We start from the raw sequence: 115,343 nt of genomic DNA on the forward strand, positions 1-115,343 counted from the left end.
AATCGGCCTTTCGCGCTACTTCGCGACGGTTGGCGTGAGTGGCGCGCAGCGTGGGCGCGACGCTGGCAGCGGCACAGTTTCAAGGTCGCCACGCTGGTCGTGGTGCTGGCGCTGGGCTTTATCGGCTACGAAACCTGGTACCAGATGCTGCGTGAGGTGCCGGCCGAGCAATACGCTTCCGATGAAGACCACTACAAATACGCCGCCATCGGCCTGGGCATCGAAGCGCGGATCCCCTATTACCTGTTCGCCGTATTGCCGCAGATGTGCCCGGAGAAACTGCCGAAACCCGGCGGCTACGAAGTCTTCGGTTTCCTCTACGAGAACGGTAAGGACCTGCCGATCGGTATGGCCAAGCGGCAGATCGGCTACCCGACCGTGGAGCCCAACTGCGCCCTGTGCCACACCGGTTCCTACCGGGCCAATGGCAGCGACGTCGCCATCCCGGTGGCCACCGCGCCCGCCAATACCCTGCAACTGCAGGCCTTCCAGTGGTTCGCCTACAACTGCGCCAGCGATCCGAATTTCACCCCTGACGCGGTGATGACGGCGATCAACAGCAAGTTCCAGCTCGGGTTTTTCGAGCGTTTGTATAACCGCTACGTGATCATTCCGATGGCCACCAGCGCACTGGTCAAGCAGAAGCAGGCCTATGCCTGGCAACGACTGCGCGCACCGCAGGGGCCGGGGCGCACCGACACCTTCAACCCGACGAAAATGGTGGTGTTCGGCTTTCCGGATGACTCGACCATCGGCACCGTCGACTTGCCGCAAGTCTGGAATCAGAAACCCCGAGAATCGCTGTACCTGCACTGGGACGGCAACAACAACGATATCCACGAGCGCAACTACGCGGCGGCCATGGCCGTGGGCGCGACGCCCGAATCGGTGCTGCCGGCCAGTTTCAACCGGGTGACCAATTGGTTGCTCGGCCACAAGGCACCGGCCTGGCCGTTCGCGCTGGATCAGACCAAGGCTGCCAAAGGCAGGCCGGTCTGGGAAAAAAACTGCGCCGGTTGCCATGACTTCGGCCGCACCGACACCGGTCAGGTCACCACCAGCATTGATGAACTGGGCACCGATCCCCATCGGCTGAACTCGTTCACCACCGGATTGGTGACGGCTTTCCATGGCTTCAAGAAATCGCCGTTCGACTTTGGCGCCTACCGCAAGACCCAGAGCTACAGCAACACGCCCACCGACGGCATCTGGTTGCGCGCGCCGTACTTGCACAATGGTTCGGTGCCGACCTTGTGGGACTTGCTGCAACCACCGGAACTGCGGCCGCAGGTGTTCTTCACCGGCTCCGACATTTACGACAAGGACAAGGTCGGCTTCATCACCAGCGGCGAACAAGTGAAAGCCTCGGCGGACTTCAAGTACGACACGCGTCTGGAGGGCAACCACAACGGTGGCCACCTGTACGGCACGCAGCTGTCGGAACTCGATAAGCGGGCGCTCATCGAGTTCATGAAAACCCTGTGATTCCACTACGGATGGAGGAAGGCGACATGTCATTGGTCAGTCATTGGGAACACGAGTACGTCAAGGTCAAGCTACGCCTGCATGGCTTGGTCACCCGCCTGGAAATGGCCTGGAAGAAGCTCGTCAGCGAGCTTGAACCGGAGGAGTACCAGGCCATCGTCGCGCTGCTGCAGCGGGGGCATGATCAGGCGCATTACGTGCTCAAGCATGGCGACATGCCTGACGATCAGCCGAGTGTGCCGTGGGAGTTGGCCCATGGCTTGTCGATCCTGCATATCGGTAACGCCACTCCCTTGCCGCAATCGGTAGACGAACTGCAAACCCGGGTGCTCAAGGATGGCAGCCTGCTGGGTTGTCGCAAATGGGAGCTGCTGGATCTGCTGTGGAGCGAGGCGCTGCTCAAGTGGATCGAGAACCTGCGGCATCACGCCCCCTTCGCCACTCACCCGGCGCTGATGCGCATGGACAGTGACGTGACCCTGGCCATCGCCGGCGACTGGGGCACCGGGCCGTTCGACAGCCATGCGCCGGCAGTGGCGGTGGCCAACCAGATGCAACTGGCCCAGGCCGATTTCACCATTCACCTGGGGGACGTCTATTACGCGGGCACCCGCTCCCAGGAAGACGTCGACATGGCCGGTTGGCCCATGGGCAAGCACGGCTCATTCACCCTCAACTCCAACCACGAGATGTACAGCGGCGCCCATGGCTATTTCAAAGAGCTGGCCAAGCGCTTTCCGGCGCAGCAGGGCACCAGCTATTTTGCGTTGTACAACGATGACTGGCTGGTGATCGGGCTCGATACGGCTTATGCCTCCGATCCGATGAATCTGTACATGGACGGTGCGCTGAACAAGCAGCAGATCGACTGGATGAAAGGCCTGCCGCGACGCAAGAAAATCATGGTGCTCAGTCATCACCAGGGCTTCGACATATCCGGGCACAACAAGACGGCGTTGTATCAGCCGGTGTGTGATGCCTTGGGGCGTGAGCCGGATTACTGGTATTGGGGGCATTTGCACAACGGCATTTGCTACGCCGCTCAGGGTGGCTTGCATGCGCGTTGCGCCGGGCACGGGGCGATTCCCTACGGCAATGCCAGTGAGTTGAACGGGCATTCGCGGGTGCTGTGGTCGGAAACGCAAAATGCGCGGGATGAGGCATACCCGGATCGGGTATTGAATGGTTATGTGAAGGTGCGGCTGGTGGGGGAGAACATCGAAGAGACGTTTATTGGCGAGGATGGGTCGGAGCGGTGGTCTTCAGCCCAATGATCGTTCCCACGCGCAGCAAAGGAATGCAGCCCGGGACGCTCCGCGTCCCAAGAGCCGAACGCAGAGCGTCCGTTGAGGCATTCCTTTGCTGCGCATGGGAACGATCAATCAGAGTGACAGGTCAGCCTTGGACAGGAACGCCTTTGAGGTAAGGCGCAGGCTCGGCCCCGAGGTTGTTCAGCATCCGCTCGCTGTACCAGTCCACGAAGTTCACCACACCGAACTCATAGGTCTTGGAGTAAGGCCCTGGCTGGTACGCGGTGGAGTTGATCCCGCGCTGGTTCTCTTCGGCCAGGCGACGGTCCTGGTCGTTGGTGGCGTCCCAGACCTGGCGCATGCGCTCCACGTCGTAGTCCACGCCTTCGACCGCGTCCTTGTGCACGATCCACTTGGTGGTGACCATGGTTTCCTGGGCGCTGATCGGCCACACGGTGAACACGATGATGTGGTCGCCCATGCAGTGGTTCCACGAGTGCGGCAGGTGCAGGATGCGCATCGAGCCCAGATCCGGGTTCTTGATCCGGCCCATCAGTTTGGCGCAGCCCTGTTTGCCGTCCATGGTCATCGACACGGTGCCCTTGAGCAGCGGCATGCGCACGATACGGTTACGCAGGCCGAAACTGGCGTGGGCGTAAGGGATCTTCTCGGCTTCCCAGGCAGCGGCGGAGGCGGCTACGTGGTCCTTGAAGGCCTGGTCGGCACGAGGGTCGGTGACGTCGTCCCATTCGAGCAGGGTTTTCAGCAATTCCGGGTGTGAACCGCCGCAGTGGTAGCACTCGCGGTTGTTTTCCAGCACCAGTTTCCAGTTGGCCTTTTCCATCAAGGTGGTTTGCACCGCCACCTTGGTGTTCTCCATGTCGTACGGTTCCATGTAATGGCTGAGCGTCGACAGGAAGTCATCGATGGCCGGCGGGTTTTCCGCCAGGCTGATGAAGATGTAGCCGCCGGCGGTTTTCACATTCACCGGTTTGAGGCCGTATTGCTTCATGTCGAAGTCGGCGCCCATTTCGGTGCCGGCGAACAGCAGGCGACCGTCCAGCTCGTACGTCCACTGGTGGTAGTGGCAGACCAGTTTGGCGACCTTGCCTTTTTCACTGGTGCACAGCCGCGAACCGCGGTGGCGGCAGACGTTGTGGAACGCATGCACCACACCGTCGGCGCCGCGAATCACGATGATCGGGTTCTTGCCGACTTGCAGGGTCAGGTAGTTGCCCTTGGTCGGGATCTCGCAGGTCATGCCAGCGATCAACCACTCTTTCTGGAAGATTTCCTGCATGTCGATATCAAACAGCCGCTCATCGGAGTAAAACGGCTGCGGCAGCGAAAAAGTGCGCTCGCGCTCTTGCAGCATCTGCGCGGTGGCCTTGCGTGCGGGTTCCAGTGGATCGCCCAGGCTCAGGGTAGTGGTGACGTCCATCATGTGTTTCCTCAAGGCCATCTGCGTGGCCGCGAAAGTGGCTGATCAGGTTTGCTACGCAAGGTGTAAAGGTTGTGTCTTGGTATGGGGCGAGTGTGGGGCCGGCGCGCACCAGAACCTTATCCATGGGCGACATGGCCCAATCTGTTCCCGACGCGCAACCCCCGGTAATTGGGGGCTGGTCGCGATAAGTATGTGAATGTCGCAGATAGGTAAATGGCGGGGCTGCGCTATACGCAGAATCGCCAACATAAAGGCCGGTAGTCGGCCGTGGAGATCAGCATGTCCAATAACTTCCTGAACCCGGTAACCACCCAGACCTGGGCCAATGGTCGACACATTGTCCGTTGCGTCAAAGTCATCCAGGAAACCTGGGATGTGCGCACCTTCTGCTTTATGGCCGACCAGCCGATCATGTTCTTCTTCAAGCCCGGGCAGTTCGTGACCCTGGAGCTGGAGATCGACGGCGTGCCGATCATGCGCTCCTACACCATTTCCAGTTCGCCGTCGGTGCCATACAGCTTTTCGGTGACCATCAAGCGCGTGCCGGGCGGCAAGGTCTCGAACTGGTTGCATGACACCCTGCATGAAGGCTACGAACTGGCGGTGCACGGCCCGGTCGGGCTGTTCAACGCCATCGACTTTCCGAACCCGAAAGTGCTGTACCTCAGCGGCGGCGTGGGCATCACCCCGGTGATGTCCATGGCGCGCTGGTTCTTCGATACCAACGGCAATGTCGATATGGCGTTCATCCATAGCGCCCGCTCGCCCAAAGACATCATTTATCACCGCGAGCTGGAGCACATGGCGGCGCGGATCGAAAACTTCAGCCTGCACCTGATCTGCGAGAAGCATGGTTTCGGTGAGCCGTGGGCCGGCTACCGCGGTTATCTCAACCACAAGATGCTCGAACTGATGGTCCCGGACTTCCTTGAGCGGGAAGTGTTCTGCTGCGGCCCGACGCCCTACATGAACGCGGTCAAGCGCTTGCTCGAGAACGCTGGCTTCAATATGAAGCACTACCACGAAGAGTCCTTCGGCGCCACACCGCCAGAGGCTATCGCCGATGCAGAGGAGCACGCTGAACAAGCGGCCGACGCTCCCGCAATCGACGCCGCCGACCTGCACCAAGTGGAGTTCACCGCCTCCGGCAAGAGCATCCGCGTGGCCCCGGGCGAAACCGTCCACGCTGCTGCCGCCAAACTGGGCCTGATGATTCCCAAGGCCTGCGGCATGGGCATCTGCGGCACCTGCAAGGTGATGAAGCTTGCCGGCGAAGTGGAAATGGAACACAACGGCGGGATTACCGAGGAAGACGAAGCCGAAGGGTTCATCCTGTCGTGCTGCAGCGTGCCGAAGGGTGACGTGCGGATCGAGTATTGATCGCTCGATGATCGCTCAATCACCTCTGCAGGAGCAGCCTTCGGCAGCTCCTGCGGGGCATGGGTAGATCAATCAATGAACAGATCCGGTATCAGCGGCGCGTCGCTGTCCGGCTCAAACCGATAGTGATCAAACTCGGTTACACCCTGTTCGCGCAGAATTTCCTCATCGATCAGCAACCGACCGGTAATGCTTCGGCCACTGCTGTCGAGAATGACGTGGGCGGCCTCCGCCATGATCGCCGGTGTGCGGGCATGCTTGAACGACTCGCGCGACCCCAGCTGAAATTCGATGGCAGCCGTGGCGATCATGGTCTGCGGCCATAGGGAGTTGACGCTGATGCCGTAGGCGGCGAATTCCTCGCTCATGCCCAGGGTCAGCATGCTCATGCCGTACTTGGTCACCGTGTAGGGGCTGTATTGGGCGAACCACTTGGGGGCCAGGTTCAGCGGTGGCGACAGGTTGAGGATGTGGCCGCCGGTTTTTTTCAGATAGGGCAGGGCGACCTGGCTGCACAGCAGCACGGCACGGGTGTTGATCTGGTGCATCAGGTCGAAGCGCTTGAGTTCGATGTGCTGCACCCCTGTCAGCTTGATCGCCCCGGCATTGTTGACCAGTGCGTCGATGCCGCCGAAATGCTCGCTGGCGTCAGCCATGGCCTGGCGCACGATGGCTTCATCGCGCACATCCACCTCCAGGGCCAGCGCCTTGCCACCCGCGGCTTCGACTTCCGCCGCCACGCTGAAGATCGTGCCGGGCAGTTTGGGGTGAGGGGCGGCGCTTTTCGCGGCAATCACGATATTGGCCCCATCCCGCGCAGCCCGCAGCGCAATCTCACGACCGATCCCGCGACTGGCGCCGGTGATGAACAGGGTTTTGCCTTGTAATGACATGCGTACGCTCCTGATTGTTATCTGAGCGGATCGAAACGCTCGTCAATCAATGTAGACGAAGTCTTTCAGGGCGTGATCGTTCCCACGCTCTGCGTGGGAACGCCTCTCGGGACGCTCCGCGTTCCTGCTTCACCGCTAGTGCCCGGTGCCATAGTGACGCGGAGCGTCACGGGCTGCATTCCCACGCAGAGCGTGGGAACGATCAGATGGGGGGCTCAGCACCAACGCTGGATATCGATCAGTCCCTCCATCCCTGCGTAGTTTCTCGCGCTGGAATAGCGCCAATGCTCTGGCAAATCCACGTAGCCCCGTTTCACCGGGTTGTAATGGATGTAATCGAGCTTTTGGCGCATCACCGTTTCGCTGTACACCATTTCCGCGTGCGAGCCTTCTTGCCACAGCTGATAAACCCGATCCTTCTTATGAGCCCGTTTGCTGAAGCGCAGTCGTTGCAAGGCGCGTTCGGCACCTTTGCTTTGCAGGTCATCGATGATTTGACGGGCGGTGAAGGATTTGAACTGGCTGAGGCATTTGCCCAGGTCTGGAGCTTCGGCGACGAAGTGCAAATGATTTTCCAGAATCACATAGCCATACAGCTGCAGGTTCTGATGAGTTTGTTGGTGGCGCCAGCAGTTGAGCAGGTGATCGACAATGTAGGGGCGGATGAACAGCGGCAGCCATTCCATGATTGTGCAGGTCAGGAAATGGGGTTTGTCGGGTTCGGTGATGGTGTAGCGGCTTCGACCCATGGATGCATTCCTTTGCGGGGGAATGACTAGGGTGAGCGGGGTTGCGTAAGGGGGGCTAGAGGATAGCGCCGCAGAGTGAGTAAGAAATTGCGATGCGTCATGGTGATCGTTCCCACGCTCTGCGTGGGAATGCAGCTCGGGACGCTCTGCGTCACTGCGGTGCTGGGCATTGCGTCGGCGTTGAGGCGGGAACGCGGAGCGTCCCATGAGGCATTCCCACGCAGAGCGTGGGAACGATCGGTGGGGGCGTCAGGCTGCCATCACTTCCCGAATATCCGCCGCCAGTTCCCGCACGCGTTCTTCTTCGGTGTCCCACGAACACATGAATCGCGCGCCGCCGTTGCCGATGAAGGTGTAGAAGCGCCAGCCCTTGGCCGTCAGCGCGGCGATGGCCGGCTCCGACAGTTGCAGGAACACGCCATTGGCCTGCACCGGGAACATCAGTTCCACGCCAGGAATGTCGCTCACCAGTTCGGCCAGCAACTGCGCGCAGTGGTTGGCGTGGCGGGCATATTTGAGCCAGGCGTCGTTTTCCAGAATCCCGACCCAGGGGGCGGAGAGGAAGCGCATTTTCGAGGCCAGTTGACCGGCCTGTTTGCAGCGATAGTCGAAGTCTTCGGCCAGTTTGTGGTTGAAGAACAGGATCGCTTCGCCCACCGCCATGCCGTTTTTCGTGCCGCCGAAGCACAGCACGTCGACGCCGGCCTTCCAGGTCAGGTCGGCTGGCGAGCAGCCCAGGTACGCGCAGGCGTTGGAGAAACGGGCGCCGTCCATGTGCAGGTTCAAGCCCAGTTCCTTGCAGGTGACGCTGATGGCGCGGATTTCTTCCGGTGTGTACACGCTGCCGACTTCGGTGGCCTGGGTCAGGGTGACGACACGTGGTTTCGGGTAGTGGATGTCCTGGCGCTTGAGGGCGATTTCGCGGATCGATTCAGGGGTCAGCTTGCCGTTTTCGGTGCGGGCGATGAGCAACTTGGAACCGTTGGAGAAAAACTCCGGCGCGCCGCATTCGTCGGTTTCGACGTGGGCAGTTTCCGAGCAGATCACGCTGTGGTAACTCTGGCACAGCGACGACAGGGCCAGGGAGTTGGCTGCGGTACCGTTGAAGGCGAAGAATACTTCGCAGTCGGTTTCGAACAGTTTGCGAAATTGATCGGACGCGCGTGCGGTCCATTCATCGTCGCCGTAAGCGCGCTGGTGGCCGTGGTTGGCCTGTTCCATGGCGGCCCAGGCTTCAGGGCAGATACCGGAATAGTTGTCGCTGGCGAATTGTTGGCTCTTGTCGGTCATGGCCTGCTTCCGTGATCGAGGCGCTTGTGGCGCTTCGTTGGTCAATGATGGTGCGCACTTTACCGAAGATCGTCCGGGGAGCACACGGGATGTCACTGTCAGAAAATTACAAGGACGCCGGGCAATTATGCACATGACGCAGAGGGACGGTGCACTGGATCTGCTCAAGTGGCTGGCGCTGCTGAGCATGGTGCTCGATCACCTTCGATATGTCGGTTATTCCGTCGATTTCCTTTATGTTCCGGGCAGGCTGGCGTTTCCGTGGTTCTGTCTGGCGATGGCGGCGAACCTGTCGCGTACCCGCGCAGTGACGACCGACGGCCAGTGGCGCTACCTCGGTTGGTTGTTGCTATTCAGTGCCCTGAGCGAAATTCCGTATCGGATGTACATCCCTGATCACAACACCCTAAACGTGTTGCCTACGTTGGTGCTGGGGTTGTTGGTGGCTCGTGGCTGGCAGCACGGGACGCCGCAATCGCGACTGTTAGCGATGGGTGCCTTGGTGTTGGCGGCATTATTCCCGCAACGACTGATGTTCGGTTTCTTCGGCGTGCTGTTGCCGCTGGCGATGTTGCTGGTGATCCACCGGCCCTGGTATTTCAGCCTGTTGCCGGGGCTGGTGTGCCTGGCAGCCAATCAGTGGCAGGTGCTGTATTGCGCCGCCCGGTTCGGCAGCGGCGCGGCGATCTTCGGCATTGCCGCTTGTCTGATTGCGCCGTTAGCAGGCCTGCTGCTATTGCGACACGCCCAAGGTATCCAGCCACCGCCGATGCGCCGCTGGGCCTACGCGCTCTATCCCGCGCATTTCCTCGCACTTCTGGCTCTGCGCCACCTGATCACATGAGCTCCTGCAGGGGCGCTCTCGCGAGTTATGTCGTAAACGCACCTTTGCGTGGCGTCCATAGGCATTTGGCCTGTCTGCGCCGGTCATACCATCGCTATCAAAGGGCACTGCCGAAACGCCAGTGCCTCACCGAGACGAAAGGCGCACCGCCGCCGCTGGGAGAGACGCGATGTTCAGCAAGCAAGACCAGATCCAGGGTTACGACGATGCACTGCTGGCGGCGATGAATGCCGAGGAGCAACGCCAGGAAGATCACATCGAGCTGATCGCGTCGGAAAACTACACCAGCAAACGCGTGATGGAAGCGCAAGGCAGCGGCCTGACCAACAAATACGCCGAAGGCTATCCGGGCAAGCGCTACTACGGTGGCTGCGAGCACGTCGACAAGGTCGAAGCCCTGGCCATCGAACGCGCCAAGCAATTGTTCGGTGCCGATTACGCCAACGTGCAGCCGCATTCCGGTTCTTCGGCCAACAGCGCCGTTTACCTGGCCCTGCTGCAAGCCGGCGACACCATTCTGGGCATGAGCCTGGCCCACGGCGGCCACTTGACCCACGGCGCCAAAGTGTCGTCCTCGGGCAAGCTGTACAACGCGGTGCAGTACGGCATCGACACCAAAACCGGCTTGATTGACTACGATGAAGTCGAACGCCTGGCTGTTGAATGCAAACCGAAAATGATCGTCGCCGGTTTCTCGGCTTACTCCAAGACCCTCGACTTCCCGCGTTTCCGCCAGATCGCCGACAAGGTCGGTGCCCTGCTGTTCGTCGACATGGCCCACGTTGCCGGTCTGGTCGCTGCCGGTCTGTACCCGAACCCGCTGCCGTACGCCGACGTGGTCACCACCACTACCCACAAGACCCTGCGCGGTCCACGTGGCGGCCTGATCCTGGCCAAGGCCAACGAAGAAATCGAGAAGAGGCTCAACGCCGCGGTGTTCCCGGGCGCCCAGGGCGGCCCGCTGATGCACATCATCGCCGGCAAAGCCGTGTGCTTCAAGGAAGCACTGGAGCCTGGCTTCAAGGCTTATCAGCAACAAGTGATCGACAACGCCCAGGCCATGGCCGGCGTATTTATCAAACGCGGCTACGATGTAGTGTCCGGCGGTACCGATAACCACCTGTTCCTGGTCAGCCTGATCCGTCAGGGTCTCACCGGCAAAGAGGCGGACGCAGCACTCGGTCGCGCCCACATCACCGTGAACAAGAACGCTGTCCCGAACGATCCACAGTCGCCGTTCGTGACCTCCGGCCTGCGTATCGGCACCCCGGCGGTGACCACTCGCGGCTTCAAGGTTACCCAGTGTGTTGAGCTGGCTGGCTGGATCTGCGACATCCTCGACAACCTCGGCGACGCCGATGTCGAGGCCAATGTCGCCAAGCATGTGGCAGCCCTGTGCGCGGACTTCCCGGTTTATCGCTGAGCGCGGTTTTGGAGTAAATGACTATGCAACGCTATTCGGGCTTCGGCCTCTTCAAACACTCCCTCAGCCACCATGAAAACTGGCAGCGCATGTGGCGCACGCCGACCCCGAAAAAGGTCTACGACGTGGTCATCGTTGGCGGTGGCGGGCACGGTCTGGCGACCGCCTACTACCTGGCCAAGGAACACGGCATCACCAACGTGGCCGTGGTCGAGAAAGGCTGGCTGGGCGGCGGTAACACCGCGCGCAACACCACCATCGTGCGCTCCAACTACCTGTGGGACGAATCGGCCCACCTGTACGAACACGCGATGAAATTGTGGGAAGGCCTGTCCCAGGACCTGAACTACAACGTGATGTTCTCCCAGCGTGGCGTCTACAACCTGTGCCACACCCTGCAGGACATTCGTGATTCCGAGCGTCGGGTCAGCGCCAACCGCCTCAACGGCGTCGATGGTGAACTGCTCGATGCCAAGCAAGTGGCGGACGAGATTCCGTATCTCGACTGCTCCAAGAACACCCGCTACCCGGTGATGGGCGCCACCGTCCAGCGTCGCGGCGGCGTGGCCCGTCACGATGCCGTGGCGTGGGGCTTTGCCCGCGCCGCCGACGCCTTGGGCGTGGACCTGATCCAACAGACCGAAGTGATCGGCTTCCGCAAGGAAAACGGTGTGTGCATCGGTGTTGAAACCAACAAGGGCTTCATCGGCGCCAAGCGCGTCGGTGTGGTGACTGCCGGTAACTCCGGGCACATGGCCAAACTCGCCGGTTTCCGTCTGCCGATCGAATCGCACCCGCTGCAAGCGCTGGTGTCCGAGCCGATCAAGCCGATTATCGACAGCGTGATCATGTCCAACGCCGTGCACGGTTACATCAGCCAGTCCGACAAGGGCGACCTGGTGATCGGCGCCGGTATCGACGGCTACAACGGCTACGGCCAGCGTGGCTCGTACCCGGTGATCGAGCACACCATCCAGGCCATCGTCGAGATGTTCCCGGTGCTGTCGCGCGTACGCATGAATCGTCAGTGGGGCGGCATCGTCGACACCACGCCGGATGCCTGCCCGATCATCTCGAAGACTCCGGTACCAAACATGTTCTTCAACTGCGGTTGGGGCACCGGTGGCTTCAAGGCCACACCTGGCTCGGGCAACGTGTTTGCCGCCAGCCTGGCCAAGGGTGAAATGCACCCATTGGCTGCACCATTTTCCATCGACCGCTTCCACAGCGGTGCGTTGATCGACGAACACGGCGCTGCAGCAGTCGCCCACTAACAGGAGAAATCCCTATGTTGCATATCTTCTGTCCTCACTGTGGCGAACTGCGCTCCGAAGAGGAATTCCATGCATCCGGCCAGGCGCACATCCCGCGTCCACTGGATCCGAACAGCTGCACCGACGAGGAGTGGGGCGATTACATGTTCTTCCGCGATAACCCTCGCGGTCTGCACCACGAACTGTGGGATCACGTCGCCGGTTGCCGTCAGTACTTCAACGTCACCCGTGACACCGTGACCTACGAGATTCTCGAAACCTACAAGATCGGCGCCAAGCCGCAGTTCACCGACAAGACCGACAGCCCGAAAGCGGCCGCCACGGCTCTGGGAGAGAAGGTATGAGCCAGATCAATCGCCTGTCCAACGGCGGACGCATCGACCGTAACAAAGTGTTGAGCTTCACCTTCAACGGCCAGGTCTACAAAGGCTTTGAAGGCGATTCCCTGGCCGCTGCATTGCTGGCCAACGGTGTCGACATCATCGGCCGCAGCTTCAAGTACTCGCGCCCGCGCGGCATCTTCGCCGCCGGTGCCGAGGAGCCGAATGCCGTGCTGCAGATCGGTGCGACCGAAGCCACGCAGATCCCGAACGTACGCGCCACGCAACAAGCGCTGTATCAAGGCCTGGTCGCCACCAGCACCAACGGCTGGCCGAGCGTGAACAACGACATGATGGGGATTCTCGGCAAGGTCGGCGGCAAGCTGATGCCGCCGGGCTTCTACTACAAAACTTTCATGTATCCGCAATCGTTCTGGATGACTTACGAGAAGTACATTCGTAAGGCTGCAGGTCTTGGCCGTTCGCCAACCGAGAACGATCCGGACACCTACGACTACATGAACCAGCACTGCGACGTGCTGATCGTCGGCGCTGGCCCTGCGGGTCTGGCGGCTGCACTGGCGGCTGCCCGCAGCGGTGCCCGTGTGATCCTGGCCGATGAGCAGGAAGAGTTCGGCGGCAGTCTGCTCGACTCCCGCGAAAGCCTAGACGGCAAGCCTGCCACCGAGTGGGTTGCCAGCGTCATCGCCGAGCTGAAAAACACCCCGGACGTGCTGCTGTTGCCGCGCGCCACGGTCAACGGTTACCACGACCATAACTTCCTGACCATCCACGAGCGCCTCACCGATCACCTCGGCGACCGCGCCCCGATCGGCCAGGTGCGTCAGCGCATCCACCGTGTCCGCGCCAAGCGTGTGGTGCTGGCGACAGGCAGCCACGAGCGTCCACTGGTTTACGGCAACAACGACGTGCCGGGCAACATGCTCGCCGGCGCTGTGTCGACTTACGTACGTCGCTACGGCGTGGCACCGGGCAAGAAACTGGTGCTGTCGACCAACAACGACCACGCCTACCGCGTTGCCCTGGACTGGCTCGACGCCAGCCTGCAAGTGGTGGCCATCGCCGATGCCCGCAGCAACCCTCGCGGTGCGCTGGTGGAAGAAGCGCGCGCCAAAGGCATCCGCATCCTGACCGGCAGCGCCGTGATCGAGGCTCGTGGCAGCAAGCGCGTGACCGCTGCCCGTGTTGCCGCGATTGACGTAAAAGCCCACACCGTGACCAGCCCTGGCGAATGGCTCGATTGCGACCTGATTGCCAGTTCCGGCGGTTACAGCCCGGTGGTTCACCTGGCGTCGCACTTGGGCGGCAAGCCGATCTGGCGTGAAGACATCCTCGGTTTCGTACCGGGCGAAGCACCGCAGAAACGCGTGTGCGTCGGTGGCATCAACGGCGTTTATGGCCTCGGCGATTCGTTGGCCGATGGTTTTGAAGGCGGTGCTCGCGCGGCCAGCGAAGCCGGTTTCAGCGTGGTCGAAGGCGCACTGCCCAAAGCCCTGAGCCGTCTGGAAGAGCCGACGCTGGCGTTGTTCCAGGTGCCTCACGAAAAAGCCACTGCCCGTGCGCCGAAGCAATTCGTCGACCTGCAGAACGACGTCACCGCGGCCGCCATCGAACTGGCGACCCGCGAAGGCTTCGAGTCGGTCGAGCACGTCAAACGCTACACCGCACTGGGCTTCGGCACCGATCAGGGCAAGCTCGGCAACGTCAACGGCCTGGCCATTGCCGCCCGTTCGCTGAACGTGACCATCCCGCAGATGGGCACCACCATGTTCCGTCCGAACTACACGCCGGTCACCTTCGGCGCCGTGGCCGGTCGTCACTGTGGGCACATCTTCGAGCCGGTGCGCTACACCGCGCTGCACGCCTGGCATGTGAAAAACGGTGCCGAGTTCGAAGACGTCGGTCAGTGGAAACGTCCTTGGTACTTCCCGAAAAACGGTGAAGACCTGCATGCCGCCGTCAAACGCGAATGTAAAGCCGTGCGCGACAGCGTCGGCCTGCTGGACGCTTCGACCCTGGGCAAGATCGACATCCAGGGCCCGGATTCCCGCGAGTTCCTCAACCGCATCTACACCAACGCCTGGACCAAGCTCGACGTGGGCAAGGCCCGTTATGGCCTGATGTGTAAAGAAGACGGCATGGTGTTCGACGACGGCGTGACGGCATGCCTGGCCGACAACCATTTCGTGATGACCACCACCACCGGCGGCGCTGCGCGCGTGCTGCAATGGCTGGAAATCTACCATCAGACCGAATGGCCAGACCTGAAGGTGTACTTCACGTCCGTGACGGATCACTGGGCAACCATGACCCTGTCGGGGCCGAACAGCCGCAAGCTGCTCAGCGAAGTCACCGACGCCGACCTGAGCAGCGAAGCCTTCCCGTTCATGACCTGGAAAGAAGCGCTGGTCGGCGGTGTGCCGGCGCGGATTTTCCGGATTTCGTTTACCGGTGAGCTGTCGTACGAAGTCAACGTGCAGGCCGACTACGCCATGGGCGTGCTCGAGAAGATCGTCGAGGCCGGCAAGCAGTACAACCTGACTCCGTACGGCACTGAAACCATGCACGTACTGCGGGCCGAGAAGGGCTTCATCATCGTCGGTCAGGACACTGACAGCTCGATGACCCCGGACGACCTGAACATGGGCTGGTGTGTCGGTCGCACCAAACCGTTCTCGTGGATCGGCTGGCGTGGCATGAACCGCGAAGACTGTGTGCGTGATCAGCGCAAGCAGCTGGTTGGCCTGAAGCCGATCGATCCGACCAAATGGCTGCCCGAAGGTGCGCAACTGGTGTTCAACACCAAGCAAACCATCCCGATGACCATGGTGGGTCACGTGACTTCCAGTTACCTGCACAACTCCCTTGGCTATTCGTTTGCCATGGGCGTGGTGAAAGGCGGCTTGAAGCGCATGGGTGAGCGGGTGTTCGCACCGCTGGCCGACGGCAGCGTGATCGAGGCGGAAATCGTTTCTTCGGTGTTCTTCGATCCGAAAGGCGATCGCCAGAACGTGTAAGTCGATCGTTCCCACGCTCTGCGTGGGAATGCATCCCGGGACGCAGAGCGTCCCAAGAGCGGACGCAGAGCGTCCATGGCGGCATTCCCACGCAGAGCGTGGGAACGATCAATTCAAGACAGGTGCTTTATGACCGCAGCCAACGTTTACCAACAACGCCCAACCACCGGGGCCAAGGCCGAGTCGTCGCTGCATCACGCAGACCTCGCCAGCCTGGTGGGCAAGGGTCGCAAGAACGCCGGCGTGACCGTGCGCGAGAAAAAATTCCTTGGTCACCTGACCATCCGTGGCGATGGCCACGATGCAGCTTTCGCAGCCGGTGTGCACAAGGCGCTTGGCATCGAATTGCCGGGTGCACTGACTGTTATCGTCAAAGGCGAAACCAGCCTGCAATGGATGGGGCCGGATGAATGGCTGCTGATCGTGCCGACCGGTGAAGAATTCGCCGCCGAGAAAAAACTCCGTGAAGCGCTGGGCGACCTGCACATCCAGATCGTCAACGTCAGCGGTGGCCAGCAGCTCCTCGAACTCAGCGGCCCGAACGTGCGTCAGGTGCTGATGAAATCCACCAGCTACGACGTGCACCCCAACAACTTCCCGGTGGGCAAGGCTGTCGGCACGGTGTTCGCCAAGTCGCAACTGGTGATCCGTCATACCGCCGAAGACACCTGGGAACTGCTGATTCGCCGCAGTTTCTCGGATTACTGGTGGTTGTGGTTGCAGGATGCGTCGGCCGAGTACGGGCTTAGCGTTCAGGCTTGAGATTGATCGTAATGATCGTTCCCACGCTCTGCGTGGGAATGCATCCCGGGACGCTCCGCGTCCCAAGAGCGGACGCAGAGCGTCCATGGCGGCATTCCCACGCAGAGCGTGGGAACGATCAGAGGAGAAACACCACTATGAGCCGCGCCCCAGACACATGGATTCTGACCGCCGACTGCCCCAGCGTCCTCGGCACCGTGGATGTGGTGACCCGCTTTCTGTTCGAGCAGGGCTGCTACGTCACCGAGCACCATTCCTTCGATGACCGGCTCTCGGGCCGTTTCTTCATTCGCGTGGAATTTCGTCAGCCCGACGGTTTCGACGAACAAGCCTTCCGCGCAGGTCTGGCCGAGCGTGGTGAAGCCTTCGGGATGATCTTCGAGCTGACCCCGCCGAACTACCGGCCCAAAGTAGTGATCATGGTCTCCAAGGCCGATCACTGCCTCAACGACTTGCTCTACCGCCAGCGCATCGGCCAGTTGTCGATGGACGTGGTTGCCGTGGTCTCCAACCACCCGGACCTCAAACCGTTGGCCGACTGGCATCAGATTCCGTACTACCATTTCCCGCTGGACCCGAACGACAAGCCGTCACAGGAGCGTCAGGTCTGGCAGGTGATCGAAGAGGCCGGCGCCGAACTGGTGATCCTTGCCCGTTACATGCAGGTTCTGTCACCGGAGTTGTGCCGCAAACTCGACGGCAAGGCGATCAACATTCACCACTCCCTGCTGCCGGGTTTCAAAGGCGCCAAGCCGTATCACCAGGCCTACAACAAGGGCGTGAAACTGGTCGGCGCCACGGCGCACTACATCAATAACGATCTGGATGAAGGTCCGATCATCGCCCAGGGCGTGGAAGCGGTGGATCACAGCCACTATCCCGAAGACCTGATCGCCAAAGGGCGGGATATCGAAGGGCTGACGTTGGCCAGGGCGGTGGGGTATCACATTGAGCGAAGGGTATTCCTCAACGCCAATAGAACCGTCGTTCTTTAGATTTTGGGGCCGCTGCGCAGCCCATCGCGAGCAAGCTCGCTCCTACAGTTGATTGCGTACCCCTGTAGGAGCGAGCTTGCTCGCGAAGAGGCCCTCCCAAACAACACAAATACACACAGGCAATAAACCCGAGCAATCAACGCGCTGCCGCTCCATGGCAACGCGACTGCTACATAAAAACAACAGCGAGGTGAAAGCATGTCTGGCAATCGTGGTGTGGTATATCTCGGCGCTGGCAAGGTCGAAGTACAGAAAATCGACTATCCCAAAATGCAGGACCCGCGCGGCAGGAAGATCGAGCACGGTGTCATCCTGCGCGTAGTTTCCACCAACATCTGTGGTTCCGATCAGCACATGGTGCGCGGTCGTACCACCGCTCAGACCGGTCTGGTGCTGGGCCACGAGATCACCGGTGAAGTGATCGAGAAGGGCAGCGGTGTCGAGAACCTGCAGATCGGCGACTTGGTGTCGGTACCTTTCAACGTTGCCTGTGGCCGTTGCCGTTCGTGCAAAGAGCAACATACTGGCGTGTGCCTGAGCGTTAACCCGGCGCGTCCGGGCGGTGCCTATGGTTATGTCGACATGGGTGACTGGACCGGTGGCCAAGCCGAATACGCGTTTGTGCCCTATGCCGACTTCAACCTGCTGAAACTGCCGGATCGCGACCGGGCCATGGAAAAAATCCGTGACCTGACCTGTCTCTCCGACATCCTGCCCACCGGTTACCACGGCGCAGTGACTGCCGGCGTTGGCCCTGGCAGCACCGTGTACATCGCCGGCGCCGGCCCGGTTGGCCTGGCGGCTGCCGCTTCCGCTCGCCTGCTGGGCGCTGCGGTGGTGATCGTCGGTGACGTCAACCCGATCCGCCTGGCCCATGCCAAGGCACAGGGCTTCGAAATCGCCGACCTGTCTCAGGACACCCCACTGCACGAACAAATCGCTGCACTGTTGGGCGAACCGGAAGTGGACTGCGCCGTCGATGCCGTAGGCTTCGAAGCTCGCGGTCACGGCCATGCCGGCGTGAAGCACGAGGCTCCGGCCACCGTACTCAACTCGCTGATGGGCGTGGTTCGCGTCGCTGGCAAAATTGGTATTCCTGGCCTGTACGTCACCGAAGATCCGGGTGCAGTGGACGCTGCCGCGAAAATGGGCAGCCTGAGCATCCGCTTCGGCCTGGGCTGGGCCAAATCCCACAGCTTCCACACCGGCCAGACGCCAGTGATGAAGTACAACCGCCAGCTGATGCAGGCGATCATGTGGGACCGCATCAAGATTGCCGACATCGTGGGTGTGGAAGTCATCAGCCTGGATGACGCGCCACGGGGTTATGGCGAGTTCGATGCGGGCGTGCCGAAGAAGTTTGTGATTGATCCGCATAAGTTGTTTAGTGCGGCGTAAATAAAAACGGGCGACCCAAGGGTCGCCCGTTTTCATATGGATCAAAGTGTACTCAGTAAAAGTCACTTGGTATTAGCTTGCCTTGAGCTTCAAATAAGGAACAGCGGTCTCGCCGTTCTCTACTAGTGTTTTGCCGCCGTAGCTGCAGATGGAGCCATCATTGCTTTCGGCTTTCAGTTCGTATTTTGGGGCCAGATAATCATCGTTGGTAGCCATTGTGACGCCGGTCCATGTTTTGCCATTGGCGGTCGCGGAGTATTTGTAACCTTCATTGAAAGGGGCAGGAATATTCTTATCGCTGCTTGTATAAGGCGATGATTTGATGTCGCTTACTTTAGGGCAATCGTTGATGTCTGCCGCATAAACATTCCCTATCAGCGCCATCATTGCAAACATACCCACCGCAATTTTGCTTTGCATCATTGTGTACTCCATTACGTAATTGGAGTGCCAATGCTGATGGGGTTTTCTTCTTGTGCCTACTGTCAGATTTGATAGTTTTTTATGTTGGTTTTGAATCGCTGCAGTGTCTGTTTATGCGAATGCGAAATAAGCAGCCAAGACGAGGAACATGCCAGCGTATGCCCGGTCAAATCGGCAGTTTTACCGCTCGTTACCAAGCGGTTTTCATGGCACAAGAGGATGTCTGGATGAAAGTTTCACGCGGTTTTGCACTGGCATCGCTCATGGCTGTCGCTTCGTTGGCGACGCTGACCGCCAGCCCGGCCTTTGCACAGTTCAGTCTCGTTGATGCGGCCAAAGCGGTTTCGGCGATGCAGGGCGAGGAAGACGAGGAAGGTGTCGAGGCCGATGATGTTGATGGCATCGTAGCGGCAGCGCCTAAGGCCGCCGGTTTGCTCAATACCCTGGGCTCGCAGCTCGACGTCACCCCGGAACAGGCCATCGGCGGTGCGGGGGCGATGCTGGGGCTGGCGAGGAATCAGCTCAGCGGCCAGGACTTCTCCGAACTGAGCAAAAACGTGCCGGGTCTCGCTCAGATCGCCGGCAATAGCGCCATCGGTGGCCTGAACGGGTTGGGTGGGCTGCTCGGCGCGGGTTCGGACAAGAATGCGTTGCTCGATGGTTTGTTGGGCAACGTCAAGGACACTAAGGACCTGAACAATGCGTTCAGCGCCCTGGGCATGGACACCGGGATGGTCGGCCTGTTTGCCCCGGTGATCCTGCAATACCTCGGTCAGCAAGGTGTCACCGGTTCGCTGCTGCAAAATCTTGGCGGGATCTGGGGCACCGGCACCGGCACTGGCGCCGGTAGCTGAGTCAGCCCCCGGCGCGTAGTACCTTGATGCGCTGATCCTTTTCGATCCAGAGCTGGTTGACCCAGTTCTGGACCGTTTCGCGAAACGCCGGATCGTTTTCGTAATCGCCTTGCCACAGCACCGGGTCCAGTTCACGTGTGTGGATGTCGATGATCACCCTGGGCACGTTGCCGCTGATCAAATCCCAGAATCCCGGAATCTTCAGCTGCGGGTACACCACCGTCACATCGAGAATGGCGTCCAGCTGTTCGCCCATCGCCGCCAGCACGAACGCCACGCCGCCCGCCTTGGGCTTGAGCAGGTGGGTGAACGGCGACTGCTGCTGGGCGCTTTTCACGGCGGTATAGCGGGTGCCTTCCAGATAGTTGACCACCGTCACCGGCTGGCGCTTGTACAGCTCGCAGGCTTGTTTGGTGATCTCCAGGTCCTTGCCGGCCAGCTCCGGGTTCTTCGCCAGAAACGCCTTGGTGTAGCGCTTCATGAACGGATAGTCCAACGCCCACCAGGCCAGGCCCAGGAACGGCACCCAGATCAGTTCTTTCTTGAGGAAAAATTTGAAGAACGGTGTGCGTCGGTTAAGTGCCTGGATCAGCGCCGGGATATCGACCCAGGATTGATGGTTGCCGATCACCAGATACGAGGTGTCGCGGCGCAGCTCATCGCCGCCGCGAATGTCCCATTGGGTGGGGATGCACAGCCGAAAGATCAGCTTGTCGATTTCGGCCCAGGTTTCAGCAATCCACATCACCGCCTCCGAGGCGTAATCGCGAAAGCGCCCGGGCAGGAGCAGTTTGAGCAGCGCGGACACCATCAATGGCCCGAACAGGACCAGGGTGTTGAGCAACAGCAGCAGGGTAACGAGACAGCCGGTGAGCAGGCGGCGCATAGGTCACTCTTGAAAGCGTGTGGGCGCGCCATGATAAGCAGCTTCAGGTGGCAGGCCAAATCGCTGACGACGAATGTTTCACGTTGGCACCAGTAACCTCCTCGTGCCGATCGTTCCCACGCTCCGCGGGAATGCAGCCCGGGACGCTCCGCGTCCCCAAAGCGTGACGCAGAGCGTCACATGAGGCATTCCCACGCAGAGCGTGGGAACGATCATCCAGACAACGGTCTAAAATCCCGCTGCCCACTCTCCAAGGAAACTCCTTACGTGAAATCTCTCCTTGCACTGCTTACCNAGACAACGGTCTAAAATCCCGCTGCCCACTCTCCAAGGAAACTCCTTACGTGAAATCTCTCCTTGCACTGCTTACCCTCGTGGCCCTGCCGGTTCTGGCCGCCGAGCCGACCCTGTACGGGCGTTACGAATACATCGCGCTGCCGGAAATCGGCGGCGAAGTCCTCAAGGCCAAAATGGACACCGGCGCCCTGACCGCGTCGCTGTCGGCCAAGGATATCGAGACCTTCACCCGCGACGGCGACGAGTGGGTGCGCTTTCGCCTCGCCACCAAAGGTGCGAGCAACAAGGTCTATGAACACAAGGTCGCGCGGATCAGCAAGATCAAGAGCCGCGCCGATGAAGAGGATGAAGACAAGGAAGCGAGCGAAGTGACCAAGCGGCCGGTGGTCGACCTGGAATTGTGCCTGGGCAACGTCAAGCGCACCGTTGAGGTCAACCTCACCGACCGCAGCAGCTTCAATTACCCGCTGCTGATCGGCGCCAAAGCCCTGCGTGAATTCGGTGCGGCGGTGAATCCGGCGCGGCGTTTCACGGCCGACAAACCCGACTGCTGATTGACGGCGAATCAGCCTTGGGGCACCGTTCGCCCACTTAACTAGCGGGCTCGGACGCCATGCCTCATATCCTGATTGTCGAAGACGAAGCGGCGATTGCCGACACCCTGATTTTCGCCTTGCAGGGCGAGGGGTTCACCACCACCTGGTTGAGCCTTGGCGCGGCGGCGCTGGAGCATCAGCGCGTCACGCCGGCCGACCTGATCATTCTCGACATCGGCCTGCCGGACATCAGCGGCTTCGAAACCTGCAAGCAGTTGCGGCGTTTCAGCGAAGTGCCGGTGATTTTCCTCAGCGCCCGTGACGCCGAGATCGACCGCGTGGTGGGCCTGGAAATCGGTGCCGACGACTATGTGGTCAAACCGTTCAGCCCCCGGGAAGTGGCGGCGCGGGTTCGGGCGATTCTCAAGCGCATGGCGCCACGACCGGTGGCGGAGGTGGCCTCGGCGCTGTTTCGCATCGACGGCGAACGGGTGCAGATCAGCTATCGCAACCAGCCCCTGAGCCTGACTCGCCATGAGTTTCGTTTGCTGCAATGCCTGCTGGAACAACCCGAGCGAGTCTTCAGCCGCGAGCAATTGCTCGATGCGCTGGGCGTGGCCGCCGATGCCGGTTACGAGCGCAGCATCGACAGCCACATCAAGAGCGTGCGCGCCAAATTGCGCCTGGTGAAGGCCGACGCCGAGCCGATCCAGACCCACCGTGGCCTCGGCTACAGCTACAGCCCGGGGCACAGCTGATGTCACTGGGGATCCGGATTTTTCTGGTCTACGTGCTGTTCATCGGCCTGACCGGCTACTTTGTGCTCAACACCGTGATGGAAGAAATCCGCCCCGGTGTGCGCCAGTCCACCGAAGAAACCCTGGTGGACACCGCCAACCTGATGGCCGAGATCCTGCGCGACGACTTCAAGGCCGGCACCCTCAGCCAGAACCGCTGGCCCGAGTTGCTCAAGGCTTACGGCGAACGGCAACCGAAGGCGAAGATCTGGGGCCTGGCGAAGAATCAGGTCAACCACCGCATTTATGTCACCGATGCCAAAGGCATTGTGGTGCTGGATTCCAGCGGCACGGCGGTGGGTAAGGACTATTCGCGCTGGAACGACGTCTACCTGACCTTGCGTGGCGAATACGGCGCCCGTTCGACGCGCAGCAGCCCGGATGACTCGAACTCGTCGGTGATGCACGTCGGCGCACCGATTCGCGACAACGGCCAGATCATCGGCGTGGTGACGGTGGCCAAACCCAACAGTTCGTTGCAGCCGTATGTTGATCGCACCGAACGGCGATTGCTGGCGTATGGCGCCGGGCTGATCGGCCTCGGTCTGTTGTTCGGCGCGTTATTGTCCTGGTGGCTGAGCGCGGCGCTGCGACGGTTGACGGCTTATGCCCAAGCCGTCAGCGAAGGCCGGCGGGTCGAGGTGCCGCATTACCGTGGCGGCGAGCTGGAGCAACTGGCCACGGCGCTGGAGCAGATGCGCACCCAGCTTGAAGGCAAGGCTTACGTCGAGCGTTATGTACACACCCTGACCCATGAATTGAAAAGCCCGCTGGCGGCGATTCGTGGCGCGGCGGAGTTGCTGCAAGGCGAGATGCCGCCGGCCCAGCAGCAGCGCTTCGTCAGCAACATCGACAGCGAAAGTGCGCGCATGCAGCAGTTGATCGAACGCCTGTTGAACCTGGCGCAGGTTGAGCAACGTCAAGGGCTGGAGGAGCGGGTGGCGGTGCCATTGGCAGGCTTGGTGGAAGAACTGTTGAGCGCGCAGGCTGCACGAATCGAAGGCAAGCAGTTGCGTGTGGAACTGCACATCGCAGCGGATCTGAACCTGCTCGGCGAGCCGTTCCTGTTGCGCCAGGCGCTGGGCAATCTGCTGGAGAATGCGTTGGACTTCACCCCGGTTCAGGGCGTGCTGCGATTCAACGCCGAACGAGTCGGTGAGCAGGTTGAGTTCAGGCTGTTCAACCAGGCCGAGGCGATTCCCGACTATGCGTTGCCGCGCCTGGGGGAGCGCTTCTATTCACTGCCGCGTCCGGACAGTGGGCGCAAAAGCACCGGGTTGGGGCTGAACTTCGTAGAGGAAGTGGTCAAGTTGCATGGCGGTGCTATGAGTATCGGCAACGTCGACGGCGGTGTACTGGTGAGTTTGCGGTTGCCTGCAGACCGTTAAAGATCGCAGCCTTCGGCAGCTCCTACGCCGAGCGCAAACTCCACACATTCTCCATATTCGCCCCATAAATCTCCCACACACCGATTCCAGACTCTCCCCATCCAAACAGGGAGAGTCCCCATGAACCGTAGCCTGACCCTAAAACTCGGGGCGATTGCCCTTTTGATTCTGTTGCTGCTGATCCCGTTGTTGATGATCAACGGCGTGATCCAGGAGCGCCAGCAACTGCGCGACGGCGTGCTCGAAGACATCGCCCGCAGTTCCAGCTACAGCCAGCAATTGAGCGGCCCGCTGATGGTGGTGCCCTATCGAAAAACGGTGCGCACCTGGAAAACCAACAACAAGACCAACGAGCGTTATCAGGAGGTCGGCGAAGAGCGTGGCCGTTTGTATTTCCTGCCGGAACACTTTGAACTGGACGGCCAGGTCCAGACCGAACTGCGCGCCCGGGGCATCTACGAGGCGCGGCTGTTTCACGTCGATAACCGCATCAGCGGACAGTTCTCGGTTCCGGCACAACTGGGCATCAAGGAAGACTTCGCCGATTACCGCTTCGATCAACCGTTCCTGGCCGTCGGCATCAGCGACATTCGCGGCATCGAGAATGCGCTGAAACTCGAGCTCAATGGCCAGAAACTGGATTTTGTACCGGGTAGCCAGGTGGGTTGGTTGGGCGAGGGGGTGCACGTGACGCTGCCGGCGCTGGACACTAGACAGACCACGGAACTGGCATTCGCTTTCGACTTGCGTCTGCAAGGCACCGGTCAGTTGCAGGTGCTGCCGGTGGGCAAGACCAGCAAGGTGTCACTGACCGCCAATTGGCCTCACCCCAGCTTCATCGGCAATTACCTGCCGGCCCAGCGTGAAATCACCGATCAGGGCTTCACCGCCAATTGGCAGACCTCATTTTTCTCCACCAACCTGCAAGAGGCGTTGAACAGTTGTGTGTCGGGTGGCCATTGCGAGGCGTTCAGCGGTCGCAGCTTCGGCGTGAGTTTCATCGACCCGGTGGACCAGTACCTGAAAAGCGACCGGGCCATCAAATACGCGTTGCTGTTCATCGTCCTGACCTTCGCCGGTTTCTTCCTCTTCGAAGTGTTGAAAAGCCTGGCGGTACATCCGGTGCAATACGCCTTGGTGGGCGTGGCGCTGGCGTTCTTCTACCTGTTGCTGTTGTCGCTGTCCGAGCACATCGGCTTTGCCCTGGCGTATCTGCTGTCGGCGAGTGGCTGCGTGGCGTTGATCGGTTTCTATGTCTGCCATGTGCTGCGCAGCGTGCGCCACGGGTTAAGTTTTTCTGCGGGGTTGGCGGCGTTGTATGGCTTGCTCTACGGCTTGTTGAGTGCCGAGGATTACGCGCTGTTGATGGGTTCGCTACTGTTGTTCGGTCTGCTGGGGGTGTTCATGGTGCTGACCCGCAAGTTGGACTGGTACGGGATCGGGCAGAAAACCGCGAAGCCTTTGGATTTTGATATCGGTGCTGTGGAATGAGCCGGTGGTTGGGGTTGCGCGAAGATCAGCGTGTGGGTGAGGTGTTGGCGACGCGGATTGCCGGGTTGTTTCCGTTGGGTCCGGTGTGGCGCCAACGCGAGCAGGCTCGTTCCCACAATAGATCTCCAGTGGTTCGTTCGCGGGCAAGCCTCGCTCCTACGGATCACTTCAACCTGTAGGAGCGAGGCTTGCCCGCGAATAGGCCGGTACAGCCAGCGAAGATTTAAGCCTTGGGCATCGTCGCAATCATCGAAGGCCGCTGACTCACTTCGAAATACCACTCGGCCAGCTTCGGATTTTCCGTGCGCCATTCCAGATCCGGATGGCGCAAGTCCAGATAACCCAAGGCACAGGCCACACTGATCGCCGCCACATCGAAATGGCTGGTCAGCTCGGCAATCGCGTCGGCCTCCAGCAGCGCCAGGGCGCGACGAATCTTGTCGCGCTGACCGTCGAGCCACTCGTCCCAGTGTTTTTCCGGGGTGCGCAGGGCCACTTCATAGCGAATCATCACCGCGGCATCCATGATCCCGTCTGCCAGAGAGGCCAGGGTCAAGCGTCGCCAGCGCGCCGAGCCTTCACGGGGAATCAGCGGGTTGCCGACGTGCTGGTGATCGAGGTAGTCGAGGATCACCCGGCTGTCGTACAACACATTGCCGTCGGCCAGGCGCAGGGCCGGAATCTTGCCCAGTGGGTTGTCTTGGTTGAGGGCCGGATCCGGGCTGACCGGCGTGAGCTGGCTGGCTTGCAGCGCCACGCGGTTCGTTTGACCGGTCTCGTGCAGCAGCACCATGACTTTGCGAACGAAGGGCGACGCGGGGTTGTGGAACAAGGTCATGCTGGGGGCGGACATGGCAGGATCTCGATCGTGGGCAGTGTCGGCAGCATAGCGCGTGTAGGAGCGAGCTTGCTCGCGAAAGCGTCAGAACAGGCGCCGCAGATTTAAAAGGACGGCGCCTGCCGCCGCCGCTTCCACTGACTCAGCCGCTGTTGCAGATTCAACGGGCTATGAATCTGCTGCTGCCGCGCTCGGCTGAACAGAATCAGCATCAGTTCCGCTGTCGCCAACGCGTCGGCACTGGCGTTATGCCGCTCGAAGACTTCCAGTTTGAACCAGTCAATCCACTCATCCAGCCCGGCCTCGCGAAAGTGCGCCTGAGGACAAAGCAGCGGCGCGATGTCTGCCACGTCCAGAAACGGATGCTGCAGCTTGTAGCCCAGATGTTCCTTCAGCGCGCGCCCGAGCATGTGCTGGTCGAACGGCGCATGAAAGGCCAGCACCGGACTGTCGCCGACAAACTCCATGAACTCGAGCAAGGCCTGCGCGGGGTCGCTGCCGGCGGCAATGGCGCTGGGGCCCAGCCCATGAATCAACACGCTGGGGCCGAGTTTGAGTTCGGTGCATTGCAGCGTACGTTCGAACTGCTGGCTGAAATCGATCGCCCCGTCCTCGATGACCACCGCGCCGATGGACAGCAGCCGGTCCTTGTTCAGGTTCAGCCCGGTGGTTTCCAGGTCCAGTACCACCCAGCGTTGCTCGCGCAGGCTGCAGTCGCGAAGCTCGGCAACGGCAGGCAAGCGCTCCAGACGGTGTTGCAGTTCGCCGGGCAAAACGGGACTGGCCGGGCGCAGCCATGAAAACAGGCTCATAGCTGATACCGCAGGGTCAGGCTGCTTTGCAGGCGTTGAGCCTGGCGCAGGGATTCACGCAGGATCCGTCGGTCCAGATGATTGAGGCTGTCGGGATCGACCCGGTTGGAGTAGGGCAAGTTCTCCCGGGTCTGTAGCTGATGTTGCTGCATGCGGGTTTGCTGGATGAAGTGATACGCCTCTTCATAGGCCGCGCCGTCCAGCTGTTCGATGACCTCTTTTTCCACCAATTGGCGAAAGCGCTCCAGGGTATTGTTGGCGTCGATGCCGTGGGCCAGGGCCAGCACTCGAGCACCGTCGACGAAGGGGGTCAGGCCCTGGAGTTTCAAGTCGAGGGTGGCTTTCTCGCCATTCTTGCGCGCCAGCACAAATTCGCGGAAACGCCCTACAGGCGGGCGATTGCGCAGGGCGTTCTCGGCCATCATGCGCTGGAACAACCGGTTGTCGCCGACCTGATCGAGAATGCCACGGCGCAACTGCTCACAGCCTCGCTCGTCGCCCCAGACCACGCGCAGATCGAAATAGATACTCGACCCCAGCAGGTTTTCCGGTGTCGCCTCGCGGATAAACGCCGCAAAGCGTCGTGCCCACTCGATCCGGGACAAACACAGCTCGGGGTTGCCGGCCATGATGTTGCCTTTGCACAAGGTAAAGCCGCACAGCGCCAGGCTCTGATTGACCTGCTGGGCGATGGGCAGCAACTTGCCGCGAATCTCGGCGGCGTGAGCCGCATCGCGAGCTTCGAACAGAATGCCGTTGTCCTGATCGGTGTGCAGCGTTTGTTCGCGGCGGCCTTCGCTGCCGAAGCACAGCCAACTGAACGGCACGCCGGGGTCGCCTTTCTCCGCGAGGGCCAGTTCGATCACCCGGCACACGGTGTGGTCGTTGAGCAGGGTGATGATGTGGGTGATCTGCGTCGAGGATGCGCCGTGGGCCAGCATCCGCTCCACCAATTGGCCGATCTCGCCGCGAATCGCCACCAGGTTTTCCACCCGCTGGGCACTGCGAATGGTCCGCGCCAGGTGCACCAGATCGACCCTTTGCAAGGAAAACAGGTCGCGTTCCGAGACCACGCCGCACAGGCGCTGATCCTTGACCAGACAGACGTGGGCGATGTGTCGCTCGGTCATGGCGATTGCTGCGTCGAAGGCGCTATGGTCCGGCGTCAGGAAAAACGGCGCCCGGGTCATGTGCCGTTCGATGGATTCATTGAAATCATTGGTGCCGTTGGCCACCACATGCCGCAAGTCGCGCAGGGTGAAAATGCCCAGCGGCGCCTTTTGCTCATTGACCACCACAATGCTGCCGACTTGCTGATCGTGCATCAGCGTCACGGCTTCACGTAGCGGGGTGATCGGGCTGCAAGTCACCGGGTGACGCATGGCCAGTTCGCCCAATCGGGTATTGAGCGAGTACTGGGTGCCGAGGGTTTCCACGGCTTTTTGCTGGACTTGCTGGTTGACCTGATCCAGCAAACTGCTGACACCACGCAGGGCAAAGTCGCGAAACGGGTTGGACAGTGCGAACAGTTTGATGAACGCCAGCTTGTTCAGCTGCAGGCAAAAGGTATCTTCGGCCGCCAGATGTTCGGTACGGGTTGCCCGCTCTCCCAGTAGCGCGGCGAGGGGGAAACATTCGCCGGTGGTGATTTCGAAGGTGGTTTCGGTCCCACCTTTGGCCGTGTGCGGACGTTCGCCGACAACCCGACCTTGTTTGACGATATAGAAATGCTCGATCGGGCCATCGGCGGGTTTGATGATGCTTTCGCCGGGGGCATAAAAACGCAGCTGACATTGCTCGACCAGATAGGCCAAGTGGGCGTTTTCCATCTGATTGAATGGCGGGAAACGCTGAAGGAATTGCAAAGTGCCCTGGATATTTTGCAATACCGCGGTTTTCCCTGCCTGGGTGAAGGCGTCCGCTTTACTCATAACCATTACCGCAGTCTTTTTCTGATTGTTGTGTCGGATCGTTGTGTCAGATCGTTCCAGGACATGGTCGACCCCTACGGGCAGGGTGCCCATTGGACGTAAGTCTAGGTAGGCAGTGAAGCGGCCAAAATATGGGAAGTGTCTGACACAACTGTGGGAAAAACCTCCTACAGTGTCTATTGGAATACTTTCCGACGAAGTGCACATTGAAGCTTTACTGAGCGATGTCTGACCACTGTGCCAGGGGATCCAATCGAAAACGTTGAGAAAGCCATGTCCGACCACGATATTTTGAGTGATGCCGAGCGCGAAGCGCTCAGTGCCGTCATGCTGGAACCAGACTTGCCGCCGCAGCGGGTGCTGGTCGTCGATGACGATAAGGACTCCAGGGATTTGCTGTCGGAAATTCTGGGACTGGACGGCATTCACTGCATGACGGCGGCCAGTGGTGAAACCGCACTCAAGATGCTGGAGGAGAAGCCATCGATCGGGTTGGTGATTACCGACCTGCGGATGGGGCACGTCGATGGCCTGGACTTGATCCGTCAGGTGCGGGAGTCGGCGCGTGCGGCGTTGCCGATCATCATCGTTTCCGGCGACGCCGACGTGAAGGATGCGATCGAAGCCATGCACTTGCACGTGGTGGACTTTCTGCTCAAGCCTATCGATAGCGGCAAACTGCTTGAATTGGTCAAGCATGAGCTGGGGATGGATGTGTGAATCGCTAAAAGATGATCGTTCCCATGCTCTGCGTGGGAACGATCAACATCCTGCTTCAAATGAAAAAGCCCTGATCTCTCGATCAGGGCTTTTTCATGTTTCGGCGTCAGCGTTTATTCAAAGGCCATTGGCAGCCTTGAACTCGCGACGACGACGGTGCAGCACCGGCTCGGTGTAGCCGTTCGGCTGTTTGGTGCCTTCGACCACCAGTTCGACCGCCGCCTGGAAGGCGATGTTGCTGTCGAAGTTCGGTGCCAGCGGACGGTACAGCGGGTCGTTGGCGTTCTGACGATCAACCACCGGTGCCATGCGCTTGAGGCTTTCCATCACCTGATCTTCAGTGACGATGCCGTGGCGCAGCCAGTTGGCGATGTGCTGGCTGGAAATACGCAGCGTCGCACGGTCTTCCATCAGGCCGACATCATTGATATCCGGCACTTTCGAACAACCCACGCCCTGGTCGATCCAGCGCACCACGTAGCCAAGAATGCCCTGAGCGTTGTTGTCCAGTTCGTTCTTGATCTGCTCCGTGGTCCAGTCTGGGTTGACGGCCAACGGGATGGTCAGGATGTCGTCCACCGAAGCGCGAGCACGTTTGGCCAGTTCGGCCTGGCGGGCGAACACGTCGACCTTGTGGTAATGCAGCGCGTGCAGCGCAGCCGCCGTCGGCGATGGAACCCAGGCAGTGTTGGCGCCGGCCATCGGGTGAGCGATTTTCTGTTCGAGCATCGCTGCCATCAGGTCCGGCATGGCCCACATGCCTTTACCGATCTGGGCACGACCTTGCAGGCCAGTGCTCAGGCCGATGTCGACGTTCCAGTTCTCGTAGGCGCTGATCCATTTTTCAGCCTTCATGTCGGCCTTGCGCACCATCGGGCCGGCTTCCATGGAGGTGTGGATTTCGTCGCCCGTGCGGTCGAGGAAGCCAGTGTTGATGAACACCACGCGTTCGGCGGCAGCCTTGATGCAGGCCTTGAGGTTGACCGTGGTACGGCGCTCCTCGTCCATGATCCCGACCTTGAGCGTGTTACGCGGCAAGTCGAGGACGTCTTCGATGCGACCGAACAGCTCGTTGGTGAACGCCGCTTCTTCCGGGCCGTGCATCTTTGGCTTCACGATATAGACCGAGCCAGTGCGGCTGTTCTTGCGCGAGCTATTGCCGTTGAGGCTGTGGATCGCCGCGAGGCACGTCACCAGGCCATCGAGGATACCTTCCGGCACTTCGTTGCCGTCTTTATCGAGGATCGCGTCGATGGTCATCAGGTGACCGACGTTGCGCACGAACAACAGCGAGCGACCGTGCAAGCTCAGTTCGCTGCCATCGAGAGCGGTATAAGTGCGGTCGGCGTTCATGGTGCGGGTAAAGGTCTGACCGCCCTTGGAGACTTCTTCCGACAGATCGCCCTTCATCAGGCCGAGCCAGTTGCGGTAGATCACCACTTTGTCATCGGCATCGACCGCGGCAACCGAGTCTTCGCAGTCCATGATGGTGGTCAGCGCGGCTTCCATCAGGATGTCTTTGACACCGGCCGCGTCGGTCTGGCCGACCGGGGTGCTGGCATCGATCTGGATCTCGAAGTGCAGGCCGTTGTTCTTCAGCAGGATTGCGGTCGGTGCAGCTGCGTCGCCTTGGAAACCGATTAGTTGGGCATCGTGGCGCAGGCCGGTATTACTGCCGCCCTTGAGGGCGACGACCAGTTTGCCATCAATGATTTTGTAGCCAGTGGAGTCGACGTGGGAGCCGGCAGCCAAGGGCGCGGCTTCGTCGAGGAAGGCGCGGGCGAAGGCGATGACCTTGTCGCCGCGAACCTTGTTGTAGCCTTTGCCTTTTTCCGCGCCATCCGCTTCGCTGATGGCGTCGGTGCCGTAGAGCGCGTCATACAGCGAACCCCAGCGGGCGTTCGAGGCATTGAGCGCGAAGCGCGCGTTCATCACCGGCACCACCAATTGTGGACCGGCCATGCGAGCAATTTCGTCATCGACGTTTTGTGTCGTAGCCTGGAAATCGGCCGCTTCTGGCAGCAGATAACCGATGTCTTGCAGGAAGGCTTTGTAGGCCACCGCATCGTGCGCAACACCTGCACGAGCCTGGTGCCAGGCATCGATGCGTGCCTGGAAATCATCGCGTTTGGCGAGTAGGGCTTTGTTCTTCGGCGCCAGGTCATGGATGACCTTGTCGGCGCCGGCCCAGAACGTGTCGGCGGTGAGGCCGGTACCGGGAATGGCTTCGTTGTTCACGAAGTCGAACAGGACTTTGGCGACCTGCAGGCCACCGACTTGAACGTGTTCAGTCATTGCTTGCCTCACTCTGCTCAGCTATTTCGCTTTTCAGCTCTTCAATTTAACAATGAAGCCTCTGGCCATTTAAACCACAAACCCCTCTACCAGTACATGCCATTGCTGGCGGCTGGGTTCGGTCCGATCAACGGCGTTGCGGCCTTGCTGACGGGGCTTTGAGGGTTGCGAGTGTGCCTGCGGCAGACATCGATCCAACGTTATGTAGTGCGCGCTGCGGCATACTACATGATGAATTGCGGTTGTGAAAATTAGACTAATTACGTCGTTCTGCGACCCCATGACGCATTGCAGTCACGGCGGGGCACGGGATGTTCTCAAAAAACTATTGAATTGTTCCAGTTAAATCTAAAAACTTGTACACGATTTGTGTTCGGCGGGTTTGTCGGCGGCGACTCCATCGCGGGCAAGCCCTCTCCGACAGGGGTATGCGCAATCTTGTAGGAGCGGGCTTGCCCGCGAAGAGGCCAGTCGATACGGCATCGAATTCGGACCTGCCACGGCGCCCGCCCCACCCTTGCCTATACTTGCCTTTCCATAACAAAAGTCATGACAAGAGGGCTGCGCCATGGACCATCTCGTACTCACGGTATTCGCCCCGGACAAGCCCGGACAGGTCGAGCGTATTGCCCAATGCATTGCCGAACATGGCGGCAACTGGCTGGAGAGCCGCATGTCGCGGATGGCCGGGCAGTTCGCCGGGATTCTTCGGGTGGGTGTGCCGGCCGAGGCTTACGATGAACTGGTAGACGCCCTGCAGGGACTGTCGACCCAAGGCATTCGCGTGATGATTGCCGAAAGCAGCATCGAGCAATCCTGCACCTGGAAGCCGATCGCCATGGAGCTGGTGGGCAATGATCGTCCGGGCATTGTGCGAGACATTACGCGTCTGTTAAGCGAGCAAGGGGTGAGCCTGGAGCGGCTGGTGACCGAAGTGCGTCCGGCACCGATGAGCAGCGAGCCGCTGTTCCATGCCGAGGCGATTCTCGCGGTGCCCCTGACGTTGTCTTTGGAGGTGCTGCAATCGCGCCTGGAAACCCTGGCGGACGATCTGATGGTCGAATTGGTGCTGCGCAGCGAACCTTGAGAAGGTTATCCAAGTTATACGTGCACCTGCCTGTGGATAACCTGTAGAGACAGCCCGCCAGGCCACGTCGGCCGGGGCTTTTCAGGATCTGATCAAAAAACCAGCAGTTTCAGTGACTTGCGCACAAACGCCGGGGATCACGCTGTGGATAACCTTGGGAAGGATGGATGCAGGCCACGGGAGACGTGGCCTGTAGAGGTTTGTATGTTTTCTGATCAGCTGCGGCGGCGCAGACTTATCCACGCATCGACGCTGTAAACCGCCAAACCTGCCCAGATGAAGATAAACGCCACCAGCGTGCTGGACGACAAGTGTTCGCCAAACAACAGAACGGCTTGCAACAGCACCAGCGTCGGCGCCAGGTACTGGAGAAATCCGAGGGTGGTGTAGGGCAAATGCCGGGCGGCGGCGTTGAAACACACCAGCGGCACCAGCGTCACTGGACCTGCCGCCACCAGCCACCAGGCTTCGGAGCTGGTCCAGAATGCGGCTTGCGCGCTGGTCGCCGCCGGGTTGAATAGCAGCCAGGCGACAGCAATCGGCACCAGCATCCAGGTTTCCACCACCAGCCCCGGCAGCGCCTTGACTGGCGCCTGCTTGCGGATCAGGCCATAGAAGCCGAAGGTCAATGCCAGCACCAGGGACACCCACGGCAGACTGCCGACTTGCCACACTTGTTGCGCGACACCGACCGCTGCCAGGCCAACCGCGATCCACTGCATGCGCCTTAGTCGTTCGCCGAGGATCAGCATCCCCAACAGCACGTTTACCAGCGGATTGATGTAGTAACCGAGGCTGGCTTCGAGCATGCGTCCATTGTTCACCGACCAGACATAGGTCAGCCAGTTGGCCGCGATCAGCGTTCCACTCAGGGCCAGGATCGCTAGCCGTCGCGGGTTCTCACGCAGCTCGCGTAACCAGCCAGGATGCTTCCAGACGAGCAGCAGCAAGGCGCCGAACAGCGCGGACCAAAGCACTCGGTGGATGATGATTTCCACGGCGGGCACGCTGGCGATGGCTTTGAAGTAGAGTGGGAATAGTCCCCAGATGATGTAGGCACTCAGGCCCAGGATGTACCCGCGACGCAGGTTGGCGGCTTGCATGAGAATCCTTGCTTAGGCAGCTAACAAAGAGGGGATTGTATAGATGTGTCATGACTTTTGTAGGAGCGAGGCTTGCCCGCGAAGAACCTTTACGCCGTTTGCCGGGTAGACCGCATCGATCTTTTCGCGGGCAAGCCTCGCTCCTACGGGGGGCGCGGTGCTTAGAAGAGTTTTAATGGCTCTTCATTCAACGCCGCCAATTGCTCCCGCAACGCCAGCACTTGATCGCCCCAATAGCGCTCGGTGCCGAACCACGGAAAGCTGCGGGGGAAGGCCGGGTCGTCCCAGCGGCGGGCGAGCCAGGCGCTGTAATGCATCAGGCGCAAGGCGCGCAGCGGTTCGATCAAGGCCAGCTCCCGCGGGTCGAAGTCGTGGAACTCACTGTAGCCATCCATCAATTCCGACAGCTGCCCCAGACATTCCTGACGGTTTCCCGCCAGCATCATCCAGATATCCTGCACCGCCGGGCCCATGCGGCAGTCGTCGAGGTCGACGATGTGGAACATTTCGTCGCGGCACATCATGTTGCCGGGGTGGCAATCGCCGTGCATGCGGATGTTCTGGTGTGGAGTGGCCTGGTAGACCTCTTCCACGCGCTTGAGCAAGTCGCGGGCCACGGATTCGTAGGCTGGCAACAGACTGCGGGGAATGAAATTGCCCTCGAGCAAAGTCGTCAGCGAGTCGTGCCCAAAATTCTTCACCCCCAACGCTTCACGGTGTTCGAACGGTCGGGTAGCGCCAACGGCATGCAGACGCCCCAGCAATTGGCCCAGTCGATACAGCTGATCAAGATTGCCCGGCTCCGGTGCGCGGCCGCCACGGCGGGGGAACAGGGTGAAACGGAATCCGGCGTGTTCGTGCAGGCTTTCATCGTTGTGGATCAGCGGCGCGACCACCGGTATATCGCACTCGGCGAGCTCGAAGGTGAATTGGTGCTCTTCGAGAATCGCTTCGTTGGTCCAGCGCTGCGGACGGTAAAACTTGGCGATCAGCGGCTCGGAGTCTTCGATGCCGACCTGATAGACACGGTTCTCGTAGCTGTTGAGCGCCAGAATGCGCGCGTCACTGAGAAATCCGATGCTTTCGACGGCATCGAGCACGAGGTCTGGGGTGAGGGTTTCAAACGGGTGGGCCATGCTGACTCCTGCGCGCGGCAGGCTGCCGCGTCCGGCCAAACATGGTAGCGCAGACGGGGCTTCTTTAGGGGATCGTTCCCATGGGATCGTTCCCACGCTCTGCGTGGGAATGCAGCCCGGGACGCTCTGCGTCCCAAAATCGGACGCGGAGCGTCCGGTGAGGCATTCCCACGCAGAGCGTGGGAACGATCATGGGGGGGCGTTTATCAGGCGCCGACGATCCCGCCATCCTCACGGGTAATTGCCATCACCGAAGACCGCGGCTTGCCATTGGGCAGATGCTCAGGGAACGTCGACCCGCCGTTTTCCCCCGGATGCTGAATCCCGACAAACAAGGTCTTCTGATCCGGCGAGAAGCTGATCCCCGTCACCTCACAGCCCACCGGCCCGACCATGAAACGACGGATCTCGCCGGTCACCGGGTCGGCACAGAGCATCTGGTTATTGCCCATGCCCGCGAAGTCGCCCGCGTTGCTCGAGTCGCCATCGGTGAGAATCCACAAGCGCCCGTCCTTGTCGAAGCCCAAGCCATCCGGGCTATTGAACATGTTCTGCGGGGTGATGTTCGACGAACCAGCCTTCGGCGTGCCAGCGTGGACGCCCGGGTTGCCGGCGACCACAAACAGGTCCCAGGCAAAGCTATTCGAGCCGTGATCGTCGCGGTCGGTGCGCCAGCGCAGGATTTGCCCGTAGACGTTCTTCGCGCGCGGGTTCGGGCCGCCCACCGGTTGGCCTTCTTCGCCGCGCTTGGCGTTGTTGGTCAGGGTGCAATAAACCTGGCCGTCCTTGGGGCTGACGACGATCCATTCCGGGCGGTCCATGCGCGTGGCGTTCACCACACTGGCGGCGAGGCGTGCATGAATCAGCACTTGGGCCTGATCGGCAAAACCGCTGCTGGCGTCGATGCCGTTCTTGCCGTGGGTCAGTTCGATCCACTGGCCCTGGCCTTTGGGGTGATCGGCATTGCCGTCGCCCGCGTCGAAACGCGCCACGTACAAGGTGCCGTGGTCCAGCAGATCGCGGTTGGCCTTGGGGTTTTTGTGGTTGATCTTGTCGCGGCTGACGAATTTATAGATGAACTCGCCGCGCTCGTCGTCGCCCATGTACACCACGGCGCGACCGTCGTTGGTTTCGGACAGGGCAGCGTTTTCATGTTTGAAACGGCCCAGCGCGGTGCGTTTGACCGGGGTCGACTGCGGGTCGAACGGGTCGATTTCCACCACCCAGCCGTGACGGTTGAGTTCGTTGGGGTTCTTCGCCAGGTCGAAGCGCGGGTCGTGTTGATGCCAGTTGATGTCTTTGCTGGCCGCCACGGCGCCGTAGCGTTTCTGCGCGGCGTCGAATTTTTGCTCGGCATTGCTGCTGCCGAAGCAGTCGGTGAAGTTCTCTTCGCAGGTCAGATACGTGCCCCACGGCGTTTTGCCGTTGGCGCAGTTCTGGAAGGTGCCGAGGACGTTCCTGCCGTGTTTGTCGGCGCTGGTTTTCATCAGCTCGTGACCGGCGGCCGGACCGCTCAAGCTGATCGGCGCGTTGCCGTGAATGCGGCGGTTGTAGCGAGAGCCCTGGACGAACTGCCACTGGCCATTCTTGCGCTGCACTTCGATCACCGACACGCCTTCGCAGGCCAGGGCCTTGCGCACTTCTTCTGCCGATTGCGGCATACCGCCGTGGGGGTAGAGGTAGCGGTAATTGGTGTATTCGTTGTTGATCGCCATCAGCGCCCGGTCTTTGTCACCGGGGAATTCGAACAGGCTCATGCCGTCGTTGTTGTCGCCGAACTGGACTTCCTGCGCCTGGGCCGTGCCGTTGCCGCTCGGGTCGAACGCCGGGCCATTCTTTTGCAGTGGTTGGCCCCAACTGATCAGCACCGAGGATTTGTATCCGGGCGGCAGGGTGATGGTGTCGGTCGTGGCGGCGGCGATGCTGTCAAAGCCCAACAGTTTGCTGGAGCCGGCGCTGACACTGGCGGCCAGCACGCTGCGACTCAGCAGGTTGCCACCGAGAAACATCGCCGCACCGCAGAGGGCGCCGGCGCTGATGAAGCCACGACGGCTGAGGCCGACCATCTTTTCGAGGTCGGTGGGTTGGTTGTCTTCTAATAGGCTCACATCAGGCTCCCTGCGGGTTTTTGCAGCCACCTTAATGACGATTGATGAAGCTTTTGTTGCAGTCGCTCCTACAGCGGTGTGCCGAGCAACACGTTGGACGGCGCGAACTGCACCCGCACCGGTTTACCAGCGCCAAGCCCGAGGGTTTTCAGGTGCAGCGGCTCGGCCAGGGCGCAAAGTGTCTGGCCATTGGGCAGGCCGATGCGCACTTCGCTGGGACCGTCTTCGGCGTCGAGGATTTCTTCGATCGTGCCCTTCAGGCAATTGTTGCCAGGCGTAGGAGTTTGATCGATGCCCAGCAGTTCCAGCCAACCGGCCTTGATCAGTGCGACCACCTCGGTGCCGGTTTCCAGTTCCAGGCGCAGGGTGCTGTCGTGAGTGATCTGCGCATCGATACGCAAGCCTTCGGCCAGTTCAAGACGGATCCGGTCGTTGCGCCCCTGTGCATCGATCGCCACGACCTTGCCGTGCAGTTGATTGCGCGCGCTGGTTCTGAGCATCAGGCGCCCAAGCAGGTCCAGGTCGCTGGCCTCTTCGGCGGCTTCCAGCACCTGGGCCTGCAAGGCCTGCAACTTTTGATACAGACGCAATACGCGTTCGCCCTCGCTGGACAGTCTGGCGCCACCGCCGCCCTTGCCACCGACGCTGCGCTCCACCAACGGTTTCTGCGCGAGGTTGTTCAGCTCGTCGATGGCGTCCCACGCGGCCTTGTAACTCAGGCCCGCGCTTTTTGCGGCGCGAGTGATCGAGCCCTGTTCGGCGATGTGTTGCAACAACGCGATGCGCTGCGGACGACGGACAATGTGCTGGGACAACAACGTAGGCAAGGACATGGCAAGACGCTTTGGGCTATGGCGATGGGGAGGACGTTGGCGGCTTGGCGTACGGGAGTCAAGTCAGGCCCCGTCGCCAGGTTTGGGGGTACGGGCCAGGCAGTAGACGTCGACCCGCGTCGCGCCCGCTGCCATCAACAGCCGGGCCAGCGCCTGGGCGGTGGCGCCGGTGGTCAGCACATCATCCACCAGTGCGAAGTGGCGGCCCTTGACCGAAGCCTCGGGCGCGAGGGCAAAGGCGTGGCGCAGGTTCTTTTTACGTGCGTCGGCATTCAGCGCTTGTTGTGCACTGGTGTCCTGAATCCTCAGCAGCAGCGTTTCATCGCAAGGGATCCCGAGGCTGACGCTCAGCCATCGGGCGAGCATCGCCGCTTGGTTGAAACCCCGCTGGCGCAGACGTTTGGAAGCCAGCGGTACCGGTATCAGCGCATAGGGCCGGTCCAGATCCTCATCGAAGCGATGTTGCAGGAATTGGGCAAGAAGTTCGGCGAGCAGGCGGCCAAACGGCCACTTGGCGCTGTGCTTGAAGCGGGTGATCAAACTGTCGACTGGAAAACTGTACGTCCAGGGCGCGGCAACTCGCTCGAAGGCGGGCGGTTGCTTCAGGCATTGGCCGCACGTCAGGCCCGTGGCGGGCAAGGGCAGGGCGCAGGTCTGGCAGTGCTCGCCCAGCCAGGGCAGGTCGGTTTCGCAGGCCATACAGATTGGCCGGGTATCTTCGGTCGCTTCACTGCAGAGTAAGCAGTGTTGATTATTGTTTAACCAGATGTAAACCTGTCCTACGTAACGTGGTTGACAGCGCATCGCTCTTCCTTAAATATGCCGAACATCCGTGTCGCGTCTGTGGGTATTCCATTCCCCAGTCGCTTGCCAAGCATAAACAAGGAAACGCCCATGAGCGCCAGCACCACTGCCACCCTGCGTCATGACTGGTCTTTGGCCGAAGTCAAAGCACTCTTCGTTCAGCCATTCAACGACCTGTTGTTCCAGGCGCAGACGGTGCACCGCGCGCATTTCGACGCCAACCGCGTGCAGGTCTCGACGCTGCTGTCGATCAAAACCGGTGCTTGCCCGGAAGATTGCAAATATTGTCCGCAGTCCGGCCACTACAACACGGGCCTGGAAAAAGAAAAACTGATGGAAGTGCAGAAAGTCCTCGAAGAGGCTGCTCGCGCCAAGGCCATCGGTTCGACCCGTTTCTGCATGGGCGCGGCGTGGAAACATCCGTCGGCCAAAGACATGCCTTACGTGCTGAAGATGGTCGAAGGCGTGAAGGCCATGGGTCTGGAAACCTGCATGACCCTCGGTCGCCTGGATCAGGAGCAGACCGAAGCGCTGGCCAAGGCCGGCCTCGACTACTACAACCACAACCTCGACACTTCGCCGGAATTCTACGGCAGCATCATCACCACCCGTACTTACAGCGAGCGCCTGCAAACCCTGGCCTACGTGCGTGATTCGGGGATGAAGATCTGCTCCGGCGGCATTCTCGGCATGGGCGAGTCCCTCGACGACCGCGCCAACCTGCTGATCCAGTTGGCCAACCTGCCGGAGCATCCAGAGTCGGTGCCGATCAACATGCTGGTGAAAGTCGCCGGTACGCCGCTGGAAAATGCCGACGACGTCGACCCGTTCGACTTCATCCGCATGCTCGCGGTCGCACGCATCCTGATGCCGAAATCCCATGTGCGCCTGTCCGCCGGCCGCGAAGCCATGAACGAACAGATGCAGGCCCTGGCGTTCTTGGCCGGCGCCAACTCGATTTTCTACGGCGAAAAACTGCTGACCACTGCCAACCCGCAGGCCGACAAGGACATGCAACTGTTCTCGCGTCTGGGCATCCTGCCGGAAGCCCGCGAAGAGCACGCCGACGAAGTGCATCAGGCCGCCATCGAACAGGCACTGGTGGAGCAGAAGAGCAGCGAGCAGTTCTATAACGCTGCTGTTTAACCCACGCGAAACCCTGTAGGAGCCGGCTTGCTGGCGATAGCATCCCACGGTCGTTCAGACAGGCCGTGGTGATGCTATCGCCAGCAAGCCGGCGCCTACACTCTGATCTTCGAGGCCTGCATGTCTTTCGATCTCGCCGCACGCCTTGCTGCCCGTCGTGCCGAAAACCTTTACCGTCAACGCCCGCTGCTTGAAAGCCCTCAGGGTCCGCAAGTGGTGGTCGATGGTCAGCCATTGCTGGCGTTCTGTAGTAACGATTACCTGGGCCTGGCCAATCACCCGCAAGTGATTGAAGCCTGGCGCGCCGGCGCGTCGCGCTGGGGCGTGGGCGGTGGTGCTTCGCATCTGGTGATCGGCCACAGCAGCCCGCATCATGCACTGGAAGAAGCCCTCGCCGAGTTCACCGGTCGCCCGCGGGCATTGCTGTTCACCACCGGGTACATGGCCAACCTCGGCGCGGTCACCGCATTGGTCGGGCAGGGCGATACGGTGCTGGAAGACCGGCTCAATCATGCGTCGTTGCTGGATGCCGGGCTGCTGTCCGGTGCGCGTTTCAATCGTTATTTACATAACGACGCAGCCAGTCTGGCCAAGCGCCTTGAAAAGGCCACTGGCAATACGCTGGTGGTCACCGACGGCGTGTTCAGCATGGACGGCGACATCGCCGACCTGCCGGCGCTGGCGCGGGAAGCCAAGGCCAAAGGCGCCTGGCTGATGGTCGATGACGCTCACGGTTTTGGTCCGCTGGGCGCCAATGGTGGCGGGATCGTCGAGCATTTCGGTCTGAGCCGGGAAGACGTGCCAGTACTGGTCGGCACCCTCGGCAAGGCATTCGGTACCGCAGGGGCGTTCGTTGCCGGCAGCGAAGAGTTGATCGAAAGCCTGATCCAGTTCGCCCGCCCCTACATCTACACCACCAGCCAACCGCCGGCGCTGGCCTGCGCAACGCTCAAAAGCCTGGAGCTGTTGCGCAGCGAACACTGGCGCCGTGAGCATCTGCAGACACTGATTCGCCAGTTCCGCCACGGCGCCGAACAGATTGGCCTGGAGTTGATGGACAGCTTCACGCCGATCCAGCCGATCATGATTGGCGATGCCGGGCGCGCGGTCCGGGTGTCTCAGATGCTGCGCGAGCGCGGCCTGATGGTGACCGCGATCCGTCCACCGACCGTACCCGCCGGCAGCGCACGCTTGCGCGTCACCCTGACCGCCGCTCACAGCGAAGCGCAGGTGCAGCTATTGTTAGATGGACTGGCCGATTGTTTTCAACAACTGGGACCGGAGCCAAGCCATGCGTGATCGTTTGATTCTGCTGCCAGGCTGGGGTCTCGGGATTTCTCCGCTGGAACCCTTGGCGGCGGCCTTGCAGGGTCTGGATGAGCACCTGCGCGTCGAGATTGAACCACTGCCGGAACTGGAATCGAGCGACCTTGAAGAATGGCTCGATGAGCTGGATTCAACGCTGCCCCAGGATGCCTGGCTCGGTGGCTGGTCATTGGGCGGTATGCTCGCGTCCGAGTTGGCGGCGCGGCGTGGTGACCGCTGCTGCGGTCTGTTGACCCTGGCGAGTAATCCTTCTTTTGTCGCCCATGAGCAGTGGTCGAGCGCGATGCCCGGCGAAACCTTCGATGCGTTTCTGGCTGGCTGCAAGGCTGATCCGCGCATGACGTTGAAACGTTTTTCGCTGCTGTGCGCCCAAGGTGCCGCAGACCCTCGCGGGATATCGCGGCTCTTGCTCGCTGGCGCGCCGCATACGTCTTCGTCGGTGCTGATGAGCGGCCTGGAGTTGCTCGCACAACTGGATACCCGGCAAGCGTTGCAGGCGTTTCGCGGCCCGCAATTGCATCTGTTCGCCGGCCTTGACGGGCTGGTCCCGGCCGAAGCGGCGGGGGGCTTGCTGGCACTGCTGCCGGATGTCGAAATCGGTCTGATTGAACAGGCCAGCCACGCGTTTCTTCTGGAGGACCCCCACGGTGTGGCGGGGGCGATTCAGGCCTTTTTGCATGAGTCCGGCGATGACTGATTTATCCCTTCCCAAGCTACCCGGCGGCTTGCCCGACAAACGCCAGGTGGCGGCGTCCTTTTCCCGTGCGGCGGCGAGTTATGACAGCGTGGCCGAATTGCAGCGCGACGTGGGCAGCGAATTGTTACGTCGGTTACCGGAAGATTTTGTCCCCGCTCGTTGGCTGGATATGGGCTGCGGCACCGGGTATTTCAGTCGTGCCCTCGGTGAGCGTTTTCCTGTCGGTGACGGGTTGGCCCTTGATATTGCGGAAGGCATGCTCAATCACGCCCGTCCCTTGGGCGGGGCTACACATTTCATCGCCGGTGATGCCGAGCGCTTGCCGTTGCAGGATTCGACTTGCGACCTGATCTTCTCCAGCCTGGCGGTGCAATGGTGCGCGGATTTCGCCTCGGTGCTCAATGAAGCGTATCGGGTGCTGAAACCGGGCGGTATTTTCGCGTTTGCTAGTCTGTGTGTAGGCACGCTGTACGAATTGCGCGACAGCTGGCGTCAGGTGGACGGCATGGTGCACGTCAACCGCTTCCGCGAGTTTGGCGTTTACCAACAGCTTTGCGCGGGCAGTGGCTTGAAGATCGTCAGCCTGGAAACTCGTCCACATGTGTTGCACTACCCTGATGTCCGCAGCCTGACCCATGAGCTCAAGGCACTCGGGGCACACAATCTGAACCCCGGTCGGCCGGGTGGTTTGACCGGCAGGGCGCGGATCCTCGGCTTGATCGAGGCTTACGAGCAGTTTCGTCAGGCACAGGGACTGCCGGCGACTTATCAAGTGGTTTACGCCGTGCTGGAGAAACCCTTATGAGCGCAGCCTATTTCATCGCCGGCACTGACACCGATGTCGGCAAGACCACCGTTGCCGCGGGTCTGCTGCATGCCGCGCGATTGTCGGGTTTGAGCACGGCGGCGGGCAAGCCGGTGGCCTCCGGTTGCGACCTGACGCCCAAGGGATTGCGCAACGCCGATGCGCTGGCACTGCTGGCCGAGTGTTCGATACCGTTGACCTACGATCAGGTCAATCCGGTTGCCTTCGAGCCAGCGATCGCACCTCATCTGGCGGCGCGGGAGGCTGGTGTGGCGTTAACCGTGCAATCGTTGTTGACGCCGATGCGGCAGATTCTTGATCTGCAGGCGGACTTCACCTTGATCGAAGGCGCTGGCGGCTGGCGAGTGCCGTTGGCAGATCAGGACAATCTGTCGGACCTGGCGATGGCGCTGGGTCTGCCGGTGATCCTGGTGGTCGGTGTGCGACTGGGCTGCATCAACCATGCGCTGCTGACCGCTGAGGCGATTGCCCGGGATGGATTGCAGCTGGCAGGGTGGGTGGCCAATATCATCGATCCGAAGACCTCGCGCCTGGAAGAAAACCTCGCGACGCTGGCCGAACGCATTCCCGCGCCGTGCCTGGGGCGAGTGCCGAAACTCAAGTCGGTGACAGCCGACGCGGTGGCCGAGCATCTGCAGCTGGATCTGCTGGACTAGCTTTTGCTATGACAAGGCACTGTGCCATTAGTGTTTTTGTCGGGCCTTTTGGCGGCGTGTCTGGTTCAATGGCCGCTGTTGATCCTTTGTCGGACGAGTTCCCCTATGGAAATCTCAGGAAACACTGCTTTTTATGCCGGTCTGAGCACTATTCAGACAGGGCAGAACCGGGTCGATCAGGCTTCGGGGCAGATCGCCAACAACACGATTGAGCGTTCGGTCACCAGTCAGTCTTCCGAGGTTCAGGTCGATCGTCTGCGTTCGGTAGACCGCAGCCAGCAATCGGACCTGGCCAGCAATGTGGTCGAAATGTCCCAGGGCAAGTTTCAGGCGGAACTCGGTGTCAAAGTCGCCAAAGCCTCCGATGAAATGCTCGGTACGCTGATCGATACCTTCGCCTGATTCCGCACTGAATCCGCTACTCCAACGCCGCGCCTGTTCGCGGCGTTTTTCTGCGTAAGTCCTTCTGCCTCAACTAATCTCTCCTACATGATGTGTTGCTCAATCAACGACGTTGCGCAACTGTGTGCCCGAGATTTCCATAGATCGAAGACGAACGGCAAAAGATCGGCGCTTGACAAGATTTGGGCGTAAACGTATGTTTCAAACAACTGTTTGACCGTCACAACAAATCAACGCGGTCGTTCATTCCCGGTTACATCAGCAGAGGTTTATCGCTATGCCTGACTACAAGGCCCCCTTGCGTGATATTCGCTTCGTTCGTGACGAACTGCTCGGCTACGAAGCGCACTATCAGAGCCTTCCGGCTTGCCAGGATGCAACTCCAGACATGGTTGACGCCATTCTCGAAGAAGGCGCCAAGTTTTGTGAGCAGGTGCTGGCGCCGCTGAACCGAGTGGGTGACACCGAAGGCTGCACCTGGAGCGAGTCCGGCGTTAAAACCCCGAGCGGCTTCAAAGAAGCCTACAAGCAATTCGTCGAAGGTGGCTGGCCAAGCCTGGCTCACGACGTAGAGCATGGCGGCCAGGGCCTGCCAGAGTCTCTGGGGCTGGCGGTCAGCGAAATGGTGGGTGAAGCCAACTGGTCGTGGGGCATGTACCCAGGCCTGTCCCATGGCGCGATGAACACCATTTCCGAACACGGCACGCCTGAGCAGCAAGAGGCTTACCTGACCAAACTGGTTTCCGGCGAATGGACCGGCACCATGTGCCTGACCGAACCGCACTGCGGCACCGACCTGGGCATGCTGCGCACCAAGGCCGAGCCTCAGGCCGACGGCTCCTACAAAGTGTCCGGCACCAAGATCTTCATCTCCGCCGGCGAACACGACATGGCCGACAACATCGTCCACATCGTTCTGGCACGTCTGCCGGATGCTCCGGCCGGCACCAAAGGCATTTCCCTGTTTATCGTTCCGAAATTCCTGCCGAACGCAGACGGCTCGATCGGCACCCGCAACGCTGTGAGCTGCGGTTCCCTGGAACACAAGATGGGCATCCACGGTAACGCCACCTGTGTGATGAACTTCGACGCGGCCACCGGTTACCTGATCGGTCCGGCGAACAAAGGCCTGAACTGCATGTTCACCTTTATGAACACCGCACGTCTGGGTACCGCGCTGCAAGGTCTGGCGCACGCCGAGATCGGTTTCCAGGGCGGCTTGAAATACGCTCGTGATCGCCTGCAAATGCGCTCCCTGACTGGCCCGAAAGCGCCGGACAAAGCCGCTGACCCGATCATCGTTCACCCTGATGTGCGTCGCATGCTGTTGACCATGAAGGCCTTTGCCGAAGGCAACCGCGCGATGGTTTACTTCACCGCCAAGCAAGTCGACATCGTCAAGTACGGCGTCGATGAAGAAGAGAAGAAGAAAGCCGACGCGCTGCTGGCCTTCATGACCCCGATCGCCAAAGCTTTCATGACTGAAGTCGGTTTTGAATCCGCTAACCACGGCGTGCAGATCTACGGCGGCCACGGTTTCATCGCCGAGTGGGGCATGGAGCAGAACGTTCGCGACAGCCGCATTTCGATGCTGTACGAAGGCACCACCGGTATCCAGGCACTCGACCTGCTGGGCCGTAAAGTGCTGATGACTCAAGGCGAAGCGCTCAAAGGCTTCACCAAGATCGTCCACAAGTTCTGCCAGAGCAATGAGGGCAATGACGCGGTCAAAGAGTTCGTCGAGCCATTGGCTGCGCTGAACAAGGAGTGGGGCGAGCTGACCATGAAAGTCGGTATGGCCGCCATGAAAGACCGCGAAGAAGTCGGTGCGGCATCCGTGGACTACCTGATGTACTCCGGTTACGCCTGCCTGGCCTACTTCTGGGCCGACATGGCGCGTCTGGCGGCCGAGAAACTGGCTGCCGGTACCACCGAAGAGGCGTTCTACACCGCCAAGCTGCAGACTGCGCGCTTCTACTTCCAGCGCATCCTGCCGCGTACCCGCACTCACGTTGCAACCATGCTGTCGGGCGCCAATAACCTGATGGACATGAAAGAAGAAGACTTCGCACTGGGTTACTAAGCCCTACGCAGTCTCTTCACAAAGCCGCTGCTTCCTCGGGACCAGCGGCTTTTTTTATGCCTGACGCAAACGTAAATATGCCTGACGCAAACGTAAATATTCCTGACCAAAACGCTAAGAAAAACGACATGGCTGCCGTTAAAGAGGCTGCAATGTGACGTGCGTCACATTGCACGTGCTTAGCTGCTCCAAATGCAGGCACAATGCCATCTTTGTTTGCCGGGTCGGAGCTTTACCCTTGCCGCGTTCGTCCGCTGTACGTTTCAGCCATTTTCTGCCATCGCTGCTGTTGTTACTCGCGGGGCTTGCGGCTGCCTACGTCAAGGATCTCAACGTCTTCTTCACTTCGCTGTTCAACGTGCTGCCCACTCTGGTGCTGTTGCTCGGCGGTGCGTATTGCGCGGTTTACCGACGTCAACGTGAGCTGTTTCTGATGGTCACGGTGTACATCGCCTACTTCCTGCTCGACACCCAGACCGATTACTACCGCGACAACGGCAAGGTTCGTGAAGACGCCGCTGTGGTCTTCCATTTGTGCTGTCTGTTGCTGCCATTGCTGTTTGGCTTGTTCGCCGCCTGGCAAGAGCGTACTCACCTGTTCCAGGACATGGTGGCGCGCTTCGCTGTATTGCTGGCGTTCGGCAGTGTGGCATTGGGGCTGGAGCAAAGTTACCCACAGGCGCTGTTGATGTGGCTGTCGGAAATTCGCTGGCCAGCCCTGCATGGTGCATGGATGAGCCTGATTCAGTTGTCTTACCCGGTATTCATCGCCTCGTTCCTGCTGCTGGCCTGGCAATACTGGCGCAATCCAAGACCCTTGCACGCTGCGCAATTGGTGGGACTGTGGGGATTGTTCTGGATGTTGCCGAAAACCTTCATCCTGCCGTTCACCCTGAATATCATGTGCAGCCAGGTGATGTTGATGATTGCCGCAGCGGTGGCCCATGAGGCCTATCAGATGGCTTTCCGCGACGAACTCACCGGCCTGCCGGGTCGCCGTGCGCTGAATGAACGCATGCAACGGCTGGGGCGCAATTATGTGCTGGCCATGAGCGACGTCGATCACTTCAAGAAATTCAATGACACCCACGGCCACGATGTTGGCGACCAGGTGTTGCGGCTGGTCGCCAGCAAACTGTCGAAAATCAGCGGTGGCGGTAGGGCATATCGTTATGGCGGTGAGGAATTTGCCCTGGTGTTCGCAGGCAAGACCCTCGAAGAGTGCATGCCGCACCTGGAAGTCATCCGTGAATCCATCGCTACCTACAACATCCAGCTGCGCAATCAGGACAGCCGTCCCCAGGATGACCAGCAAGGACGCCAGCGCCGCGCGGGTTCAGGCGCCTCGAGTGTGTCGGTCACCGTCAGTATCGGCGTCGCCGAACGGCTGGAACAACGCACCCCCGAAGAAGTGCTCAAGTCTGCGGACCAGGCGCTCTACAGCGCCAAGGGCGCGGGGCGAAATTGTGTAATGGCTTTTGGTCAGAACCGCCGGGGCGCGGTGCGCATGGGCGCCACTGCGGTTGAGTGATGATGGCGCATTCAGCGTCTGGACTGTGATTGTGAGGCCATGGTGCGCGGCAGTAGGTTTGAGCCATCTGCTGCCGGAGAAGCCACTATGCCCGAGTACAAAGCCCCCCTGCGCGACATGCGCTTTCTGATCGATCACGTCTTCGATTTTCACAGCAGCTATGCCGCGTTGGGAGCCACCGATGCCAGCCCGGACATGGTCAATGCGATCCTCGAAGAGGGCGCAAAATTCTGTGAGAACGTTCTCGCACCGCTGAACCGCAGCGGCGACGAAGAAGGCTGCCATTTCGACAACGGCGTGGTCACAACGCCTACAGGCTTCAAGCAGGCTTTCGCACAATACGTGGAAGGTGGCTGGCATGGTCTGGCGGCGGATCCGGCCTACGGCGGCCAGGGTTTGCCAAGTTCTTTGGGGCTGGTTATCAGCGAAATGGTTGGCTCCAGCAATACCTCCTGGGGCATGTACCCCGGCTTGACTCACGGTGCGATGTCGGCGATCCATGCCCATGGCACCGAAGAACAGAAACAGACCTACCTGAGCAAGCTCACCGCCGGCCAATGGACCGGCACCATGTGCCTGACCGAAGCCCATTGCGGTACCGATCTGGGCATCATCAAGACCCGCGCCGTGCCTCAGGCCGACGGCAGTTACGCGATCTCCGGCAGCAAGATTTTCATCTCCGCCGGTGAGCACGACATGAGTGACAACATCATTCACCTGGTACTGGCCAAACTGCCGGACGCGCCAGCGGGAACCAAAGGCATTTCGCTGTTTATCGTTCCCAAATTCCTACCCAATGCGCAGGGTGAGGCGGGTGAGCGCAATGGCGTTTCCTGCGGCTCGATCGAACACAAAATGGGCATCAAGGCCTCGGCCACCTGCGTGCTGAATTTCGACGACGCCAAGGGTTTCTTGATCGGTGAACCGAACAAGGGCCTGAACTGCATGTTCACCATGATGAACCACGCGCGGCTTGGTACCGGTATGCAAGGTTTGTGTCTGGGTGAGACAAGCTTCCAGGGCGCGATCAAGTACGCCAACGACCGTCTGCAAATGCGCTCGCTGACCGGCCCGAAAGCCCCGGAAAAACCCGCCGACCCGATCATCGTTCATCCCGATGTGCGCAGAATGTTGCTGGCCATGAAGGCCTTCAACGAAGGCAACCGGGCGCTGACTTACTTCACCGCACAATTGCTGGACGTCGCCCATCTGAGCCGGGATGAAACGGCGCGTCAGGACGCCGAGGATTTGCTGGCGTTCCTCACGCCGATCTGCAAAGCCTTCATGACCGACACCGGGCTGGAGGTGACCAACCTCGGCATGCAGGTGTTTGGCGGCCACGGTTTCATTCGTGAATGGGGCATGGAGCAATTGGTTCGCGACTGCCGGATCGCGCCGATCTACGAAGGCACCAACGGCATTCAGGCGCTGGATCTGCTTGGGCGCAAAGTCCTTGGCAGTCAGGGAAAACTGCTGCGCAGCTTCACTAAAATCGTCCATAAGTTCTGTGCGGCTAACGCTGAGCATCCGCAACTCGGCGGCTATGTGGCGCAACTCAACGATCTGAATCGGCAGTGGGGCGAATTGACCACCAGGATCGGTATGGCCGCGATGAAAAATCCGGATGAAGTCGGCGCCGCCTCGGTGGATTACCTGATGTACAGCGGCTACATCATCCTCGGTTACTTGTGGCTACGCATGGCGCTGGTGGCTCAGGCGCAGTTGGAGGCGGGCAGCGGGGATGCCGATTACTGCCGGAGCAAACTGGCGACCAGCGAGTTTTACTTCAAGCGTTTGTTGCCGCGTACCGCCGCTCATCGGGCGGCCATCGAGGCGGGCAGCGATTGTCTGATGAAGCTGCCGGCGGAGTTGTTTGCACTCTAATCATTCAAATCAGCCATAAATAAGCCCGCCTTGCTGCGGGCTTATTTATGGAGAACAAGCCAGTGACTAAAAATAACAAATCGGTCATGGGCTGACCCTATGTGTCGTAAAAGTTGTTGAGGTACACTCGGACTCAACGAAATCACACTTCCTACGAACCACCTGTTTAGATCTTGCGAGGTTTGCCATGGCTGACTACAAAGCGCCCCTGCGCGATATGCGCTTCGTCCTCAATGAAGTTTTCGAGGTCGCCAAACTCTGGGCCGAACTGCCTGCGCTCGCCGAGACTGTCGATGCTGAAACGGTCGAAGCCATTCTGGAAGAAGCCGGCAAGGTCACCAGCAAAAGCATCGCGCCCCTGAGTCGTGCAGCTGACGAAGAAGGTTGTCACTGGGCCGACGGTGCCGTCACCACTCCGGCCGGTTTCCCACAGGCCTATCAGACCTATGCTGAAGGCGGTTGGGTCGGTGTCGGTGGCGATCCGTCCTACGGCGGCATGGGCATGCCCAAGGCTGTTTCGGCTCAGGTCGAAGAAATGGTCAACTCCGCGAGCCTGTCGTTCGGTCTGTACCCGATGCTGACCGCCGGTGCTTGCCTGTCGATCAACGCCCACGCCAGCGAAGAGCTGAAAGCCGCGTACCTGCCGAACATGTACGCCGGTGTCTGGGCCGGTTCCATGTGCCTGACCGAGCCGCACGCCGGTACTGACCTGGGGATTATCCGCACCAAGGCCGAACCTCAGGCCGACGGTTCCTACAAGGTCAGCGGCACCAAGATCTTCATCACCGGCGGCGAACACGACCTGACCGAAAACATCATCCACCTGGTACTGGCCAAACTGCCGGACGCGCCAGCAGGGCCGAAAGGCATTTCGCTGTTTCTGGTGCCGAAGTTCATGGTCAATGCCGATGGCAGTCTGGGTGCGCGCAATCCGGCGACCTGCGGCTCGATCGAACACAAGATGGGCATCCAGGCGTCCGCAACCTGCGTGATGAACTTCGACGAAGCCGTGGGTTACCTGGTCGGCGAGCCAAATAAAGGCCTGGCGGCGATGTTCACCATGATGAATTACGAGCGTTTGGGCGTCGGCATCCAGGGCCTGGCCTCGGGTGAACGTTCCTACCAGAACGCTATCGAGTACGCTCGCGACCGTCTGCAAAGCCGCTCGCCGACCGGCGCACAGAACAAGGACAAAGTAGCTGACCCGATCATCGTCCACCCGGACGTGCGGCGCATGCTGCTGACCATGAAAGCCTCGAATGAAGGCGGCCGTGCATTTTCCACCTACGTGGCGATGCAGCTGGACACCGCCAAGTTCAGTGAAGACGCCACCACCCGCAAGCGCGCAGAAGACCTGGTCGCACTGTTGACGCCGGTTGCCAAGGCATTCCTGACCGACCTGGGGCTGGAAACCACGGTTCACGGCCAGCAGATTTTCGGCGGCCATGGCTACATCCGTGAGTGGGGCCAGGAGCAACTGGTTCGTGATGTACGCATCACTCAGATCTACGAAGGCACCAACGGTATTCAGGCGCTGGACCTTGTAGGACGCAAGATCGTCGGTAGCGGCGGGGCATTCTACAAACTGTTCGCTGACGAGATCCGTCATTTTACGGCGACGGCCAGTACGGATCTGGCCGAGTTCACCAAGCCGCTGAACGATGCAGTGGATACCCTCGACGAACTGACCGCGTGGTTGCTGGACCGCGCGAAAAACAACCCGAACGAAATCGGCGCGGCGTCGGTCGAGTACCTGCAAGCATTCGGTTACACGGCCTACGCCTACATGTGGGCACTGATGGCCAAGGCAGCCTTCGGTAAAGAAGCGCAGGACGATTTCTACGCGAGCAAACTCGGCACGGCGCGGTTCTATTTCGCGCGTCTGCTGCCGCGTATTCACTCGTTGAGCGCGTCGGTAAAGGCGGGTAGCGAATCGTTGTTCCTGCTGGATGCAGGACAATTCTGATCCTGTAATGTTATGTAAGCATTCTCTTACATAACGTGCTGCTGTTTTCCCATAGGCGTGGATTGGATCCAGAGCTAATCTACTTCTCAAGGACGTCGCGCAGGAAGCGCAAAGCAACAACACGGACACGTAGGATTCTGCCAGGACGGCGGAGTGAAATGGATGTCAGGGAAACAGTCTGCAAAGCCCCGCTTCGGCGGGGTTTTCTTATGTCTGCAGAAAAGTGCTCAGCTCAACCCGTCGAGGGTATCCGGGCTATTCCAGTGTTCATCCATCACTTCTTCCAGCAATGTCCGCAACAACGCCAGCGAAGCCTGTTGCCGCTGCACATCCCGACACACCAACCCGACTTTCAGCGGTACCCGCGGCTCGCTCAATGGCTTCCACAACAGTGCCTGGTCACCATGGGTCCTTTGCGAGCGCCCAGGCAAAACGGTCGCCAGTCGCGTGTGCGGCAGGCTGTCGAGAATCCCCGCCATGTTGTTCAGCTCGGCCTGTACCTGCGGACGGCGTCCCAGATTGGCCAATTGTGTCTGCCAGATCTGCCGTATCTGGAACTCCTCACCCAGCAGCAACATGGGCAACTCGGCGGCCTGGCTCATCGAAACTTTCTTGAATTCGCGCAACGGATGATCCGCCGGGATGACAAGGGTCAACTCATCTTCGTACAACTGCACGCCGTGCAAACCCGGCTGACGGGGCGGCAGGTAACTGACGCCGATGTCCAGCGAACCATTGAGTAGCCGCCGCTCGATTTCCAGGCCGGTCAGCTCGTAGATCTGCACCACCAAATGTGGCTGTGCCTTGCGCACGCGTTCGAGCATTTGCGGCACAAGGCTGGAATGGACGGTCTGCAGCACGCCAATGGCCAAGGTTCGCAGTGCCTTGCCCTTGAAATTGCCCAAGGCTTCGCGCGCGCGTTGCAGGCCATCGAGCAAGGGCAGGGCATGGTTGTACAGCGTATGAGCCGCCAGGGTTGGCAGCAGACGTTTGCTGCTGCGTTCGAACAGGCTCACATCGAGGTTTTGTTCGAGTTGGCGGATCTGCTGGGACAACGCCGGCTGAGAGATTGAAAGTCGCTCGGCGGCCCGACCGACGTGGCCTTCTTCGTAGACCGCGACGAAATAACGCAGTTGCTTGAAATCCATAAGTAATACTTATCGAAAATGCTGGGAAATCGAAATGGCTCAGTGCCTTGCCTACGCCTAGTCTAACCGCATTCACAGGGCTTACAGGGCCAGAAAGCACGATGAATACCGTTTGCGACGATGGTGTTTACATAGGCAAGGCAAAAAACCTCGGACGAGGTTTTGTCCGATGAATCTGTTCAATTTGCGACGCAAAGCACCAAGCCTTGAAGACCTGGCGATGGGCATCTCCCCGCCGTCCACAAGCGACAACTTTTCCAGCGAGTGCCTGATGCCCAGTGTCGAACGGCCGAAACAGATTTTCGTGCGGGGCCAAGGGTCCTGGCTGTGGGACAGCGATGGCCGCGCTTACCTGGATTTCTCCCAAGGTGGCGGCGCCAATAGCCTGGGACACAGCCCTTCGGCATTGGTCAACGCGATTTCGCAACAGGCTCAGTCGCTGATCAACCCAGGTTTCGGGCTGCACAACCGCGGCATGCTCAACCTTGCCGAGCGGCTCTGCGCCAGTACCGGCAGTGACCAGGCGTACCTGCTCAACAGTGGCAGCGAAGCCTGTGAAGCGGCGATCAAACTGGCGCGCAAATGGGGCCAGCGACACCGTGGCGGCGCTTCACGGATCATCGTGGCCAGTAAAGGCTGTCATGGCCGTAGTCTCGGGACGATTCCAGCGTCGGACAGTTCGAACCAGGTCAACCGATTCGAGCCACAGTTGCCGGGCTTCAGTCCTGTTCCGTTCAATGACCTGCCCGCCTTGCATGCGGCCGTGGATGCCCAGACTGTCGCGATCATGCTCGAACCGATCCAGAGCGAGGCCGGTGTGATTCCAGCCACCGAGTACTACCTCAAAGGGGTCGAGCGCCTGTGCCATGAGCTTGGCATTCTGCTGATACTCGACGAAGTGCAAACCGGCGTCGGTCGCTACGGCACCTTGCTCGCCGAACAGTCCTACGGCGTGCGGGCAGATATTGTCGTGCTCGGCAAAGGGCTTGGCGGTGGCGTGCCATTGGCGGCACTGCTGGCGCGAGGCAAGGCCTGTTGTTTCGAAACCGGCGAAATCAGTGGCACTCATCACGGCAATGCATTAATGAGTGCTGCCGGTCTTGTGGTGCTCGACAACGTGCAGGACAAGGGCTTTCTCGATCATATGCGGGAAGCTGGTCAGCACCTGCGCGAAGGCCTGGGTCGCCTGGCTCACCGCTACGGTCACGGTGAGTTACGAGGGCAAGGGCTGCTTTGGGGGCTTGAGCTGTCCGACGATTCGGCTGACGCCGTAGTCAAAGCTGCGTTGTACGAAGGCTTGTTGCTCAACGCCCCACAACCCGATTGCCTGCGCTTTACCCCGGCCCTCACCGTCAGCAAGGCCAATATCGACGAAATGCTCCTGCGCCTGGCCCGCGCCTTCTCCCGCGTACGTACCGCGCAACTGCAGTGTCGCAAAGGTATTGCGGTCTGATCGGATCTGCTCTGCACGAATTTCCGAACCGTCTCGCGGTATAACGCATCGCCCCACGTTTGATTCTTTTCGCGTGGGGCGTTTTTTTATGTTGATCGCGCAGCCTTCAGTCCGCCAATTCCATCACCCGCCGATAAAACAACCACTCTTGCTCCAGCGCATGGGCCTGATTGCCGGCCTTGCGAAAGCCATGGCGTTCGTCGGCGTAGTAATGCACTTCGACCAGAATGCCGTTGTCCTGTAGCGCCTTGACCATGTCGCGGGTCTGTTGCGGCACCACCACGGCATCCAGTTCACCCTGAAAGAAGATCATCGGAACGCTGATGTTGTTCGCGTGCAGTAGCGGCGTGCGCGCGGCGTAGCGTTCAGCGTCCTGCACCGGGTCGCCGATCAACCAGTCCAGATAATCGCCTTCGAACTTGTGGGTGGCGCGGCCCAGCGCAACGGGATCGCTGACGCCGTACAGGCTGGCGCCCGCACGAAAGACCTTGTGAAAGGCCAGTGCGCACAGCGCGGTATACCCGCCGGCGCTGCCGCCACGGATAAATGCTTTATTGCCGTCGATCAGTCCGCGTTCGGCGAGGTAGGCCACCACCGCGCAGGCATCTTGCACATCCACGTCGCCCCAGCTCAAGTGCAGCGCCTGGCGATAAGCGCGGCCGTAGCCGCTGCTGCCTCGGTAATTGAGGTCGGCCACGGCGAAGCCGCGTTGTGCCCAATACTGGATCCGCGGGTCGAACATCGGGTAGCAGGCCGACGTCGGGCCGCCGTGAATGAACACCACCAATGGCGGCGGCGTGTCGCCGGTCATCGCCGGGTAGAAGAAACCGTGGGCCTCGCCCGAACCGCTCGGATAGCGCAGGGTTTGCGGGCGGCTGATCTGTTCAGCGGGCAATGGTGCCACACCGCCGGCCAGAACCTTGACCTGCCGGGCTTCACGGTCGATGGCAATCACCTCCGCCGACGTGAGCGGCGAAGCGGCGATGCAGTAGATGAACTGCTCATCCTGCGCGAGATGGCGGAAACGACTGTAGTCGCCGGTGAAGTCCTCACAGGAGCCATCGCCATGACAAAACCCCAGTCGACCAAAACCCTCTTCGGTCCAACTCGCCAGATAAGCGTTGTCGCTCAACGGCAACCAGGTGCAACCACCCAATTGCCAAGGCGCCGGTCCATGGTCGGCAGCAGCGCTGGGGAGTGGGCTCAGACCATTGGCCGACTCCACCCACGGCTGCCAGAACCCACCGCGATCCGTCAGACAAAACAGGCGGCCGCTGTCATCGAAGCGAGGTTGTTGCAGCGATTCCTGCGCGTCATCGCCGGCCACACAACGCGGCGGCGAAAAGGTGTGATCACTCTGGCGCTCGGCAACCATCAGGCGAGTCGCGGTCCAGGGCTGATCCGGGCGGTTCCACTCGATCCAGGCCAGGCGCCGACCGTCAGGACTCAGGGTCGGTGCGGCGTAGAAATCGGCGCCTTCGGCCAGCAGATGACGTTGGCCGTCAGCCAGATCGATCGCCACCAGGCGATGTCGATCACGGTTCTCTTCAACCGCCAGCACTTGCCCGTGGGCGAATTGCAGATCGCCGTAACGGCATTCACTTGAAGTCAGTACCTCAGGCGCCTCACCGGCCAGCGATTGTCGATACAGCTGCTGATCGGCCTCGTTGACGAAAACCAGCCCGTCATCGGTCAGACAAAACGCGCCGCCGCCATATTCGTACACCCGGCTGCGCACACTGAAGGTGGGCGGTGTCAGGCAACGAGCCTGGCCGTCGCGCCATTGCCAGATGCGACAGGCGGCATCCTCGGGGCGGTACTCGTTCCAGAACAGGCCATGCTCGCCGACCTGCAACTCGGCGAAGTCGATGCCGGCCGCGACGGCCCTGGCGGCGCTCAAGGGTTCAGCTTTTGGCGATGAGGTGTGAGTTTCGTTCATTGCGAAAGGCCAGTTGTTCGATGGTCTGGGTCGCGTGCTCGGCTTCTTCGCGGGCCTTGAGGATCACGCCATGATGTTGCGACTTGCTGCACACTGGGTCGGCATTGCTCGCGTCACCCGTGAGCATGAACGCCTGGCAACGGCAGCCGCCGAAGTCCTTTTCCTTCTCGTCGCAGGAACGGCATGGCTCGGGCATCCAGTCGTAACCGCGAAAGCGGTTGAAGCCGAACGAGTCGTACCAGATGTGCTGCATGCTGTGGTCGCGCACGTTGGGAAACTGCACCGGCAGCTGTCGGGCCCCGTGGCAGGGCAGGGCAGTCCCGTCCGGCGTGACCGTCAGAAAAATACTGCCCCAGCCGTTCATGCAGGCTTTCGGACGTTCTTCGTAATAGTCCGGCGTCACGAAAATCAGCTTGCAGGGATGCCCTTCGGCTTCCAGTTTTGCGCGGTATTCGTTGGTGATGCGTTCGGCGCGAACCAGTTGTTCCTTGGTCGGCAACAGGCCGACCCGATTGAGCTGCGCCCAACCGTAGAACTGGCACGTCGCAAGTTCGACGAAGTCCGCTTCCAGGGCAATGCACAGCTCGATGATCCGGTCGATCTTGTCGATGTTGTGCCGATGGGTGACGAAGTTCAGCACCATCGGGTAGCCATGCGCCTTCACCGCGCGAGCCATTTCAAGCTTTTGCGCGAAGGCCTTTTTTGAGCCGGCCAACAGGTTGTTCACCTGCTCGTCGCTGGCCTGGAAGCTGATCTGGATATGGTCCAGGCCGGCTTTCTTGAAATCGCTGATTTTCTGTTCGGTGAGGCCGATGCCGGAGGTGATCAGATTGGTGTAGAACCCTAGCTTGCGTGCCTCAGTGATCAACTCGGCGAGGTCCTGGCGCACCAGCGGCTCACCGCCGGAAAAACCCAACTGCGCCGCGCCCATCTCCCGCGCTTCGCGAAAGACTTTGATCCACTGCTCGGTGCTCAACTCCTTGCCTTGCTCGGCGAAATCCAACGGGTTGGAGCAATACGGGCATTGCAGCGGGCAGCGGTAGGTCAATTCGGCCAGCAGCCACAGCGGTAGGCCGATGTCGGGTTTGGCTGGCAACTTGCCTGACGCGGACTCAGGCAAGTTCGATCCAGTGCTGAGCACGGGCAACCTCCATGAATTGCTCGATGTCATCTCCGAGCTCGGGCACGCCGGGGAACTGCGTGTTCAATTCGGCGATGATCGCCGCGACATCCCGCTGGCCATCGATCAAGCCGCCAATCAGCGCAGCGCTGTCGTTAAGTTTGATCATGCCTTCGGGGTAGAGCAACACATGGCCTTTTTGCGCCGGTTCGTACTGGAAACGGTAGCCAGGGCGCCATGTCGGGGTTTTGCTGCGATCGAAACTCATAAGGTGATTCCTTTATGCCAGACCCGCTGTTCGGTCACGCTGTGGTACGGCGGGCGGTTCAGTTCGTAGGCCATGCTCATGGCATCGAGCATGCTCCAAAGAATGTCCAGTTTGAACTGGAGAATTTCCAGCATGCGCTCCTGGCCTTCTCGCGTGGTGTAGTGCTGCAACGTGATTGCCAGACCGTGCTCCACATCTCGGCGAGCCTGGCCCAGGCGCGTACGGAAATATTCGTAACCGGCCGGGTCGATCCACGGGTAATGCTGCGGCCAACTGTCGAGGCGCGATTGGTGGATCTGCGGCGCGAACAACTCGGTCAATGAGCTGCTGGCGGCTTCCTGCCAACGGGCCCGGCGGGCGAAGTTGACGTAGGCGTCGACGGCGAAACGCACGCCGGGCAGCACCAGCTCCTGGGAGCGCAACTGCTCCGGGTCGAGGCCGACCGCTTGTCCAAGACGCAGCCAGGCTTCGATGCCGCCGTCTTCGCCGGGGGCACCGTCGTGGTCGAGCAAGCGCTGAATCCACTCGCGACGGATCTCGCGGTCCGGGCAGTTGGCCAGGATCGCAGCGTCCTTGAGCGGGATGTTCACCTGATAGTAAAAGCGGTTGGCGACCCAACCCTGGATCTGCTCGCGGGTCGCCCGGCCTTCATACATCGCCACGTGATACGGGTGATAGATATGGTAGTAGGCGCCTTTGGCGCGCAGGGCCGCTTCGAATTCGGCGGGGGACATTGCGGTGTCAGTCATTGCGGTTCTCCGGGGGAACAACCGGTGGATTCTGGAGTGTCTGGTTTGACGTCTTCGCGGGCAAGCCCGCTCCTACAGGGATAGCGCTATCTCCGCAGGAGCGGGCTTGCCCGCGAAGGCGTCCGTTACAGCACAATACTCATGCCGTCATACGCCACTTCAACCTCGCGCCGAACCAGTTCCGCACGCTCCGGCGAATCCTCATCGAGAATCGGGTTGGTGTTGTTGATGTGGATAAGTACTTTGCGCTGCCTGGGCAGTTGTTCCAGTACTTCGAGCATGCCGCCGGGGCCATTCTGCGCCAGGTGGCCCATTTCCCGGCCCGTGCGGGTGCCGACGCCACGGCGCTGCATTTCGTCGTCGTCCCACATCGTACCGTCCACCAACAGGCAATCGCTGCTGGCCATGATCTTCAGCAGTGGCGCGTCGACCTTGCCCAGCCCCGGTGCGTAGAACAGTTTGCCGCCGGTGCTCAGGTCTTCGACGATCAGGCCGATGTTGTCGCCCGGATGCGGGTCGAAGCGGTGCGGCGAGTAGGGTGGTGCAGCGCTGCGCAGGGGCAGCGGGGTGAAGCGCAGGTTCGGGCAGGCCGGGACGGTAAAGCTCTGATCGAGTTCGATACGGTTCCAGTTCAACCCGCCATTCCAGTGAGTCAGCATGGTGAACAGCGGAAAACCGGTGCTCAGATCTTCGTGGACCATGTCGGTGCACCAGACCTGATGCGGGCAACCTTCGCGCAAGCTGAGCAGGCCGGTGGTGTGGTCGATCTGGCTGTCCATCAGGATGATTGCGCTGATGCCGGTATCACGCAGCGCGCGGCCCGGCTGCATCGGCGAGAAACTCTGGAGCTGGGCGCGGATGTCCGGCGAAGCATTGCACAGCACCCAGTTCACGCCGTCATCGGAAATCGCGATGGACGACTGGGTACGCGCCTCGGCCCGCAGGCTGCCGTCGCGAAAACCTGCGCAGTTCACGCAGTTGCAGTTCCACTGGGGGAAACCACCGCCGGCGGCGGAACCTAGAATCTGGACAAACATGGCCGCTCCATCATTGAAAACTGAAAATAAAAACGCCCCGGCGAGCCGAGGCGTAGCACTGCATTCTCTACCAGACGGTAGAGCTTAGCGGCTTGCGAAGTACATGGTGACTTCGAAGCCGATACGCAGGTCGGTGTAAGCAGGTTTGGACCAGGACATAGGAGCGCTCCTTCGGGTGGATGGGACAGTTGAGACCTATACATATAGTCCACCTCCAGTCGGAGATGTTCAGATAGTTAGGTGGCTATGTTACTCAAAATTACAGAGCGATTGCCTGAGAATCTTTGAGAAAGCTAATTGCAGCGCCGGTAATGATCATTTTGCCACTTGCCAAAGCGTCGTCGGGCAAGGTCCGCTGGCTAGACAGCGCCAGCCGCCTTCAACCCGATTCAGTCGTTGCGCTGCCGCCAGCAAGGCTTCGCGTTCGATCATTAGAATCGACTGAGGCAAGTGTTTCAGGTAATCCGACGAGTGGCCGGCCAGTTTGCCTTGCCAGATCAATTCGGCGGCCTGGGCGTTGGGCAAGGCAGCGCTGTCGAATTGATCGGCCAAGGCCTGGCGCTGAGTGATGAAGGTCATCTCCTCGATGCTTTCAATCGTCGTTTCGAACTCGCCGAGGAACTGTTCGATGTGCTGCAACAAGTCCAGAGGCGCGACGCTCGGCGATTGCACGCCGAACAGCAGCCCGGTCTGACCGTTTATCTGGCGCAATCCGCTGAATACGGCGTAACCCAGTTGCAGCTCCACCCGCAGGCGCTGATAGAACGGTGTCTGGCACAGGTGTGCGAGCAAACGCCAAGCGGCTTCATCGGCGATGTCTTGGGTCGCCGTCGGACAAAAGAGTAACAGCGCATGTTCACTGGAGCCGGTATCGACGGCATTCCAGAGATGCTGTGAGCCCATCGATAAGGGCGGCGTCGATTGATTGTCTGGCGTTCCTGGCACACGACTCAAGGCCAGTCCCATCGCCGCTTGCGTCTGGGCAGACAGGCCTGTCGCCAGACCATCCCAACGCGCGCTCGACCAGAGTTGCTGCAAGTCATCTGAGGTTCCGGTGTGCTCAAGGCATCGATCGGGCAGCGCCTTGAGCAACTGTCGAATGGGCATCAACGCAACGGGCGCCGGTTCTTCCTGTGAGAAACGGGCATCAGGTTTTGTCAGCGCTTTCAGTACACGTTCGAGGACGGCCGGCATTGGCTCCTGCAGCCCGGTCAATTTCAGCAGCCATTGATTGCCCGACGCACTGAAGGAAACGTCGACACCGGCCTGGCATGCGTCTTCGCGCAACGGCTGCAGGCTGTTTTCCAGATTCGACTGAAGACGGCTGTGAGGGGCGTATTCCAGGCGCCAGCGCAGATAAACCGCACCTTCATCGGTGTTATCCGGCAACGCCTGACTGAACTGCATGGGCGATCGTTCACGGCGACTGCGCGAGCGATCCTGGGCAAAGGTCCGCAGGCCGCGATGGGCGCTGGTCTGGCCGCGAATCAAGCCGGCATTCGCGGCTGGAGCCTCGGTACGCAAAAACGGGTTGGGGGTTGGCAGTTGCCACTGGCCGGTGAAGTTATCCACAGCGCCGATTTGTTTCAGGATTGCCTTGAGGGCAACAACGCCCTGTTCGGATAACCCGGGTTCAAGCTGCTCGCTGTCTCGTTGGGCCAGTTGTAAGGCACTGCTGACTTGCTGTTGGCGCTGCTGCAGGGCTGCATACTCTTCACGCAGCTCGGCCCAATCCTGACGGGAGGCAAAAAAGCCCAGCCAATCCAGAAGCTGTTCGCGAATCACGCTGCCCGGTTGCGTAGCATTGGCGGGCCGTGTGAACTCGATGTGCAGCAAGGCTTGCCCGGCATAGCGGTAGAGCGGCGCGGCTTTCAGGTTGTCCGCCAGCCTGGAGTCTCGCAGCTGCGCCAACAGGCCGCCGGGTTTTGCGGCGTTCAACCAATGGCACAGGAACGCCAGCGCTTCGGGCGATGAGCCGGGCAGCGCTTCGAAGGCGAACAGCAGATCCAGCCGACGTTCTCCAGCCTGTTGATAACTCTTGTCCGAAGAATTCATCAACAGGGTGGGCTTTGCCTGAGGGACTTTTTCACCGGCGGCAATGGCAACGGCAAACGCCTGCGCCATCCCTTTCAACTCATCGAGACTCTGTGGGCCGGCCAGGCTCAAGGTCATCTGCCCGGTCTGATAAAACTGCTGGTGGAAGTCCTTCAACGCTTGCTGAAACTCGGGCTGCGGAATCGGCAAGCTGTAACGGTTGCCGGCATGAAACGCCCGTAACGGGTGAGCCGCGGAGAGTCCATCGAACAGCGCGAATTGCTGCTGGGCTGTGGTATCCCGCGACCAGGCGACAAATTCGGCGTGCAGCACTTCCCGTTCCCGCCGCTGATCGTCCGGATTCATACGCGGATGGGCGAGCATGTCTGACAGACGCTCCAGCCCAGCGCTGAACGCCTGAGGCGGCAGTTCGAAAAAGAAGTCCGTCGTCCGTTCGCTGGTGCGCGCATTCACCTGCCCGCCATGACCTTGCACGTAGGCCATCAGCCCTTGCTCGGCGGGAAAGCGCTCTGTACCCAGGAACAGCAAATGCTCGAGAAAGTGCGCCAGCCCCGGCCAGGCCAATGGCACGTCGTGACTGCCGGCGGCGACTCGCAATGCCGCGGCGCAGCGTTTCAAACCGGGAGCATGACGCAGCGTCACCCGCAGACCGTTGGCCAGGGTTTCAGTGTGAAGGTGGGGGTGGTTCAGCGCAGGCATGAGCACTTCCAGAACAGGGAAGCGCTAATGCTAGCGGATAACGGTGGATCAGCGCTTGTTCAGCGCGTCGTAAAGCTCGGGACGGCGATCGAGGAAGTAGCGATTGGCGGCGCGGGAATCGATCATCAGCTGGCGATCCAGCTCACCGACAATCAACGCTTCATCAAGACCGGCCTGGGCGATGCGGCTGCCGTCCGGCGCGGCGATGCTGCTCTGGCCGCAATACTGGATCTCACCTTCGCTCCCGCAGTAGTTGGCGTAGGCCACATAACACTGGTTTTCGAAGGCCCGGGCGCGGACGGTGACGTCGGCGATGAAATCGTAGGGAATCATGTTCGCCGTCGGCACCAGGATCAGTTCGGCGCCGGCCAACGCCAGGCGCCGGGCGTTTTCCGGGAACTCCAGGTCGTAGCAGATCAAAAAGCCAAGCTTCCAGCCGTTGAGTTCAACCAACGGAAATTCATCCGGCCCGGGGCTGAACATCGAGTGATCGAGGTCGCCGAACAGATGAGTCTTGCGGTAGTTGCACAGCCGCTCGCCATTGGCGTCGATCAACTGCACGGCGTTGTAGATTTGCCCGTCTTCGGTGCGTTCCGGGTAGCCATACAAAATGGCGATCCCCGCCGACTTGGCAATGCGCGCGATGTGCTGCGCCGATTCACCGTTGTGCACCTCCGCCAGCACGCTGACGGCATCTATGCCGATGTTGTAGCCGGTCAGGAACATCTCCGGCAGCACCAGCAAATCCGCACCCTTGGCCTCCAGCGCCAGTTGATGCAGGCGTTGCAGGTTGCCTGGGACATCCAGGGGCCGCGGTGGACATTGGTAAAGGGCTACGCGCATTTCGGATTCCTCTTACTCGGGCAGGGCGATCGGACCGATCTCGTGGAACACATCGCCTGGCCCCGGGTTTTCGGCGTGAGTTTCACCGCCGAAGTGTTTCATGATGCCCCACACCGCGTTGAGCGAGGTCTGCACCGCGCCTTCGACCCAGGCCGGCGTCCATGAAACGTCGTCGCCGGCGATGAAAATCCCGCGCTGCTCGGGCGGCATGTCGTCCTGCATGAAGTGTGCGTACATGCGCTGGTTGTAGCGGTAGTGGCCGGGCAGCGCGCCTTTGAAGGCCCCGAGGAAATGCGGGTCGGCTTCCCACGACACGGTGATCGGATCGCCGATGATCCGCGCGGCGATGTCGACTTTCGGGTAGATCTTTTTCAATGCATCCAGCGCCAGTTTCACGCGTTTTTCCACAGGGTGCGGGAGCATTTTCAGCGCGTCGCTCATCCACGAGTACGACAGGCAAATCACCCCAGGCTTGTCGTCGCCGTTGTCGAACAAGTACGTGCCACGGGTCAGGCGATCGGTGAGGGTCATGCTCATCAGGTCGCGGCCGGTTTCCGGGTCCTTGTCCTTCCAGAATGGGCGATCGACCATCACGAAAGTCTTCGACGATTGCATGTAGCGGGTGCGGTCCAGGGCCATCCACATCTTTTGCGAGAACAGGGTTTCGTCGCATTCGATCTGGGTGGTCAGTAGCCAGCTCTGGCAAGTGGTCAGCACCGCTGCGTATTCGCGGGTATCGCCCCAGTTGTCGGTGACCGCAAAACGGCCGTCTGCCGCGTGGGCAATTTTCTTCACGCCGGCACGTGGCGCGCCATTGTGCAGGGAGCTGAGGCTGGTGCCTTCCGGCCAGTGCACGCAACGCTCCGGCACATGGCGCCAGATGCCCTGGGGCACTTGTTCCACGCCACCGACCACCAAGTGCTGGTGATCGTCGCAGTTGGTCATTACCACGCGGAAGATTTCCAGCATCGAGTTGGGGAAGTCCGAGTCCCAGCCGCCGGTGCCGAAACCGACCTGGCCGAACACTTCGCGGTGATGGAATGACAGTTTGGCGAAGGCTTTGGAGGTGGCGACGAAGTCGTAGAACGTGCGGTCGTCCCACAGCGGTACGAGCGTGTTCCACAATTCCTTGAGGCGCGGTACGTCGCGGTCGCGGATCGCTTGCTGGATATCGGAAAATTGCGAACCCGTTTCCAGGGCATCGGCCCAGGCGTCAGCGACTTCCTGGAACAGTGCAGGAAGATCCGCCAGTTTCTGTGCGTAATGGGTTTTGCCTTCCAGATCGATCACCGTGCTGCCCGACGCGGGTGTCAGCGGGTTCGGGAAAGGCTTGGTCTCGAGGCCGAGCTTGTCGACATAGTGATAAAACGCGGTGGAGGACACCGGGAAGCGCATGCCGCCGAGTTCGGCGATGATGCCTTCTGCGCCGTTGAACGCCTGGGAGCGCAGACGACCGCCCATCTTCGAGGCTTCGTAGACGACGGGTTTGAGGCCCAGCTTCATCAACTCGTAGGCGGCCACCAGACCGGCGATACCAGCCCCGACAATCGCCACTTCGGCGCCGTGATTATGCGCCGGAATGCTGCCCAGTCCGGCCGGGTGCTCGATCCAGTCGTCAAAGGCGAAAGGAAAGTCCGGGCCGAAAATAGTGACTGGTTTTTTACCGTCTGCAGGATGGCGATTGTTCTTGTTCATGGCTGACCCTTGCTGGCGACCCGACGCAGGATGCGCGTCTGAGTATAGGAAAAGATGGTCGCCATTCTAGAGAGCGTAGAGCACGTTAATAAGACGCAAAGTGTCGTCGTTTTGCTAATTGTTTAATCAATATGACGATGCCTCGCTACATACTGTAGGAACGAGGCTTGCCCGCGAAGAGGCCCGACCAGACACCGAAGACCTACCGGGTGAAACTCAAACCGGCTGCCCCCGATCAATCTTGCTGCTCAAGATGATCGACGTCGTCGTCTTCTCCACCCCATCCACACTGCCGATCTGATCCAGCAACTGATCCAGCTGTTCCGGCGAGTCGGTGCGCAACCACGCCACATAATCAAACTCGCCACTCACCGCACACAGCTGCTGCACCTGAGCCATGGCGCTGAGCCGGCGCAGCACTTCCTTGCCAGACCTCGGTTGCACCGTAATCCCGACGTAAGCCTGCAATCCTCCGTCGATCACGCGCTGACCCAAGCGCACACCATAACCGGTGATCACCTTGGCCTTTTCCAGCCGCGCCAGGCGCGACGTGACGGTGGTGCGGGCGATCCCCAGTTGGCGGGCGAGCATGGCCACACTTTCACGGGCATTGATCTGCAAGGCCGCAATCAATTGGCGGTCGATTTCGTCGAGAACGGACGGGCGAGTGTCAGGCAAAGGGGCATCTCCAGCGGGACAGAGCAATGGGCAGGCATATTACAGGCAGTCCATGCCCTCAACGGGTTAATTGGATGGACACAAATTGTCACTCGTAGTCGAATGCGTAACCAGGGGCTGCGAAGCGAGGGGATGAAATGAAGGGTATGCCTGCGGCTCTGCGCGACTATGCATTGCAGATTGCCAATCACGAAATGGGGCATTACGTCGTAGCCCGAGCCCTGGGTTTTGAAACAGGTGATGTGACCCTGAAAGTTACCATGGGCCTGACGCACCATGGCGGGGCCTCCATTACCTTGACGCGGTCAATTTCGTCGATCGAAGCCATGAAGGAACATTTGGCAGCCCGGATGATGGTCCTCTTCGCCGGAGCGATGGCGCAGACCTTGCCTTCAAAGCACTCGCCCGAGAAACGCGTCGATAAGTCGAAAGCGGCCGCCATCCTGAACGGAGAGTTTGGAGCGGAACAGGATCACGCAAAAATAAGAGAATTGCGGTATTTGCTTCGAAATATCACCTGTCCCAATACGGATCCAGCGTCGTCCGACAGCATCATTGCTGAGCTGACAGACATTAATGATCGCTTGTGGTTGCGCACTCAAAAAATCGTAGAGGAATTGGCCGATACGATTACTGGATTGGCAGGGTTTCTGGTAGAGCGCATGGTCATTGTGGAGCAGTGGGGGCGGCCGGCGGATACGTATGAGGTCGTGTTGACGGGTGAAATGCTTGAGCGGCTGGGGCCGGTGCAGGCCATTCCAGCGTTAAGTGTTTGGGCGTAAACATCCAGGACGCCACCAGATGTAGTCCGGGCAGGTCGCAGTGTAAGCACCTTCACCACATCATCAATCACCGCTTAGCTTATCGCCGTCAGATGAGACTACTGAGCGTAGTTCTGCGCGAAGGCGGTAATTGCCTGCGTAGCCTGGAAGTCGACCAACTGCAGGCCGCGCTCCTGAATGCTGGTCTTGGCAAGCTGCACCGCTTTACGGTGGCGGGCTGATTCATTCTCGGCGGGAGTGCTGACAGGGATTAGTACGTTTTTTAGTTGAATAATCCCTTCTTGTTCGGCGCGTACGAACTTCATCAGCCACTGGTCGCAGTGGTCGAGTATCGCGCTTGGCTCGGCCTGATCAAAAGCCAATGGTTTGATAGCGGCCACTACCTCGTTTCGGTGAACCAAGGGCAGGTGCAGTTTGGTCAGGTCGCCAATCAGGGTGTCATCGCGGAAATTGCGGATCGATGCTTCCGAGAACATGGTTCGAATTTCTCGAACCATGAGCTCTTCGCGACGATCATGCCCTATACCTTGGCGTTCGATATAGCGGCTATATAGCGTTCCGAGGGCCGCGTCGAAGTTTTCCACCAATATCGAGCGCATGGGGCTGAAGCGAATCAGTGACTCCTTCGGCTCGGTCAGGAAACGAAAGTGGTTAACGATCTGCGACTCTTGGGCTTCTGTTGTCATGAGGCGAACGTTATCCAATTCGTTCTGGGCTTTTTGCTGTCTCTCAAACGGATTTGTCCGCGTTAGTATTTCTAGGATATGGCTTGCCTTGGTGCATCTCACCGCTTAATTAACAGCTATTCTTCGGACTCCGTCGCCGTCCGGGCAGGTCGCGGTGTCAGCACCTTCACCACATCATCAATCACCGCTTTGCTCATCGCCGTCAGGTAGTGTGCGGCCCAGGCGTGGCGGTCGGTGTCTTTTGCGTAGGCAGCGTCCTCGGCAAATGATTTGGCGAGGGATAGCAGGTCGGATGCCTGTGCCAATGCGTTGACGATAGGTACGCCAGCACTGACGTGGAACAGTGGCTGATCCGAGCAATAGGTAAAAGGCGTGAAGCCGATGGTTTTCAGTTCGGAAGCTGCGGGTGAATCTGTTTTGTTCATGATGTAACTCCTAATTTGAGGAGCTGTCACGTTCGTTTCCAAGCGAATGGGTGGCAGCTGTGCGCAGGTTGGAAAACCGGGAAATTAGGAAACCGGCACGCCCGAAGACGTCCCGCGCACAGCCGCCATAACTCAAAAGTGCAAGCTAAAAAACGTTTGCAATCGTGAAGAGGGGCGCTGTTGCGACTAATTTCGACGGGTTTCCAAGCCCGGTCGCTGATTGGCAGCGACGTCCGGAGAGTATCCCGTCGAAGAAAAGCCCAACAAGGCGGCAAAGTGCCCAAATGCGCCCATTACGTAATTCTCGGAGTTTGCCTACAACCTTGGCGGACGTCATCCGATAACCCGCCGTCCGCGCAAAATATAACCTAGACGACAGACAGTAAAAAACGACGCGCGACCCGCCTCGGAGCCGCGCACAAGGCGCGACCTGATCCCCGACAGGAAGACGTTGTATGTCCACACCTCCCACGACTCAAGCCAGCATCGAGCAGTTGCACCGAGACGTGGCCGCTTTGGCTGAAGACATGCGTAGCCCAGCCCCCACTGCGACCCGAGCGATACTACTGCCGTTCGGGCTCGGCGCCGCGCTGGCCCTGGTGACTTTTGCCGTCGTCGCCTTGGTGGCTCAACTGGTCTAAATCCTAAGGCCAAACGTCAATCTCAGAAAACGAAAAAGCCGCGCATTAGCGCGGCTTTCTTGTTTGGTGGGCCCACACGGACTTGAACCGTGGACCAAAGGATTATGAGTTGCCGGGCGAGCAGATAAGCCTAGAGAAAGCGTTCGTAGGTGAACGTAGGTTGGCATAGCTGGAGGCCCCGTAATACGTGGTGTTAAGCGTAATTTTGAGAAGGTTGCTCAAGCTGAGTACTGTACCGTGGTCGTACTGATTTTGCAGCCAACCTACGTTAGGAGTTACCAGTATGTTCTAAGTAACCCCCAATCCGCCGGCAAGGTCCAACGCTAAGATCATCGATCAACGCGCTGTTGATCGACTGTTGTCCCATATGATTTTGGGTCAGAGACGGCACCGAGAAATCGTGCCAGGGCTTCAGTCCCCCTCCGTGAACCGCCGCCGCGTCAGGAAAAGCACCACGCCCAGCGGCACGGCCAGCAGTGCTAGCAGTTCCAGGTCAAAGCCCAGCACCTGCTGCTCACCAACCTTGAAGATGCTGACCAAGCCCGTTGCCAGCAGCGTCAAACCCAGCCACTTGCGCAGCGGGTATGGTTTCAGAAACTGAACGAGGATCGCGCCCAGCACCAGAAGGACGACAGTTTGCATGATGTAGGGCATGCGCAGTTCCTCAGACCTTGATGACCAGCGTCACGACAGAGCGCTGTGGGCCAATCCCGCCATGGACCTCTCCCTCGATGCTGACCAGCACGTCACCTGCATGCAGGTTCGGCAGGGCCCCTTTGAGGTACCAGTTGACACCTGTCGTCACGACTGCACCTGAAGCCCAGCCAATGAGCGGCCCGCCCAACGTACCTACCCTCCCGGCAACGCCACCTGAGGCCGCAGCAATTCCCTTGGCGACGTTGCCGCGCATAGTATTGATAGCATCGGCCTGCTGCCGGGTGAGGGGATTGGAAATGCAAACTGTCAGCAGGCATGGCAGGTTTCGAGCCTGCATTCGGTCGTACATATCGACGACCATGCTGTTGACTTGGTAATGGGCGCGTTTCGCTTCGCCAAAGTGCAGCTCGCGCAGGCGACCTCGGTCGCTTTCCATGAGGGTGATTTGAGACAGATTGAAGACGATCCCTTCCTCGGACCTGTACTGCGTAGTCTTCTCGAACTTCATGCGCGTATCCATTCGTGCAAAAAGACGATGATTTTCTACAAGCGGTGACTAAGATGCAAACGGTCTTTGATGTGAGGCCCCGGGGAATTTGACGTCTGCACGGGTCTCATCGCCAGCTACCGCACCCCCGCAAGGTCAGTTTTCGGTCAGCGGCAACAGCGACGGCTCATTCGGCGTCCGAAAGTGTGCTGTGGGACCTGAAGCAAGAGAACAATAGCTTCGACCTAGATTCGGCTTACGATCAGTATGATCGTGCTCGGGAGATGTCAGCTGCGTTGGAGCTGGGCACTATGCTGGGACGGTACTCCTTCGCGGTGCCGGATGAGGTTGCACGCGGTGAGTTGCGGCTGTTGCGCAATCCAGAGGATGACCTGTAGGCCAAGGCACCTCCTTGAAGCGCCTTGGCGGCTGGCGAACCAGAATTGTACCCTTGGACCATAGGACGGTATCTGTGGTGGACCAGCCAGAAACACGAAAGCCGCGCAATGCGCGGCTTTGAGTATGGTGGGCCCACACGGACTTGAACCGTGGACCAAAGGATTATGAGTCCTCTGCTCTAACCAACTGAGCTATAGGCCCTCAGTAGGCCGCGGATTATAGCGACGGTTTCTCGGCTGTGCTATCCGAAAAATCCGATATGGCTATACGAAGAAACGTCGCGGCGAATTCGTCGGGGGGAAGTGGCGGGCTGACGATGTAGCCCTGGATCTGTTCGCAGCCTTCGGTGGTAAGGAATTGTTGCTGGGCCAGGGTTTCGACGCCCTCGGCGATGACAGTGAATTGCATGCTGCGGCCCAGGGCGATGATTGCGCGAACGATGGCGGCGTCGTGCGGGTCGTCCGGCAGGCCGCGGACGAAGGATTGGTCGATCTTGAGGATGTCCAGCGGCAGGCGTTTGAGGTAGCTCAGGGACGAATAACCGGTGCCGAAATCGTCGATCGCCAGTTGCACGCCCAGGCGTTTGAGTTGGTGCAGCACCGCGAGTGCTTCTTCGGCCTGGCTCATGATGAAGTTTTCGGTAATCTCCAGTTGCAGAAGACCGGGCTCGAGGCGGTTGTCCTTGAGCAATTGCTCGATTCGGCCGAGCAGGTTCGGTTGGCGCAGTTGAGCGCCTGCGAGGTTGACCGAGAGTGGGCCCAGGCACTCATAGACCTGATTCCACTCGTACATCTGTCGGCAGGCGGTCTCCAGGACCCAATCGCCGATTTGCAGGATCATGCCGTTTTCTTCGGCCAGGGGAATGAAGTGTTCGGGTGGCACATCGCCGAAGGTCGGGTGATGCCAGCGAATCAGCGCTTCAGCGCCGACCAGTCGATGATCGTCGAGACTGAGCTTGGGCTGGTAGTACAAAAACAGCTCATTGCGCTCGATGGCGCGTCGCAGTTCATGCTCCAGCGCCACGCGTTCGCTGGCCTGGGCGGTGAGGTCGCGGGTGTAGCTTTCAACCCGGTTACGGCCCTTGGCCTTGGAGCGATACATCGCGGCATCGGCGTTCTTGACCAGTGTGGCGACGTCGCAGCCGTCCCGGGGATACAGACTGGTGCCGATGCTGGCGCTGATGAAAAACTCGTGCTCGCCGGCCTGGAAAGAGGCGCTGAAGCAATTGAGCAGCTTGGCGGCAATGTTGTCGGCATCGCTGGCCTGTTGCAGGCCGGGGAGCAGGATGATGAATTCGTCGCCGCCCAGCCGCGCCACGGTGTCGATATCGCGCAGCTGCTCCTTGAGGCGCACGGCGATGCCTTTGAGCAGCAGGTCGCCGACCGGATGGCCGAGGCTGTCATTGATGTGTTTGAAGCGGTCCAGGTCCAGGAACAGTACCGCGCCCTGGCCACCGTTTTCCTGCTGGTTGTTCAGCGCGGTCAGCAGTCGGCTTTCGAACAGCGTGCGGTTTGGCAGACCGGTCAGCGGGTCGTGGTGCGCCTGATAGTCGAGTTTGGCCTGCGCGTGCTTGAGGCTGGAAATGTCTGCGAACACCGCGACAAAGTGGGTGATGAGTTTGTCCCGGTTGCGCACCGCGCTGATGGTCAGCCAGCTCGGATAGAGCTCGCCATTCTTGCGTCGGTTGGAAATCTCGCCTTGCCAATGACCTTCAGCGGTCAGTTGATGCCACATCGCCGCATAGAATGCGCTGTCGTGCAGGCCCGAGGCGAGCAGGCGAGGGGTGTGGCCCAGTGCTTCGGTCTCGCTGTAGCCGGTGATTTCGGTGAAGGCACGATTGACCGCGCTGATGTGCTGTTGCGTGTCGGTAATCAACACCCCCTCGGCGGTGCTCTCGAACACCGTGGCGGCCTGTTGCAGCTTCTCCTGCATCAGGTGTCGTTCGGTAATGTCCCGGGCGATCGTCAACATGCAGTCTTCATCGCCGATGGGCAGTGGCCGGCTTGAAACCTCGCAGAGCCGGATCTGCCCGTCCTTGCGGCGGATGTGGCAACTGAAGTCGCGGACGAAACCATCCCGGTGCAGCAACTCGAGCATCTGTTTACGCTCGTTGAGATTGACCCATATTCCCAGGTCCAGGGCCGACCGATCCACGGACATCGCGCTGTTAAAGCCGGTAAGACGGCTGAAGCCTTCGTTGACCTCCAACAGCAAGCCATCGCTTTGCCGGGACAGCAACAAGCCGTCGGGGGAGGCATGGAAGGCCTTGGCGAATTTTTCTTCGGAGGTTTGCAGCTGTTGCTGGGTTTCCTTGAGCTGACTGATGTCCCGCACGACCACCACCAGGGCCGGGGTCGTATCGAGATCGAAAGGCTCGGCGGAAATCAGGCCGGTAAACACCTGGCCATTGCTGCGGCGAAAGGGCATCTCCAGGTTGCGGATACTGCCGGCTTGCAAGCGCTGTAACAAACCCGGCCCCACGCCGGGAACGCCCCAGATGTTCAGGTCGGTGGCGGTCTGGCCTATGACTTCTTCGGCCTTGAGGCCGATCTGTTCCTCGAACGCTTCGTTGACTTCCAGCAGGCAACCGTCGGAAAGCCGCGCGATTACCAGAATATCCGGGCATTGCTGGAACACCGAGGCGAACTTCTGTTCCGACAGACGCAGTGCCTCTTCGGTGCGTTTGGCTTCGCTGATGTCGATCATCAACCCGCGCAGTACCGGTTCATGGCCGTGCTCGATCAGGCTGACGAGATCGCGCACCCACAAACAGCGGCCGTCAGCAGTGATGACCCGGTATTCGACGCTGTGATCGCGCCCGGCCGCCACTTCACGGTCGCAGAATGACTGGGCTCGAGTCAGGTCCGCGGGGTGGATGATGTTGCGCCAGAAGCCCGGAATCAGCCAATGGGACAGGGGATAACCGAGGAGTTCCTCGGCATGGGGTGACACGTAGCTGTAGGTGTAATCGCTGATCTGCGCTTCCCACGCGATGGCTGAAAGACTCTCCACCAGCCCGCGGTAATGGTATTCGCTGCTGCGCAGTTCTTGTTCCAGATCGACCCGGCGGGCAATTTCCGAGCTCAGTCGGCGGTTGATCCGGATAACCACGGCCAGCACGATCATCAGAAACAGCAATCCAGGCAGGCCATACATCAACACGTCGTACCAGATGGTCCGATGATCCAGGACGTTACCGACCCAATGCTCCTGGATAGCACTGATTTCACTTGGGGTCATGTCTGCCAGGACCTTGTCCAGGATACTGACCAGCAACTTGTTGTTCGGGGGCACGGCCATCGCCAATTGGTAGCGATAGGGGGTTTCACCGCTGACGTAGAGTCCGTCGAGCTTGAGCTGGCGCAGGCTCCAGACGCTGGAGGCGAGATCGCCCACTACGGCGTCCACGGCATCGGTGGCGAGCGCCTGCAGTGCCGAGCTGACGTTGGGCATCGCCACCAGATTCAGGTCGGGATGGCGGGTGCGCAGCAGTTCATGGGGGGCGTAGTTTTCCACCACGGCGATTTTCAGCCCGTACAGGTCTTCGAGTTTGCGCGGTTGGGGGCCTCCGACGTGGGCCAGAATGACAATCGGAAAGTCGAGGTAGGGGCGGGTGAACGACAGGTACGTCTGGCGCTCGGGGGTCGACATGATACCCGGCAAGATATCTAGCTTGCCTTGTCTGGCCTGCTGCAGGACTTCGGTCCAGCTGACCGGTTCGATAGGTGTGAGCTTGATGGCCAGCCGTTGCCGGATGACGTTGATATAGTCCGCTGCCAGGCCCTGATAACGCCCATGATCATCGCGAAACTCGAATGGCGGCCAGGACGCGTCGACGCCCAGGCGCAATTCCGGGTGAGCCGTCAACCAACTACGTTCTTCGTCGGTCAGAGTCAGCGCGCCAGCCGTTGCGGTCCAGGTCATCAGCGACAGCAAAAAAAGCACGGTCTGCCATCTGGGCATAACGGTCTCGTTATGGCTTGGGGGAATGTTTCGAGTGTAGACGGGCTATTCGGCGGGGGGGACGTGCGGGGCATTTAATCTGCATAAAGCAAAACCCCCGGCCTGAGCCGGGGGTTTTGTGATCACTCGTCGAGGAAGGAGCGCAAATGCTCACTTCTCGTCGGGTGGCGCAGCTTGCGCAGCGCCTTGGCTTCGATCTGACGAATCCGCTCACGGGTCACGTCGAACTGCTTACCAACCTCTTCGAGAGTGTGGTCGGTATTCATGTCGATGCCGAAGCGCATGCGCAGAACCTTGGCTTCACGGGCAGTGAGGCCGGACAGGACTTCGCGAGTCGCTTCTTTAAGGCTCTCAACGGTGGCGACATCGATTGGCGACTGCATGGTCGAGTCTTCGATGAAGTCACCCAGATGGGAGTCTTCGTCATCACCGATCGGGGTTTCCATGGAGATCGGCTCTTTAGCGATCTTCAATACCTTGCGGATCTTGTCCTCAGGCATTTCCATGCGTTCGCCCAGCTCTTCCGGGGTCGGTTCGCGACCCATTTCCTGCAGCATCTGCCGGGAAATACGGTTGAGTTTGTTGATCGTCTCGATCATGTGCACCGGAATACGGATGGTGCGGGCCTGGTCGGCGATCGAGCGAGTGATCGCCTGACGGATCCACCAGGTGGCATAAGTCGAGAATTTGTAGCCGCGGCGGTATTCGAACTTGTCTACCGCTTTCATCAGACCGATGTTGCCTTCCTGGATCAGGTCGAGGAACTGCAGGCCACGGTTGGTGTACTTCTTGGCGATGGAGATCACCAGACGCAAGTTCGCTTCGACCATCTCTTTCTTCGCGCGGCGGGCCTTGGCCTCACCGATCGACATGCGACGGTTGATGTCCTTGATCTCGGCGATCGTCAAACCGGTTTCGGTTTCCAGCGCGGTCAGCTTCTGCTGGCAACGAATGATGTCCGGTTGCACGCGACCAATGGCTTCAGCGTATTTGCTTTTGCCTTTGGCCAGTGCATCGCTCCAGCTTTCGTCGACTTCATTGCCCGGGAACTGGCGCAGGAAGTCGGCACGTGGCATGCGGGCATCACGCACGCACAGTTGCATGATCGCACGCTCTTGCTGACGCAGACGGTCCAGGGCACTGCGAACACGCTCGACCAGGCTTTCGAATTGCTTCGGTACCAGTTTGATCGGCATGAACAGCTCGGCCAGGGCCAACAGCTCGGCAATCGCTGCCTTGTTGTGGCGACCGTGCTTTTTCAGCGCCTTGCGGGTGATTTCCATCTGATCGGCGACAGCGCCAAAGCGCTGAGCGGCGATGACCGGATCCGGACCGCTTTCGGCTTCTTCTTCGTCATCGCTTGCTTCGGCGTCATCGTCGTCGGTGTCGTCGTCCGCTTTCACGGCTTTCGAATCGACAGGCGGTGGCACTTCGGCTGCAGGCGGCGCAATGCCGTCGTCCGGGTCGATATAACCGCTCAGGACGTCGGACAGGCGGCCACCTTCGGTGGTGACGCGAGTGTACTCGGAGAGAATATGGTCAACCGTGCCAGGGAAGTGCGCGATTGCGCCCATCACTTCGCGGATACCCTCTTCAATACGCTTGGCGATTTCGATTTCGCCTTCACGCGTGAGGAGTTCTACCGTACCCATTTCGCGCATATACATGCGCACTGGGTCGGTGGTGCGACCAATGTCGGTCTCGACCGCTGCCAACGCAGCTGCCGCCTCTTCGGCCGCGGCTTCGTCGGTATCGGCGTCGGCCAGCATAAGGGAATCCTTATCTGGCGCAACCTCGAATACGTTGATCCCCATGTCATTGATCATGCGGATGATGTCTTCCACCTGTTCCGGATCTGAAATATCCTCCGGCAGGTGGTCGTTGACCTTGATGTACGCCAGGCCCTTGGCACCGTAGATGCCGACGAACTTGGTGTAATNAAGTCAGGTAGCCCTGCTCACGACCAAGTGTGATCAACTCTTTGATACGAGACTGCTGTTGCGCTTTTCCGGACATAACACCCTATCCACTGAAGGTCTTGGCGGGCAAAAAACAAGCCGAGGATTATACCTGAGCTATGACCTCACGCGCCAGTTGAGGTCGGGTTTGGTGCAGCCATATTGCGTTTTAATAGGTCGCGCATCTGATTTGCGATCTGATTTGCTTCCTCGGCAGTCAATCCCGGCTGCTTTGCTTTCCTGATGAGCTCTTCCAGACTATCGGTGTGTTGACTCGCTGATAACCTGGTAATGGTGTCTAAAAACTGTTGTTCAAGGTTGTCGCCTTCAATCAGCCACTCCTTTTCCGCCAGGGCCTTGAGCAAACGTCCTTGCTCGGTCCCGTGCCAGCGCGCCATAAGCTGTATAGAGTTTAGCTTAGGATTTTTTTGCACCGCCTCGATGAGGGCTACCAGCAATTGCGCGTAGGTGTTGCTCTCATTGGCGAAGTGGTTGGCGGTTTCTACCTTGCCGGCCAATTGCGGATGATGAATCAGCGTGCGCAGCGCAATCAGCGTAGGAGCCTCGACAGCTATCGGTTTGCGCGGGGCGCTCTGTTCGCGATCGCCGCGCTTGCCGTTCTTGTCCCACGGCTTCTTGTCCCATTTCTTGCCGCCTGCGCCAGGTTTCTTCGGCGCCCATTCCTGCTGCGGCACATACATTTCTTGCGAATGCGGCTCATGGTAGTCGCTGTAGTCCGGCATTGCGTCGTAATCGATGCCCGGATCATAGGCGGGCGGCGCTTCCTGTGGCGCACTCTGGGCCAGTTGGCTGACGGCTTCGCCGCTGAGCCCGGTGATTTGAGTCAGGCGTTGTCGCATCAGCGTGCGCAGGTTGGCGCCCGGGACTTTGTCGATCAGTGGCGCGGCGAGGGTGGCCATGTGGGCCTTGCCTTCAAGCGAGCGCGGGTCCGATTCCTCGGTCAGCTGTTGGAAAAAATAATCGGCCAATGGCTGGGCGTGCTGATTGATCCGCGCGCGGAAGGCGTCCGTGCCCTCGGAGCGGACCAGGGTGTCCGGGTCTTCACCCTCGGGCAGGAACAGAAAGCGCGCCCGGCGCCCGTCCTGCAGGGCCGGGAGGGTTGCCTCCAGTGCTCGCCAGGCGGCATTTCGACCTGCCTGGTCGCCGTCGAAGCAGAACAGCACACTTGGCACGACGCGAAACAGGCGTTTCAGGTGCTCTTCGCTGGTGGCGGTGCCCAAGGTGGCGACAGCATTGCGCAGGCCTTGCTGGGCGAGGGCGATAACGTCCATGTAGCCTTCGACGACGATGATTTCGTCGAGGTTACGGTTGTTCTTGCGTGCTTCATAAAGGCCGTAGAGCTCCTGGCCCTTATGGAAAACCGGGGTTTCCGGGGAATTCAGGTATTTGGGCTTGTCGTCGCCCAATACACGGCCGCCGAAGGCAATGATGCGTCCGCGACTATCGCGGATCGGGAACATGACGCGATCACGGAAGCGGTCATAGCGCTTGCCGGTTTCGGCGTTCTCGACCAGCAGGCCGGCCTCGATCATGGCTTTTTGTTGGAGAGTATCGCTGCTCAGATGCTTGAACAGGTTGTCCCAGCCGGGCGGAGCAAAGCCAAGGCCGAAGTCCCGGGCGATCTCGCCGGTCAGGCCGCGACCTTTCAAGTAATCCACAGCTGCTTTGCGCGCCGGATGGCTTTTCAGGGCCTGGCGGTAAAAGTCGGCGGCGGCGGTGAGCAGTGGATACAGCGGTGAATCGGTGGGCTGTCGCGGTTTGTGCGGTCGGCCGCTTTCTTCGCGGGGGATTTCCATGCCGGCGGCTTTGGCCAGTTCTTCGACGGCCTGGGGGAAGTCCAGGTTATCGTGGTCCATGATGAAGCCGAGGGCGTTACCGCCGGCGCCGCAGCCAAAGCAGTAATAGAACTGTTTGTCGGGACTGACGCTGAAGGAGGGGGTTTTTTCTTTGTGAAACGGACAGCAGGCCGTGTAATTCTTGCCGGCCTTTTTCATTTGCAGGCGCGAGCTGACCACGTCGACGATGTCGGTGCGGTTCAGAAGGTCGTCAATGAAGCTCTGGGGAATTAGCCCGGCCATGGCGTTCTCGTCATCTGCGCTGAAATGGACCCGAAACGAAGTGCGGCCGAACGCGGGTCATTGTTTGAGGCGCGCAAGGTGTGCGGCTCGACCGGTGTCGTCTGCGTAATCGCTGTCGGGAAGTGTATCTGCCGAAAATCCACTGACGTTAATACCAATCAGTATTCGACTATATGAAAGTGTTTCGCTGAATCCGGCGACGGCCAGTCAATGGCCTCGGATAGCTCATAAGCGGGCACGCAAGAAGGTGCCTTGGGCTGATCGTCGTGAGAGGAATCAGTGGGTGTGCTCGTCAGTAGCCTTGAAAGGCTCGTCAGAAAAGACGTGCACCGCTGGCAAAAGAGCCAGGTCTGACGCTGTGAAGCAGGTTTGTCTCGGTCGCGTCTGCGGCTTTGACGGTGAAGCATCAAGCGATTGTCCGCAAATGCCATTAGCCCGGCTGAGGGCCGGGCTTGGCAGAAGCTTGCTACGGTCGTCTGTGTATTAGTACAGACGAACGGCGCGGCGCTGTTCGCGCTGAACTTTCTTGGCGTGACGCTTAACAGCAGCTGCTGCTTTACGCTTACGCTCAGAAGTAGGCTTCTCGTAAAATTCGCGGCTACGAACTTCAGCCAGTACACCGGCTTTTTCGCAGGAGCGCTTGAAACGACGCAGAGCTACGTCGAAGGGTTCGTTCTCTTTAACTTTGACGGCTGGCATCCAGAGCTACCTTCATTCATTACCGGGGTCAACATCCTCGCGGCAAAAGAGCACTTGAAGACGTCGGTTTTTAAGGGTTGCGGATGTTAACCCCTCATCGCTCGGAATGCAAAGCCTCTGATCGAAAACCGCTGGTCGGGGCATCACGCGACGACTATTATGCGCGCCTTCGAATTCAGCCTCTACAAGGCGCAAACCCATGCTAGTACTGGGATTAGAAACCTCTTGCGACGAAACCGGTGTCGCACTTTACGACAGTGAACGCGGGTTGTTGGCCGACGCACTATTCAGTCAGATCGACCTGCATCGCGCTTATGGCGGCGTTGTGCCGGAGCTGGCTTCGCGCGATCACGTCAAACGTATGCTGCCTTTGATCCGTCAGGTGCTGGCCGAGGCCGACTGCGTGCCGACCGAAATCGACGCCATCGCTTATACCGCCGGTCCCGGCCTGGTCGGAGCCTTGCTGGTAGGGGCTTCCTGCGCCCAGGCGCTGGCTTTTGCCTGGGGCATTCCGGCGTTGGGCGTGCACCACATGGAAGGTCATTTGCTGGCGCCGATGCTGGAGCCGCAACCACCGGAGTTCCCGTTCGTCGCTTTGTTGGTGTCAGGCGGCCATACGCAACTGGTTCAGGTTGACGGAATCGGCCAATACACGCTCTTGGGCGAAACCCTGGACGATGCCGCCGGCGAAGCCTTCGACAAAACCGCGAAGATGATGGGGCTCAATTATCCGGGTGGTCCGGAGATCGCTCGTCTGGCGGCGCAAGGTGTTGACGGACGTTTCGTCTTCCCGCGTCCGATGTGTGATCGTCCGGGCCTGGCGTTTAGCTTCAGCGGTTTGAAAACCTTCGCCTTGAACACCTGGCAGCAATGCGTCAGCGCCGGGGACGACGGCGAGCAAGCCCGTTGCGACATCTCGCTGGCGTTCCAGCAGGCCGTGGTGGAGACTTTGACCATCAAGTGCAAGCGTGCCCTGAAACAGGCCGGCATGAAGCGTCTGGTGATCGCTGGCGGCGTCAGCGCCAACAAGGCGCTGCGCACTTCACTGGAAAAAATGCTCGGCGACATGAAGGGCGACGTGTTTTATGCCCGTCCGGAGTTCTGCACCGACAACGGCGCGATGATCGCGTTTGCCGGCTGCCAGCGCTTGCAGGCTGGTCAGCATGAAAGCCTGGCGATCAGCGTGCAGGCGCGCTGGCCGATGGAGCAGTTGTCTGCGCTGTGATGAGTGGTGCTCGCGTGCGGTATTTAAAAATGCCGTTCGCGCCCGGCAAACAGGTCGCGTAGATTGCCGCGATGACGCCAGACGATCAGCCCCGTGAGCGCGCTCATGGGCAGCAGTGCCGCCGGTTCTTGCCAGGCGAGCAGCGGCAGGGTCAGGGGGGTGGCAATCAGCGCGGCGAGTGAGCTGGTACGGGTCAGGTAGAACGTCAGCAGCCAGGCACAGACCGCCAGCAGCGCAGCGGGTGGATAGAGCCCCAGCAGCATGCCGGCCGCGGTGGCGACACCCTTGCCGCCGCGAAAGCGGAAGTACAGTGGAAACAGGTGGCCGATGACGGCGAAGACGCCGATCCAGGCCTGTTCCTGCAGTGAAAGGCCCATTGCACCTGCGACGAGCACGGGCAGCAGGCCTTTGCAGAGGTCGCCGAGCAAGGTCAGGATGGCGAGTTTTTTGCCGGCCAGACGAAACATGTTGGTGGCACCGGCATTGCCCGAGCCACTCATTCGCGGATCGGGGTTACCGGTCAGGCGGCTGAGCAAAATGGCGAAGGACAGAGAGCCGAGCAGGTAGGCGAAAATCGCCAGTGACCAAAACATGCTAACTATTCCGGGCGAGGACGCCCTGATTCTAACGGCGCATTGCGCCCTTGTCGTGCAGCGGAGAGAAGTGCTTGGACAGAGTGTTTATCGAGGGCCTGGAAGTCGACACCGTGATTGGTGCCTACGACTGGGAACGAGGCATCCGACAGTGTCTGCGACTTGATCTGAGCTTCGCCTGGGACAATCGTCCGGCCGCCGCGGGTGATGATCTGACCCTGGCGCTTGACTACGCGAGCGTTTCGTCACGCATCCAGGCTTTTGCCGAGCAGGCGCAGTTCCAGCTGGTCGAGACCTTTGCCGAGCGTCTGACGGAAGTGCTGATGAGTGAATTCAAGATCACCTGGATGCACCTCAGGCTGACCAAGCCAGGTGCCGTTGCGGCGGCCAAGGGCGTTGGCGTGGAGATCGAGCGCGGATGTCGCTGACTCAGGTGTACCTCGGGCTCGGTAGCAACATCGAGCGCGAATCCCATTTGCAGGCTGGCCTGGACGCCCTGGCGGGTTTCCTGGTGGATATGCGCTGCTCGGCGGTGTTCGAAAGCCAGCCGGTGGGGATCAAGAGCGGGCCGTTTTTCAACTTTGTGGTCTCGGCCTTCACCGATTTGCCGCTGATGGAGCTGGATCGACGGCTAAAATTCATCGAAGCGGATAACGGCCGTTACGCGCCGGACCGTAAGGGTTTGCCGCTGGATATCGACGTGCTGCTGTTCGGCGACCTGGTGGGCAACTTCGATGGCTTGATCTTGCCCCGGGCAGAGATTCTGAAAAATGCCTTCGTGCTGTGGCCGTTGTCGCTGATTGCGCCGGACAGAGTGCATCCTGGCGTAGGCAAAAGCTTTGCGACCTTGTGGAATGAGGCACGGATCGATCAGGTGTTGGCGCCGGTGGCGTTTGAGTGGCGGGGCCAGCAGTTGACCCCTTCCGATTTGCTTTGACGCTGCTGACGCTTTCGCGGGCAAGCCTCGCTCCTACAAGTTTGGCGCCGGTCACGCAATCGGCGATCTACTGGAGCCTGTAGGAGCGAAGCTTGCCCGCGAAGCTTTTCAGGCCGACGCCGCGTCTTTGTAAGCCTTCAACGCCTTGAGCCGTTCGCGCTTGATCGCCTCGCCCAATTCCGGCCCCTTGAACCCCTTCTCCAGCAATGGCTGAACCGCCACGCTGCGTGCCGCAGCCGCCGCGCCACGCAAATAATCCGCCTGTGGATAACTTCTCTGCTCCAGGCCTTTACGCCCTCGAGCGTCCATTTCGCATGTCGCGATAAACTCTTCAAAGCGCTGAGGTCGACGATAGACGTCGAAACTCTGCAGCAACTCTAGCAAGGTCGAAGGTTTCAGCTCCAGGGCACGATGGCCATGGGTGTGATACTCGCCCACCAGTAGTGCCAATTCCTGACAGTCCTTGGGCGCCTTGAAGCGCTCGTTGACTGCCTTGATCAGCTTCAGGCCTCTGTGCTCGTGGGCGATGTGGCGGGGCCATTCTTCCTCGGGCGTCAGTCCTTTGCCCAGGTCATGCAGCAGGCAGGCCCAGCGCACGGTCAGCGGTTGTTTGTGCAGCGCCGCTTGCTCCAGCACGCTCAGGGTATGCACGCCCGTGTCGATTTCCGGGTGATGGGCTTCGGGTTGCGGTACACCGAACAGCGCATCGACTTCCGGCATCAGCACCTTGAGCGCACCGCACTCGCGCAGCACCTGGATGAACACCTGGGGTTGGTCTTCCATCAGTGCGCGGGCAATTTCTTTCCAGCTGCGTTCCGCAGTCAGCGCCTCCAGTTCGCCCGACTCGCTGAGCTGCCTCATCAGTTCCAGCGTCTCGGGAGCGACGGTGAAACCCAGTCCCGCATAACGCGCGGCGAAGCGGGCAACGCGCAGAACACGGAGCGGATCTTCGGCGAACGCGGGGGAAACGTGACGAAGCAGGCGAGCCTCGAGGTCTCGCTGGCCATGGTAGGGGTCCGTCAGGTTCTGCTGCTCGTCTTCGGCCATGGCGTTGATCGTCAGGTCGCGACGAATCAGGTCTTCTTCGAGTGTGACTTCGGGGCTGGCGTGAAAGGTGAAACCGCCGTAGCCGCGACCGCTTTTGCGCTCAGTGCGGGCGAGGGCGTATTCCTCACCGCTTTTGGGGTGAAGAAACACCGGGAAGTCCGCGCCCACCGGGCGAAAGCCCTTGGCGAGCATTTCTTCGGTGGTGGCGCCTACCACGACCCAGTCGATATCGGTGACAGGTTTGCCCAGCAGGCGATCGCGTACTGCACCACCGACTTTATAAATCTGCATAAAAAACCTCCGTTAGCCCGACAGAATAACCTTTGCGTCGAGCTTGCGGAGGCCGAAACAGGATCAAAGATGAATGACAGCCAGGTCCAGTCGGCCGTAGTCCCCCTCGCTGTGCTCGCTTCTGGGGGGGACGTGGTGGGTTTTCACCACCTGATCCCCTTGCAGGGTCTCCAGGTGAATGTCGAAGCCCCAGAGCCGATGCAGGTGTTTGAGCACCTCCTCGGTGGAGTCGCCCAGCGGCTTGCGGTCGTGCTGCTGGTGACGCAGGGTCAGCGAGCGGTCACCACGCCGGTCGATGCTGTAGATCTGGATGTTGGGTTCACGATTGCCCAGGTTGTATTGCGCCGCCAGGGTTTCGCGAATGGTGCGGTAACCTTCTTCGTCGTGGATCGCCGGAACCAGCAGATCGTCCTTCTGATCGTCATCGAGGATGCTGAACAGCTTCAGGTCGCGGATCACTTTGGGTGACAGGTACTGCAGGATGAAACTCTCATCCTTGAAGCTGCTCATGGCGAATTTGATGCTGGACAGCCAGTCGGTACCGGCGAGTTCCGGGAACCAGCGGTAGTCCTCCTCGGTGGGCTCTTCGCATATCCGCCGGATATCGCGATACATGGCAAAACCCAGGGTGTAGGGGTTGATTCCGCTGTAGTAGGGGCTATCGAAGCCGGGCTGAAAGACCACACTGGTATGGGACGTCAGGAACTCAATCATGAAGCCATCAGTGACCAGACCCTCGTCATACAAGTCGTTCATCAAGGTGTAGTGCCAAAACGTGGCCCAGCCTTCGTTCATCACCTGGGTCTGGCGCTGTGGATAAAAATACTGGGCGATCTTGCGCACGATCCGCACGATTTCCCGCTGCCAGGGTTCCAGCAACGGGGCGTGTTTTTCGATGAAATACAGGATGTTTTCCTGTGGTTCGGCGGGGAAGCGCGCGTTGTCCTTGTCGCTGAATTTGTCTGCGCCTTTGGGAATGGTCCGCCACAAATCGTTGATCTGCTTCTGCAAATGCTCTTCCCGATCCTTCTGCCGACGACGTTCTTCTTCGGCGGAAATCGGATAAGGGCGTTTGTAACGGTCGACCCCGTAATTCATCAGCGCATGGCAGGAATCGAGCAGGTCCTCTACCGCGTCGATGCCATGGCGTTCTTCGCACTGCATGATGTACTGCTTGGCGAACACCAGGTAATCGATGATCGAGCTGGCGTCGGTCCAGGTGCGGAACAGGTAATTACCCTTGAAGAAGCTGTTATGGCCATAGCAGGCGTGGGCCACCACCAGGGCCTGCATGCAGATGGTGTTTTCTTCCATCAGATAGGCGATGCAAGGGTCCGAGTTGATCACAATCTCGTAAGCCAGCCCCATCTGGCCGCGGCTGTAGGATTTTTCGGTGCTGAGGAAGTGTTTGCCATAGGACCAATGGTGATAACCCAAGGGCATGCCCACAGAGGCGTAGGCGTCCATCATCTGTTCGGCGGTGATCACTTCGATCTGGTTAGGGTAGGTATCGAGCGCGTAGCGAGCCGCGAGACGACTGATTTCGCGGTCGTAGGCCTGGATCAGCTCGAACGTCCATTCGGAGCCGGTGGAAATGGGTTGGCGCTTTTGCTCTTTGGCGGTCATGTCACTAACCTGCGCTGGAAGAGTTCACGGAAGACCGGGTAGATATCCCCGGCCGAAACCAGTTGCTGCTGGGCAAAAGTGTCAGAGAAGGCTTCGGCGATGCGTTCGTACTCGAACCACAGGGCCTGGTGTTCGCGCGGGGTAATCTCTACATAAGTGTAGTACTGCACGAACGGCATGATCTGGTTGATCAGGATGTCGCGGCAGATCGGCGAATCGTCGTTCCAGTTGTCGCCGTCGGACGCCTGGGCGGCATAGATGTTCCACTCATTGCTCGGATAACGCTCAGCCATGATCTCCTGCATCAGTTTCAGGGCGCTGGAGACGATGGTGCCGCCGGTTTCCCGGGAGTAGAAAAACTCCTCCTCATCCACTTCGCGGGCGCTGGTGTGGTGGCGGATGAACACGACGTCGATTTTGTCGTAGTTTCGCTTGAGGAACAGGTACAGCAGGATGAAGAAGCGTTTGGCGATGTCCTTGGTCGCCTGGGTCATGGAGCCGGACACGTCCATCAGGCAGAACATCACTGCCTTGGAGCTGGGGTTTGGCTGCTTGATCAGCAGGTTGTACTTGAGGTCGAAGGTGTCGAGAAATGGCACTCGATGAATGCGCGCACTGAGTTTCTCGATTTCTGCTTCCAGTTCCTGGATATCGCCAAAGTTGTCCGGTTCTTCTCGTCTGAGCCGTGCCAGTTCATCTTTGACTTCGCGCAATTTTGCCCGGCTGCTGCCGGACAGGGCGATTCGCCGGGCATGGGCCGAACGCAGCGTGCGGATAATGTTGATCCGCGACGGGTTACCCTCGTTGCTGATGCCCGCGCGTACGGTCTTGAAGGTGTCGGTGCCGGTCAGGTGGCGTTTGACCAGGTTTGGCAGTTCAAGGTCCTCGAACATGAATTCGAGGAATTCCTCCTGGGTGATCTGGAAGACGAACTCGTCCATCCCTTCGCCCGAGTTACCGGCCTTGCCGGGGCCTCTGCCGCCGCCACCTCCGGGTGGACGGGCAATGTGCTCGCCGCTGGTGAACTCCTTGTTGCCCGGGTGCACGATGGTCTGCTTGCCGCCCCGGCCATGGTGAAGCACCGGCTCATCGATGTCGCGACCGGGAATGCTGATTTGCTCGCCGTGTTCCATATCGGTAATGGAACGCCGGCCGACCGCCTCTTCGACGGCCTTTTTGATGTGATCACGGTAGCGCCGCAGAAACCGCTGACGGTTTACCGTGCTCTTGTTCTTGCCATTGAGACGTCGGTCGATCACATAGCTCATGACTGCTCCTTAGAAGCTGTCCTGAAAGGGGCGAGCGGTTGTGCAGCATCGACTGTGCCAAGGGATGTTCACGCTCCCCCAAGCGCTTCTGGATGCTGCCTGAACCTCGTTACCGACTTTCGAACACCTCCCAGAGGTCTGTGTAACAGAAAAAGCGTACACAGGCCTCTGGCTAACGACAACCGGTCTGACCGGCAGCGGGTTACTGTGATTTTCTGACCCGCAGATACCACTCGGACAGCAGTCGTACCTGTTTGTCGGTGTAGCCCCGCTCGACCATCCGTGTGACGAAGTCGTTGTGCTTCTGCTGGTCCTCTTTGCTGGCCTTGGCATTGAAGCTGATGACCGGCAGCAGGTCCTCGGTGTTGGAGAACATTTTCTTCTCGATGACCACCCGCAGTTTTTCGTAGCTGAGCCAGGTCGGGTTCTTGCCGTTGTTGTTGGCCCGTGCGCGCAGTACGAAGTTGACGATTTCGTTGCGGAAATCCTTCGGATTGCTGATGCCGGCCGGTTTTTCGATTTTCTCCAGTTCTTCGTTCAGGGCTACGCGGTTGAGGATCTCGCCGGTTTCCGGATCGCGGTATTCCTGATCCTGAATCCAGAAGTCGGCGTACAGCACGTAGCGATCGAAGATGTTCTGGCCGTACTCGCTGTAAGACTCGAGGTAGGCAGTCTGGATCTCCTTGCCGATGAATTCGATATAACGCGGTGCCAGGTACTCTTTCAGGAAGCGCAGATAGCGTTCGCGGGTCTCGGCCTGGAATTGTTCCTGTTCGATCTGCTGTTCCAGCACGTAGAGCAAATGCACCGGGTTGGCGGCGATTTCGTGCGGATCGAAGTTGAAGACCTTCGACAGGATCTTAAAGGCGAAGCGGGTCGACAGACCGTTCATGCCTTCGTCGACACCTGCTGCATCGCGGTATTCCTGGATCGACTTGGCCTTCGGATCGGTGTCCTTGAGGTTTTCGCCGTCATACACGCGCATCTTGGAGTAGATGTTGGAGTTTTCCGGCTCCTTGAGGCGCGAGAGCACGGTGAACTGAGCGAGCATCTTCAGGGTGTCGGGCGCGCAATGGGCCTTGGCCAGCGAGCTGTTGAACAGCAGCTTGTCGTAGATCTTCACTTCGTCGCTGACGCGCAGGCAATACGGCACTTTGACGATATAGATCCGGTCGATGAAGGCTTCGTTGTTCTTGTTGTTGCGGAAGGTGTGCCATTCCGATTCGTTGGAGTGGGCCAGCAGAATCCCGGTGAACGGTATCGCCCCCAGGCCTTCGGTACTGTTGTAGTTGCCTTCCTGGGTGGCCGTCAGCAGTGGGTGCAGCACCTTGATCGGTGCCTTGAACATTTCGACGAACTCCATCAGGCCCTGGTTGGCCCGGCACAGCGCCCCCGAGTAGCTGTAGGCATCGGCGTCGTTTTGCGGGAACTCTTCCAGTTTGCGGATATCGACCTTGCCCACCAGTGCCGAGATGTCCTGGTTGTTTTCATCGCCTGGCTCGGTTTTCGCGACCGCAATCTGGTTGAGGATCGACGGATACAGTTTCACCACGCGGAACTGGCTGATGTCGCCGCCGAATTCGGCCAGGCGCTTGGTGGCCCATGGCGACATGATGGTATTGAGATAGCGCCGGGGAATGCCGAAGTCTTCCTCGAGGATCGCGCCATCTTCCGTGGCGTTGAACAGACCCAGAGGCGACTCGAAAACCGGCGAGCCCTTGATCGCGTAGAAGGGCACTTTCTCGATCAGCTGTTTGAGCTTCTCGGCCAGGGACGATTTACCGCCACCGACAGGGCCGAGCAGGTAGAGGATCTGTTTCTTCTCTTCCAGACCCTGAGCGGCGTGGCGGAAATACGACACGATCTGGTCGATGCATTCTTCCATCCCGTGGAAGTCCTCAAAGGCCGGATAGCGGCGGATCACCTTGTTGGAAAAGATTCGCGACAGCCTCGAGTTGGTCGAGGTGTCGAGCAGCTCCGGCTCCCCGATGGCCAGCAGTAGACGCTCGGCGGCGGAGGCGTAGGCGCTGCGGTCCTTTTTGCACAGTTCCAGGTACTCCTGCAGGGAGAATTCTTCCTGGCGTGTGGACTCGAAGCGTTGTTGGAAGTGGCTAAAGATACTCATGACGTCACCTCGCTCGATACGTGGAGCCGACGCCGGATCACTCAGTCGATGCTGGCAGCAACCGAACAGGCAGTCGCTGTTTACCCCCCCAGAACTCTTCCGGAGCTGACGACTCCGAAAGCTACTCCCGATGACCCGCGCGCCGGTGTACCGGCTCTCCCCTGTTTTGGATGGCCTGCGCTTAAGGATAGTTCGGAATCAGAGAGATAAAGTAGCAATGCGTAAATAGTTATGGCAGACCGTTCGTCTGCCATCGCGCGAGCCCGCGAAAGCCGGGGCTTGCGCGCCTGGAAAAAAATTATTCGGAAATGCCTTGCGCCGTTTCCGAAGGATAGGTCGTACGCCACAGCTCAAAACCGCCGTCCATGCTGTAGACGTCGGAGAAGCCCTGGCTGATCAGGTAGGCAGCGGCATTTTGGCTGGAGTTACCGTGATAGCAGACCACCACGGTCGGTGCGTCGAGGTCGGCGGCACGGATGAAATCCGAAATGGAATGGTTATCCAGATGCTTCGAACCAGCGATGTGCAGCGCGGCAAAAGTGGCCGGATCGCGGATGTCGACCACCACCGCGCCTTGTTCGCGCAGGGCCTGGGCCTGTTCTGGAGGGATACGTTTGAATTCGCTCATGGCGGGCTCCTGTGGCTCGGCTGAAAGTGCAGTCTAGCGCGGGGCGCTGGCTGACGTTGATGCGGGAATAGAGGTGGCGACTGGCGGCCGAACATGGCCATGGGCGTCGCATTTGCATTGCAGGCGCTCAAAGGTGTCGACGTTCATCAGGGTCATGGCGCCACCCCAGACGCAACCGGTGTCGAGGGCAAACAGACCTGGTTCGTTGCACTGGCCTTCGAGCGCCGCCCAATGGCCGAAGATGATCTTCAGGCCTTTGGTCTTGCGCTCCTTGTGCGCGAACCACGGCGCATAACCTGGTGGCGCGGTGTCGATACCTTCCTTGCCCTTGAGGTCGAGCTTGCCGTCGCTGGTGCAAAAACGCATGCGGGTGAAATAGTTGGTGATGACGCGCAGACGGGCGACGCCTTTGAGGTCGTTGTCCCATTTCACCGGATCGTTGCCATACATGCCATCAAGGTAAGGCGCGAAGCGGCTGTCGTCGTGCAGCGCTTCTTCGACTTCGGCGGCGCATTTCAAGGCCTTTCGCAGCGACCATTGCGGCGGGATGCCAGCATGGACAAGGGCGATATCGCGCTGTTCGTCGTAGTGCATGAGCTTTTGTTGGCGAACCCATTCCAGCAGTTCAGCGCTATCGGGCGCTTGAAGAATCTCGCGCAGGGTGTCGGCTTTCTTCAGACGTTCGATGTTCTGCCCGACGGCCAGCAAGTGCAGATCATGGTTGCCAAGCACGCAGATCAGCGACTCACGGATGCTATAGAGGAAGCGCAAGGTTTCCAGTGACTGTGGGCCACGGTTGATGAGGTCGCCCACCAGCCACAGACGATCCCGGGCAGGGTCGAAGGCGACTTGCTTGAGCAGGCATTGCAGCGGTTCAAGGCAACCTTGCAGATCACCGACGGCATACGTCGCCATCAGTGCAGTGCTCCGGGTACTGCCAGACGGAACGGTGCGATGATGGCGTCGAAGTGCTTGCCGTCTTCGGCGAGCATCTGATAGGTGCCCTGCATAGTGCCGACCTTGGATGTCATGACGGTGCCGCTGCTGTAAGTGTGGCTCTTGCCCACATCGATCAACGGCTGCTGGCCGACGACGCCTGCACCGCGAACCTCCTCGACATGCCCGTCACCGTCGGTGATCACCCAATGCCGTGAAAGCAGTCTGGCGGGTAGCAGGCCATTGTTTTGCACGGTGATGGTGTAGGCGAAGGCAAAGCGGTCGTGCTCGGGTTGCGATTGTTCTGCCAGATAGCGGGTGACGACGCTGACGTCGACCTGATAACGAGGATCGGACATGCAAAAGGCCTTAGAAACGAAGCGGGACGCGGGGCGTAGTAGCTGATAGAGCTCAGTCTAGGCCAAGTATCGGGTAGTAAACCAGAGTGGCGTCCTACCCGATAGCGCTCATCGCCTGTCAGTCGGTGGCAGGCTTTTGTAGGACTTGTTCGCTGAGCTTGTCGGCCAGGCGCACGAAGGCGGCCAGGTCGAGCTGCTCGGGGCGAAGGCTGCCATCGACGCCAGCGGCTTCGATTTCGGCGTTGCTCAGCAACAGTTTCAGTGTGTTGCGCAGGGTCTTGCGGCGCTGGTTGAAAGCTTCGCGCACGACGCGTTCCAGCAGGCGATGATCCTTGGCCGGGTGCGGCAGTACCGCGTGGGGCACCAGGCGTACGATTGCGGAGTCGACTTTCGGCGGAGGGTTGAACGCGCCCGGACCGACGTTGAACAGATGCTCGACCCGGCAATGGTACTGAACCATGATCGACAGGCGACCCCAGTCACCGCCACCAGGGCCCGCCGCCAGACGCTCGACCACTTCCTTTTGCAGCATGAAGTGCATGTCGCGAATCAGATTGGCGTTGTGCAGCAGGTGAAAGATCAGCGGCGTAGAGATGTTGTACGGCAGATTGCCGACCACTCGCAGGCTGTTTGGCGCGGCGTTCAGGCTGTTGAAGTCGAATTTCAGCGCGTCGCCCTGATGCAGGTGGAAATTGCTCTTGCCGGCGAACTGCTGATTGAGGATCGGGATCAGGTCCTTGTCCAGCTCCACCACGTCCAGTTGGGCGCCGCTGTTGAGCAGGCCTGCGGTCAGAGCACCCTGGCCCGGACCGATTTCCAGCAGACGGTCTTCAGGTTTGGCGTGAATGGAGCGCAGGATGCGGTCGATAACGCCGGCATCGTGCAGGAAGTTCTGGCCGAAACGCTTGCGCGCCCGGTGTTGGTAATGCTCGGTCATAAACGGGTCTCGGCCATCTGGTAGGCGGTTTCCAGGGCGACTTGCAGGCTGCCGGTGTCGATGTTGCCGCTGCCGGCCAGGTCCAGGGCGGTGCCGTGGTCGACCGATGTGCGGATGATCGGCAAGCCGAGGGTCACGTTGACTGCCGCGCCGAAGCCTTTGTATTTCAGCACGGGCAGGCCCTGGTCGTGGTACATCGCCAGCACTGCGTCGCAGTGCTCCAGATATTTGGGGGTAAACAGAGTGTCGGCGGGCAGGGGGCCGCGAAGGTCCATGCCCTCGCCGCGCAGGCGCTCTAATGTGGGTTCGATGATGTCGATTTCTTCATGGCCCAGATGACCGCCTTCACCGGCGTGCGGGTTAAGCCCGCAAACCAGGATGCGTGGCTGGGCGATGCCGAATTTTTCTTGCAGGTCGGTGTGCAGAATTCGCGTAACCCGCTCCAGCCGTTCCGGCGTGATCGCGTCGGCAATCTCGCGAAGGGGCAGGTGAGTGGTGACCAGCGCCACGCGCAAGCCGCGAGTGGCGAGCATCATCACCACTTGTGCGGTATGAGTCAGGTCGGCGAGAAATTCCGTGTGCCCGGAAAAGGCGATCCCGGATTCATTGATCACACCCTTGTGCACCGGGGCGGTGATCATGCCGGCGAAGTGCCCGTCCAGGCAGCCTTGGCCAGCGCGGGTCAGGGTTTCCAGAACGAAAGCCGCATTGGCCTTGTTCAGTTGCCCGGCGATGACGTTGGCGTTGAGGGGTGTATCCCAGACATACAGGCTGTTGGCCGGCGCAGGAACGTCCGGCCAGCTGTCCGGCGTTACCGGCAGCAGATCGACCACCACGCCAAGCTGCGCGGCCCGCTCGATGAGCAGGTCGCGGCTGGTAATGGCAATCAGGGGGTGTGGCTGGGCTTGCGAGGCGAGCAGCAGGCACAGGTCGGGACCTATGCCGGCTGGTTCGCCGGGGGTCAGCGCGAAACGCTTGGGTTTCACTGCGCTGCCTGGTCTGCACCAGGGAGTTTGATTTCTACGTACGCTTCGTCACGGATCTGACGCAGCCAGGTTTGCAGCTCTTCGTCGTATTTGCGGTTGCGCAGTACGGTCATCGCTTGCTGCTCACGGGCCTGGGTGGTGCTGTCGGTGGCGCGGCGGCCAAGGACTTCCAGAACGTGCCAGCCATATTGGGTCTGGAATGGCTTGGACAGCTGACCTTGTGGGGTCTTGGCCATCACTTCACGGAATTCAGGCACCAGTGCGTTCGGATCGATCCAGTTCAGGTCGCCGCCGTTGAGGGCGGAGCCCGGATCTTCCGAGAAGCTTTTCGCCAGCTCGCCGAAATCTTCACCCGCTTCGATACGGGTATAGAGCGACTGAGCCAGAGCCTTGGTTTTTGCTTCGTCGCGAATCGGGCTTGGTTTGACCAGGATGTGACGCACATGCACTTCGTCACGCACCTGGCTCTCGCCGCCACGCTTGTCGAGGATCTTCAGGATGATGAAGCCACCCGGGGTGCGCATGGGCTGGGTCACATCGCCAACCGCCATGGTGCTGAGCAGGCGATCGAACGGAGGCGGCAGTTGAGCGGCTTTACGCCAGCCCATGTCGCCGCCTTCCAGCGCGGTTTCGCTGGCGGATTTGGCGATTGCCAACTGACCGAAGTCAGCGCCTTGCTTGAGCTGCTGGTAAACCGCGTCGGCTTGTTTGGCGGCATTCTGAATTGCGTCGGAGTTGGCGCTTTCCGGCGTAGGAATCAGGATGTTGGCCAAGCGAAACTCTTCGGACAGCTGCATCTTGCCCAGGTCGGACGCCAGGAAGTTCTTCACTTCCTGCTCGGACACCTGGATGCGCTCGGCCACACGACGTTGACGCACACGGCTGATGATCATTTCACGGCGGATCTGGTCGCGAGCGTCGTCATAAGACAGGCCGTCGCGAGCCAGGGCGGCGCGGAATTGTTCGATCGACATGTTGTTGCGCTGGGCAATGGTGCCGACAGCCTGGTTCAGTTCTTCATCGGTAATGCGAATGCCGGAGCGCTCGCCGATCTGCAATTGCAGGTTTTCGACGATCAGACGCTCAAGCACCTGCTGATCCAGTACGCCCGCGGGCGGTACGGCAGCACCGCGTTTGGCGATGGTTTGCTGAACTTCATGAACACGCTGGTCCAGTTGGCTCTGCATGACCACGTCGTTGTCGACGATGGCTACCACTTTGTCGATGGACTCTACCGCAGCGTTGGCCGCGGTGCCCAGGAACAGCGCGCCCAGCATTAGCGGGCGCAGACAATCAGAAAGCTTGGTCTTCACGTTCACGATAACCTTGGATGCCTTTGTCGAGGAAACTCTCTACTTTGGCGCCGGTGAGGCCGCCGAGTCCCTTCAGAACAATTTGGAGGAAGACGCCGTGGTCGCCTTTTTCGTTTTCCGGGGCGTTCTGACTGAACTCGTCATAGCTGACCCAGTAACGGTTGATCAGGCGCAATTTCCAGCAGCAGTTGTCGTATTCGAAACCACCGAAGGCTTCCAGAGTACGGTTGCGGTTGTAGTCATACTGCCAGCGGCTGATGGCGTTCCATTGCGGCACGATCGGCCAGATCACCGAGAAGTCGTGCTGTTTGATCTTGTAGTAGTCCTTCACGTAGCCAGGAGTACCCGGGGTGCCATAGTCACCGCCGCCCACCGACCATTTACCGGTGTTCTGGTCATAACGGACCTGGTCATTGCGATAGCGATAACCGGCGTTGATGACCTTGTTCGGGTTGTCTTCAGGCTGGTAGTGGAACATCGCGCTGCCCGAGCGAGGGCTGCGGCTGTCCGGGTCCCAGTTGTAGTCGGCGGTGGTGCGCCAGTCGCGGTTCCAGCGATATTCGTATTCCAGTGCGTACGGCGAAACGTTGGACTTGGCGTCGTCACGATCATCGAAAGCGATACCTGGAAGTTGGACTTCACGGTCCTTGAAGTACAAGGCCTGGCCGACACTGATGCGTTGACGTTCGAAACCGTTGTCTTCAATCCAGCGGTTGGTCACGCCCAGCGACAGCTTGTTCTCGTCGCCGACGCGGTCGGAGCCGGAGAAGCGGTTGTCACGGAACAGCGACGCGTAGTTGAAGGTATATTCGCCGGTGTCAAAGACCGGAATGTCAGTCTGATCCTTCTCTGGAACATAGAGATAGAACAGGCGTGGTTCCAGGGTTTGGCGGTAGTTCTTGCCAAACCATTGGGTGTTGCGATCGAAATACAGGCCGCTGTCGATACTGGCAATCGGTACGCTACGACTCTGGTTACGGCTGTAGCTCTCATCTGCAAGCAGAGTATTTTTGCCCTGCTGATCCAGATCCAGATCGTACTGGGTGTACTGGTACTTCAGGGAAGGTTTTAAGAAACCATACGTCCAGTTCAGCGGCAGGCTGACGCCCGGCTTGAGGTTCAAGCGGTTACCGTTGGCTCGTGCCAGGCCGGTCACGTTGTTATCAAGACGCGATTCGACGGTGCCGTCTTCGTTTACGAAGTTACCGTTCTTCAAATCACGCTCAAACCGCACAACCTCTGTCTCGTAATCGAAATTCAACCCTTCCGGATGATACGGCAGCTGACCATTGAAGGTGATCTGCGGCAAACGATCATATGGTGTGATGTTCGATACGGTCGCCAGCTGATAAGCCTGGGCGTTCAAGCGAGCGGTGTAGCTGTCGCCGCGATAGGTGACAGAACCCTGCTGGTTCACGAAGTCGGCGCTTTTCACACCAATTTGATCAGTTTGCAGATCCTGGAAGTAATACGGGTCACTGATCTTGGTGTAATCGACTTGCGTTAAGACACGCGAGTCCAGGCCGCCCTTGTGCTGCCAGTTGTACATGTAGCGGGTTTTATCGTAATCGGTTTGCCCGCTGCGTTCGGTATCCTCGTCATTGAGGTACGCGGCGCCGAACTGACCTTCGCTGGACTTGGTCAGGTAGCGGAATTCGCCTTCCATCAACAGACCACGCTTGGCCATATAGCGCGGGTACAACGTGGCGTCGTAATTCGGCGCCAGGTTGAAGTAATACGGAGTGACCAGCATGAAGCCGGTATCGCTGCCGGTGCCGATGGTTGGTGGCAGGAAGCCGGACTGGCGACGGTCGTCGATCGGGAAATAGATGTACGGCGTGTACAGAACCGGAATGTCCTTGACCCGCAGTGTCACGTTGGTCGCGGTACCGAAACCGGTGGCCGGGTTCAAGGTGATGTTGTTGCCCTTGAGCTGCCAGGCGTTGCTGTTCGGTTCACACGTGGTGTACGTACCGTCCTTGAGACGGATGATCGCGTTCTCGGCACGCTTGGCATACAGCGCGTTACCGCGGATACGGGATTTGTGCATCACGTATTCGGCGTTGTCGACCTTGGCTTCACCGGTGTCGAGTTGCACGTCGGCGTGATCGCCCACGATCAGTGCGCCATTGTCGCGAATGCGTACGTTGCCGCTCAGTTCGCCACGGCTCTCGGCCTGGTACAGGTTCGCTTCGTCGGCTTCGACCTGCATGCTGCCCTGACGCATGACCACGTCGCCGGCCAGGGTCGCGACCTGCTCATCCTGCTTATAGCGGGAGGCCTTGGCGCCGAGAAAGGTTGGAGCGTCACTTTTATTCGTCTTGTCATTCATGCCAGGACGAATCGGTTCGATATAGGAACCAGAGCAGTAAGGACCGGTTTCGGCCAATTGCGCTGCGGTGAGTTTCTCGCGCGGAACCCAGTCGAGGTGGCTGTAGTCTTCACTACGCGACTTCAGGCCGCGGCCCTTGGACTCGGTCACCAGCACGGGCTTGGCGCCGGTGTCTTCACTGGCGCCGGTGTCTGCCGCGGCTTCGCCAGTGGTGGAAACTGCGCTGCCGTCATGGATGGGACGCGGCGGCAATGCGGCGGCCGGCGTCTTTGGCGCACAGTCCCAGGCACCCGAAGCAGACACCGCGCAGTCATACTGTTGCGCGGCGACCACGAACGAAGCGGCCAGGGGTTGCATGGCCAGCAGGCTGCCGGTGACCAACAACGGAAATTTTTTACGAAACGCGGGGGATTTCAATGCCATCTTATTAGTCCGGGCTTCCTGCGTGCCATCTGCCCGCGGTGTGGGCCGCACGCCTCTCGATGGTCTGAAAAAGATGTCGGATAATAAAGCATGACCCGCTTGACGGCTAGCGCCGTCGGAGACCCTTGTAATGCCTGATCAAGATGTACGCTTGCAACACCTGAAAGTTTGGCTAGATGAACAGTTGGCTATCCTCTTTGCAGAACAAGGCTGGGGCACCGTACCCCCGGCCACGTTGACTGCGGCCAGTAGCGACGCGAGTTTTCGGCGCTATTTCCGTTGGGAAGGCGCAGGCAGAAGTTTCGTCGTGATGGACGCACCGCCGCCCCAGGAAAACTGCAAACCTTTCGTGGATATCGCTTTTCTGCTGGCGAAATCCGGAATAAACGTGCCGAAAATTTATGCCGAAGACCTCGAGCGGGGTTTTCTTTTGCTCAACGATTTGGGCAACAAGACTTATCTGGACGTGATCGACAGCGAAAATGCCGACGATTTGTTCAAGGATGCCCTGCAGGCGCTGCTGGCTTTTCAGCAGTTGCCGATGGTGGCGCCGCTGCCCAGTTATGACGTGGCGCTGCTGCGTCGCGAGTTGGAGCTGTTCCCCGAGTGGTACGTGAAACGCGAACTGGGCATCGAGCTCGACCCGGCGCAGCAAGTGCTCTGGCAGCAGGTCAGCGACCTGCTGATCGACAGCGCTCTGGCTCAGCCCAAAGTGCTGGTGCATCGCGACTACATGCCGCGCAATCTGATGCGCAGCGAGCCCAATCCCGGCGTGCTGGATTTTCAGGATGCGGTCTACGGGCCGGTGACCTATGACGTGACCTGCCTGTTCAAGGACGCGTTCCTCAGCTGGCCTGAAGAACGCGTGCGTGGCTGGCTGGAAGATTACTGGCAGCAAGCCGGCGCGCTCGACATCCCGGTTCAGCCTGACTTTGAAGATTTCCTGCGCGCCAGCGATCTGATGGGCGTGCAGCGTCACTTGAAGGTCATCGGTATCTTCGCCCGCATCTGCCATCGCGATGGTAAGCCACGCTACCTGGGCGATGTGCCGCGTTTCTTTGCTTATATAGACGCAGTCATTGCCCGTCGTCCTGAACTGGCGGTGCTGGATGTATTGCTCGCCAGTCTGCGTGCCGGAGCGAATGCATGAAGGCAATGATTCTGGCGGCGGGTAAAGGCGAGCGCATGCGTCCGTTGACCCTGACCACGCCCAAACCGCTGGTTCGCGCTGGCGGAGCGCCCTTGATCGAGTATCACCTGCGCGCCCTGGCGGCTGCGGGGTTTACCGAGATCGTGATCAACCATGCCTGGCTCGGTCAGCAGATCGAAGATTATCTGGGGGATGGCTCGCAGTATGGCGTGAGCATCCAGTATTCGGCCGAAGGTGAACCGCTGGAAACCGGTGGCGGGATTTTCCGCGCATTGCCGTTGTTGGGCGACGAAGCCTTTGTGGTGGTTAACGGTGACATCTGGACCGACTACGACTTCAGCGTGTTGCATCAGCCCATCGCAGGGCTCGCTCACTTGATATTGGCGGACAACCCGGCGCATCACCCGACCGGAGACTTCACCCTGGTCGATGGCCATGTACGGGACGGTCAGCCGGGCACATCAACCCTGACCTACAGCGGCATCGCCGTGCTGCACCCGCAGCTGTTTGACGGTTGCTCGGCCGGGGCCTTCAAGCTTGCGCCACTGCTGCGCAAAGCCATGGCCGATGGACAAGTGACCGGCGAACGCCTGAACGGGCATTGGGTGGATGTCGGCACCCACGAGCGCCTGGCGGAAGTAGACACCTTGATAGAAGCGAGACGCTGACATGTTGTGGCCAGGGACTCTGATTGGAGCCGGAGCGGGCTTTGCCATAGCCAGCATTCCGGGGGCCATGCTTGGTGCTTTATTGGGGCAGGCGCTGGATCGGCGTTTGCACCTGCAGAGCTGGGCGCATTTATGGGAAAAGTTCGGCGGTCGCTCGGCGCTGCGCAACGATGAACTGCTGTTCGTGTTGCTGGGCCGATTGGCCAAGAGTGATGGGCGGGTAATGGACGGCCATATCCAGCAGGCGCGGCAGGAAATGCGCTCGCTGGAGATGACCGAATCGGCGCAACGTCGCGCAATCGCGGCGTTCAATCGGGGCAAGTCGGGGCATGACCGGTTACGCGGTTATCTGCGCCGCTTGAGTGCTCAGCCCCATGCGGCGGAAGGCGTATTGCGTGCCTGTTGGCGGATGGTCTGGGCCGACGGCCGTGCCGGTAGCCGTGAATGCGAGCTGATTGCCCAGTGGGGCAAATGGCTGGGCTGGACGCGACGACAAGTACAGGCGCTGGCGAGCGACTACGAACCGCAGAAGCGCCCGGTGGTCAGCAGCGCGATCACTTATCAGGACGCCTTGAGGTTGTTGGGCGTGTCGGCAACCAGCGAGCCGGCGCAAATCAAGCGCGCCTATCGACGCCTGCTCAGTCGCCACCATCCGGACAAGATTGCCGGCAGCGGTGCGACGGCGTTGCAGGTTCGCGAGGCGACGGACAAAACTCGCGAGCTGCACAATGCCTACACGTTGATTCGTGAGCGGCGGGATTTCCGGTAATCGCAAAGCAGGTCACAAGATCGCAGCCTTCGGCAGCTCCTACACAGGGTTATGCGTACACCTGTAGGAGCTGCCGAAGGCTGCGATCTTTTGCTTTGCTCAGTCCGCGGTCTGCGGATTCAACCAACCGCGCACCCGGCGCACCAACTGCTCTTGCTCAGTTGTGGCATTGCCCGGCAGCGCCTTGAGCGATACCTGGCTGAACGCCGAGGTCTTCAAGCGTTTGTTGGCTTGCAAGCGTTCCAGTGCCGCATTGCGATCCAGCGGCTTGTCCATATAAAAAATGTCGGCGACAGGCAGCTTGATCGTCGGCGTCAATTCGGCCAGCCCGGGTTTCGCGGTAACGGGCTTTTGGGCGGCGATCATCACGAACTTCTCGACTTGCGATGGCTGTTTCTCGCTCAGATAACGGGCGGCCCAATAAGCACCGGTGCCATGCCCCAACACGACGATACGGCGAGCGCTTTGCTGTTCGGCGTAGGCGATGGCCGCATCGATGCGAGCGAAGATTCGTTCGGCATCGGCTTTGGTCTGTTCTTCGGTGGTTTCGACGATGGCCTTGTCAGCCACCTCCGCTTCGCCGCCGGCCGCCTGTTCGATGGGCGCTGCGGTGGTGGAATCTTTGCTGCCGGAATCAGGCGTTTTGGGCGCTGGCGCCACTTCGGCGATACGCGGCGCAATGGCTTCGCTTTGCAGGTCCGGCAAGGTGATACTCAGGCTGCTCCACTCGGCGTCCGGCAATTGGCGGCGCAATGGGCCGATCGCTTGCGGCCAGTCAACGGTTTCGCCGGCCCCCGGGATGATAATCACCGCGCCTTTGGGCTCGGCGGTATTGGCCGGTTTCCACAGGGCGAGAAAGGTGTCGGTGCCGGCTTGCAGTTGTTGCTGTTCCTGCGCAGGGATTTGTCGCTCAAGTGCTGTCGCTTCTTCCTGACTACGCTCAAGCAGCGGCTGGCGTTCGACCGGTTTTTCTTCGGCGGGTTTTTCCGCAGTGGCTGGTGCCGGGTCGGCCGCCTCGACGGAAAAGACGCACGGCAGGATCAGCGACAGGCACAATGCTGGCAGTGCCAGGCGGTAGACAGGGGGCATCGGATATTCCAGGCCAGAAGTTATTCCGGCAGCCTAATGGGTTGGTCAGTATTTGTCAGTGTGTGAGACTTCGATGATGCATTTTCGCTGCCTGTGGGTTATCGGCTGTTTGTGGTTTCCCTTGATGGGCTGGGCGGCGCCCGCGCCACCGGCGCACGTTGTGTCATTGTCTTCGGCGCAACAGCAATGGCTGGCGCAGCATGACGAGCTGCGGGTCGGGGTGGTGTTGCAAGCACCCTATGCCCAATACGATCGCCGCCTGCAGCGCCTGTCCGGGGTGAACATCGAGTTGATGAAGTGGCTGGCCAAGGCGCTCAAGGTCGAGTTGAGCTGGCGCAATTACCCCGATCTTGTGCAACTGGAAGCCGCCGCGCGTGAAGGCGATATCGATATCGCGCCGGGGCTGACGCAAACCCCGGCGGGTTTACGGCTCTGGCAATTTTCCGATCCGTACATGCGGGTGCCGCAATTGGTGGTCAGCGACCAGAAGAGCACCGGTGTGGTGGAGCTGGAAAAGCTCGACAGCCAGACCCGCGTCGCCGTGCGCATGCCCAGCGTCACCGCCGATTTTTTGCGTAGCACCTATCCCCATCTGAACCTGCAAGGCGTGCCTCTGGAGCGCCAGGCACTGCAATTGTTGTTGAGTCAGCAAGCCGGTTACGCCGTGGTCGATGAAGCGCAGTTCGGGCGTCTGTCTGTCGAGCCGGAGTTCTCCGGGCTGGTTGTGGTGGGCGACATCGGTTTCCCGCAGCTGCTGCGAGTGGCCACGCGTCGGGACTGGCCGGAGTTGGCTGGCATCGTCGAAAACGCGTTGCGGGCGATCCCGGCCAAGGATCTGGAGCAACTGCACAATCAATGGCTGCAACCCAAGTACCCGCGGCTGTCCGAGTCGCCGGGTTTCTGGAAAAACCTTTGCCTGCTGTTGCTGGTGTTGCTGCTGAGCAGCCTGGCCATTGTGTTTTGGCAGCGTCGTCAGCAGCACGGTCTGGAGCAACGTTTGCTGGCGGCGCGCGAAGACATCGCCCTGCGCGAGGCCAGTGAAGAGGCCTTGCGCCTTACGCAGTTTTCCATCGATCAAAGCACCGTCGGCATCCTTTGGGTCAACTGGGACAGCCATGTGCGCTACGCCAACCGTGCAGCCGAAACCATGCTCGGTTACTCGGCGGGCGGGATCATTGATCGGCCATTGATCGATTTCGAGCCCGACTTGCACATGGACCGCTGGCTGAACCTGTGGAAGCGTGCCCGGGCCAGTGAGGAAGGGCCGCTCAGTTTCGAAACCAATTGTGTGCGGGCCGATGGCAGTATTCTGCCGGCGGATGTTTCGTTGAGCTTCTTGCGTTTTCGCGACGGCGAATACCTGGTGGTTTACCTCAATGACGTCACCGAACGTCGTCGCGCCCTGGCCGCGTTGCAGGAAAGCGAAGCGAGATTGCAAGGCATCGCCGCCAACGTCCCCGGACTGGTCTTTCGTCTGGAGCGCGCGCCGGTGACCGGGCAGATCGACTTTGCCTACATCAGTGAAGGCAGCGAGAGCCTGGTGGGGTATTCGCCGGCCACCCTGGCCCAACGGGACAAAGGCCTGCGCAGCCTGGTGCATCCGGACGACAAGGCCAGTTATCACCAGACCCAGGACCATGCGCTGGATACCGACAGCGACTGGTCGTGGCAGGGGCGGATTCTGACCCGTCAGGGCGAACAGCGCTGGGCCGAGATCAAGGCGATCACCCGTCGCCTCGAAGACGGCGCCTATGTCTGGGATGGGATCGTCTGGGACATCACCGAAAGCAAGCGCATCGAACTGGAACTGGCCAGTTCCCGCGAGCAATTGCGCGAGTTGTCCGCGCACCTGGAGAGCGTGCGGGAAGAGGAAAAGGCGCGGATTGCCCGGGAAGTTCACGACGAGTTGGGGCAGATGCTGACCGTGTTGAAGCTGGAAACGTCGATGTGCGAACTGGCCTACGCCCAGCTCGATCCGGGCCTGCATGAGCGCTTGAACAGCATGAAGCGTTTGATCGCGCAGCTGTTTCAACTGGTGCGCGATGTGGCTACGGCGCTGCGGCCACCGATTCTCGACGCCGGGATCGCCTCGGCCATCGAGTGGCAGGCCCGGCGGTTCGAGGCGCGCACGCAGATTCCGTGTCTGGTGCAGGTGCCGGATAACTTGCCGGTGCTCAGCGATGCCAAGGCCATCGGGCTGTTCCGCATCCTTCAGGAAGCGCTGACCAATGTCATGCGCCACGCCCAGGCGCATACTGTTGAACTGACGCTGGCCCTTGAGGGCGATGAACTTTGTCTGACTGTCAGCGATGATGGCGTAGGATTTGTCGCCGCCACTGGCAGGCCGACATCCTTTGGCTTGGTCGGGATGCGTGAGCGAGTGTTGATCATGGGCGGGCAGTTGTTGCTGGAGAGTGAGCCGGGGGAGGGGACGACCCTGACGGTGCGAGTGCCGCTGGATTGAAAATCGGACGATCTTTTCGGCTTCAACGCTATAAATGAGGAGAGGCAAGTGATCCGTGTACTGGTAGCCGAAGACCACACCATCGTTCGCGAAGGCATCAAGCAATTGATCGGCCTGGCCAAGGACTTGCAGGTAGTCGGGGAGGCGAGCAATGGCGAGCAGTTGCTCGAGACCTTGCGCCATGTTCCCTGCGAAGTGGTGTTGCTGGACATCTCCATGCCCGGGGTCAACGGCCTGGAGGCGATTCCACGGATTCGCGCCTTGAACAATCCGCCGGCGATTCTGGTGCTGTCGATGCACGACGAAGCGCAAATGGCCGCGCGGGCGCTGAAGGTCGGCGCCGCGGGTTACGCGACCAAGGACAGCGATCCGGCGTTGCTGCTGACGGCGATCCGCAAAGTCGCGGCGGGCGGGCGCTACATCGACCCGGAACTGGCCGACCGGATGGTGTTCGAAGTCGGCCTGACCGATGCGCGGCCGTTGCACTCGCTGCTGTCGGAGCGTGAATTCTCGGTATTCGAGCGCCTGGCCCAGGGCGCCAACGTCAACGACATCGCCCAGCAATTGGCCTTGAGCAGCAAAACCATCAGTACCCACAAGGCGCGGCTGATGCAGAAACTCAACATCACCTCCCTGGCCGAACTGGTGAAGTACGCCATGGAGCACAAACTGCTCTGATCCAGGTTTCACTACGGATTCTGTAGGAGCGAGGCTTGCCCGCGAAGCTTTTGGCGCCAGTGAAAACGCCTTCGCGGGCAAGCCTCGCTCCTACAGGGGCCGTGTCGGCATGTCCAATTGCGACATGCATGTAAAGCCGCTTTTGCCGGTTCTTGCTGCTTGCAGCTCACCACCTGTCGCCATCACGAATCGACATATCCATCCCCGCCATCCTTGTAGGGCAATCCCTACACGCAACCTTCCATCCGGCTGAGGTGATTCTCTCCTGCGCCCCGATTTGCGCGGCTCCCAGCGTCCACTAGGCTTAGTCCACAGCAGTCATCAATAACAAAGGTGTGGGTATGAGCCAGGTTGATTCAAGCGCAGGGGCCAGCGATATTCTGGTCAGCTTTCGTGGAGTGCAAAAGAGCTACGACGGCGAGAACCTGATCGTCAAAGACCTCAACCTGGATATTCGCAAAGGCGAGTTCCTGACCTTGCTCGGGCCGTCCGGCTCCGGCAAGACCACCAGTCTGATGATGCTCGCCGGCTTCGAAACGCCGACCGCCGGGGAGATTCAACTGGCCGGGCGTTCCATCAACAACGTGCCGCCGCATAAACGCGACATCGGCATGGTGTTCCAGAACTATGCGTTGTTTCCGCACATGACCGTGGCCGAGAACCTGGCGTTCCCGCTGACCGTGCGCGGCTTGAACAAAAGCGACGTCAGTGACCGGGTCAAGCGTGTGCTGAGCATGGTTCAGCTCGACGCTTTCGCCCAGCGCTATCCGGCACAACTGTCCGGCGGTCAGCAGCAGCGTGTGGCCCTGGCTCGCGCCCTGGTGTTCGAGCCGCAACTGGTGCTGATGGACGAACCCCTCGGCGCGTTGGACAAACAACTGCGCGAACACATGCAGATGGAAATCAAACACCTGCACCAGCGCCTCGGCGTGACCGTGGTCTACGTGACCCACGACCAGGGCGAAGCCCTGACCATGTCCGACCGTGTCGCCGTATTCCACCAAGGCGAGATCCAGCAGATCGCGCCACCGCGCACGCTCTATGAAGAGCCGAAAAATACCTTCGTCGCCAACTTCATCGGCGAGAACAACCGCCTCAACGGCCGCTTGCACAGCCAGACCGGCGACCGCTGCGTGGTCGAGCTCGGTCGCGGTGAAAAGGTCGAGGCGCTGGCGGTCAACGTCGGCAAGACCGGCGAACCCGTCACGCTGTCGATTCGTCCGGAACGCGTGAGCCTCAATGGCTCGAGCGAGTCCTGTGTCAACCGCTTCTCAGGGAGGGTGGCGGAATTCATCTATCTGGGCGACCACGTCCGGGTTCGCCTGGAAGTCTGCGGCAAGACCGACTTCTTTGTGAAACAACCGATTGCCGAGCTCGATCCCGCGCTGGCTGTCGGCGACGTGGTACCGCTTGGCTGGCAGGTCGAACACGTTCGCGCGCTCGACCCACTTCTAGAGGCGCATTGATCGCCCCCTGCTTCACCAACACCAACCCTGCACGTGGAGAGAACAATAAATGTTGAGATCCCTGAAATTCACCGCCCTGGTCGTCGGCATGATGGGTGCGGCACACGCAATGGCGGCGGGCCCGGACCTGACCGTGGTGTCCTTTGGCGGGGCTAACAAGGCAGCGCAGGTCAAAGCCTTCTACGCACCGTGGGAAGCGGCGGGCAACGGCAAAATCGTCGCCGGCGAATACAACGGTGAGATGGCCAAGGTCAAAGCCATGGTCGACACCAAGAGCGTGTCCTGGGACCTGGTGGAAGTTGAATCGCCAGAATTGTCCCGTGGTTGTGACGAAGACATGTTCGAGCAACTCGACCCGGCGCTGTTCGGCAAGAGCGAAGACTTCGTCAAAGGCGCTATCCAGCCGTGCGGCGTGGGCTTCTTCGTGTGGTCGACCGTGCTGGCCTACAACGCCGACAAGCTGAAAACCGCACCGACCAGCTGGGCTGATTTCTGGGACACCAAGAAATTTCCGGGCAAGCGCGGCCTGCGCAAGGGCGCCAAGTACACCCTGGAATTCGCACTGATGGCTGACGGCGTTGCACCGAAAGACGTCTACAAGGTGCTGGCCGGCAAGGACGGTCAGGACCGCGCGTTCAAGAAACTCGATGAGCTCAAGCCAAGCATCCAGTGGTGGGAAGCCGGCGCTCAACCGCCGCAATACCTCGCCTCCGGTGACGTGGTCATGAGCTCGGCCTACAACGGCCGGATCGCGGCGGTACAGAAAGAAAGCAACCTGAAAGTGGTGTGGAACGGCGGCATCTACGACTTCGACGCGTGGGCGATTCCAAAAGGCCTGGACAAGACCCGTGCCGAAGCGGCGAAGAAATTCATCGCGTTCTCGGTGCAACCGCAGCAACAGAAGACCTACTCGGAAAACATCGCCTACGGCCCGGCCAACACCCAGGCTGTACCGCTGCTGGCCAAGGATGTCTTGAAAGACATGCCGACCACCCCGGAAAACATCGCCAACCAGGTGCAGATCGACGTCAGCTTCTGGGCTGACAACGGCGAGCAACTGGAGCAGCGCTTTAATTCCTGGGCTGCAAAATAAGACCACCCCGTGGGCTTATCCACTCTTGTAGGAGCGAGGCTTGCCCGCGAAGACGTCAGCACATTCAACATCAATGTTGACTGACACGCCGCTTTCGCGGGCAAGCCTCGCTCCTACAGGGGGGATGTGTAGTTATCAAGAACAGAGGTGGCCTTGCGGTCACGGAATGCCGCCTCTGTAACGATCAAAGATTTCCGGAGTACGCCATGGCCACCGCCATTCCCCTGAACGCGGGCACCGACCCCACCTTGAAGCAGCGGCTCAAGCACGCCGAGCGGATCAACCGCTGGAAAGCACAAGCCTTGATCGCGCCGTTGGTGCTGTTTCTGTTGCTGGTGTTCCTGGTGCCGATCGTGGCGCTGCTCTACAAAAGCGTCGGTAACCCCGAAGTGGTCGGCACCATGCCGCGCACCGTGGCAGCCATCGCCAGTTGGGATGGCCGAGGCTTGCCGGCTGAGCCTGTGTACAAGGCCGCCAGCGAAGACCTCGCCGAAGCCCGCAAGAATCAGACCTTGGGCGACTTGTCCAAGCGCTTGAACATGGAGTTGGCCGGCTACCGCAGCCTGCTGACCAAAACCGCACGCGCCTTGCCGTTCGCCACGGAGCCGGCTTCTTATAAAGCCGCGCTGGAAGGCCTGGACGAGCGTTGGGGCGATCCGGCCTATTGGCAGGTCGTGCGCCGCAATACCAGTAATGTGACGCCTTATTACCTGTTGGCCGCCGTCGACCACCGTATCGACGACCTCGGCGAACTGGCCCGGGCCACGCCCGATCAGGCGATCTACCTCGACATCTTTGCCCGTACGTTCTGGATGGGCCTGATCATCACCGTGATCTGCCTGGTGCTGGCCTATCCATTGGCCTACCTGTTGGCGAACCTGCCCGCGCGGCAAAGCAACCTGTTGATGATTCTGGTGCTGTTACCGTTCTGGACCTCGATTCTGGTGCGGGTCGCCGCGTGGATCGTGTTGCTGCAATCGGGCGGCTTGATCAATAGCGGCCTGATGGCCATGGGTGTCATCGATAAGCCGCTGGAGCTGGTATTCAACCGCACCGGGGTCTACATCTCGATGGTGCACATCCTGCTGCCGTTCATGATTCTGCCGATCTACAGTGTGATGAAAGGCATCTCGCCGACTTACATGCGTGCGGCGATTTCCCTGGGCTGCCACCCGTTCTCCAGTTTCTGGCGGGTGTACTTCCCGCAAACCTATGCCGGTGTCGGCGCCGGTTGCCTGTTGGTGTTCATCCTCGCCATCGGTTACTACATCACCCCGGCGCTGCTGGGCAGCCCGAACGATCAGATGGTCAGTTATTTCGTCGCCTTCTACACCAATACCAGCATCAACTGGGGCATGGCGACCGCGCTCGGTGGGCTGTTGCTGCTGGCGACCGTGGTGCTTTATCTGATTTACAGCTGGTTGGTGGGCGCCAGTCGCCTGCGCCTGAGCTAAGGGGAGAATGAAATGCTGAGTCCTTATATGTCGCCCATCGAGCGGGTGTGGTTCTACAGCTTGCGGATTCTTTGCGGCTTGATTTTGTTGTTCCTGATCCTGCCGGTGCTGGTGATCATTCCGCTGTCGTTCAACTCCGGGAGCTTTCTGGTCTACCCGCTGCAAGGTTTCTCGCTGCACTGGTACCAGGACTTCTTTGCTTCAGCGGAATGGATGCGTTCGTTGAAGAACAGCATGATCGTGGCCCCGGCAGCGACCGTGCTGGCAATGATCTTCGGCACGCTGGCGGCGATCGGCCTGACCCGGGGCGATTTCCCGGGCAAGGCGCTGGTGATGGCGCTGGTGATTTCGCCGATGGTGGTGCCGGTGGTGATCATCGGTGTGGCCAGTTACCTGACTTTCGCGCCACTGGGATTCGGCAACAGCTATACCTCGCTGATCGTCGTGCATGCTGTGCTGGGTGTACCGTTCGTGATCATCACGGTGTCGGCGACCTTGCAGGGGTTCAACCAGAACCTGGTGCGGGCGGCTGCAAGCCTGGGCGCTTCGCCGCTGACGACGTTCCGCCGGGTGACCTTGCCGTTGATTGCGCCGGGGGTGATTTCCGGTGCGCTGTTCGCCTTCGCCACGTCGTTCGATGAGGTGGTGGTGACGCTGTTCCTCGCCGGTCCCGAACAAGCGACCTTGCCTCGGCAGATGTTCAGCGGCATCCGCGAAAACCTCAGCCCGACGATCGCCGCTGCCGCGACGCTGCTGATCGCATTCTCGGTGATCCTGTTGCTGACCCTGGAATGGCTGCGCGGACGCAGCGAAAAACTGCGCACCGCCCAGGCCTGATCTGCACGCACTGATCCGATCGTTCCCACGCAGTGGGAACGATCGATTCATTCACCGTTTGAATAACAGACAAACCCCAATCCCCAGCTACTCTTGTGCCCAGCTCCCCTATCTATAAGAGGCTGCGCACATGAGTCTTTCCTCTTTCAAAATTGCCCACAAACTGATTACCGGCACGGGTGCCATCGAGCAACTGGCGGCGGAGTTGACGCGTCTGGACATCGACAACCCGCTGATCGTCACCGATGCGGCACTGGTCAAGTCCGGCACGGTGGAGCTGGCGCTGGCGCAACTGGGCGAGCGCAGTTACGAGATTTTCGACCGGGTGCTGCCGGACCCGGAAATCGCCATCGTCGAAGATTGCATGCGGGTTTACCGTGAGGGCGGGCATGACGGGCTGATCGGCCTCGGTGGTGGGAGTGCCATCGACATCGCCAAGAGTGTTGCCGCCTATGCCGGTTACCACGGCGCCTTGGAGGATTTGTTCGGCGTCGATCAGGTGCCACGCAAAGGTCCGCCGCTGATCGCCATTCCGACCACCGCCGGCACCGGCTCGGAAGTGACTAACGTGGCGATTCTTTCCGACAAGGTCGCGCAGGTGAAGAAGGGCATTGTCAGCGATTATCTGTTGCCGGACGTGGCGCTGGTCAGCCCGCAAATGACCCTGACCTGCCCGCGCAGTGTCACCGCTGCCAGTGGCGTCGATGCGCTGGTACATGCCATCGAGTCCTACCTGTCGCTCAATGCTTCGCCCATCACCGATGCGCTGGCCATTGGCGCGATCAAGCTGATTGCCAAGGCGCTGCCCAAGGCCTACGCCAATCCTTCCCACCTGCAAGCCCGCGAAGACATGGCCACCGCCAGCCTGATGGCCGGCATGGCGTTCGGCAACGCCGGGGTCGGCGCGGTGCATGCGTTGGCGTATCCGCTGGGCGGGCGCTTCAACATTGCCCATGGCGTCAGCAATGCCTTGCTGCTGCCGTATGTCATGACCTGGAACAAGATGGCTTGCGTGGAACGCATGCAGGATATCGCCGAGGCCATGGGGCTGAAGACCGCTCATCTGAGCGCCAACGAAGCGGCGGACAAAGCCGTGGAGGCGATGACCGAGCTGTGTGCCGCGGTGGAAATCCCACGAGGCCTGCGCAGTTTCGGGGTGCCCGAAGACGCGATCCCGGCCATGGCCGTGGAAGCCGCCGCCACCGAGCGCCTGATGCGCAATAATCCGCGCCAGTTGAGCACCGCCGATATCGAGAAGATCTACCGAGCGGCCTATTAGGACTTGCCCCAATCATCGCAGCACGGTGCGCGCGTCAAAGCATGAGGTATACAATGCGCGCCATCGTGATTCTGCTCAAAAAAGGTGCGTCATGCAGCCGTTCGTCATTGCTCCGTCGATTCTCTCCGCCGATTTCGCCCGCCTGGGCGAGGAAGTGGACAACGTCCTGGCCGCCGGCGCCGACTTCGTGCACTTCGATGTCATGGACAACCACTACGTGCCAAACCTGACCATCGGCCCGATGGTGTGCTCCGCGCTGCGCAAGTACGGTGTAACCGCGCCGATCGACGCGCACCTGATGGTCAGCCCGGTGGACCGCATCGTCGGTGACTTCATCGAGGCCGGCGCGACCTACATCACCTTCCACCCGGAAGCCACGCTGCACGTCGACCGTTCCCTGCAACTGATCCGTGAAGGCGGCTGCAAGGCAGGCCTGGTGTTCAACCCGGCGACCCCGCTGGACGTGCTCAAGTACGTGATGGACAAGGTCGACATGATCTTGCTGATGAGCGTCAACCCGGGCTTCGGCGGGCAGAAGTTCATTCCGGCCACCCTCGACAAGCTGCGTGAGGCGCGGGCGCTGATCGATGCCTCCGGTCGTGACATTCGCCTGGAAATCGACGGCGGGGTGAACGTGAATAACATTCGTGAAATCGCGGCGGCGGGTGCTGACACCTTTGTCGCCGGTTCGGCGATCTTCAATGCGCCGAACTATCAGGAAGTGATTGAAACAATGCGCTCCGAACTGGCGCTGGCTCGCCCATGAGCGGTTTTGAGCAGCTGTTCCCGGGGCGTCTGCCGCGGCTGGTGATGTTCGATCTGGATGGCACGCTGGTCGATTCGGTCCCTGACCTCGCAGCGGCTGTGGATAACATGCTGCTCAAACTCGGGCGTGACCCGGTCGGCATCGAATCGGTGCGTGAGTGGGTGGGCAACGGCGTACACATGCTGGTGCGCCGTGCGTTGGCCAACCACATCGATGCCGAGGGTGTCGATGTGGTCGAGGCCGAGCAGGCCTTGGCGTTGTTCAATGGCTTTTATGAGGACGGTCACGAGCTGACCGTGGTCTATCCCGGTGTGCGCGACACCCTGAAATGGCTGAACAAGCAGGGTGTGGTGATGGCTCTGATCACCAACAAGCCGGAGCGTTTCGTCGCGCCGCTGCTGGATCAGATGAAGATCGGCCGTTACTTCAAATGGATCATCGGCGGCGACACCCTGCCACAACAGAAACCCGACCCGGCTGCGCTGTTCTTCGTGATGAAAATGGCCAACATTCCGGCGTCGCAATCATTGTTCGTCGGCGACTCGCGCAGCGATGTGCTGGCGGCGAAAGCGGCGGGGGTCAAATGTGTGGCCCTCAGTTACGGCTATAACCACGGTCGGCCGATTGCCGAAGAGTCGCCGGCGCTGGTGATCGATGATCTGCGCAAGCTAATTCCCGGTTGCCTGGATCCAGCCGCTGAGATAACGTTGCCCGACGCTGTTCAACCCCCTGCTGGAAACGCCATCGTGGTGGTCACTCGCAAACTCTGGATGAAAGTCATCAAGGCCCTGGCCCGCTGGCGTTGGCGCGCCTGACTTGTTCCTGGCCGGCTATCCGGCGCGTTTGCATACCTGACTGTTAGACCCTCAAGCCACGAGGCTACCCCATGATCCGCGAAGAATTCCTGCGTTTGGCCGCTGCCGGCTACAACCGCATCCCGCTTGCCTGCGAAACCCTGGCCGACTTCGACACCCCGCTGTCGATCTACCTGAAACTGGCCGATGAGCCCAACTCCTATCTGCTGGAATCGGTGCAGGGCGGCGAGAAGTGGGGCCGTTATTCGATTATCGGCCTGCCGTGCCGCACCGTGTTGCGGGTTCACGACCACCACGTCAGCGTGACCCACGACGGCGTCGAGATCGAAAGCCACGACGTTGAAGACCCGCTGGCCTTCGTCGAAGCCTTCAAGGCGCGCTACAACGTGCCGACCATCGCCGGTCTGCCGCGCTTCAACGGCGGTCTGGTGGGTTACTTCGGTTACGACTGCGTGCGTTATGTGGAGAAGCGTCTGGGCAAGTGCCCGAACCCGGATCCGCTGGGCGTGCCGGACATTCTGCTGATGGTGTCGGACGCGGTGGTGGTGTTCGACAACCTCGCCGGCAAGATGCACGCGATTGTGCTGGCCGATCCGTCGCAGGAAGGTGCCTTCGAACAAGGTCAGGCGCGTCTGCAAGCGCTGCTGGAACAACTCCGTCAGCCAATCACTCCGCGCCGAGGCCTGGACTTCAGCAAACAGCAATCGGCCGATCCGGTGTTCCGTTCGAGCTTTACCCAGGGCGATTACGAAAAGGCCGTCGACACCATCAAGGAATACATCCTGGCCGGTGACTGCATGCAGGTCGTGCCGTCCCAGCGCATGTCGATCGACTTCAAGGCTGCGCCGATCGACCTGTACCGCGCGCTGCGCTGCTTCAACCCGACGCCTTATATGTACTTCTTCAACTTCGGCGACTTCCATGTCGTCGGCAGTTCGCCGGAAGTGCTGGTGCGGGTCGAAGACAACCTGATCACTGTGCGCCCGATTGCTGGCACTCGCCCACGGGGTGCCAACGAAGAGGCCGACCTGGCGCTGGAAAAAGACCTGCTGTCGGACGACAAGGAAATCGCCGAGCACTTGATGCTGATCGATCTGGGTCGCAACGACACCGGTCGCGTCTCGGAAATCGGTTCGGTGAAGCTCACCGAGAAGATGGTCATCGAGCGTTATTCCAACGTGATGCACATCGTGTCCAACGTCACCGGCCAATTGAAGGCCGGGTTGACGGCGATGGACGCACTGCGGGCGATCCTGCCGGCCGGCACTTTGTCTGGCGCGCCGAAGATTCGCGCGATGGAAATCATCGACGAGTTGGAACCGGTCAAGCGGGGCGTCTACGGCGGCGCGGTCGGTTACTTCGCCTGGAACGGCAACATGGACACCGCGATTGCGATCCGCACCGCCGTGATCAAGAACGGCGAACTGCATGTGCAGGCCGGTGGCGGCATCGTCGCCGACTCGGTGCCCGCGCTGGAATGGGAAGAAACCCTGAACAAGCGTCGCGCGATGTTCCGTGCAGTAGCCCTGGCCGAACAGACTCCGGACGCCTGAACTCCCACAGGTATCTCATTAGCATAAAAAAACGCGGCGCCTGTGGGGCGCCGCGTTTTTTTGCCTGACTTTTGCTGGATCAGAAGTCCAAGGCAACCCCAACATTAATGCCTTGCTGGGTGAAGTCATCATCCTTGCGAATGTCGTAGCTGGCGCGCAATGCCAGGTCCCTGGTGAGGTTGTGGCTCACGCCGAGGTTCAAGCGGTTCAGGTTGGTCTGCGGGGTGTAGCCGGCCAGGGTGTAGCGGTTGTTCGGCAGGCTGTTGAGGTTCATGGTCACATTCTGGGTGTCGTCGTTGTACTCGCGCTCGTGGGCCAGTTCGCCAAACACTTGGGTTTGCGAGGTGATCTGGTACTTACCCTGGATCCCGAGGCCAAGACGCCGGGAAATGCGTGATTGGTCGTCAAATGTCAGCGCGGTGGAGTCGGCGCCGTTTTCCGAGTAACCGTCGACTTCTACCTTGGCGAAATCAGCGCTCACGAATGGCGACAAATGCCATGGACTGCTCGCCTCTGGCGCGATGTCATAACCCAGGCGGCCGCCGATGGCGACCAGGTAACCGTCGGTGTCGCCTTTCTCCCCGCGTTCATTGACCCCCAACTGGAATTTGCGTTTGAGACTGTCATAGTCCAGATGCCCGGCCGTCAGTGCTGCGTCACCCCAAAAGCGATTCTGCTGGTATTGGGCGAAAGCGGTGCCCATGTAGGTGTTGAGTTTGTAATCCGAATCGTTATCGCCAGCTTCGAGTTTCTGGTTATAGAAGCCCGCCGCCAAGCCAACGCGCCATGCGTCATTGAGCCGATAGCTGCCACCGATGTTCAGGTTGGCGCCATTGCCGTCAGCACTGGCGCCGCTGCGCTGGCTGTCGAAGTCCTGATGCTGGCCACCGCCGGCGACAATCGCCCGCCATTGGCCCACGCCTTGCCAGTTTTCCCAATCGGCCAGCCACTGGTTGCGCAGCTCATCCTGATGAGAACGCAAAGTGCCCTGGGCCATTTGTGGCAGCAGGGTCAGTTCCCATGGTGCGGCCAGCAGGGAGTAGGCGTAATCGGCAATCAGGCGCTGCCCGGCTTCGGTCGGGTGTACCGAGTCGTTATAGATCAACTTGGTCGGGTCGGGGGTGGCGCTGTTGATGCCGTATCGAGGGTTTTCGGGGCAACTGTTGCCGCTGAAGCAGGTGGCGCTCAGGTTTTGGTCGGTGGCAAGGCCGAATTGACCTGGGTTGGCGAACGTCTCTTTGAGCAGTAGCGCAATGTTCAGCGGGATGATGTTGGCGTTAATGCTCTGCAGTTGGCTGACCAGTTCGGTGTTGAACTGAGCACTGAGCTGGGACGTGAAGGCCTGCAATGGTGTGCCGTTGAAAGCTGGGGTAAAGCCGATGTCCGGCAGCAGCCAGACCATGATGTAGCGGGCACCGGCCTGTTGCAGGGTCTGCGCGCTACTGGCCAGGCGATCGGCGGCGGCGCTGGCCAGGGGCAGGCTGGTCACGCGCCCCTGAAGGAAGTCATTGCCGCCGCCCGAGAGGAAATACAGTGCATTCGGGTCGGCGCGGAAGTTGTTCGACGGCAGATAGCCTGCGCGGGTGCGTTCGCCCGTGGCGGAAGTACTGGTGATCGAATCGAGGATCTGGTCGGTACGATAACCGCCGACAGCCCAGTTGTTGCCATCGGGCAGGCCTTCGTTGGCGCGTACCGCCGAGGACGATGAAGCTGTCTGGTCCGGCGAGAACCCCAGTTTCCCGCCCAGTATCTGCGTGGAGTTGAGCGAGCGGACTTCACCGCTGCCGTCCAGGTAGATCGGGCCGGTGCGGTTGGTATAACGGTCGGTCGCCCCGGTAGGGCCGCCCGCGTCGCTAAACGTCCCGGCATCGCTGAGGCTGTCACCGAATACAACGAAATTCGAATAGGGGTTGGGCGCGGCAATTGCCTGGGCGCAGGCCATGGCGAGCAGGCATCCGGCGAGCGGTACAAACAACGTCTGTTTGATCATGAGCAAGTCCGTTTATTTATTGTTGTAGTGAGAACGAAACGACAGTACCAAAAACTTCCGGCCTTTTGCCATCCGTCGCTAACCCTTCGATTGTTTCGCGAGCTGTCGCTCCGGCCATATTGCACGCTCTGCCCAGCTAAGTTACTGTGCCCAGACGTATGAATGAGACCTTCCCCGTGTTGATCGTCAGCAAACTCCTGGATCAAGTCATCAAGGCACACGCCCGTTGGCGTTGGCGCGCCTGAATCTTTTCCGCCGGCTTGGCCGGACCTGTACCGCTTTGCCTTCTCTACCTGTATGAAATGCCGCTTTGCTGGCGCCACTCCAGCACCTGTAAAAGCGCAGCGCACTGCGGGTAAATCATTCGAAGGCCGTATTTAAAGTCAGTGAATTCAAGAGGTTCTTAACGCCATGTTGCTGATGATCGATAACTACGACTCTTTTACTTACAACGTTGTGCAATACCTCGGCGAGCTGGGCTCCGAGGTCAAAGTCGTGCGCAACGACGAGCTCACCATTGCCGAAATCGAAGCCCTCAACCCTGAGCGCATCGTCGTATCTCCCGGTCCTTGCACCCCGACCGAAGCCGGTATTTCCATCGAAGCGATCAAGCACTTCGCCGGCAAGTTGCCGATTCTCGGCGTTTGCCTGGGTCACCAATCCATCGGCCAGGCGTTTGGTGGCGATGTGGTTCGTGCCCGTCAGGTCATGCACGGTAAGACTAGCCCGGTATTTCACGAGGACAAGGGCGTATTCGCAGGTCTGAATCGCCCGTTGACGGTCACCCGCTACCATTCGCTGATCGTCAAGCGCGAAACCCTGCCCGACTGCCTGGAGCTGACCGCCTGGACCCAGTTCGAAGATGGCTCGGTGGACGAGATCATGGGCCTGCGTCACAAGACGCTGAACATCGAGGGTGTGCAATTTCACCCTGAGTCTATCCTCACCGAACAGGGGCACGAGCTGTTCGCCAACTTCCTCAAACAAACCGGCGGCACGCGCTAAGGACTTTCCATGGATATCAAGACAGCCCTGAGCCGTATCGTCGGCCACCTCGACCTCAGTACCGATGAGATGCGCGATGTCATGCGCGAAATCATGACCGGGCAATGCACGGATGCGCAGATCGGCGCGTTCATGATGGCCATGCGCATGAAGAGCGAAAGCATCGACGAGATCGTCGGTGCCGTGACGGCGATGCGCGAGTTGGCGGACAAGGTCGAACTCAACACCCTCGACGGCGTGGTCGATGTGGTCGGCACCGGCGGCGACGGTGCGAACATTTTCAACGTTTCGACCGCTTCTTCGTTCGTGGTCGCGGCGGCCGGTTGCACCGTGGCCAAGCACGGTAACCGTGCGGTATCGGGCAAAAGCGGCAGCGCCGACCTGCTGGAAGCGGCGGGTATTTACCTGAACCTGACCCCGGTTCAGGTGGCACGCTGCATCGACAACGTCGGCATCGGTTTCATGTTTGCCCAGACCCATCACAGCGCCATGAAGCACGCCGCCGGCCCGCGCCGCGAGCTGGGCTTGCGCACCTTGTTCAACATGCTCGGCCCGCTTACGAATCCGGCCGGTGTGAAACACCAGGTGGTGGGTGTGTTCAGTCAGGCGTTGTGCCGGCCATTGGCCGAAGTCCTGCAGCGCCTGGGCAGCAAACACGTGCTGGTGGTGCACTCCAAGGATGGCCTGGACGAATTCAGCCTGGCGGCACCGACCTTTGTCGCGGAATTGAAGAATGACCAGATCAGCGAGTATTGGGTCGAACCCGAAGACCTGGGGATGAAGAGCCAGAGCCTGCACGGTCTGGCGGTGGAAAGCCCGGCGGCCTCCCTGGAACTGATTCGCGATGCGCTGGGCAAGCGCAAGACCGAGAACGGTCAGAAAGCCGCCGAGATGATCGTGCTCAATGCCGGTGCCGCGCTGTACGCCGCCGACCATGCGACAAGTTTGAAAGAGGGCGTTGCCCTGGCGCACGACGCGCTGCACACAGGCCTCGCTCGGGAAAAACTTGAGGAATTGGGTGCATTTACCGCGGTATTCAAAGTGGAGAATGAGGGATGAGTGTACCGACGGTTCTGGAAAATATTCTGGCCCGCAAAGTTCAGGAAGTTGCCGAGCGCAGCGCTCGTGTGAGCCTGGCGGAGCTGGAAAGCCTGGCCAAGGCGGCCGATGCACCCCGTGGTTTCGCCAAGGCATTGATTGAGCAGGCCAAGAAGAAACAGCCGGCGGTGATTGCTGAAATCAAGAAAGCTTCGCCAAGCAAGGGCGTGATTCGCGAGAACTTCGTGCCTGCGGACATTGCCAGGAGTTACGAGAAGGGCGGGGCTACTTGCCTGTCGGTACTCACCGACATCGACTACTT

At 60.0% G+C, this 115,343-nt stretch carries 98 protein-coding genes, 1 tRNA gene and 1 pseudogene (2 of these 100 cut by a window edge); 51 read left to right on the forward strand and 49 right to left on the reverse strand.

Annotated features, from left to right (window positions below; translation table 11 throughout):
- Both HCU66_RS08525 and HCU66_RS08530 read left to right on the forward strand, forming a co-directional pair.
- Positions 1-1,485, forward strand: the 3' portion of a protein-coding gene (locus HCU66_RS08525) for a c-type cytochrome (protein ID WP_205888064.1). 384 nt of this gene lie to the left of the window's left edge; the window shows 1,485 of its 1,869 coding nt (coding positions 385-1,869); the start codon falls outside the window, past its left edge; the stop codon is at positions 1,483-1,485.
- A 26-nt stretch (positions 1,486-1,511) separates the two neighbouring features.
- Positions 1,512-2,759, forward strand: coding sequence for a metallophosphoesterase family protein (locus HCU66_RS08530; protein ID WP_205888065.1), 1,248 nt, complete (start codon positions 1,512-1,514; stop codon positions 2,757-2,759).
- Between the two features lie 121 nt (positions 2,760-2,880).
- On the opposite strand, the gene gbcA is transcribed toward HCU66_RS08530, so the two are convergent.
- On the reverse strand, positions 2,881-4,176 hold the full coding sequence (gbcA, locus tag HCU66_RS08535) for a glycine-betaine demethylase subunit GbcA (RefSeq protein WP_018928791.1): 1,296 nt from the start codon (positions 4,174-4,176) through the stop codon (positions 2,881-2,883).
- 282 nt (positions 4,177-4,458) lie between these two features.
- On the opposite strand from gbcA, the gene gbcB reads away from it, so the two are divergent.
- A complete protein-coding gene (gene gbcB / locus HCU66_RS08540; RefSeq protein WP_205888066.1) occupies positions 4,459-5,559 on the forward strand; it encodes a glycine-betaine demethylase subunit GbcB in 1,101 nt (366 codons plus the stop codon).
- A 68-nt stretch (positions 5,560-5,627) separates the two neighbouring features.
- Here the strand turns inward: gbcB and HCU66_RS08545 are convergent, their stop codons facing one another.
- The 3 genes from HCU66_RS08545 to HCU66_RS08555 form a co-directional block, all read right to left on the reverse strand.
- Positions 5,628-6,452: an SDR family oxidoreductase gene (locus HCU66_RS08545; RefSeq protein WP_205888067.1), complete on the reverse strand. Its 825-nt coding sequence runs from the start codon at positions 6,450-6,452 to the stop codon at positions 5,628-5,630.
- 215 nt (positions 6,453-6,667) lie between these two features.
- Complete coding sequence (locus HCU66_RS08550) at positions 6,668-7,201, reverse strand: REP-associated tyrosine transposase (protein WP_205888068.1); 534 nt, start codon at positions 7,199-7,201, stop codon at positions 6,668-6,670.
- 249 nt (positions 7,202-7,450) lie between these two features.
- Complete coding sequence (locus HCU66_RS08555; RefSeq protein ID WP_205888069.1) at positions 7,451-8,491, reverse strand: threonine aldolase family protein; 1,041 nt, start codon at positions 8,489-8,491, stop codon at positions 7,451-7,453.
- A gap of 127 nt (positions 8,492-8,618) precedes the next feature.
- Between HCU66_RS08555 and HCU66_RS08560 the strand changes: the two genes are divergently transcribed.
- The 8 genes from HCU66_RS08560 to fdhA all read left to right on the forward strand — a co-directional run bounded on the left by HCU66_RS08560 (position 8,619) and on the right by fdhA (position 18,545).
- Positions 8,619-9,335 carry a TraX family protein gene (locus tag HCU66_RS08560; RefSeq protein ID WP_205888070.1) on the forward strand — a complete coding sequence of 239 codons (717 nt, stop codon included), beginning with the start codon at positions 8,619-8,621 and terminating at the stop codon, positions 9,333-9,335.
- Between the two features lie 169 nt (positions 9,336-9,504).
- A complete protein-coding gene (gene glyA, locus HCU66_RS08565; RefSeq protein WP_205888071.1) occupies positions 9,505-10,758 on the forward strand; it encodes a serine hydroxymethyltransferase in 1,254 nt (417 codons plus the stop codon).
- A 23-nt stretch (positions 10,759-10,781) separates the two neighbouring features.
- Positions 10,782-12,032 (forward strand): sarcosine oxidase subunit beta, encoded by a 1,251-nt coding sequence (locus HCU66_RS08570; protein ID WP_007936415.1) that lies wholly within the window; start codon positions 10,782-10,784, stop codon positions 12,030-12,032.
- Between the two features lie 14 nt (positions 12,033-12,046).
- The gene (locus HCU66_RS08575) at positions 12,047-12,376 is read left to right on the forward strand and encodes a sarcosine oxidase subunit delta (RefSeq protein WP_008008142.1); all 330 of its coding nucleotides are present in this window, start codon (positions 12,047-12,049) and stop codon (positions 12,374-12,376) included.
- The gene (locus tag HCU66_RS08580; RefSeq protein ID WP_205888072.1) at positions 12,373-15,390 is read left to right on the forward strand and encodes a sarcosine oxidase subunit alpha; all 3,018 of its coding nucleotides are present in this window, start codon (positions 12,373-12,375) and stop codon (positions 15,388-15,390) included. The genes HCU66_RS08575 and HCU66_RS08580 overlap by 4 nt, the downstream gene beginning before the upstream one ends.
- A gap of 129 nt (positions 15,391-15,519) precedes the next feature.
- Positions 15,520-16,152: a sarcosine oxidase subunit gamma gene (locus HCU66_RS08585; protein ID WP_205888073.1), complete on the forward strand. Its 633-nt coding sequence runs from the start codon at positions 15,520-15,522 to the stop codon at positions 16,150-16,152.
- Between the two features lie 137 nt (positions 16,153-16,289).
- A complete protein-coding gene (gene purU / locus HCU66_RS08590; protein ID WP_205888074.1) occupies positions 16,290-17,147 on the forward strand; it encodes a formyltetrahydrofolate deformylase in 858 nt (285 codons plus the stop codon).
- Positions 17,148-17,345: 198 nt separating this feature from the next.
- Positions 17,346-18,545: a formaldehyde dehydrogenase, glutathione-independent gene (gene fdhA / locus HCU66_RS08595; protein WP_007936430.1), complete on the forward strand. Its 1,200-nt coding sequence runs from the start codon at positions 17,346-17,348 to the stop codon at positions 18,543-18,545.
- 72 nt (positions 18,546-18,617) lie between these two features.
- On the opposite strand, the gene HCU66_RS08600 is transcribed toward fdhA, so the two are convergent.
- Positions 18,618-18,968, reverse strand: a complete 351-nt coding sequence (locus HCU66_RS08600; protein WP_205888075.1) for a hypothetical protein — start codon at positions 18,966-18,968, stop codon at positions 18,618-18,620.
- 227 nt (positions 18,969-19,195) lie between these two features.
- Between HCU66_RS08600 and HCU66_RS08605 the strand changes: the two genes are divergently transcribed.
- Positions 19,196-19,822 carry a DUF2780 domain-containing protein gene (locus HCU66_RS08605; RefSeq protein WP_205888076.1) on the forward strand — a complete coding sequence of 209 codons (627 nt, stop codon included), beginning with the start codon at positions 19,196-19,198 and terminating at the stop codon, positions 19,820-19,822.
- A gap of 1 nt (position 19,823) precedes the next feature.
- Here the strand turns inward: HCU66_RS08605 and HCU66_RS08610 are convergent, their stop codons facing one another.
- Positions 19,824-20,708, reverse strand: coding sequence for an acyltransferase (locus HCU66_RS08610; RefSeq protein ID WP_205888077.1), 885 nt, complete (start codon positions 20,706-20,708; stop codon positions 19,824-19,826).
- Between the two features lie 344 nt (positions 20,709-21,052).
- On the opposite strand from HCU66_RS08610, the gene rloA2 reads away from it, so the two are divergent.
- The 5 genes from rloA2 (at position 21,053) to HCU66_RS08635 (ending at position 25,396) form a co-directional block, all read left to right on the forward strand.
- Positions 21,053-21,559 carry a retropepsin-like aspartic peptidase RloA2 gene (gene rloA2 / locus HCU66_RS08615; protein WP_205888078.1) on the forward strand — a complete coding sequence of 169 codons (507 nt, stop codon included), beginning with the start codon at positions 21,053-21,055 and terminating at the stop codon, positions 21,557-21,559.
- A gap of 59 nt (positions 21,560-21,618) precedes the next feature.
- The gene (creB, locus tag HCU66_RS08620) at positions 21,619-22,299 is read left to right on the forward strand and encodes a two-component system response regulator CreB (protein WP_205888079.1); all 681 of its coding nucleotides are present in this window, start codon (positions 21,619-21,621) and stop codon (positions 22,297-22,299) included.
- Positions 22,299-23,726: a two-component system sensor histidine kinase CreC gene (creC, locus tag HCU66_RS08625; RefSeq protein WP_205888080.1), complete on the forward strand. Its 1,428-nt coding sequence runs from the start codon at positions 22,299-22,301 to the stop codon at positions 23,724-23,726. The genes creB and creC overlap by 1 nt, the downstream gene beginning before the upstream one ends.
- Before the next feature lie 120 nt (positions 23,727-23,846).
- Positions 23,847-25,217 (forward strand): cell envelope integrity protein CreD, encoded by a 1,371-nt coding sequence (creD, locus tag HCU66_RS08630; RefSeq protein WP_205888081.1) that lies wholly within the window; start codon positions 23,847-23,849, stop codon positions 25,215-25,217.
- Entirely contained in the window at positions 25,214-25,396 is a 183-nt protein-coding gene (locus HCU66_RS08635) for a hypothetical protein (RefSeq protein WP_081791021.1), read from the forward strand. The genes creD and HCU66_RS08635 overlap by 4 nt, the downstream gene beginning before the upstream one ends.
- A gap of 44 nt (positions 25,397-25,440) precedes the next feature.
- Here the strand turns inward: HCU66_RS08635 and HCU66_RS08640 are convergent, their stop codons facing one another.
- The 3 genes from HCU66_RS08640 to HCU66_RS08650 all read right to left on the reverse strand — a co-directional run bounded on the left by HCU66_RS08640 (position 25,441) and on the right by HCU66_RS08650 (position 28,804).
- A complete protein-coding gene (locus HCU66_RS08640) occupies positions 25,441-26,070 on the reverse strand; it encodes a glutathione S-transferase (protein WP_205888082.1) in 630 nt (209 codons plus the stop codon).
- Between the two features lie 89 nt (positions 26,071-26,159).
- Entirely contained in the window at positions 26,160-26,867 is a 708-nt protein-coding gene (locus HCU66_RS08645; protein ID WP_205888083.1) for a 3'-5' exonuclease, read from the reverse strand.
- Entirely contained in the window at positions 26,864-28,804 is a 1,941-nt protein-coding gene (locus HCU66_RS08650) for a putative nucleotidyltransferase substrate binding domain-containing protein (protein WP_205888084.1), read from the reverse strand. The genes HCU66_RS08645 and HCU66_RS08650 overlap by 4 nt, the downstream gene beginning before the upstream one ends.
- Before the next feature lie 267 nt (positions 28,805-29,071).
- On the opposite strand from HCU66_RS08650, the gene HCU66_RS08655 reads away from it, so the two are divergent.
- On the forward strand, positions 29,072-29,518 hold the full coding sequence (locus tag HCU66_RS08655) for a response regulator (protein WP_205888085.1): 447 nt from the start codon (positions 29,072-29,074) through the stop codon (positions 29,516-29,518).
- A gap of 117 nt (positions 29,519-29,635) precedes the next feature.
- On the opposite strand, the gene HCU66_RS08660 is transcribed toward HCU66_RS08655, so the two are convergent.
- Positions 29,636-31,813, reverse strand: a complete 2,178-nt coding sequence (locus HCU66_RS08660) for a malate synthase G (RefSeq protein WP_205888086.1) — start codon at positions 31,811-31,813, stop codon at positions 29,636-29,638.
- Positions 31,814-32,381: 568 nt separating this feature from the next.
- Here HCU66_RS08660 and HCU66_RS08665 point away from each other — a divergent pair.
- On the forward strand, positions 32,382-32,900 hold the full coding sequence (locus HCU66_RS08665; protein WP_007936467.1) for a glycine cleavage system transcriptional repressor: 519 nt from the start codon (positions 32,382-32,384) through the stop codon (positions 32,898-32,900).
- 215 nt (positions 32,901-33,115) lie between these two features.
- Here the strand turns inward: HCU66_RS08665 and rarD are convergent, their stop codons facing one another.
- The 5 genes from rarD to HCU66_RS08690 all read right to left on the reverse strand — a co-directional run bounded on the left by rarD (position 33,116) and on the right by HCU66_RS08690 (position 38,884).
- The gene (gene rarD / locus HCU66_RS08670; RefSeq protein ID WP_205888087.1) at positions 33,116-34,003 is read right to left on the reverse strand and encodes an EamA family transporter RarD; all 888 of its coding nucleotides are present in this window, start codon (positions 34,001-34,003) and stop codon (positions 33,116-33,118) included.
- Positions 34,004-34,164: 161 nt separating this feature from the next.
- Positions 34,165-35,139, reverse strand: a complete 975-nt coding sequence (locus HCU66_RS08675) for a serine/threonine protein kinase (protein WP_205888088.1) — start codon at positions 35,137-35,139, stop codon at positions 34,165-34,167.
- A 206-nt stretch (positions 35,140-35,345) separates the two neighbouring features.
- Positions 35,346-37,247: an alkaline phosphatase PhoX gene (locus HCU66_RS08680; protein ID WP_205888089.1), complete on the reverse strand. Its 1,902-nt coding sequence runs from the start codon at positions 37,245-37,247 to the stop codon at positions 35,346-35,348.
- 68 nt (positions 37,248-37,315) lie between these two features.
- A complete protein-coding gene (locus tag HCU66_RS08685) occupies positions 37,316-38,080 on the reverse strand; it encodes a TOBE domain-containing protein (protein ID WP_205888090.1) in 765 nt (254 codons plus the stop codon).
- A gap of 63 nt (positions 38,081-38,143) precedes the next feature.
- Positions 38,144-38,884, reverse strand: coding sequence for a ComF family protein (locus tag HCU66_RS08690; protein WP_205888091.1), 741 nt, complete (start codon positions 38,882-38,884; stop codon positions 38,144-38,146).
- A 90-nt stretch (positions 38,885-38,974) separates the two neighbouring features.
- On the opposite strand from HCU66_RS08690, the gene bioB reads away from it, so the two are divergent.
- The 10 genes from bioB (at position 38,975) to HCU66_RS08740 (ending at position 51,401) form a co-directional block, all read left to right on the forward strand.
- Complete coding sequence (gene bioB / locus HCU66_RS08695) at positions 38,975-40,030, forward strand: biotin synthase BioB (protein WP_205888092.1); 1,056 nt, start codon at positions 38,975-38,977, stop codon at positions 40,028-40,030.
- 120 nt (positions 40,031-40,150) lie between these two features.
- A complete protein-coding gene (gene bioF / locus HCU66_RS08700) occupies positions 40,151-41,329 on the forward strand; it encodes an 8-amino-7-oxononanoate synthase (RefSeq protein ID WP_205888093.1) in 1,179 nt (392 codons plus the stop codon).
- Positions 41,322-42,053, forward strand: a complete 732-nt coding sequence (locus HCU66_RS08705) for an alpha/beta fold hydrolase (protein ID WP_205888094.1) — start codon at positions 41,322-41,324, stop codon at positions 42,051-42,053. Before bioF ends, HCU66_RS08705 begins: the two co-directional genes overlap by 8 nt.
- A complete protein-coding gene (gene bioC, locus HCU66_RS08710; protein WP_205888095.1) occupies positions 42,046-42,858 on the forward strand; it encodes a malonyl-ACP O-methyltransferase BioC in 813 nt (270 codons plus the stop codon). Before HCU66_RS08705 ends, bioC begins: the two co-directional genes overlap by 8 nt.
- Positions 42,855-43,535 carry a dethiobiotin synthase gene (gene bioD / locus HCU66_RS08715; protein WP_205888096.1) on the forward strand — a complete coding sequence of 227 codons (681 nt, stop codon included), beginning with the start codon at positions 42,855-42,857 and terminating at the stop codon, positions 43,533-43,535. The genes bioC and bioD overlap by 4 nt, the downstream gene beginning before the upstream one ends.
- Before the next feature lie 105 nt (positions 43,536-43,640).
- Entirely contained in the window at positions 43,641-43,937 is a 297-nt protein-coding gene (locus HCU66_RS08720) for a pyrroloquinoline quinone biosynthesis protein PqqE (protein ID WP_205888097.1), read from the forward strand.
- Between the two features lie 277 nt (positions 43,938-44,214).
- Complete coding sequence (locus tag HCU66_RS08725; protein ID WP_205888098.1) at positions 44,215-46,020, forward strand: phenylacyl-CoA dehydrogenase; 1,806 nt, start codon at positions 44,215-44,217, stop codon at positions 46,018-46,020.
- A 238-nt stretch (positions 46,021-46,258) separates the two neighbouring features.
- Positions 46,259-47,551, forward strand: a complete 1,293-nt coding sequence (locus HCU66_RS08730; protein WP_205888099.1) for a GGDEF domain-containing protein — start codon at positions 46,259-46,261, stop codon at positions 47,549-47,551.
- A gap of 87 nt (positions 47,552-47,638) precedes the next feature.
- A complete protein-coding gene (locus HCU66_RS08735) occupies positions 47,639-49,435 on the forward strand; it encodes an acyl-CoA dehydrogenase C-terminal domain-containing protein (protein ID WP_205888100.1) in 1,797 nt (598 codons plus the stop codon).
- A 187-nt stretch (positions 49,436-49,622) separates the two neighbouring features.
- On the forward strand, positions 49,623-51,401 hold the full coding sequence (locus HCU66_RS08740) for an acyl-CoA dehydrogenase C-terminal domain-containing protein (RefSeq protein WP_205888101.1): 1,779 nt from the start codon (positions 49,623-49,625) through the stop codon (positions 51,399-51,401).
- Between the two features lie 227 nt (positions 51,402-51,628).
- Here the strand turns inward: HCU66_RS08740 and HCU66_RS08745 are convergent, their stop codons facing one another.
- A complete protein-coding gene (locus tag HCU66_RS08745; RefSeq protein WP_205888102.1) occupies positions 51,629-52,549 on the reverse strand; it encodes a LysR family transcriptional regulator in 921 nt (306 codons plus the stop codon).
- 169 nt (positions 52,550-52,718) lie between these two features.
- On the opposite strand from HCU66_RS08745, the gene HCU66_RS08750 reads away from it, so the two are divergent.
- A complete protein-coding gene (locus HCU66_RS08750) occupies positions 52,719-54,002 on the forward strand; it encodes an aspartate aminotransferase family protein (RefSeq protein ID WP_205888103.1) in 1,284 nt (427 codons plus the stop codon).
- Positions 54,003-54,108: 106 nt separating this feature from the next.
- Here the strand turns inward: HCU66_RS08750 and HCU66_RS08755 are convergent, their stop codons facing one another.
- From HCU66_RS08755 to HCU66_RS08800, 10 genes are all read right to left on the reverse strand, one after another.
- The gene (locus HCU66_RS08755; RefSeq protein ID WP_205888104.1) at positions 54,109-55,941 is read right to left on the reverse strand and encodes a S9 family peptidase; all 1,833 of its coding nucleotides are present in this window, start codon (positions 55,939-55,941) and stop codon (positions 54,109-54,111) included.
- Complete coding sequence (gene pqqE, locus HCU66_RS08760) at positions 55,907-57,082, reverse strand: pyrroloquinoline quinone biosynthesis protein PqqE (protein WP_420908048.1); 1,176 nt, start codon at positions 57,080-57,082, stop codon at positions 55,907-55,909. The genes HCU66_RS08755 and pqqE overlap by 35 nt, the downstream gene beginning before the upstream one ends.
- The gene (pqqD, locus tag HCU66_RS08765; RefSeq protein WP_205888105.1) at positions 57,054-57,329 is read right to left on the reverse strand and encodes a pyrroloquinoline quinone biosynthesis peptide chaperone PqqD; all 276 of its coding nucleotides are present in this window, start codon (positions 57,327-57,329) and stop codon (positions 57,054-57,056) included. Before pqqD ends, pqqE begins: the two co-directional genes overlap by 29 nt.
- Positions 57,326-58,078, reverse strand: a complete 753-nt coding sequence (gene pqqC, locus HCU66_RS08770; RefSeq protein WP_205888106.1) for a pyrroloquinoline-quinone synthase PqqC — start codon at positions 58,076-58,078, stop codon at positions 57,326-57,328. Before pqqC ends, pqqD begins: the two co-directional genes overlap by 4 nt.
- 125 nt (positions 58,079-58,203) lie before the next feature.
- The gene (pqqB, locus tag HCU66_RS08775; RefSeq protein ID WP_205888107.1) at positions 58,204-59,115 is read right to left on the reverse strand and encodes a pyrroloquinoline quinone biosynthesis protein PqqB; all 912 of its coding nucleotides are present in this window, start codon (positions 59,113-59,115) and stop codon (positions 58,204-58,206) included.
- A gap of 84 nt (positions 59,116-59,199) precedes the next feature.
- Positions 59,200-59,274 carry a pyrroloquinoline quinone precursor peptide PqqA gene (pqqA, locus tag HCU66_RS08780; RefSeq protein ID WP_009045898.1) on the reverse strand — a complete coding sequence of 25 codons (75 nt, stop codon included), beginning with the start codon at positions 59,272-59,274 and terminating at the stop codon, positions 59,200-59,202.
- 156 nt (positions 59,275-59,430) lie between these two features.
- Positions 59,431-61,869 (reverse strand): pyrroloquinoline quinone biosynthesis protein PqqF, encoded by a 2,439-nt coding sequence (gene pqqF, locus HCU66_RS08785; protein ID WP_205888108.1) that lies wholly within the window; start codon positions 61,867-61,869, stop codon positions 59,431-59,433.
- A gap of 48 nt (positions 61,870-61,917) precedes the next feature.
- On the reverse strand, positions 61,918-62,712 hold the full coding sequence (locus tag HCU66_RS08790) for a carbon-nitrogen hydrolase family protein (protein ID WP_205888109.1): 795 nt from the start codon (positions 62,710-62,712) through the stop codon (positions 61,918-61,920).
- Positions 62,713-62,724: 12 nt separating this feature from the next.
- A complete protein-coding gene (locus HCU66_RS08795; RefSeq protein WP_205888110.1) occupies positions 62,725-64,407 on the reverse strand; it encodes a flavin monoamine oxidase family protein in 1,683 nt (560 codons plus the stop codon).
- 216 nt (positions 64,408-64,623) lie between these two features.
- Positions 64,624-65,085: an Lrp/AsnC family transcriptional regulator gene (locus HCU66_RS08800; protein ID WP_205888111.1), complete on the reverse strand. Its 462-nt coding sequence runs from the start codon at positions 65,083-65,085 to the stop codon at positions 64,624-64,626.
- Between the two features lie 137 nt (positions 65,086-65,222).
- Between HCU66_RS08800 and HCU66_RS08805 the strand changes: the two genes are divergently transcribed.
- A complete protein-coding gene (locus tag HCU66_RS08805) occupies positions 65,223-65,867 on the forward strand; it encodes a peptidase M41 (RefSeq protein ID WP_205888112.1) in 645 nt (214 codons plus the stop codon).
- Positions 65,868-65,965: 98 nt separating this feature from the next.
- Here the strand turns inward: HCU66_RS08805 and HCU66_RS08810 are convergent, their stop codons facing one another.
- Together HCU66_RS08810 and HCU66_RS08815 are read right to left on the reverse strand one after the other, a co-directional pair.
- Positions 65,966-66,553 (reverse strand): DUF3037 domain-containing protein, encoded by a 588-nt coding sequence (locus HCU66_RS08810; protein ID WP_241015419.1) that lies wholly within the window; start codon positions 66,551-66,553, stop codon positions 65,966-65,968.
- Positions 66,554-66,669: 116 nt separating this feature from the next.
- Positions 66,670-66,978 (reverse strand): DUF3077 domain-containing protein, encoded by a 309-nt coding sequence (locus tag HCU66_RS08815; protein ID WP_205888113.1) that lies wholly within the window; start codon positions 66,976-66,978, stop codon positions 66,670-66,672.
- A 455-nt stretch (positions 66,979-67,433) separates the two neighbouring features.
- On the opposite strand from HCU66_RS08815, the gene HCU66_RS08820 reads away from it, so the two are divergent.
- Entirely contained in the window at positions 67,434-67,619 is a 186-nt protein-coding gene (locus tag HCU66_RS08820; RefSeq protein WP_205888114.1) for a hypothetical protein, read from the forward strand.
- A gap of 411 nt (positions 67,620-68,030) precedes the next feature.
- Here HCU66_RS08820 and HCU66_RS08825 read toward each other — a convergent pair whose 3' ends face one another.
- The 7 genes and pseudogenes from HCU66_RS08825 to rpsU form a co-directional block, all read right to left on the reverse strand.
- Entirely contained in the window at positions 68,031-68,273 is a 243-nt protein-coding gene (locus tag HCU66_RS08825; RefSeq protein WP_205888115.1) for a hypothetical protein, read from the reverse strand.
- A 10-nt stretch (positions 68,274-68,283) separates the two neighbouring features.
- The gene (locus tag HCU66_RS08830; RefSeq protein WP_205888116.1) at positions 68,284-68,784 is read right to left on the reverse strand and encodes a hypothetical protein; all 501 of its coding nucleotides are present in this window, start codon (positions 68,782-68,784) and stop codon (positions 68,284-68,286) included.
- Between the two features lie 502 nt (positions 68,785-69,286).
- Positions 69,287-69,363: transfer RNA gene (locus HCU66_RS08835), tRNA-Ile, on the reverse strand.
- 15 nt (positions 69,364-69,378) lie between these two features.
- Complete coding sequence (locus HCU66_RS08840) at positions 69,379-73,125, reverse strand: bifunctional diguanylate cyclase/phosphodiesterase (protein ID WP_205888117.1); 3,747 nt, start codon at positions 73,123-73,125, stop codon at positions 69,379-69,381.
- Between the two features lie 122 nt (positions 73,126-73,247).
- Positions 73,248-75,141: pseudogene (gene rpoD / locus HCU66_RS08845) on the reverse strand (RNA polymerase sigma factor RpoD).
- 67 nt (positions 75,142-75,208) lie between these two features.
- Positions 75,209-77,182, reverse strand: coding sequence for a DNA primase (gene dnaG / locus HCU66_RS08850; RefSeq protein WP_205888118.1), 1,974 nt, complete (start codon positions 77,180-77,182; stop codon positions 75,209-75,211).
- A 483-nt stretch (positions 77,183-77,665) separates the two neighbouring features.
- On the reverse strand, positions 77,666-77,881 hold the full coding sequence (rpsU, locus tag HCU66_RS08855; RefSeq protein WP_002551877.1) for a 30S ribosomal protein S21: 216 nt from the start codon (positions 77,879-77,881) through the stop codon (positions 77,666-77,668).
- Between the two features lie 199 nt (positions 77,882-78,080).
- Between rpsU and tsaD the strand changes: the two genes are divergently transcribed.
- Positions 78,081-79,106, forward strand: a complete 1,026-nt coding sequence (gene tsaD, locus HCU66_RS08860; RefSeq protein WP_019650330.1) for a tRNA (adenosine(37)-N6)-threonylcarbamoyltransferase complex transferase subunit TsaD — start codon at positions 78,081-78,083, stop codon at positions 79,104-79,106.
- Between the two features lie 23 nt (positions 79,107-79,129).
- Here the strand turns inward: tsaD and plsY are convergent, their stop codons facing one another.
- Positions 79,130-79,699 carry a glycerol-3-phosphate 1-O-acyltransferase PlsY gene (plsY, locus tag HCU66_RS08865; protein ID WP_018928842.1) on the reverse strand — a complete coding sequence of 190 codons (570 nt, stop codon included), beginning with the start codon at positions 79,697-79,699 and terminating at the stop codon, positions 79,130-79,132.
- Positions 79,700-79,773: 74 nt separating this feature from the next.
- On the opposite strand from plsY, the gene folB reads away from it, so the two are divergent.
- Both folB and folK read left to right on the forward strand, forming a co-directional pair.
- Positions 79,774-80,127, forward strand: a complete 354-nt coding sequence (folB, locus tag HCU66_RS08870; RefSeq protein WP_205888119.1) for a dihydroneopterin aldolase — start codon at positions 79,774-79,776, stop codon at positions 80,125-80,127.
- Positions 80,118-80,636 carry a 2-amino-4-hydroxy-6-hydroxymethyldihydropteridine diphosphokinase gene (gene folK / locus HCU66_RS08875; RefSeq protein ID WP_205888120.1) on the forward strand — a complete coding sequence of 173 codons (519 nt, stop codon included), beginning with the start codon at positions 80,118-80,120 and terminating at the stop codon, positions 80,634-80,636. The genes folB and folK overlap by 10 nt, the downstream gene beginning before the upstream one ends.
- A 108-nt stretch (positions 80,637-80,744) precedes the next feature.
- Here folK and HCU66_RS08880 read toward each other — a convergent pair whose 3' ends face one another.
- From HCU66_RS08880 to HCU66_RS08930, 11 genes are all read right to left on the reverse strand, one after another.
- Positions 80,745-81,974 carry a multifunctional CCA addition/repair protein gene (locus tag HCU66_RS08880; protein WP_205888121.1) on the reverse strand — a complete coding sequence of 410 codons (1,230 nt, stop codon included), beginning with the start codon at positions 81,972-81,974 and terminating at the stop codon, positions 80,745-80,747.
- Between the two features lie 63 nt (positions 81,975-82,037).
- Entirely contained in the window at positions 82,038-83,600 is a 1,563-nt protein-coding gene (locus tag HCU66_RS08885) for a SpoVR family protein (protein ID WP_205888122.1), read from the reverse strand.
- Positions 83,597-84,868: a YeaH/YhbH family protein gene (locus tag HCU66_RS08890; protein WP_205888123.1), complete on the reverse strand. Its 1,272-nt coding sequence runs from the start codon at positions 84,866-84,868 to the stop codon at positions 83,597-83,599. The genes HCU66_RS08885 and HCU66_RS08890 overlap by 4 nt, the downstream gene beginning before the upstream one ends.
- 202 nt (positions 84,869-85,070) lie before the next feature.
- Entirely contained in the window at positions 85,071-86,993 is a 1,923-nt protein-coding gene (locus tag HCU66_RS08895) for a PrkA family serine protein kinase (protein ID WP_105340959.1), read from the reverse strand.
- A gap of 298 nt (positions 86,994-87,291) precedes the next feature.
- Positions 87,292-87,621: a thiosulfate sulfurtransferase GlpE gene (glpE, locus tag HCU66_RS08900; RefSeq protein ID WP_007936563.1), complete on the reverse strand. Its 330-nt coding sequence runs from the start codon at positions 87,619-87,621 to the stop codon at positions 87,292-87,294.
- Positions 87,622-87,654: 33 nt separating this feature from the next.
- Positions 87,655-88,536: a symmetrical bis(5'-nucleosyl)-tetraphosphatase gene (locus tag HCU66_RS08905; RefSeq protein ID WP_205888124.1), complete on the reverse strand. Its 882-nt coding sequence runs from the start codon at positions 88,534-88,536 to the stop codon at positions 87,655-87,657.
- Positions 88,536-88,916, reverse strand: coding sequence for a Co2+/Mg2+ efflux protein ApaG (gene apaG / locus HCU66_RS08910; protein ID WP_205888125.1), 381 nt, complete (start codon positions 88,914-88,916; stop codon positions 88,536-88,538). The genes HCU66_RS08905 and apaG overlap by 1 nt, the downstream gene beginning before the upstream one ends.
- Positions 88,917-89,034: 118 nt before the next feature.
- Positions 89,035-89,853, reverse strand: coding sequence for a 16S rRNA (adenine(1518)-N(6)/adenine(1519)-N(6))-dimethyltransferase RsmA (gene rsmA / locus HCU66_RS08915; protein WP_205888126.1), 819 nt, complete (start codon positions 89,851-89,853; stop codon positions 89,035-89,037).
- Complete coding sequence (gene pdxA / locus HCU66_RS08920; RefSeq protein WP_205888127.1) at positions 89,850-90,839, reverse strand: 4-hydroxythreonine-4-phosphate dehydrogenase PdxA; 990 nt, start codon at positions 90,837-90,839, stop codon at positions 89,850-89,852. The genes rsmA and pdxA overlap by 4 nt, the downstream gene beginning before the upstream one ends.
- The gene (surA, locus tag HCU66_RS08925) at positions 90,836-92,152 is read right to left on the reverse strand and encodes a peptidylprolyl isomerase SurA (protein ID WP_205888128.1); all 1,317 of its coding nucleotides are present in this window, start codon (positions 92,150-92,152) and stop codon (positions 90,836-90,838) included. The genes pdxA and surA overlap by 4 nt, the downstream gene beginning before the upstream one ends.
- Positions 92,133-94,907 (reverse strand): LPS-assembly protein LptD, encoded by a 2,775-nt coding sequence (locus HCU66_RS08930; protein ID WP_205888129.1) that lies wholly within the window; start codon positions 94,905-94,907, stop codon positions 92,133-92,135. Before HCU66_RS08930 ends, surA begins: the two co-directional genes overlap by 20 nt.
- Positions 94,908-95,037: 130 nt before the next feature.
- Here HCU66_RS08930 and HCU66_RS08935 point away from each other — a divergent pair, with 130 nt between their 5' ends.
- From HCU66_RS08935 to HCU66_RS08945, 3 genes are read left to right on the forward strand one after another with little or no spacing between them, the layout of a single operon-like run.
- Positions 95,038-96,057 (forward strand): aminoglycoside phosphotransferase family protein, encoded by a 1,020-nt coding sequence (locus HCU66_RS08935; RefSeq protein WP_205888130.1) that lies wholly within the window; start codon positions 95,038-95,040, stop codon positions 96,055-96,057.
- Entirely contained in the window at positions 96,054-96,725 is a 672-nt protein-coding gene (gene murU / locus HCU66_RS08940; protein WP_205888131.1) for an N-acetylmuramate alpha-1-phosphate uridylyltransferase MurU, read from the forward strand. Before HCU66_RS08935 ends, murU begins: the two co-directional genes overlap by 4 nt.
- Before the next feature lies 1 nt (position 96,726).
- The gene (locus tag HCU66_RS08945; protein ID WP_205888132.1) at positions 96,727-97,494 is read left to right on the forward strand and encodes a TerB family tellurite resistance protein; all 768 of its coding nucleotides are present in this window, start codon (positions 96,727-96,729) and stop codon (positions 97,492-97,494) included.
- Between the two features lie 99 nt (positions 97,495-97,593).
- On the opposite strand, the gene HCU66_RS08950 is transcribed toward HCU66_RS08945, so the two are convergent.
- Complete coding sequence (locus HCU66_RS08950; RefSeq protein WP_205888133.1) at positions 97,594-98,583, reverse strand: alpha/beta hydrolase family protein; 990 nt, start codon at positions 98,581-98,583, stop codon at positions 97,594-97,596.
- Between the two features lie 73 nt (positions 98,584-98,656).
- On the opposite strand from HCU66_RS08950, the gene HCU66_RS08955 reads away from it, so the two are divergent.
- The 10 genes from HCU66_RS08955 to trpE all read left to right on the forward strand — a co-directional run bounded on the left by HCU66_RS08955 (position 98,657) and on the right by trpE (position 110,988).
- Positions 98,657-101,047 carry a PAS domain-containing sensor histidine kinase gene (locus tag HCU66_RS08955; RefSeq protein ID WP_205888134.1) on the forward strand — a complete coding sequence of 797 codons (2,391 nt, stop codon included), beginning with the start codon at positions 98,657-98,659 and terminating at the stop codon, positions 101,045-101,047.
- Between the two features lie 48 nt (positions 101,048-101,095).
- Complete coding sequence (locus HCU66_RS08960) at positions 101,096-101,725, forward strand: response regulator (protein WP_090286829.1); 630 nt, start codon at positions 101,096-101,098, stop codon at positions 101,723-101,725.
- A 341-nt stretch (positions 101,726-102,066) separates the two neighbouring features.
- Complete coding sequence (locus HCU66_RS08965) at positions 102,067-103,191, forward strand: ABC transporter ATP-binding protein (RefSeq protein ID WP_205888135.1); 1,125 nt, start codon at positions 102,067-102,069, stop codon at positions 103,189-103,191.
- Between the two features lie 49 nt (positions 103,192-103,240).
- Positions 103,241-104,284 (forward strand): ABC transporter substrate-binding protein, encoded by a 1,044-nt coding sequence (locus tag HCU66_RS08970; RefSeq protein ID WP_205888136.1) that lies wholly within the window; start codon positions 103,241-103,243, stop codon positions 104,282-104,284.
- Positions 104,285-104,490: 206 nt separating this feature from the next.
- Positions 104,491-105,738 (forward strand): ABC transporter permease, encoded by a 1,248-nt coding sequence (locus HCU66_RS08975; RefSeq protein ID WP_205888137.1) that lies wholly within the window; start codon positions 104,491-104,493, stop codon positions 105,736-105,738.
- Between the two features lie 12 nt (positions 105,739-105,750).
- Positions 105,751-106,575, forward strand: a complete 825-nt coding sequence (locus HCU66_RS08980; protein WP_018928864.1) for an ABC transporter permease — start codon at positions 105,751-105,753, stop codon at positions 106,573-106,575.
- Positions 106,576-106,705: 130 nt separating this feature from the next.
- The gene (locus HCU66_RS08985; protein ID WP_205888138.1) at positions 106,706-107,854 is read left to right on the forward strand and encodes an iron-containing alcohol dehydrogenase; all 1,149 of its coding nucleotides are present in this window, start codon (positions 106,706-106,708) and stop codon (positions 107,852-107,854) included.
- 91 nt (positions 107,855-107,945) lie between these two features.
- Positions 107,946-108,620: a ribulose-phosphate 3-epimerase gene (rpe, locus tag HCU66_RS08990; RefSeq protein ID WP_205888139.1), complete on the forward strand. Its 675-nt coding sequence runs from the start codon at positions 107,946-107,948 to the stop codon at positions 108,618-108,620.
- Positions 108,617-109,435 (forward strand): phosphoglycolate phosphatase, encoded by an 819-nt coding sequence (locus HCU66_RS08995; protein WP_205888140.1) that lies wholly within the window; start codon positions 108,617-108,619, stop codon positions 109,433-109,435. Before rpe ends, HCU66_RS08995 begins: the two co-directional genes overlap by 4 nt.
- Positions 109,436-109,506: 71 nt before the next feature.
- Entirely contained in the window at positions 109,507-110,988 is a 1,482-nt protein-coding gene (gene trpE / locus HCU66_RS09000) for an anthranilate synthase component I (protein ID WP_205888141.1), read from the forward strand.
- Positions 110,989-111,067: 79 nt separating this feature from the next.
- Here the strand turns inward: trpE and estP are convergent, their stop codons facing one another.
- Positions 111,068-112,978 (reverse strand): esterase EstP, encoded by a 1,911-nt coding sequence (gene estP, locus HCU66_RS09005; protein WP_205888142.1) that lies wholly within the window; start codon positions 112,976-112,978, stop codon positions 111,068-111,070.
- Positions 112,979-113,389: 411 nt separating this feature from the next.
- Here estP and HCU66_RS09010 point away from each other — a divergent pair, with 411 nt between their 5' ends.
- The 3 genes in view from HCU66_RS09010 to trpC are tightly spaced (at most 9 nt apart) and all read left to right on the forward strand, a layout consistent with a single transcriptional unit that may run on beyond the window.
- Positions 113,390-113,983: an aminodeoxychorismate/anthranilate synthase component II gene (locus HCU66_RS09010; protein ID WP_205888143.1), complete on the forward strand. Its 594-nt coding sequence runs from the start codon at positions 113,390-113,392 to the stop codon at positions 113,981-113,983.
- Positions 113,984-113,992: 9 nt separating this feature from the next.
- Complete coding sequence (trpD, locus tag HCU66_RS09015) at positions 113,993-115,042, forward strand: anthranilate phosphoribosyltransferase (RefSeq protein WP_205888144.1); 1,050 nt, start codon at positions 113,993-113,995, stop codon at positions 115,040-115,042.
- On the forward strand, positions 115,039-115,343 hold the 5' portion of the coding sequence (gene trpC, locus HCU66_RS09020) for an indole-3-glycerol phosphate synthase TrpC (RefSeq protein ID WP_205888145.1). It continues 532 nt past the right edge of the window; 305 of the gene's 837 nt are visible here — the first part of the coding sequence; it begins with the start codon at positions 115,039-115,041; the stop codon falls past the right edge of the window. The genes trpD and trpC overlap by 4 nt, the downstream gene beginning before the upstream one ends.

Source organism: Pseudomonas frederiksbergensis (genome assembly GCF_017114915.1).
GTDB lineage: Bacteria > Pseudomonadota > Gammaproteobacteria > Pseudomonadales > Pseudomonadaceae > Aquipseudomonas > Aquipseudomonas frederiksbergensis_I.

Excerpts from the sequence above, each read along its gene's own strand:
- HCU66_RS08530 (WP_205888065.1), top strand. The coding sequence starts at position 1,512 with ATGTCATTGGTCAGTCATTGGGAACACGAGTACGTCAAGGTCAAGCTA.
- gbcA (WP_018928791.1), bottom strand. The coding sequence starts at position 4,176 with ATGGACGTCACCACTACCCTGAGCCTGGGCGATCCACTGGAACCCGCA.
- gbcB (WP_205888066.1), top strand. The coding sequence starts at position 4,459 with ATGTCCAATAACTTCCTGAACCCGGTAACCACCCAGACCTGGGCCAAT.
- HCU66_RS08545 (WP_205888067.1), bottom strand. The coding sequence starts at position 6,452 with ATGTCATTACAAGGCAAAACCCTGTTCATCACCGGCGCCAGTCGCGGG.
- HCU66_RS08550 (WP_205888068.1), bottom strand. The coding sequence starts at position 7,201 with ATGGGTCGAAGCCGCTACACCATCACCGAACCCGACAAACCCCATTTC.
- HCU66_RS08555 (WP_205888069.1), bottom strand. The coding sequence starts at position 8,491 with ATGACCGACAAGAGCCAACAATTCGCCAGCGACAACTATTCCGGTATC.
- HCU66_RS08560 (WP_205888070.1), top strand. The coding sequence starts at position 8,619 with ATGCACATGACGCAGAGGGACGGTGCACTGGATCTGCTCAAGTGGCTG.
- glyA (WP_205888071.1), top strand. The coding sequence starts at position 9,505 with ATGTTCAGCAAGCAAGACCAGATCCAGGGTTACGACGATGCACTGCTG.
- HCU66_RS08570 (WP_007936415.1), top strand. The coding sequence starts at position 10,782 with ATGCAACGCTATTCGGGCTTCGGCCTCTTCAAACACTCCCTCAGCCAC.
- HCU66_RS08575 (WP_008008142.1), top strand. The coding sequence starts at position 12,047 with ATGTTGCATATCTTCTGTCCTCACTGTGGCGAACTGCGCTCCGAAGAG.
- HCU66_RS08580 (WP_205888072.1), top strand. The coding sequence starts at position 12,373 with ATGAGCCAGATCAATCGCCTGTCCAACGGCGGACGCATCGACCGTAAC.
- HCU66_RS08585 (WP_205888073.1), top strand. The coding sequence starts at position 15,520 with ATGACCGCAGCCAACGTTTACCAACAACGCCCAACCACCGGGGCCAAG.
- purU (WP_205888074.1), top strand. The coding sequence starts at position 16,290 with ATGAGCCGCGCCCCAGACACATGGATTCTGACCGCCGACTGCCCCAGC.
- fdhA (WP_007936430.1), top strand. The coding sequence starts at position 17,346 with ATGTCTGGCAATCGTGGTGTGGTATATCTCGGCGCTGGCAAGGTCGAA.
- HCU66_RS08600 (WP_205888075.1), bottom strand. The coding sequence starts at position 18,968 with ATGATGCAAAGCAAAATTGCGGTGGGTATGTTTGCAATGATGGCGCTG.
- HCU66_RS08605 (WP_205888076.1), top strand. The coding sequence starts at position 19,196 with ATGAAAGTTTCACGCGGTTTTGCACTGGCATCGCTCATGGCTGTCGCT.
- HCU66_RS08610 (WP_205888077.1), bottom strand. The coding sequence starts at position 20,708 with ATGCGCCGCCTGCTCACCGGCTGTCTCGTTACCCTGCTGCTGTTGCTC.
- creB (WP_205888079.1), top strand. The coding sequence starts at position 21,619 with ATGCCTCATATCCTGATTGTCGAAGACGAAGCGGCGATTGCCGACACC.
- creC (WP_205888080.1), top strand. The coding sequence starts at position 22,299 with ATGTCACTGGGGATCCGGATTTTTCTGGTCTACGTGCTGTTCATCGGC.
- creD (WP_205888081.1), top strand. The coding sequence starts at position 23,847 with ATGAACCGTAGCCTGACCCTAAAACTCGGGGCGATTGCCCTTTTGATT.
- HCU66_RS08635 (WP_081791021.1), top strand. The coding sequence starts at position 25,214 with ATGAGCCGGTGGTTGGGGTTGCGCGAAGATCAGCGTGTGGGTGAGGTG.
- HCU66_RS08640 (WP_205888082.1), bottom strand. The coding sequence starts at position 26,070 with ATGTCCGCCCCCAGCATGACCTTGTTCCACAACCCCGCGTCGCCCTTC.
- HCU66_RS08645 (WP_205888083.1), bottom strand. The coding sequence starts at position 26,867 with ATGAGCCTGTTTTCATGGCTGCGCCCGGCCAGTCCCGTTTTGCCCGGC.
- HCU66_RS08650 (WP_205888084.1), bottom strand. The coding sequence starts at position 28,804 with ATGGTTATGAGTAAAGCGGACGCCTTCACCCAGGCAGGGAAAACCGCG.
- HCU66_RS08655 (WP_205888085.1), top strand. The coding sequence starts at position 29,072 with ATGTCCGACCACGATATTTTGAGTGATGCCGAGCGCGAAGCGCTCAGT.
- HCU66_RS08660 (WP_205888086.1), bottom strand. The coding sequence starts at position 31,813 with ATGACTGAACACGTTCAAGTCGGTGGCCTGCAGGTCGCCAAAGTCCTG.
- HCU66_RS08665 (WP_007936467.1), top strand. The coding sequence starts at position 32,382 with ATGGACCATCTCGTACTCACGGTATTCGCCCCGGACAAGCCCGGACAG.
- rarD (WP_205888087.1), bottom strand. The coding sequence starts at position 34,003 with ATGCAAGCCGCCAACCTGCGTCGCGGGTACATCCTGGGCCTGAGTGCC.
- HCU66_RS08675 (WP_205888088.1), bottom strand. The coding sequence starts at position 35,139 with ATGGCCCACCCGTTTGAAACCCTCACCCCAGACCTCGTGCTCGATGCC.
- HCU66_RS08685 (WP_205888090.1), bottom strand. The coding sequence starts at position 38,080 with ATGTCCTTGCCTACGTTGTTGTCCCAGCACATTGTCCGTCGTCCGCAG.
- HCU66_RS08690 (WP_205888091.1), bottom strand. The coding sequence starts at position 38,884 with ATGCGCTGTCAACCACGTTACGTAGGACAGGTTTACATCTGGTTAAAC.
- bioB (WP_205888092.1), top strand. The coding sequence starts at position 38,975 with ATGAGCGCCAGCACCACTGCCACCCTGCGTCATGACTGGTCTTTGGCC.
- bioF (WP_205888093.1), top strand. The coding sequence starts at position 40,151 with ATGTCTTTCGATCTCGCCGCACGCCTTGCTGCCCGTCGTGCCGAAAAC.
- HCU66_RS08705 (WP_205888094.1), top strand. The coding sequence starts at position 41,322 with ATGCGTGATCGTTTGATTCTGCTGCCAGGCTGGGGTCTCGGGATTTCT.
- bioC (WP_205888095.1), top strand. The coding sequence starts at position 42,046 with ATGACTGATTTATCCCTTCCCAAGCTACCCGGCGGCTTGCCCGACAAA.
- bioD (WP_205888096.1), top strand. The coding sequence starts at position 42,855 with ATGAGCGCAGCCTATTTCATCGCCGGCACTGACACCGATGTCGGCAAG.
- HCU66_RS08720 (WP_205888097.1), top strand. The coding sequence starts at position 43,641 with ATGGAAATCTCAGGAAACACTGCTTTTTATGCCGGTCTGAGCACTATT.
- HCU66_RS08725 (WP_205888098.1), top strand. The coding sequence starts at position 44,215 with ATGCCTGACTACAAGGCCCCCTTGCGTGATATTCGCTTCGTTCGTGAC.
- HCU66_RS08735 (WP_205888100.1), top strand. The coding sequence starts at position 47,639 with ATGCCCGAGTACAAAGCCCCCCTGCGCGACATGCGCTTTCTGATCGAT.
- HCU66_RS08740 (WP_205888101.1), top strand. The coding sequence starts at position 49,623 with ATGGCTGACTACAAAGCGCCCCTGCGCGATATGCGCTTCGTCCTCAAT.
- HCU66_RS08745 (WP_205888102.1), bottom strand. The coding sequence starts at position 52,549 with ATGGATTTCAAGCAACTGCGTTATTTCGTCGCGGTCTACGAAGAAGGC.
- HCU66_RS08750 (WP_205888103.1), top strand. The coding sequence starts at position 52,719 with ATGAATCTGTTCAATTTGCGACGCAAAGCACCAAGCCTTGAAGACCTG.
- HCU66_RS08755 (WP_205888104.1), bottom strand. The coding sequence starts at position 55,941 with ATGAACGAAACTCACACCTCATCGCCAAAAGCTGAACCCTTGAGCGCC.
- pqqD (WP_205888105.1), bottom strand. The coding sequence starts at position 57,329 with ATGAGTTTCGATCGCAGCAAAACCCCGACATGGCGCCCTGGCTACCGT.
- pqqC (WP_205888106.1), bottom strand. The coding sequence starts at position 58,078 with ATGACTGACACCGCAATGTCCCCCGCCGAATTCGAAGCGGCCCTGCGC.
- pqqB (WP_205888107.1), bottom strand. The coding sequence starts at position 59,115 with ATGTTTGTCCAGATTCTAGGTTCCGCCGCCGGCGGTGGTTTCCCCCAG.
- pqqF (WP_205888108.1), bottom strand. The coding sequence starts at position 61,869 with ATGCCTGCGCTGAACCACCCCCACCTTCACACTGAAACCCTGGCCAAC.
- HCU66_RS08790 (WP_205888109.1), bottom strand. The coding sequence starts at position 62,712 with ATGCGCGTAGCCCTTTACCAATGTCCACCGCGGCCCCTGGATGTCCCA.
- HCU66_RS08795 (WP_205888110.1), bottom strand. The coding sequence starts at position 64,407 with ATGAACAAGAACAATCGCCATCCTGCAGACGGTAAAAAACCAGTCACT.
- HCU66_RS08805 (WP_205888112.1), top strand. The coding sequence starts at position 65,223 with ATGAAGGGTATGCCTGCGGCTCTGCGCGACTATGCATTGCAGATTGCC.
- HCU66_RS08810 (WP_241015419.1), bottom strand. The coding sequence starts at position 66,553 with ATGACAACAGAAGCCCAAGAGTCGCAGATCGTTAACCACTTTCGTTTC.
- HCU66_RS08815 (WP_205888113.1), bottom strand. The coding sequence starts at position 66,978 with ATGAACAAAACAGATTCACCCGCAGCTTCCGAACTGAAAACCATCGGC.
- HCU66_RS08820 (WP_205888114.1), top strand. The coding sequence starts at position 67,434 with ATGTCCACACCTCCCACGACTCAAGCCAGCATCGAGCAGTTGCACCGA.
- HCU66_RS08825 (WP_205888115.1), bottom strand. The coding sequence starts at position 68,273 with ATGCCCTACATCATGCAAACTGTCGTCCTTCTGGTGCTGGGCGCGATC.
- HCU66_RS08830 (WP_205888116.1), bottom strand. The coding sequence starts at position 68,784 with ATGAAGTTCGAGAAGACTACGCAGTACAGGTCCGAGGAAGGGATCGTC.
- HCU66_RS08840 (WP_205888117.1), bottom strand. The coding sequence starts at position 73,125 with ATGCCCAGATGGCAGACCGTGCTTTTTTTGCTGTCGCTGATGACCTGG.
- dnaG (WP_205888118.1), bottom strand. The coding sequence starts at position 77,182 with ATGGCCGGGCTAATTCCCCAGAGCTTCATTGACGACCTTCTGAACCGC.
- rpsU (WP_002551877.1), bottom strand. The coding sequence starts at position 77,881 with ATGCCAGCCGTCAAAGTTAAAGAGAACGAACCCTTCGACGTAGCTCTG.
- tsaD (WP_019650330.1), top strand. The coding sequence starts at position 78,081 with ATGCTAGTACTGGGATTAGAAACCTCTTGCGACGAAACCGGTGTCGCA.
- plsY (WP_018928842.1), bottom strand. The coding sequence starts at position 79,699 with ATGTTTTGGTCACTGGCGATTTTCGCCTACCTGCTCGGCTCTCTGTCC.
- folK (WP_205888120.1), top strand. The coding sequence starts at position 80,118 with ATGTCGCTGACTCAGGTGTACCTCGGGCTCGGTAGCAACATCGAGCGC.
- HCU66_RS08880 (WP_205888121.1), bottom strand. The coding sequence starts at position 81,974 with ATGCAGATTTATAAAGTCGGTGGTGCAGTACGCGATCGCCTGCTGGGC.
- HCU66_RS08885 (WP_205888122.1), bottom strand. The coding sequence starts at position 83,600 with ATGACCGCCAAAGAGCAAAAGCGCCAACCCATTTCCACCGGCTCCGAA.
- HCU66_RS08890 (WP_205888123.1), bottom strand. The coding sequence starts at position 84,868 with ATGAGCTATGTGATCGACCGACGTCTCAATGGCAAGAACAAGAGCACG.
- HCU66_RS08895 (WP_105340959.1), bottom strand. The coding sequence starts at position 86,993 with ATGAGTATCTTTAGCCACTTCCAACAACGCTTCGAGTCCACACGCCAG.
- glpE (WP_007936563.1), bottom strand. The coding sequence starts at position 87,621 with ATGAGCGAATTCAAACGTATCCCTCCAGAACAGGCCCAGGCCCTGCGC.
- HCU66_RS08905 (WP_205888124.1), bottom strand. The coding sequence starts at position 88,536 with ATGGCGACGTATGCCGTCGGTGATCTGCAAGGTTGCCTTGAACCGCTG.
- apaG (WP_205888125.1), bottom strand. The coding sequence starts at position 88,916 with ATGTCCGATCCTCGTTATCAGGTCGACGTCAGCGTCGTCACCCGCTAT.
- rsmA (WP_205888126.1), bottom strand. The coding sequence starts at position 89,853 with ATGACCGAGCATTACCAACACCGGGCGCGCAAGCGTTTCGGCCAGAAC.
- HCU66_RS08930 (WP_205888129.1), bottom strand. The coding sequence starts at position 94,907 with ATGGCATTGAAATCCCCCGCGTTTCGTAAAAAATTTCCGTTGTTGGTC.
- HCU66_RS08935 (WP_205888130.1), top strand. The coding sequence starts at position 95,038 with ATGCCTGATCAAGATGTACGCTTGCAACACCTGAAAGTTTGGCTAGAT.
- murU (WP_205888131.1), top strand. The coding sequence starts at position 96,054 with ATGAAGGCAATGATTCTGGCGGCGGGTAAAGGCGAGCGCATGCGTCCG.
- HCU66_RS08945 (WP_205888132.1), top strand. The coding sequence starts at position 96,727 with ATGTTGTGGCCAGGGACTCTGATTGGAGCCGGAGCGGGCTTTGCCATA.
- HCU66_RS08950 (WP_205888133.1), bottom strand. The coding sequence starts at position 98,583 with ATGCCCCCTGTCTACCGCCTGGCACTGCCAGCATTGTGCCTGTCGCTG.
- HCU66_RS08955 (WP_205888134.1), top strand. The coding sequence starts at position 98,657 with ATGATGCATTTTCGCTGCCTGTGGGTTATCGGCTGTTTGTGGTTTCCC.
- HCU66_RS08965 (WP_205888135.1), top strand. The coding sequence starts at position 102,067 with ATGAGCCAGGTTGATTCAAGCGCAGGGGCCAGCGATATTCTGGTCAGC.
- HCU66_RS08970 (WP_205888136.1), top strand. The coding sequence starts at position 103,241 with ATGTTGAGATCCCTGAAATTCACCGCCCTGGTCGTCGGCATGATGGGT.
- HCU66_RS08975 (WP_205888137.1), top strand. The coding sequence starts at position 104,491 with ATGGCCACCGCCATTCCCCTGAACGCGGGCACCGACCCCACCTTGAAG.
- HCU66_RS08980 (WP_018928864.1), top strand. The coding sequence starts at position 105,751 with ATGCTGAGTCCTTATATGTCGCCCATCGAGCGGGTGTGGTTCTACAGC.
- HCU66_RS08985 (WP_205888138.1), top strand. The coding sequence starts at position 106,706 with ATGAGTCTTTCCTCTTTCAAAATTGCCCACAAACTGATTACCGGCACG.
- rpe (WP_205888139.1), top strand. The coding sequence starts at position 107,946 with ATGCAGCCGTTCGTCATTGCTCCGTCGATTCTCTCCGCCGATTTCGCC.
- HCU66_RS08995 (WP_205888140.1), top strand. The coding sequence starts at position 108,617 with ATGAGCGGTTTTGAGCAGCTGTTCCCGGGGCGTCTGCCGCGGCTGGTG.
- trpE (WP_205888141.1), top strand. The coding sequence starts at position 109,507 with ATGATCCGCGAAGAATTCCTGCGTTTGGCCGCTGCCGGCTACAACCGC.
- estP (WP_205888142.1), bottom strand. The coding sequence starts at position 112,978 with ATGATCAAACAGACGTTGTTTGTACCGCTCGCCGGATGCCTGCTCGCC.
- HCU66_RS09010 (WP_205888143.1), top strand. The coding sequence starts at position 113,390 with ATGTTGCTGATGATCGATAACTACGACTCTTTTACTTACAACGTTGTG.
- trpD (WP_205888144.1), top strand. The coding sequence starts at position 113,993 with ATGGATATCAAGACAGCCCTGAGCCGTATCGTCGGCCACCTCGACCTC.